General features: G+C 66.7%; 105 protein-coding genes and 2 pseudogenes (1 of these 107 cut by a window edge). 49 read left to right on the forward strand and 58 right to left on the reverse strand.

Features of this window, described 5'->3' with window-relative positions; all coding sequences use genetic code 11:
- The first annotated feature begins 344 nt into the window (after positions 1-344).
- Entirely contained in the window at positions 345-989 is a 645-nt protein-coding gene (locus QQ25_RS23450; RefSeq protein WP_039323644.1) for a DUF4126 domain-containing protein, read from the forward strand.
- A gap of 18 nt (positions 990-1,007) precedes the next feature.
- Here QQ25_RS23450 and glgC read toward each other — a convergent pair whose 3' ends face one another.
- Positions 1,008-2,222 (reverse strand): glucose-1-phosphate adenylyltransferase, encoded by a 1,215-nt coding sequence (glgC, locus tag QQ25_RS23455; RefSeq protein WP_039323646.1) that lies wholly within the window; start codon positions 2,220-2,222, stop codon positions 1,008-1,010.
- A 101-nt stretch (positions 2,223-2,323) separates the two neighbouring features.
- Between glgC and glgA the strand changes: the two genes are divergently transcribed.
- A complete protein-coding gene (gene glgA / locus QQ25_RS23460; protein ID WP_039323648.1) occupies positions 2,324-3,499 on the forward strand; it encodes a glycogen synthase in 1,176 nt (391 codons plus the stop codon).
- 21 nt (positions 3,500-3,520) lie between these two features.
- On the opposite strand, the gene QQ25_RS30255 is transcribed toward glgA, so the two are convergent.
- From QQ25_RS30255 to QQ25_RS23490, 7 genes are all read right to left on the reverse strand, one after another.
- Positions 3,521-3,688: a DUF3117 domain-containing protein gene (locus QQ25_RS30255; protein WP_003885506.1), complete on the reverse strand. Its 168-nt coding sequence runs from the start codon at positions 3,686-3,688 to the stop codon at positions 3,521-3,523.
- A 163-nt stretch (positions 3,689-3,851) separates the two neighbouring features.
- Positions 3,852-4,448, reverse strand: coding sequence for a DNA-3-methyladenine glycosylase I (locus QQ25_RS23465; RefSeq protein WP_052236012.1), 597 nt, complete (start codon positions 4,446-4,448; stop codon positions 3,852-3,854).
- Positions 4,445-4,822: a DivIVA domain-containing protein gene (locus QQ25_RS23470; RefSeq protein WP_039323650.1), complete on the reverse strand. Its 378-nt coding sequence runs from the start codon at positions 4,820-4,822 to the stop codon at positions 4,445-4,447. The genes QQ25_RS23465 and QQ25_RS23470 overlap by 4 nt, the downstream gene beginning before the upstream one ends.
- 124 nt (positions 4,823-4,946) lie before the next feature.
- On the reverse strand, positions 4,947-5,858 hold the full coding sequence (locus tag QQ25_RS23475) for a glucosyl-3-phosphoglycerate synthase (protein WP_198530866.1): 912 nt from the start codon (positions 5,856-5,858) through the stop codon (positions 4,947-4,949).
- Between the two features lie 70 nt (positions 5,859-5,928).
- Positions 5,929-6,753, reverse strand: coding sequence for a dihydropteroate synthase (gene folP / locus QQ25_RS23480; RefSeq protein ID WP_052236054.1), 825 nt, complete (start codon positions 6,751-6,753; stop codon positions 5,929-5,931).
- A gap of 161 nt (positions 6,754-6,914) precedes the next feature.
- A complete protein-coding gene (gene fadD6, locus QQ25_RS23485; protein ID WP_039381368.1) occupies positions 6,915-8,693 on the reverse strand; it encodes a long-chain-acyl-CoA synthetase FadD6 in 1,779 nt (592 codons plus the stop codon).
- Positions 8,694-8,785: 92 nt separating this feature from the next.
- The gene (locus tag QQ25_RS23490; RefSeq protein ID WP_039324451.1) at positions 8,786-9,346 is read right to left on the reverse strand and encodes a cytokinin riboside 5'-monophosphate phosphoribohydrolase; all 561 of its coding nucleotides are present in this window, start codon (positions 9,344-9,346) and stop codon (positions 8,786-8,788) included.
- Positions 9,347-9,449: 103 nt separating this feature from the next.
- Between QQ25_RS23490 and QQ25_RS23495 the strand changes: the two genes are divergently transcribed.
- Genes QQ25_RS23495 through QQ25_RS23510 form a run of 4 tightly spaced genes read left to right on the forward strand, consistent with a single transcriptional unit; the run spans position 9,450 to position 13,514 of the window.
- Complete coding sequence (locus tag QQ25_RS23495) at positions 9,450-10,151, forward strand: TetR/AcrR family transcriptional regulator (RefSeq protein ID WP_039323657.1); 702 nt, start codon at positions 9,450-9,452, stop codon at positions 10,149-10,151.
- Between the two features lie 34 nt (positions 10,152-10,185).
- Complete coding sequence (locus QQ25_RS23500) at positions 10,186-10,572, forward strand: STAS domain-containing protein (RefSeq protein ID WP_039323660.1); 387 nt, start codon at positions 10,186-10,188, stop codon at positions 10,570-10,572.
- Positions 10,573-10,582: 10 nt separating this feature from the next.
- A complete protein-coding gene (locus QQ25_RS23505; RefSeq protein WP_039323662.1) occupies positions 10,583-12,670 on the forward strand; it encodes an ATP-binding protein in 2,088 nt (695 codons plus the stop codon).
- A 46-nt stretch (positions 12,671-12,716) separates the two neighbouring features.
- Positions 12,717-13,514, forward strand: a complete 798-nt coding sequence (locus QQ25_RS23510; protein ID WP_039381370.1) for a type VII secretion target — start codon at positions 12,717-12,719, stop codon at positions 13,512-13,514.
- Here the strand turns inward: QQ25_RS23510 and QQ25_RS23515 are convergent.
- The 3 genes from QQ25_RS23515 to dapE all read right to left on the reverse strand — a co-directional run bounded on the left by QQ25_RS23515 (position 13,495) and on the right by dapE (position 16,711).
- Entirely contained in the window at positions 13,495-15,117 is a 1,623-nt protein-coding gene (locus QQ25_RS23515) for an ABC-F family ATP-binding cassette domain-containing protein (protein ID WP_039381371.1), read from the reverse strand. The genes QQ25_RS23510 and QQ25_RS23515 overlap by 20 nt on opposite strands.
- A gap of 167 nt (positions 15,118-15,284) precedes the next feature.
- Positions 15,285-15,650: an Hsp15 family ribosome-associated heat shock protein gene (locus tag QQ25_RS23520; RefSeq protein ID WP_039323674.1), complete on the reverse strand. Its 366-nt coding sequence runs from the start codon at positions 15,648-15,650 to the stop codon at positions 15,285-15,287.
- On the reverse strand, positions 15,647-16,711 hold the full coding sequence (dapE, locus tag QQ25_RS23525; RefSeq protein WP_039381372.1) for a succinyl-diaminopimelate desuccinylase: 1,065 nt from the start codon (positions 16,709-16,711) through the stop codon (positions 15,647-15,649). The genes QQ25_RS23520 and dapE overlap by 4 nt, the downstream gene beginning before the upstream one ends.
- Before the next feature lie 34 nt (positions 16,712-16,745).
- Here dapE and dapD point away from each other — a divergent pair, with 34 nt between their 5' ends.
- A complete protein-coding gene (dapD, locus tag QQ25_RS23530; protein ID WP_039381373.1) occupies positions 16,746-17,690 on the forward strand; it encodes a 2,3,4,5-tetrahydropyridine-2,6-dicarboxylate N-succinyltransferase in 945 nt (314 codons plus the stop codon).
- An 85-nt stretch (positions 17,691-17,775) separates the two neighbouring features.
- On the opposite strand, the gene QQ25_RS30260 is transcribed toward dapD, so the two are convergent.
- From QQ25_RS30260 to QQ25_RS23540, 3 genes are all read right to left on the reverse strand, one after another.
- Positions 17,776-18,027 carry a hypothetical protein gene (locus tag QQ25_RS30260; protein ID WP_082017656.1) on the reverse strand — a complete coding sequence of 84 codons (252 nt, stop codon included), beginning with the start codon at positions 18,025-18,027 and terminating at the stop codon, positions 17,776-17,778.
- A gap of 71 nt (positions 18,028-18,098) precedes the next feature.
- Positions 18,099-18,479 (reverse strand): VOC family protein, encoded by a 381-nt coding sequence (locus QQ25_RS23535; protein WP_039323691.1) that lies wholly within the window; start codon positions 18,477-18,479, stop codon positions 18,099-18,101.
- Positions 18,470-19,876 (reverse strand): acyl-CoA synthetase, encoded by a 1,407-nt coding sequence (locus tag QQ25_RS23540; protein ID WP_039323693.1) that lies wholly within the window; start codon positions 19,874-19,876, stop codon positions 18,470-18,472. The genes QQ25_RS23535 and QQ25_RS23540 overlap by 10 nt, the downstream gene beginning before the upstream one ends.
- A 77-nt stretch (positions 19,877-19,953) precedes the next feature.
- Between QQ25_RS23540 and QQ25_RS23545 the strand changes: the two genes are divergently transcribed.
- From QQ25_RS23545 to QQ25_RS23555, 3 genes are read left to right on the forward strand one after another with little or no spacing between them, the layout of a single operon-like run.
- The gene (locus QQ25_RS23545; protein ID WP_039381375.1) at positions 19,954-20,436 is read left to right on the forward strand and encodes a DUF309 domain-containing protein; all 483 of its coding nucleotides are present in this window, start codon (positions 19,954-19,956) and stop codon (positions 20,434-20,436) included.
- A 7-nt stretch (positions 20,437-20,443) separates the two neighbouring features.
- Positions 20,444-20,998: an NUDIX domain-containing protein gene (locus QQ25_RS23550; protein WP_039381377.1), complete on the forward strand. Its 555-nt coding sequence runs from the start codon at positions 20,444-20,446 to the stop codon at positions 20,996-20,998.
- Between the two features lie 34 nt (positions 20,999-21,032).
- Positions 21,033-22,064 (forward strand): isopenicillin N synthase family dioxygenase, encoded by a 1,032-nt coding sequence (locus QQ25_RS23555; protein ID WP_052236013.1) that lies wholly within the window; start codon positions 21,033-21,035, stop codon positions 22,062-22,064.
- A 9-nt stretch (positions 22,065-22,073) separates the two neighbouring features.
- Here QQ25_RS23555 and QQ25_RS23560 read toward each other — a convergent pair whose 3' ends face one another.
- Together QQ25_RS23560 and pruA are read right to left on the reverse strand one after the other, a co-directional pair.
- On the reverse strand, positions 22,074-23,057 hold the full coding sequence (locus tag QQ25_RS23560) for a proline dehydrogenase family protein (protein WP_234711966.1): 984 nt from the start codon (positions 23,055-23,057) through the stop codon (positions 22,074-22,076).
- A 1-nt stretch (position 23,058) separates the two neighbouring features.
- Positions 23,059-24,687, reverse strand: a complete 1,629-nt coding sequence (gene pruA, locus QQ25_RS23565) for an L-glutamate gamma-semialdehyde dehydrogenase (protein WP_039381379.1) — start codon at positions 24,685-24,687, stop codon at positions 23,059-23,061.
- 83 nt (positions 24,688-24,770) lie between these two features.
- Here pruA and QQ25_RS23570 point away from each other — a divergent pair, with 83 nt between their 5' ends.
- From QQ25_RS23570 to QQ25_RS23590, 5 genes are all read left to right on the forward strand, one after another.
- Positions 24,771-26,369, forward strand: coding sequence for a PucR family transcriptional regulator (locus QQ25_RS23570; protein WP_039381381.1), 1,599 nt, complete (start codon positions 24,771-24,773; stop codon positions 26,367-26,369).
- A 91-nt stretch (positions 26,370-26,460) separates the two neighbouring features.
- A complete protein-coding gene (locus QQ25_RS23575) occupies positions 26,461-27,036 on the forward strand; it encodes a DUF6199 family natural product biosynthesis protein (protein ID WP_039381383.1) in 576 nt (191 codons plus the stop codon).
- Between the two features lie 89 nt (positions 27,037-27,125).
- Positions 27,126-28,622, forward strand: a complete 1,497-nt coding sequence (locus tag QQ25_RS23580; protein ID WP_039381385.1) for a carotenoid oxygenase family protein — start codon at positions 27,126-27,128, stop codon at positions 28,620-28,622.
- 9 nt (positions 28,623-28,631) lie between these two features.
- The gene (locus tag QQ25_RS23585) at positions 28,632-29,852 is read left to right on the forward strand and encodes a sensor histidine kinase (protein WP_052236014.1); all 1,221 of its coding nucleotides are present in this window, start codon (positions 28,632-28,634) and stop codon (positions 29,850-29,852) included.
- On the forward strand, positions 29,849-30,466 hold the full coding sequence (locus QQ25_RS23590) for a response regulator (RefSeq protein WP_039323708.1): 618 nt from the start codon (positions 29,849-29,851) through the stop codon (positions 30,464-30,466). Before QQ25_RS23585 ends, QQ25_RS23590 begins: the two co-directional genes overlap by 4 nt.
- 68 nt (positions 30,467-30,534) lie before the next feature.
- On the opposite strand, the gene dapC is transcribed toward QQ25_RS23590, so the two are convergent.
- Positions 30,535-31,635 (reverse strand): succinyldiaminopimelate transaminase, encoded by a 1,101-nt coding sequence (dapC, locus tag QQ25_RS23595; RefSeq protein WP_039381387.1) that lies wholly within the window; start codon positions 31,633-31,635, stop codon positions 30,535-30,537.
- Between the two features lie 29 nt (positions 31,636-31,664).
- Positions 31,665-31,988 carry a ferredoxin gene (gene fdxA / locus QQ25_RS23600; protein WP_039323713.1) on the reverse strand — a complete coding sequence of 108 codons (324 nt, stop codon included), beginning with the start codon at positions 31,986-31,988 and terminating at the stop codon, positions 31,665-31,667.
- Between the two features lie 263 nt (positions 31,989-32,251).
- Between fdxA and QQ25_RS23605 the strand changes: the two genes are divergently transcribed.
- Positions 32,252-34,267, forward strand: coding sequence for an NADPH-dependent 2,4-dienoyl-CoA reductase (locus QQ25_RS23605; protein WP_039381389.1), 2,016 nt, complete (start codon positions 32,252-32,254; stop codon positions 34,265-34,267).
- An 18-nt stretch (positions 34,268-34,285) separates the two neighbouring features.
- Here QQ25_RS23605 and QQ25_RS23610 read toward each other — a convergent pair whose 3' ends face one another.
- Together QQ25_RS23610 and QQ25_RS23615 are read right to left on the reverse strand one after the other, a co-directional pair.
- The gene (locus QQ25_RS23610; protein ID WP_039381391.1) at positions 34,286-34,969 is read right to left on the reverse strand and encodes a GAF and ANTAR domain-containing protein; all 684 of its coding nucleotides are present in this window, start codon (positions 34,967-34,969) and stop codon (positions 34,286-34,288) included.
- Positions 34,970-35,189: 220 nt separating this feature from the next.
- Positions 35,190-35,738, reverse strand: coding sequence for a YceI family protein (locus QQ25_RS23615; protein ID WP_039381393.1), 549 nt, complete (start codon positions 35,736-35,738; stop codon positions 35,190-35,192).
- 175 nt (positions 35,739-35,913) lie between these two features.
- Between QQ25_RS23615 and QQ25_RS23620 the strand changes: the two genes are divergently transcribed.
- Positions 35,914-36,504: an excalibur calcium-binding domain-containing protein gene (locus tag QQ25_RS23620; protein WP_052236015.1), complete on the forward strand. Its 591-nt coding sequence runs from the start codon at positions 35,914-35,916 to the stop codon at positions 36,502-36,504.
- Here QQ25_RS23620 and QQ25_RS23625 read toward each other — a convergent pair.
- Positions 36,501-39,092: a bifunctional FO biosynthesis protein CofGH gene (locus QQ25_RS23625; RefSeq protein ID WP_039381395.1), complete on the reverse strand. Its 2,592-nt coding sequence runs from the start codon at positions 39,090-39,092 to the stop codon at positions 36,501-36,503. The two genes, QQ25_RS23620 and QQ25_RS23625, sit on opposite strands and share 4 nt — an antisense overlap.
- Positions 39,093-39,295: 203 nt before the next feature.
- Here QQ25_RS23625 and QQ25_RS29820 point away from each other — a divergent pair, with 203 nt between their 5' ends.
- Complete coding sequence (locus tag QQ25_RS29820) at positions 39,296-40,780, forward strand: hypothetical protein (protein WP_052236016.1); 1,485 nt, start codon at positions 39,296-39,298, stop codon at positions 40,778-40,780.
- 1 nt (position 40,781) lies between these two features.
- Here QQ25_RS29820 and QQ25_RS23635 read toward each other — a convergent pair whose 3' ends face one another.
- Both QQ25_RS23635 and mshB read right to left on the reverse strand, forming a co-directional pair.
- On the reverse strand, positions 40,782-41,138 hold the full coding sequence (locus tag QQ25_RS23635; RefSeq protein WP_101906492.1) for a hypothetical protein: 357 nt from the start codon (positions 41,136-41,138) through the stop codon (positions 40,782-40,784).
- Between the two features lie 190 nt (positions 41,139-41,328).
- Positions 41,329-42,195 carry an N-acetyl-1-D-myo-inositol-2-amino-2-deoxy-alpha-D-glucopyranoside deacetylase gene (mshB, locus tag QQ25_RS23640; RefSeq protein ID WP_039381397.1) on the reverse strand — a complete coding sequence of 289 codons (867 nt, stop codon included), beginning with the start codon at positions 42,193-42,195 and terminating at the stop codon, positions 41,329-41,331.
- Positions 42,196-42,300: 105 nt separating this feature from the next.
- Here mshB and QQ25_RS23645 point away from each other — a divergent pair.
- Positions 42,301-42,933: pseudogene (locus QQ25_RS23645) on the forward strand (chloride channel protein); the annotation flags it as partial.
- A gap of 42 nt (positions 42,934-42,975) precedes the next feature.
- Here QQ25_RS23645 and tnpB read toward each other — a convergent pair.
- Together tnpB and QQ25_RS23655 are read right to left on the reverse strand one after the other, a co-directional pair.
- On the reverse strand, positions 42,976-44,403 hold the full coding sequence (gene tnpB, locus QQ25_RS23650; protein ID WP_039381399.1) for an IS607 family element RNA-guided endonuclease TnpB: 1,428 nt from the start codon (positions 44,401-44,403) through the stop codon (positions 42,976-42,978).
- Complete coding sequence (locus tag QQ25_RS23655; RefSeq protein WP_039381401.1) at positions 44,403-44,978, reverse strand: IS607 family transposase; 576 nt, start codon at positions 44,976-44,978, stop codon at positions 44,403-44,405. Before QQ25_RS23655 ends, tnpB begins: the two co-directional genes overlap by 1 nt.
- 32 nt (positions 44,979-45,010) lie before the next feature.
- Between QQ25_RS23655 and QQ25_RS23660 the strand changes: the two are divergent.
- The 4 genes and pseudogenes from QQ25_RS23660 to QQ25_RS23675 all read left to right on the forward strand — a co-directional run.
- Positions 45,011-45,641 (forward strand): annotated as a pseudogene (locus QQ25_RS23660) (chloride channel protein); the annotation flags it as partial.
- 519 nt (positions 45,642-46,160) lie between these two features.
- A complete protein-coding gene (locus QQ25_RS23665) occupies positions 46,161-47,474 on the forward strand; it encodes a hypothetical protein (RefSeq protein WP_131546209.1) in 1,314 nt (437 codons plus the stop codon).
- A 176-nt stretch (positions 47,475-47,650) separates the two neighbouring features.
- Complete coding sequence (locus tag QQ25_RS23670) at positions 47,651-49,000, forward strand: hypothetical protein (protein ID WP_039381404.1); 1,350 nt, start codon at positions 47,651-47,653, stop codon at positions 48,998-49,000.
- 568 nt (positions 49,001-49,568) lie between these two features.
- The gene (locus tag QQ25_RS23675) at positions 49,569-50,786 is read left to right on the forward strand and encodes a hypothetical protein (protein WP_039381405.1); all 1,218 of its coding nucleotides are present in this window, start codon (positions 49,569-49,571) and stop codon (positions 50,784-50,786) included.
- 51 nt (positions 50,787-50,837) lie between these two features.
- Here QQ25_RS23675 and QQ25_RS23680 read toward each other — a convergent pair whose 3' ends face one another.
- Positions 50,838-52,715 (reverse strand): ABC transporter family substrate-binding protein, encoded by a 1,878-nt coding sequence (locus QQ25_RS23680; RefSeq protein WP_101906491.1) that lies wholly within the window; start codon positions 52,713-52,715, stop codon positions 50,838-50,840.
- Positions 52,716-53,341: 626 nt separating this feature from the next.
- Here QQ25_RS23680 and QQ25_RS23685 point away from each other — a divergent pair.
- Positions 53,342-54,427 carry a hypothetical protein gene (locus QQ25_RS23685; RefSeq protein WP_131546210.1) on the forward strand — a complete coding sequence of 362 codons (1,086 nt, stop codon included), beginning with the start codon at positions 53,342-53,344 and terminating at the stop codon, positions 54,425-54,427.
- Between the two features lie 145 nt (positions 54,428-54,572).
- Here QQ25_RS23685 and typA read toward each other — a convergent pair whose 3' ends face one another.
- A complete protein-coding gene (gene typA, locus QQ25_RS23690) occupies positions 54,573-56,474 on the reverse strand; it encodes a translational GTPase TypA (protein ID WP_039381717.1) in 1,902 nt (633 codons plus the stop codon).
- A 286-nt stretch (positions 56,475-56,760) separates the two neighbouring features.
- On the opposite strand from typA, the gene QQ25_RS23695 reads away from it, so the two are divergent.
- Entirely contained in the window at positions 56,761-57,027 is a 267-nt protein-coding gene (locus QQ25_RS23695) for a hypothetical protein (RefSeq protein ID WP_039323748.1), read from the forward strand.
- Between the two features lie 13 nt (positions 57,028-57,040).
- On the opposite strand, the gene QQ25_RS23700 is transcribed toward QQ25_RS23695, so the two are convergent.
- The 8 genes from QQ25_RS23700 to QQ25_RS23735 all read right to left on the reverse strand — a co-directional run bounded on the left by QQ25_RS23700 (position 57,041) and on the right by QQ25_RS23735 (position 69,326).
- Positions 57,041-59,797 (reverse strand): PQQ-dependent sugar dehydrogenase, encoded by a 2,757-nt coding sequence (locus QQ25_RS23700; RefSeq protein ID WP_234711967.1) that lies wholly within the window; start codon positions 59,795-59,797, stop codon positions 57,041-57,043.
- A 456-nt stretch (positions 59,798-60,253) separates the two neighbouring features.
- Positions 60,254-60,691: a pyridoxamine 5'-phosphate oxidase family protein gene (locus QQ25_RS23705; RefSeq protein WP_039381410.1), complete on the reverse strand. Its 438-nt coding sequence runs from the start codon at positions 60,689-60,691 to the stop codon at positions 60,254-60,256.
- 58 nt (positions 60,692-60,749) lie between these two features.
- Positions 60,750-61,478: a respiratory nitrate reductase subunit gamma gene (gene narI, locus QQ25_RS23710; protein ID WP_039323752.1), complete on the reverse strand. Its 729-nt coding sequence runs from the start codon at positions 61,476-61,478 to the stop codon at positions 60,750-60,752.
- On the reverse strand, positions 61,478-62,152 hold the full coding sequence (narJ, locus tag QQ25_RS23715; protein WP_052236018.1) for a nitrate reductase molybdenum cofactor assembly chaperone: 675 nt from the start codon (positions 62,150-62,152) through the stop codon (positions 61,478-61,480). The genes narI and narJ overlap by 1 nt, the downstream gene beginning before the upstream one ends.
- A 2-nt stretch (positions 62,153-62,154) precedes the next feature.
- Positions 62,155-63,801: a nitrate reductase subunit beta gene (gene narH / locus QQ25_RS23720; RefSeq protein WP_039381411.1), complete on the reverse strand. Its 1,647-nt coding sequence runs from the start codon at positions 63,799-63,801 to the stop codon at positions 62,155-62,157.
- Positions 63,802-63,832: 31 nt separating this feature from the next.
- Positions 63,833-67,519, reverse strand: coding sequence for a nitrate reductase subunit alpha (locus QQ25_RS23725; RefSeq protein WP_039381413.1), 3,687 nt, complete (start codon positions 67,517-67,519; stop codon positions 63,833-63,835).
- Positions 67,516-68,739, reverse strand: coding sequence for a nitrate/nitrite transporter (locus QQ25_RS23730; protein ID WP_039324474.1), 1,224 nt, complete (start codon positions 68,737-68,739; stop codon positions 67,516-67,518). Before QQ25_RS23730 ends, QQ25_RS23725 begins: the two co-directional genes overlap by 4 nt.
- A gap of 170 nt (positions 68,740-68,909) precedes the next feature.
- Entirely contained in the window at positions 68,910-69,326 is a 417-nt protein-coding gene (locus tag QQ25_RS23735; RefSeq protein ID WP_039381721.1) for a (deoxy)nucleoside triphosphate pyrophosphohydrolase, read from the reverse strand.
- Between the two features lie 27 nt (positions 69,327-69,353).
- Here QQ25_RS23735 and QQ25_RS23740 point away from each other — a divergent pair, with 27 nt between their 5' ends.
- Positions 69,354-69,647, forward strand: a complete 294-nt coding sequence (locus tag QQ25_RS23740; protein ID WP_039323760.1) for a 4a-hydroxytetrahydrobiopterin dehydratase — start codon at positions 69,354-69,356, stop codon at positions 69,645-69,647.
- On the opposite strand, the gene QQ25_RS23745 is transcribed toward QQ25_RS23740, so the two are convergent.
- The gene (locus tag QQ25_RS23745; RefSeq protein ID WP_082017657.1) at positions 69,616-70,884 is read right to left on the reverse strand and encodes a mannosyltransferase; all 1,269 of its coding nucleotides are present in this window, start codon (positions 70,882-70,884) and stop codon (positions 69,616-69,618) included. The two genes, QQ25_RS23740 and QQ25_RS23745, sit on opposite strands and share 32 nt — an antisense overlap.
- A gap of 136 nt (positions 70,885-71,020) precedes the next feature.
- On the opposite strand from QQ25_RS23745, the gene QQ25_RS23750 reads away from it, so the two are divergent.
- Both QQ25_RS23750 and QQ25_RS23755 read left to right on the forward strand, forming a co-directional pair.
- Complete coding sequence (locus tag QQ25_RS23750) at positions 71,021-71,722, forward strand: hypothetical protein (RefSeq protein WP_039323763.1); 702 nt, start codon at positions 71,021-71,023, stop codon at positions 71,720-71,722.
- Positions 71,723-71,763: 41 nt separating this feature from the next.
- Positions 71,764-72,771, forward strand: a complete 1,008-nt coding sequence (locus QQ25_RS23755) for an Rv1157c family protein (RefSeq protein ID WP_039323765.1) — start codon at positions 71,764-71,766, stop codon at positions 72,769-72,771.
- Between the two features lie 92 nt (positions 72,772-72,863).
- Here QQ25_RS23755 and QQ25_RS30265 read toward each other — a convergent pair whose 3' ends face one another.
- Together QQ25_RS30265 and QQ25_RS23760 are read right to left on the reverse strand one after the other, a co-directional pair.
- A complete protein-coding gene (locus QQ25_RS30265; protein ID WP_003882209.1) occupies positions 72,864-73,013 on the reverse strand; it encodes a DUF1059 domain-containing protein in 150 nt (49 codons plus the stop codon).
- Positions 73,014-73,114: 101 nt separating this feature from the next.
- Positions 73,115-73,702 carry an HhH-GPD-type base excision DNA repair protein gene (locus QQ25_RS23760; RefSeq protein ID WP_039323767.1) on the reverse strand — a complete coding sequence of 196 codons (588 nt, stop codon included), beginning with the start codon at positions 73,700-73,702 and terminating at the stop codon, positions 73,115-73,117.
- Between the two features lie 98 nt (positions 73,703-73,800).
- Here QQ25_RS23760 and QQ25_RS23765 point away from each other — a divergent pair, with 98 nt between their 5' ends.
- The 8 genes from QQ25_RS23765 to QQ25_RS23800 all read left to right on the forward strand — a co-directional run bounded on the left by QQ25_RS23765 (position 73,801) and on the right by QQ25_RS23800 (position 81,869).
- A complete protein-coding gene (locus QQ25_RS23765; RefSeq protein WP_101906488.1) occupies positions 73,801-74,097 on the forward strand; it encodes a DUF732 domain-containing protein in 297 nt (98 codons plus the stop codon).
- 49 nt (positions 74,098-74,146) lie between these two features.
- On the forward strand, positions 74,147-75,346 hold the full coding sequence (locus tag QQ25_RS23770) for a sensor histidine kinase (RefSeq protein ID WP_039381415.1): 1,200 nt from the start codon (positions 74,147-74,149) through the stop codon (positions 75,344-75,346).
- Between the two features lie 19 nt (positions 75,347-75,365).
- On the forward strand, positions 75,366-76,160 hold the full coding sequence (locus tag QQ25_RS23775; protein ID WP_039381725.1) for a LytR/AlgR family response regulator transcription factor: 795 nt from the start codon (positions 75,366-75,368) through the stop codon (positions 76,158-76,160).
- Positions 76,153-76,551 (forward strand): hypothetical protein, encoded by a 399-nt coding sequence (locus QQ25_RS23780; protein WP_052236019.1) that lies wholly within the window; start codon positions 76,153-76,155, stop codon positions 76,549-76,551. The genes QQ25_RS23775 and QQ25_RS23780 overlap by 8 nt, the downstream gene beginning before the upstream one ends.
- Positions 76,548-78,278, forward strand: a complete 1,731-nt coding sequence (locus tag QQ25_RS23785) for a sodium/solute symporter (protein ID WP_039323776.1) — start codon at positions 76,548-76,550, stop codon at positions 78,276-78,278. The genes QQ25_RS23780 and QQ25_RS23785 overlap by 4 nt, the downstream gene beginning before the upstream one ends.
- A gap of 145 nt (positions 78,279-78,423) precedes the next feature.
- Complete coding sequence (locus QQ25_RS23790; RefSeq protein ID WP_039323779.1) at positions 78,424-78,768, forward strand: DUF485 domain-containing protein; 345 nt, start codon at positions 78,424-78,426, stop codon at positions 78,766-78,768.
- Positions 78,768-80,399 carry a monocarboxylic acid transporter gene (locus tag QQ25_RS23795; RefSeq protein ID WP_039381417.1) on the forward strand — a complete coding sequence of 544 codons (1,632 nt, stop codon included), beginning with the start codon at positions 78,768-78,770 and terminating at the stop codon, positions 80,397-80,399. The genes QQ25_RS23790 and QQ25_RS23795 overlap by 1 nt, the downstream gene beginning before the upstream one ends.
- 129 nt (positions 80,400-80,528) lie before the next feature.
- Positions 80,529-81,869, forward strand: coding sequence for an acyltransferase family protein (locus QQ25_RS23800; RefSeq protein ID WP_052236020.1), 1,341 nt, complete (start codon positions 80,529-80,531; stop codon positions 81,867-81,869).
- A 32-nt stretch (positions 81,870-81,901) separates the two neighbouring features.
- On the opposite strand, the gene QQ25_RS23805 is transcribed toward QQ25_RS23800, so the two are convergent.
- The 3 genes from QQ25_RS23805 to QQ25_RS23810 form a co-directional block, all read right to left on the reverse strand.
- Positions 81,902-82,837 (reverse strand): type IV toxin-antitoxin system AbiEi family antitoxin domain-containing protein, encoded by a 936-nt coding sequence (locus QQ25_RS23805; RefSeq protein WP_039381420.1) that lies wholly within the window; start codon positions 82,835-82,837, stop codon positions 81,902-81,904.
- Between the two features lie 125 nt (positions 82,838-82,962).
- Complete coding sequence (locus tag QQ25_RS30655) at positions 82,963-83,133, reverse strand: DUF5302 domain-containing protein (protein WP_101906487.1); 171 nt, start codon at positions 83,131-83,133, stop codon at positions 82,963-82,965.
- A gap of 42 nt (positions 83,134-83,175) precedes the next feature.
- On the reverse strand, positions 83,176-83,619 hold the full coding sequence (locus tag QQ25_RS23810) for a PPOX class F420-dependent oxidoreductase (protein WP_039381422.1): 444 nt from the start codon (positions 83,617-83,619) through the stop codon (positions 83,176-83,178).
- A gap of 31 nt (positions 83,620-83,650) precedes the next feature.
- On the opposite strand from QQ25_RS23810, the gene QQ25_RS23815 reads away from it, so the two are divergent.
- The 3 genes from QQ25_RS23815 to QQ25_RS23825 are packed head-to-tail and all read left to right on the forward strand — an operon-like array spanning position 83,651 to position 86,001.
- Complete coding sequence (locus QQ25_RS23815; protein ID WP_039381425.1) at positions 83,651-84,481, forward strand: class I SAM-dependent methyltransferase; 831 nt, start codon at positions 83,651-83,653, stop codon at positions 84,479-84,481.
- Positions 84,482-84,502: 21 nt separating this feature from the next.
- Positions 84,503-85,468 (forward strand): alpha/beta hydrolase family protein, encoded by a 966-nt coding sequence (locus tag QQ25_RS23820; protein ID WP_039381428.1) that lies wholly within the window; start codon positions 84,503-84,505, stop codon positions 85,466-85,468.
- A 17-nt stretch (positions 85,469-85,485) separates the two neighbouring features.
- Complete coding sequence (locus QQ25_RS23825; RefSeq protein ID WP_039381431.1) at positions 85,486-86,001, forward strand: DUF1697 domain-containing protein; 516 nt, start codon at positions 85,486-85,488, stop codon at positions 85,999-86,001.
- A gap of 4 nt (positions 86,002-86,005) precedes the next feature.
- On the opposite strand, the gene otnI is transcribed toward QQ25_RS23825, so the two are convergent.
- Entirely contained in the window at positions 86,006-86,791 is a 786-nt protein-coding gene (gene otnI / locus QQ25_RS23830; protein ID WP_039381433.1) for a 2-oxo-tetronate isomerase, read from the reverse strand.
- Between the two features lie 70 nt (positions 86,792-86,861).
- Between otnI and QQ25_RS23835 the strand changes: the two genes are divergently transcribed.
- Positions 86,862-87,695, forward strand: a complete 834-nt coding sequence (locus QQ25_RS23835) for a class I SAM-dependent methyltransferase (RefSeq protein ID WP_039381435.1) — start codon at positions 86,862-86,864, stop codon at positions 87,693-87,695.
- A 12-nt stretch (positions 87,696-87,707) separates the two neighbouring features.
- Here the strand turns inward: QQ25_RS23835 and QQ25_RS23840 are convergent, their stop codons facing one another.
- Both QQ25_RS23840 and QQ25_RS23845 read right to left on the reverse strand, forming a co-directional pair.
- Positions 87,708-90,863, reverse strand: a complete 3,156-nt coding sequence (locus QQ25_RS23840; RefSeq protein WP_039381729.1) for a bifunctional cytochrome P450/NADPH--P450 reductase — start codon at positions 90,861-90,863, stop codon at positions 87,708-87,710.
- A 47-nt stretch (positions 90,864-90,910) separates the two neighbouring features.
- Positions 90,911-92,407, reverse strand: a complete 1,497-nt coding sequence (locus QQ25_RS23845; protein ID WP_039381438.1) for a flavin-containing monooxygenase — start codon at positions 92,405-92,407, stop codon at positions 90,911-90,913.
- A gap of 102 nt (positions 92,408-92,509) precedes the next feature.
- Between QQ25_RS23845 and QQ25_RS23850 the strand changes: the two genes are divergently transcribed.
- The gene (locus tag QQ25_RS23850; protein ID WP_039381440.1) at positions 92,510-93,739 is read left to right on the forward strand and encodes an Rv1453 family transcriptional regulator; all 1,230 of its coding nucleotides are present in this window, start codon (positions 92,510-92,512) and stop codon (positions 93,737-93,739) included.
- 23 nt (positions 93,740-93,762) lie between these two features.
- Here QQ25_RS23850 and QQ25_RS23855 read toward each other — a convergent pair whose 3' ends face one another.
- Positions 93,763-94,128 carry an Rv1152 family transcriptional regulator gene (locus QQ25_RS23855; RefSeq protein WP_039323816.1) on the reverse strand — a complete coding sequence of 122 codons (366 nt, stop codon included), beginning with the start codon at positions 94,126-94,128 and terminating at the stop codon, positions 93,763-93,765.
- A gap of 36 nt (positions 94,129-94,164) precedes the next feature.
- Here QQ25_RS23855 and QQ25_RS23860 point away from each other — a divergent pair, with 36 nt between their 5' ends.
- On the forward strand, positions 94,165-94,890 hold the full coding sequence (locus QQ25_RS23860; protein WP_039323819.1) for an NAD-dependent deacylase: 726 nt from the start codon (positions 94,165-94,167) through the stop codon (positions 94,888-94,890).
- On the opposite strand, the gene QQ25_RS23865 is transcribed toward QQ25_RS23860, so the two are convergent.
- From QQ25_RS23865 to QQ25_RS23875, 3 genes are read right to left on the reverse strand one after another with little or no spacing between them, the layout of a single operon-like run.
- On the reverse strand, positions 94,877-95,512 hold the full coding sequence (locus QQ25_RS23865; protein WP_039381442.1) for a class I SAM-dependent methyltransferase: 636 nt from the start codon (positions 95,510-95,512) through the stop codon (positions 94,877-94,879). The genes QQ25_RS23860 and QQ25_RS23865 overlap by 14 nt on opposite strands.
- Positions 95,509-96,210, reverse strand: a complete 702-nt coding sequence (locus tag QQ25_RS23870; RefSeq protein WP_039381444.1) for a TetR/AcrR family transcriptional regulator — start codon at positions 96,208-96,210, stop codon at positions 95,509-95,511. Before QQ25_RS23870 ends, QQ25_RS23865 begins: the two co-directional genes overlap by 4 nt.
- 4 nt (positions 96,211-96,214) lie before the next feature.
- Complete coding sequence (locus QQ25_RS23875) at positions 96,215-98,542, reverse strand: MMPL family transporter (protein WP_039381446.1); 2,328 nt, start codon at positions 98,540-98,542, stop codon at positions 96,215-96,217.
- 175 nt (positions 98,543-98,717) lie between these two features.
- On the opposite strand from QQ25_RS23875, the gene QQ25_RS23880 reads away from it, so the two are divergent.
- Complete coding sequence (locus QQ25_RS23880) at positions 98,718-99,254, forward strand: DoxX family protein (protein WP_039381447.1); 537 nt, start codon at positions 98,718-98,720, stop codon at positions 99,252-99,254.
- Between the two features lie 185 nt (positions 99,255-99,439).
- On the forward strand, positions 99,440-99,571 hold the full coding sequence (locus QQ25_RS31545) for a hypothetical protein (RefSeq protein WP_003882239.1): 132 nt from the start codon (positions 99,440-99,442) through the stop codon (positions 99,569-99,571).
- A gap of 81 nt (positions 99,572-99,652) precedes the next feature.
- Here the strand turns inward: QQ25_RS31545 and QQ25_RS23885 are convergent, their stop codons facing one another.
- The 3 genes from QQ25_RS23885 to QQ25_RS23895 all read right to left on the reverse strand — a co-directional run bounded on the left by QQ25_RS23885 (position 99,653) and on the right by QQ25_RS23895 (position 102,658).
- The gene (locus QQ25_RS23885) at positions 99,653-100,666 is read right to left on the reverse strand and encodes an NAD(P)H-dependent flavin oxidoreductase (protein WP_039381449.1); all 1,014 of its coding nucleotides are present in this window, start codon (positions 100,664-100,666) and stop codon (positions 99,653-99,655) included.
- Positions 100,667-100,746: 80 nt separating this feature from the next.
- Positions 100,747-101,502 (reverse strand): 3-hydroxyacyl-CoA dehydrogenase, encoded by a 756-nt coding sequence (locus QQ25_RS23890; protein WP_039323835.1) that lies wholly within the window; start codon positions 101,500-101,502, stop codon positions 100,747-100,749.
- A gap of 64 nt (positions 101,503-101,566) precedes the next feature.
- A complete protein-coding gene (locus tag QQ25_RS23895; protein WP_039381451.1) occupies positions 101,567-102,658 on the reverse strand; it encodes a CaiB/BaiF CoA transferase family protein in 1,092 nt (363 codons plus the stop codon).
- 134 nt (positions 102,659-102,792) lie between these two features.
- Between QQ25_RS23895 and QQ25_RS23900 the strand changes: the two genes are divergently transcribed.
- A complete protein-coding gene (locus QQ25_RS23900) occupies positions 102,793-103,596 on the forward strand; it encodes an enoyl-CoA hydratase (RefSeq protein WP_039323839.1) in 804 nt (267 codons plus the stop codon).
- Between the two features lie 78 nt (positions 103,597-103,674).
- Positions 103,675-104,955 (forward strand): tetracycline efflux MFS transporter Tet(V), encoded by a 1,281-nt coding sequence (tet(V), locus tag QQ25_RS23905; RefSeq protein ID WP_276014531.1) that lies wholly within the window; start codon positions 103,675-103,677, stop codon positions 104,953-104,955.
- Here the strand turns inward: tet(V) and QQ25_RS23910 are convergent.
- The gene (locus QQ25_RS23910) at positions 104,952-105,539 is read right to left on the reverse strand and encodes a TetR/AcrR family transcriptional regulator (RefSeq protein WP_052236021.1); all 588 of its coding nucleotides are present in this window, start codon (positions 105,537-105,539) and stop codon (positions 104,952-104,954) included. The two genes, tet(V) and QQ25_RS23910, sit on opposite strands and share 4 nt — an antisense overlap.
- A 78-nt stretch (positions 105,540-105,617) precedes the next feature.
- Between QQ25_RS23910 and QQ25_RS23915 the strand changes: the two genes are divergently transcribed.
- On the forward strand, positions 105,618-106,655 hold the full coding sequence (locus QQ25_RS23915; RefSeq protein WP_039381454.1) for an aldo/keto reductase: 1,038 nt from the start codon (positions 105,618-105,620) through the stop codon (positions 106,653-106,655).
- Here QQ25_RS23915 and QQ25_RS23920 read toward each other — a convergent pair.
- Positions 106,627-107,148: a gamma carbonic anhydrase family protein gene (locus QQ25_RS23920; protein WP_039324483.1), complete on the reverse strand. Its 522-nt coding sequence runs from the start codon at positions 107,146-107,148 to the stop codon at positions 106,627-106,629. The two genes, QQ25_RS23915 and QQ25_RS23920, sit on opposite strands and share 29 nt — an antisense overlap.
- Before the next feature lie 31 nt (positions 107,149-107,179).
- Positions 107,180-108,136 (reverse strand): GlxA family transcriptional regulator, encoded by a 957-nt coding sequence (locus QQ25_RS23925; RefSeq protein WP_039381455.1) that lies wholly within the window; start codon positions 108,134-108,136, stop codon positions 107,180-107,182.
- A gap of 82 nt (positions 108,137-108,218) precedes the next feature.
- On the opposite strand from QQ25_RS23925, the gene QQ25_RS23930 reads away from it, so the two are divergent.
- Both QQ25_RS23930 and QQ25_RS23935 read left to right on the forward strand, forming a co-directional pair.
- The gene (locus QQ25_RS23930) at positions 108,219-109,523 is read left to right on the forward strand and encodes an MFS transporter (RefSeq protein WP_052236022.1); all 1,305 of its coding nucleotides are present in this window, start codon (positions 108,219-108,221) and stop codon (positions 109,521-109,523) included.
- Between the two features lie 156 nt (positions 109,524-109,679).
- Entirely contained in the window at positions 109,680-110,390 is a 711-nt protein-coding gene (locus QQ25_RS23935) for a fasciclin domain-containing protein (protein WP_039323853.1), read from the forward strand.
- Between the two features lie 82 nt (positions 110,391-110,472).
- Here QQ25_RS23935 and QQ25_RS23940 read toward each other — a convergent pair whose 3' ends face one another.
- The 4 genes from QQ25_RS23940 to QQ25_RS23955 all read right to left on the reverse strand — a co-directional run.
- Positions 110,473-111,615: an acyl-CoA dehydrogenase family protein gene (locus tag QQ25_RS23940; protein WP_039381457.1), complete on the reverse strand. Its 1,143-nt coding sequence runs from the start codon at positions 111,613-111,615 to the stop codon at positions 110,473-110,475.
- 3 nt (positions 111,616-111,618) lie between these two features.
- Positions 111,619-112,419: a crotonase/enoyl-CoA hydratase family protein gene (locus QQ25_RS23945; protein ID WP_039323859.1), complete on the reverse strand. Its 801-nt coding sequence runs from the start codon at positions 112,417-112,419 to the stop codon at positions 111,619-111,621.
- On the reverse strand, positions 112,416-113,576 hold the full coding sequence (locus tag QQ25_RS23950) for a thiolase family protein (RefSeq protein ID WP_039323863.1): 1,161 nt from the start codon (positions 113,574-113,576) through the stop codon (positions 112,416-112,418). The genes QQ25_RS23945 and QQ25_RS23950 overlap by 4 nt, the downstream gene beginning before the upstream one ends.
- 93 nt (positions 113,577-113,669) lie before the next feature.
- A protein-coding gene (locus QQ25_RS23955; RefSeq protein WP_039381459.1) for an acetyl-CoA hydrolase/transferase family protein crosses the window boundary here: on the reverse strand, positions 113,670-114,656 show its 3' portion. Its footprint extends 342 nt past the window's final position; the window shows 987 of its 1,329 coding nt (coding positions 343-1,329); its start codon lies off the right edge, out of view; its stop codon occupies positions 113,670-113,672.

Here is a 114,656-nt window from a genome sequence, read left to right on the forward strand (position 1 = left end):
GATCGCCACCAGCACGTTTCCGAGGACAGAGACGATCACGGGTACGGACGACCACCCGTGCCGATGATCGAGCGCGCTCGCCGCGATCATGACCGCGATCAACAGGAACGCCAAAGTGCTCGCCAACTTCTGCACCGGCCGTGTCTCGGCGGTCAGTCCCGCCTGCATTCGGCGTCGCAGAGCCGCCGGATCGTGGCGGGCGAGGTAGATGCTCGGCAAGGTGGAGACGGTCGCGAACACGGCGATAAACACCCTGCCCCACATCTGGTGATCGCCGAAGACGGCCCACAGCGGATAACGGCGAACTGCCCGGGCCCGGACCGAGTTCGCCGCATACTGCATTGATGGAACTGTTGACCGGCTTTGGCCTGGCCACCGCGGCGGGGCTCAACGCCTACATCCCGTTGCTGGCCCTGGGCATGCTGTCACGCTTCACCCATCTGGTGTCCTTGCCGCCGGGGTGGTCCTGGCTGGAGAACGGCTGGGTGATGGCGATCGTGGCGGTGCTGCTGATCGTCGAGGTCGTCGCCGACAAGATCCCCGCGCTCGACTCCGTGAACGACACCATTCAGACCTTCGTCCGCCCCACCGCGGGCGGCATCGTGTTCGGGTCGGGTACCGCGTCGCAGACCGCCGCCGTCGCCGACCCGGGGGCTTTCGCCCAATCGGGTCAATGGATTCCGGTGGCCATCGGCGCGATCACCGCGCTCGCCGTGTCGTTGACCAAATCGACGGTCAGACCGGCCGCCAACGTCGCCACGGCCGGGGTCGCCGCACCCGTGCTGTCCACCGTCGAGGACGTGACGAGCGTGGGGTTGGTCTTCGCCGCGATCCTGCTGCCCGTCCTGGTGCTCGTGGCGCTGCTCGCCCTGATCTGGGGAGCCTTCCGGTTGTGGCGGTGGCGCAGACGCCGGGGCGAAGCCAAGGTCGGCGTCAACGCGCGCACCAAGGCTTTACCGCGCCGGTCGGCGGTGGACCTGTGGGAGTGAATCAGGGCTGAGGACCTCTCAGATCCACACGCCCTTGCCGACGGCGACCACACCGCCCGCGCTGATGGCGAACCGTTCGCGGTCCTTGTCCAGGTCGACGCCCACCATCTCGCCCGGCCCCACCACGACGTTCTTGTCCAGGATCGCGTGGCGCACCACCGCTCCCCGGCCGATCCTCACCCCCGGCATCAGCACACTGCCCTCCACGATGGCGCCGTCGTCGATCGCCACATTTGAAGACAACACCGAATTGCGAACCGACGCAGCCGAAATGATGCTTCCGGCTCCGACCACCGACTCCTGTGCCGAGCCCCCGTTGACGAACTTGGCCGGCGCCAGGTTCTCCGACTCACCGCGGATCGGCCAGCGTTTGTTGTAGAGGTTGAACACCGGGTGCACCGACACCAGATCCATGTGTGCGTCGTAGAACGCGTCAAGGGTTCCGACATCGCGCCAGTACCCGTGGTCGCGTTCGGTGGCCCCCGGCACCTCGTTGTTGTTGAAGTCGTAGACCGCCGCCATCCCGTCGGACACCAGCCGGGGAATGATGTCGCCGCCCATGTCGTGATCGGAGTGGTCGTCGTCGGCGTCGGCGCGGATCGCGTCGATGAGCACCTTGGTGGTGAAGATGTAGTTGCCCATCGACACGAAGGTCTGTTCGGGGTCGTCGGGAGTACCCGGCGGATCGGCAGGCTTCTCGATGAATTCCCTGATGCGCCCGGAATCGTCGGCGTCGATGCAGCCGAACGCACTCGCCTCCGCGCGGGGCACCCGGATCCCGGCGACGGTCGCCCCGGCGCCACTGTCGATGTGGAACCGCAGCATCTGCTCAGGGTCCATCCGGTACACGTGGTCGGCGCCGAAGATGATGATGTAGTCCGGGTCTTCGTCGTAGATCAGATTGAGCGACTGGTAGATCGCATCCGCCGAGCCGGTGTACCAGCGCGGTCCGAGCCGCTGCTGGGCCGGCACCGGGGTGATGTACTCACCGGCCAGACCCGAGAGCCGCCAGTTCTGGCTGATGTGACGGTCAAGCGAATGCGACTTGTATTGCGTCAGAACGCAGATCCGTAGGTATCGGGCATTCACCAGGTTCGACAACACGAAGTCGATCAGCCGGTAGGCACCGCCGAAGGGAACTGCCGGCTTGGCCCGATCAGCGGTCAACGGATACAGCCGTTTGCCCTCTCCCCCGGCCAGAACGATGCCCAGCACATGTGGCAACTCCCTCATGGGTCCAAACCTATCCGCCAACCAGCAGCGCGGCCAGCCAATGGCAACAAGAGTGTCCGGGCGTGTGGCTGTACCCACCACGACGCACTACCGTCTCGGATATGCGGGTGGCCATGATGACTCGGGAATATCCACCCGAGGTGTACGGCGGTGCCGGTGTGCACGTCACCGAACTCGTCGCGCAGTTGCGGCAGTTGTGCGACGTCGACGTGCATTGCATGGGAGCCCAGCGGGACGGGGCCTTCGTGGCGCAGCCCGATCCAGCGCTGCGCGGCGCCAACGCGGCGCTGTCGACACTGTCCGCGGACCTCAACATGGTCAACGCCGCCAGCACACCGGACCGCCCGGCCACGGTGGTGCACTCACACACCTGGTACGCCGGGATGGCCGGGCATCTGACCGGGCTGCTCTACGGCATCCCTCATGTGCTGACCGCGCATTCGCTGGAGCCTCTACGCCCATGGAAGGCCGAGCAACTGGGCGGGGGCTACCGCGTGTCCTCATGGGTGGAACGCACCGCGATCGAAGCCGCCGACGCGGTGATCGCGGTGAGCTCCGGCATGCGCGACGATGTGCTGCACACCTATCCCGCGCTCGACCCCAGCCGGGTGCACGTGGTGCGCAACGGGATCGACACCGACGTCTGGTACCCGGCGCCACCCGCCGCCCACGACTCGGTTCTGGCCGAACTCGGTGTCGATATGAGCCGCCCGATCGTGGCGTTCGTCGGGCGCATCACCCGCCAGAAGGGGGTGGCTCACCTGGTGGCCGCGGCCCACCGGTTCAGCCCCGAGGTGCAGCTGGTGCTGTGTGCCGGTGCGCCCGACACACCCGAGATCGCGGCGGAGGTATCCTCGGCCGTGGCGGAGCTGGCCCGGGCGCGCACCGGCGTGTTCTGGGTGCGGGAGATGCTGCCGATCAACAAGATCCGCGAAATACTCTCCGCTGCAACAGTTTTCGTTTGCCCGTCGGTTTACGAGCCGTTGGGCATCGTGAACCTCGAAGCGATGGCGTGTTCGACACCGGTGGTCGCCTCCGACGTCGGCGGTATCCCCGAGGTCGTCGCCGACCGGCAGACCGGCCTTCTCGTGCACTACGACGCGACCGACCCGCGCTTCTTCGAGATGCGCCTGGCCGACGCGGTCAACGCATTGGTGGCCGAGCCGGAAACCGCCAGGGAGTACGGCGAGGCCGGACGCCGCCGGTGCATCGCAGAATTCTCCTGGGCCCACATCGCCGAGCAGACCCTGGAGATATACCGCAAGGTGTCCGCCTGAGCGGACACCTTGCGAAGTCGATCAGCTGGTGACGGCCTTGAGTTCGTCGCCCAGCGCAGCGGCCTCGTCGGGAGTCAGTTCGACAACGAGGCGCCCACCGCCTTCCAGCGGTACTCGCATTACGATCCCTCGCCCCTCTTTGGTTGCTTCAAGTGGACCGTCACCAGTCCGGGGCTTCATCGCCGCCATCGAGTGCTCCCTCCAACTTCGCCGACCCGTGTCAGCGGGCCAGGTTGGGGCCGAAGCCGCCCACTCGTTGGCGGCACCCGGCGTTGAACTGCTACTGAACTAGCCCTATTGTTCCTTATCCGCGGCGATGCTTGTGCAAAGACCCTTCGGATACCGACTGATGTCACTTTTGTCCGGTCACCGGAACCCAGCAGGACGCGACGTGATCGTCGACCATCCCGGTGGCCTGCATCAACGCATATGCCGTGGTGGGGCCGACGAATTTGAACCCCCGGCGTTTGAGTTCCTTTGCCATGGCGGTCGATTCCGGGGTCACCGCGGGCACTTGGGCCAGGTCAGCGGGCCGCGGGCGGCCCGGCGGGGCGAACGACCACAGCAGCTCACTCAAATCGACGTCGAGGTCGATGACCGCCCTGGCGTTGGCGATGGTGGCGACGATCTTCGCCCGGTTGCGCACGATCCCGGCGTCGGCCATCAACCGCTCGACGTCGTCGTCGGTGTACTTCGCCACCGTGCCCGCGTCGAATCCGTCGAACGCGGCCCGGAAGTTCTCCCGCTTACGCAGGATGGTCAGCCAGCTCAGTCCGCTCTGGAAGGCCTCCAGGCTGATCCGCTCGAACAGCGCAGCGGAATCACGCAGCGGCCGGCCCCACTCGGTGTCGTGATAGTCGCGGTACAGGGGGTCGCCGGATTGCACGGCCCAGCCGCAGCGGATGCGGCCGTCGGGGGCGCCGACAATCCGGCCAGCGTCGGGGGTCATGGCTCCTCCGAGGTGCGGACCTCGCCCGCCGTGGCCGACACTTCTTCGCCGTCGTCCTCGTCCTCGTCGAAGTCGTCGGGCACGCCGTAGGCGGCGCGCACGGCAGCGAGTTCTCCGCGCACCGCGTCCAGCTCGCGGCCGAGCCGGTCCAGAACCCAGTCCACCTCGCTGGTCTTGTATCCGCGGATGACCTGGGCGAACTTGACGGCATCCACATCCGCCCCGGTGACGCCCGAGGCAGGCAGGACCGTGGCAGTCGTGCCCCGCGGCAAGGGCGGCAGCGTCTCACCCCGGCCAAAGATGACGCTGCCGAGACCGAACAGCACCGTGGCCACCAGAACCAGCACCACCAGGTACAGCAGTATCAGTGTCACGCCCTCGATACTGCCTCACGCATGTGACACCTGGCGCGGGGCACTCACACGCCGAATGTGCACACAGATCGCGTTCGCGGCGATTTTCGCGATCTGAGTGCACCGTCGACGGGCAAGGCTCCGCTCAGCGCGGACGCAGGGTGACCATGGGCGGGCGGTCGGCCAGGGACACCGACGACACCCGCGGGGTGAAGTCGTCGCCGTCGGCGTAGAACTGCGTCAGCCCCACCCCCGAATCGGCGATCCCGCAGCGCGACAGCAGGGTCGCGATGACCTGCCGGCTCATCGAGGCGAGTTCGGTCAGCGGCCGGTTGCGGTGGGCCCGTACCCCGAGGTTCACCTGGGCGATGGCGTCGAGTCCGAGCCGGTCGTAGGTGTCGACCAGCAGGCCGATCTCCACGCCGTAACCGGGCGCGAAGGGTACCGAGGTCAGCAGCTCGCGCGTGCCCGCGTACTCGCCGCCCAGCGGCTGCAGCACACAGTTCAGCTCCGGGCGCAGCGAGGCCAGCAGCGGGCGCGCCACCAGCTCGGTGACCCGGCCACCGCCGTTGGCGTCCTCGCTGCCGCTGACCTTGAGCGGGCGCCGGTAAAACGCCTTGACCAGATGCACGCCATCCGCGGTGAGCAGCGGCCCCAGCAATTTGGGGACGAACATCGGATCGGGGTCGATCAGGTCGGAGTCGATGAAGGCGATGATGTCGCCGGTGGTCGCGGCCAGCGACCGCCACAACACCTCACCCTTGCCCGGCTGCGGCGCGACCTCCGGCAGGGCGACTTCCCGGCTGATCACCCGGGCGCCGGCGGCGACCGCACGGATCTCGGTGTCGTCGGTGGAGCCCGAATCGAGCACGATCAGCTCGTCCACCAACCCGCCGAGCAGCGGGGTGATGGTCTCGACGACGGAAGCGACGGTTTCTTCCTCGTTCAGCGCGGGCAGCACCACCGAGACCGTGCGACCCGCCTTCGCGGCCTCCAGCTCGGCGATGGTCCAGCTCGGCCGGTTCCAGCTGTGGTCGGTCAGCCAGCGGTGGCCCACCACGCCGTCGGTAACACGCAGATCAGGTGCTGTAGTCATGCGCGATCCGCCTTCGGCTCCTCGCTGAAAGTCATGCCAGTCCCCTCACTGTTCGTGCGGGTGCCCGCACTCCCTGGATCGACGCGACCATCTCCAGTACGCGCCGAGTGGGCCCGACTTCGTGTACCCGGAACATGGCCGCTCCATCCGCGGCGGCGAGTGCCGTCGCGGCCAGGGTGCCCTCCAGGCGTTCGGTCAGGTCCACACCGAGAGTCTCCCCGACAAAATCCTTGTTGCTCAGCGCCATCAGGACTGGCCATCCGGTCTTAACAAGATCTTTTACGTGGCGCAACAAACTAAGACCGTGATGAGTGTTTTTACCGAAATCATGGGTTGGGTCGATCAGGATCCGATCACGCGGCACACCCGTTGCTACGGCCCGCTCGGCGGCGGCGGTCACCTCGGCGATCACGTCGTCGACGACGCCGCGTTCGGTGATTCCGTAGTTCACCCGGAACGGCCGAGTGCGTGGCACCGCGCCGCCGGTGTGTGAGCACACCAGCCCAGCGCCGAATTCGGCGGCCACCTCGGGCAGCCCCGGGTCCGCGCCGGCCCAGGTGTCGTTGATCAGATCCGCTCCGGCCGCACACGCCTGCTTGGCCACCGCGGCGCGCCAGGTGTCGACGCTGATCAGCTGATCGGGATAGGTGTTGCGCAGCCATTCGATGAACGGAACGACGCGGGCGATCTCCTCTTCCGAGTCGACCACGCCGCCAGGGCCTGCCTTGACCCCACCCACGTCGATGACGTCGGCACCCTCTTCGATCACCCGCGCCGCGGCGGCTTTGGCCGCATCGTCGGTGAAGGTGGCCCCGCGGTCATAGAACGAGTCCGGCGTCCGGTTGACGATCGCCATGATCAGCGCACGGTCATCCGCGACCGGGCGACCCAGGAAGCGTCCACTGAACGTCGACAACACGCCTCCATAGTGCCTGGTGCGGCATCCGCCCCGGTTTTCCACCTCTGGGTCGCGGCCCGACGGGTTCAGCAGCCCTGAGATAGGAACCGGCAGTCCTGCTACTTGGGCCGTTTCCCGGCCGTCACTTCCTCGGGGTACTCGGGGTAGAACGGCACGTAGCCTTCCTCCCGGCCGGCCAGCACGTACAGCGGATCGTCGATGTCCGATCCATAGCCCTGCTTGCGCAGGTCGACCTTCTGGCTCTTGAAGGTCGAGGTGTGGGCCAGCTCGGTGACGACACGGACGAACAACGGCACGGCGTAGGCCGGCAGGTGATCGTAGAACGCTTCGGCGATCGCCTTTCCGTCGAATTCCTTGCCGTCCTTGAGCTGGATGGCTGCCATGCCGGCGCGGCCACCCGCACCGGGCACCTCGACGCCGAACACCGTGCATTCCTCGATCAGCGGGTTGCCCGCCACGGCGGCCTCCACCTCGGTGGTGGCCACGTTCTCGCCCTTCCACCGGAAGGTGTCGCCGAGGCGGTCGGCGAACGCGGCGTGGCCCAGCCCCTGCGACCGCATCAAGTCGCCGGTGTTGAACCAGACGTCACCTTCCTTGAAGGCGTTGCGCACCAGCTTCTTCTCGCTTGCCGACGGATCGGTGTAGCCGTCGAACGGCTGCAGCGCACTGATCTTCGACAGCATCAGCCCCGGCTCCCCGCGTTTGACCTTGCGCAGCCGGCCGTCGGCGCCGCGGGCCGGTTCGCCGCTCTCGGCGTCGTATTCGACGAAGGCGACCGGGCTCGGGCAGATGCCGGTGGATTTCGAGACGTTGAAAACGTTGACGAAGGCGGTGTTGCCCTCGCTGGCCGCGTAGAACTCGCAGACGCGAGGGATGCCGAACCGCTGGGTGAACTCGTCCCAGATGGCCGGACGCAGTCCGTTGCCGACGATCACGCGGACCTTGTGTGCGCGGTCGGTCGGCTTGGGCGGCTGGTTGAGCAGATAGCCGCAGATCTCGCCGATGTAGACGAACGCGGTCGCGCCGTAGTCGATGACCTCGTCCCAGAATCGGGAGGCCGAGAACGACTTGCCAAGGGCCAGTGCGGCACCCGAGTTCAGTGCCGAACCGACCGAGACCGTCAGGGCGTTGTTGTGATAGAGCGGCAGGCAGCAGTACAGGGTGTCATCGCTGTGCAGTCGCAGCCCCAGACCGCCGAAGCCGGCCAGTGCCCGCAGCCAGCGGTAGTGCGTCATGACGCTGGCCTTGGGCATGCCGGTGGTGCCCGAGGTGAAGATGTAGAAGGCCTTGTCCTTGGCCAGGACGGCCGACGTGCTGGCCGGGTTGGTGGTGGGCGCGGTGGTGGCCAACCGGCGCAGTTCCTCCACGGTGATCAAGCCGTTGGCCTCGGCCCCGCATTCGGTGACGTGCTCGACCAGATCGGCCTCGGCCACCACTGCGGCCGCGTCGAGCAGGCCGAAGCTGTGGGCGAGCACCTTGCCGCGCTGGTGGTAGTTGAGCATGCCTGCGACGGCGCCGCACTTGACGATCGCGAGCATCAGCAGCACCGCGTCGGGCGAGTTGCGCAGCATCACCCCGACCACGTCGCCGTGGCCGACGCCTTTGGCGGCCAGCACCGCGGCGTAGCGATTGACCGTCTCGTTGGCTTCGCGGTAGGTGATGCGCTCATCGGCGAACTTGAGGAACACCCGGTCGGCGTACTGGTCGGCCCGCTCCTGGAACACCTTGCCGATCGACGTCTTGGCCGTCGGCCGGGCCATCATTCCGGTGAGTACACCCCTTGCGATGACCGGCGCATCCATCAGCAGACCGGGTACCTGGCTGGCGAGGTCGAGTAAGCCGACGCTGCTCCTGGTGCCCGATTTCTGGTCGGTCATGCGGTCTCCCCCTGCACGTTGTTATGGGTCTCGAGATGGCTCTCGTGTGGCCAACACCATAACCGCGCTGGTAACCGCCGTTACCGCCGGTTCTAGGTAAGTGGCGCGCACACGTCGAGTGCTGCGGCGACCTCGTCGACGACGATCAACCGGTCCAGCGCCTCGCTGGTCACGTAGCCGGAGTCCACCAGCCCGCGCAGCCAGGTCAATAATCCGTCGTAATGGCCGAACGGGTCTAGCAGCACGACGGGCTTCTCGTGCATCCCCAGATAACCCGCCGTCCACGCCTCGAAGAACTCTTCCAGCGTGCCGATGCCACCGGGCAGCGCGATGAACGCGTCGGAGCGGTCCTCCATCTCCTTCTTGCGTTCCCGCATGGTGTCGGTGACCACGAGTTCTTCGGCGTCGACGTCGGCGAGTTCACGGTGCACGAGTGCCTTGGGGATCACGCCGACCGTGCGGCCGTTGGACGAGCGCGCGGCGCGGGCCACCGCGCCCATGGCCGACACGTTGCCGCCGCCGGAGACCAACGTCCACCCGCGCTTGGCGATCGCCACCCCGACCTCGCTGGCCAATGCCAGCAGCTCGGGATGGGTGGGACCTGAAGCGCAATAGACACACACCGCAAACTCGCGGTCAGTTTCACCGGACACGTACACAACGTAGAGGGTGCTGGTGAACCGCCGATGTCGGGAGGGCGATGGACGAGATGCGGTCGGAGCAGGGAGACTGAGCTGAACGCGGAGGGCGAATCTGGTGAGTGACGACGTCGATCAACCGGCACGGTTGAGCCGCGACTTCATCCTGGACACCGCGATCGAGCTGATCGATCGCGAGGGTCTGACGAAATTGACCATGCGGCGGCTGGGCACGGCCTGCGGTGTCGAGGCGATGGCGCTCTACCGGTATGTACACAGCCGCGGCGATCTGCTGACCGGAGTCGTCAACCACATCGTGGACCGCCTCCACGCCGATCAGCTGGCCGCGCGCCGGCAGGAGGACGGTTGGCAGGACTTCCTGGTTCGGCTCGGTCACGGCGTGCGTCAGATCGCCATCGAACATCCCGAGGTGTTCCCGCTCGTGGCCACGGAGGCGCCTGAAGCCCCCTGGGTACGGCCGCCGTTGCGCAGCATGCGCTGGATGGAGACGTTCCTGGAGACGCTGATCTCGTATGGGTTCAGCGATGAGGCGGCCGTCGCCGCATACCGGGCGTACACCACCTTCCTGGTGGGCCAGTTGTTGCTGGAGGTGTCGGCGCGGGGCGTGGCGCTCAGCCCCGGCGAGGCGGTGCTCGACGACGAGCCGCGCGCCGATACGTCGCTGGCCGATTATCCGAACCTGCGGCGGTTGCAGCCGATGCTTGCCGAGGACCACAGCGTGGACGAGTTCGAAGACGCGTTGGAAGCCTTGCTCGACCGCATCGAAGGCTGGCTCAACTGGCGGTCGCCAACATCATGATCAATTCCTGTTTACAACGTAAACGGACCTCGCTATGCTCGGTTTCACCGTGGAAACGCACCATGATCACCAGCTGCGCTGGACGGCTCGAACCACAACCGAAGCCCTCGTCATCCAGGTCTTCGGTCAGGTAGACGCGCACAACGAATCCGACTGGCAGCACATGCTCCGCGAGTGTGCGGCCACCGCTCCCGAACGCTCGCTGTTCATCGTGGACTGCGCAGAAATGGACTTCATGAGCTGCGGTGCGCTGGTCGCGTCGGCCAAGCAGACCGCGGACAGCCGACAGCTCGGGGTCACGATGCGGCTCGTCATCCGCCAGCCGAGCATCATGCGGATCATCACCAAATGCGGCATGGAGGACTCGGTGTCGGCGTACCCGGACCTCGATTCGGCGTTGGAAGGCCACCGCCCGCCATAGGATTCGGTTGATGGCTGTCGACTGGGTGATCGCACCGTGTGACCGCGTGCTCGACGGCCTCGAGGCCGGCCTGCAGGAACGCCGGGGCGCGGCCCTTCTCGGCCCTGACGGCGTGGGCAAGACGTCCGTGGCCCGCACCGCGGCCGAACATCTCGCAAGGGACTTCCGTCGGGTCGTGTGGATCACCGGCACCGAATCGGCTGCGGCAGTTCCGTTCGCGGCGGTGGCACATCTGATCGACATTCCCGCGGCAGGCAAGACTGCTGATGTACTGCGCGCCGCGCGCGAGGCGCTCGGGTCCGATCTGTTGCTCGTCGTCGACGACGCCCATCTGCTGGACCGGTTGTCGGCGGCCATGGTGTACCAACTCGCGGTGAGTGGCGCGGCCAAACTCATCGTCACCGCATCCGCGGCCGAGGCTCCCGATGACGTCGCGGCGTTGTGGGATGACGGCCTGGTCAATCGTGTCGAAATGTCACCGCCCGGGCATGACGATGCCCGGCTGGCCGATCAGGTGGCCACGTTCCTGGCCGACCTGCCCGACGGCGCGGTCGCCGTACTGCGGCAGTTGGCGGTGCACGACCCGCTGCCGCTGGCCGATCTGATCGCGATGACGAGCACCGGGGCAGTGCAGGAGGCGCAACAGTGCGGCGTGGTACGCGTCGACGAGGCAGTGGCACGGTGCGTGCATCCGCTGTTTCTCAGCACGATGCGGGCCACGCTCGGTGGGCCCGGCCTGCGGCGCCTGCGCAGCAAGCTGGTCGAGCAGCTGTCCGCCGCACCACGTCCCGGCGTGGTGGACCGGCTACGGGTGGCGGTCCTGGCCCTCGACAGCGATGTCGACCTGCCCGCCGACGAGGTCGCCGGCGCCGCCGCCGAGGCGCTCCGATTGGGCGACCTGGAATTGAGTGAGCGTCTCGCGCGGGCCGCGACCGCCGCCGGCCGCGGATCCGATTCGGAATTCAAGGGGCTGCTCACCCTGGCGTATGCGTTGGCCTGGCAGGGCCGAGGCCGTGAGGCCGACGCCGTCCTGGGCCAGATCGACCCGGCCGGCCTGTCCGAGGACCAGCTGATGGCGTGGGCTCTGCCGCAGGCGGCCAATCAGTTCTGGATGCTCTCGGAACCCGAACGCGCCACGGCATTCCTGCGCGCCACCCGCCGCCGGGTGTCGACGCCGGCGGCGCAGAGCACGCTCGACGCACTCGCGGCCACTTTCGCGATGAATGCCGGTACGCCGCAACGAGCTCTGGGCCTGGCTCTGGAGGTGCTGGCCTCCCCTGCCGCGGACGACACCGCGCTCGGCTGGGCCGGGTCGACGGCGGCGCTGAGTTACGCGCGGACCGGCCAGTTCGATCAGGTGGACGCGATGGCGCAGCGCGCACTGGCGGCGGGCCATCCCGGCCTGCTGCGGTTCACCAGCGGATTCGGCCAGACCACGGCGCTGGTGATGACCGGCCGATTGGACCGGGCACAGGAGATGGCCAAGAGCATCTCCGATTTCGCCCAACTGCTGCAGCCCGGGCGCGCCATCGGCGAGGTTCTGATGGCTGACGTATTGCTGGTCCGCGGCGAGCTCGATCAGGCGATTGCCTTGTTGCGCAAGGCAACCACCGCCTTGGCCCCGACCGGGTATTCCTGGGGACCACTGGCCTGGATGTTGTCGGCCCAGGCCCTCGGTCAACGCGGAATGCCGGTCGAGGCCGGAAAAGCACTGTCCCGTGCGGAATCCCGACATGGTCTCAAGTCGATGCTCTTCGCGCCCGAGCTGGCGCTGGCCCGTGCCTGGACGTGCTTCGCCCGCAACGATTCCGTGAGTGCGGTGACCGCCGCCCGGGACGCCGCCAAGACCGCCGAGCGCGGCGGCCAATCCGCGGTGATGCTGCGGGCATTGCACGACGGCGTCCGGCTGGGCGATACCCGCGCCGTCGATGCGCTGGCCAGGGTGAACCTGGATTGCGTGTTCGGGCAGCTGACGCTGGACCACGCGCGCGCGTTGACGGCCGGGGACGGTGCGGCGTTGCGCGACATCTCGACTCGGTATGAGGCTGTCGGAATGTCGGCGGCTGCCCGCGACGCAGCCCGGCAGGCTTCCGCGTAACCGAACGTAGAATGCGCGCTAGACCGCACGATCTCCAGGAGGCTCGATGAACCAGTTCATCGCCGACACCGGCGCGTTGAACGGCTGGCAAGGGATTGTCGACGGGGTCAGCGGAGACGTCAGCAGCTTCAAGGATTCGTTCGCCGGCCCGTCGGACCTGGCTTCCAGCCACGGCGCCATCGGTTTCCCGATGCAGAACGCGTTCGACGGCGCATCGTCGTCCCGGGCCGGCGCACTGGGTGCCACGCAGGTCGCCGCGGGCAGGATGGCCGAACTGCTCGGCCAGGCCTCCCAGGCCTATCAGCACGGCGATGTCGCTGCCGGCGACCGCCTCAGAGCCCAGGCCGACGCGCTCGAGGGCGCGGGTTCACCGGCATCGGCAAGCGGCGGGTCAGATCCGGTGAGTTCGGCGAGTGGGGGCGCGGGCCAGATGGTCGGTCAGTTCAGCCAGCTGGCCGGGCAGATGGCGCAGTCCATCACCCAGCCGCTTCAAGGCCTCACCCAGGCCATGACGCAGGTACCCCAGCAGGTCATGCAGGGTGTACAGGGCATCGTCGAATCCGCCACCCAGGCGGCCGGAGGCGGTGGCGACGCTGCCGCCATGGCGGCAGACGCGAGTGGTGCGGGCGCCGAGAACGCCGTCAAGGCTGCCGACCACCAGGGCCCCGGTGACGGGCCCGGGGACGGCCCGGCGGATCAGCGCGACGACCGACACGACGACCGACACGAGGGCCGGGACGACGAGAAGGACGGCCGCACCTCCGCCGGGGCGGCAGCAGAGGACAGCTACAACGTCGGCATGCTGCCCACGCAGATCCACAACATCAACCCGCGGCGGCAGTAGCGCTCACGTCGCCGTCCTCCAGTCGCAGCCAGCGATCGATGCCGATCGCCTCCAGGAACCGTTGGTCGTGGCTGACCACGACGAAGGCCCCGCGGTAGGCATTCAGCGCCGACTCCAGTTGCCCCACACTGACCAGGTCGAGGTTGTTGGTCGGCTCATCCAGGAGCAGCAGCTGCGGCGCGGGTTCGGCGTAGAGCACGCACGCCAGCGTCGCCCGCAACCGCTCTCCGCCCGACAAGGCCGCCACGGGCAAGTGGATGCGGTCACCACGAAACAGGAACTGCGCCAACAGATGCATGCGCCGGGTGTGTGACAGGCTGGGCGCGGCGGCGGCCAGACTCTCGGCCACCGTGCGGTCCTCGTCCAGCAGGTCCAAGCGTTGCGACAGCGACGCGATACGTCCGTCGACCCGTTGCACGATCCCGGTGTCAGGATGGAGCGTGCCGTCGATGATCCGCAGCAGTGTCGACTTGCCCGCCCCGTTCGGTCCGGTCAGGGCGATCCGCTCCGGACCGCGGATGGAAAGGGCGATCCCGTTGTCGGCGAACAGCTTCCGTCCCCCGCGACTGATCTGCAAGGCTTCCCCGGTGAACACCGTGCGCCCGGCGGGCAGCACGGTGTCGGGCAGATCCAATGCGATCACCTTGTCGTCACGCAACGCTCGTTCGGCTTCGTCGAGCCGGGTCCGCGCGTCATCGACCCGCCGCGCGTGCACGTCGTCGGCCTTGGCCGCCGATTCCTGCGCATCGCGTTTGAGCTTGCCCGCCACGATCTTCGGCAGACCCGCGTCCTTGACATTGCGGGCCGCGTTCGACGAACGGCGGGCGGCCCGCTCTCGTGCCTCCTGCATCTGCCGCTTCTCCCGCTTGAGCTGTTGTTCGGCATTGCGGATATTGCCCTCGGCCACCGCCTGGGCGGCCTCGACGGTTTCCTGGTAGGCGGTGAAATTGCCGCCGTAGAAGACGATTTCGCCTCGGTAGAGTTCGGCGATCTGATCCATCCGGTCCAGCAGCACCCGGTCGTGACTGACCACCAGCAGGCAGCCGGTGTAGCTGTCCAGCGCGTCGTACAGGCGATGCCGAGCCCCGTTGTCCAGATTGTTGGTGGGCTCGTCGAGCAGCAGAACGGCGGGCCGCTTGAGCAGTTGGGCGGCCAACCCGAGGGACACCACTTCCCCGCCGGACAATGTCCCCAGCCGCCGGTCCAGGGCCAGGCCGTCGAGGCCGAGCCGGTCGAGCTGGGCACGGGACCGTTCCTCGATGTCCCAGTCGTCGCCGATGGCGGTGAACACCTCGTCGCGGGCATCACCGTCGGCGAGCGCCGCGAGCGCGTCGAGCACCGGTGCCACACCCAGTACGGCCGCCACGGTGAGATCGGCTGTGAACGGCAGGTTTTGGGGCAGGTAGCCGACAGGTCCGTCGACCGTGACCGAGCCTGCCGACGGCTGGTACTCGCCGGCGATCAGCTTGAGCAGCGTGCTCTTGCCGGCGCCGTTGGGGGCGACCAGGCCCGTGCGGCCGGGGCCGACGGAGAACGACAGGTCCGAGAACAGCTCGACGTCATCGGGCCAGGAGAACGACAAATGGGAACAGACAATAGACATGCTGATACTCCAAAGGTGATGCGGGCACCAGGCACCGCATTGCCAGACAGGAACGATTCGACTCTCGGGATCACCCGGAGATGTCGTCTCCCAGCATGTTTTCGGCCCACCTCGGTTGACAGCAGATGCGTTACCCATAGTACGCACGGATGCAACCGATTTGCGGTTCAGAACGTCCCGCGCAGCCGATCCAGTTGTCGCCGTTCACGTTTGGTGGGCCGGCCGGCGCCGCGATCACGGACCCCGGCCACCGCAACCGTCTCCTTCGGCGGCGGTGGCGGGCTACGGTCGATCAGGCACTCCGACGCGATGGCGGCACCGACCCTCTTGGCGATCGGGCGGATCACCTCCACGATGCGCTCGCGTCCGTCCAGCCGAACTCGGACCTCGTCGCCGGGGCTGACGTGTTGCGCCGGTTTGGCAGGGACGTCGTTGACCCGAACATGGCCACCGCGGCATGCCGCAGCCGCAGCCGAGCGGGTCTTGGTGATGCGCACGGCCCAGATCCAGCTGTCGACGCGGACGCTGCTCATGTCAGATAGCGCCTCAGCATGTCGGTGACGGAGGTGATCTGGGCGATCTCGACGCGCTCGTCGACCTTGTGGGCGAGGTTGGGGTCGCCCGGCCCGTAGTTGACGGCCGGGATTCCGAGCGCGGCGAACCGGGACACGTCCGTCCAGCCGTACTTGGCGCGGACCTGTCCGCCCGCGGCGGCGACCAGGGCGGCCGCGGCCGGTTTGGCCAGGCCCGGCAGGGCACCTGCGGCGGCGTCGGTCAATTCGATGTCGACGTCGAGCCCGTCGAGCACCTCGTGCACGTGCGCGAGCGCCTGTTCGACGCTGCGGTCGGGGGCGAACCTGAAGTTGACGGTCACCGATGCGGCGTCGGGGATGACGTTGCCCGCGATCCCCCCGTCGACACGTACCGCCGACAGCCCTTCCCGATACACGCAGCCATCGATGTCGACATTGCGCGGCTGATACGCGGTGAGCCGGTCGAGCACAGCGCCCAGTTTGTGAATGGCGTTGTCGCCCAGCCAGGACCGCGCCGAGTGCGCCCGGGTGCCGGTGGCGCCGACGACAACGCGGATGGTGCCCTGGCAGCCCGCCTCGATGAAGCCCCCGGAAGGTTCGCCGAGGATCGCGACGTCGGCTTGCAGCCAGTCGGGCAGCTCACGCTCGATGCGGCCCAGCCCGTTGGCACTGGACTCGATCTCCTCGCAGTCGTACATCACCAGGGTGATGTCGTGGCTCGGGTCGGCGATGGTGGCGGCCACGTGCAGGAACACCGCGTCACCGGACTTCATGTCCGAGGTGCCGCAGCCCCACAGCTCGCCGTTGGCGACGTGGCTGGGCAGGTTGTCGGCGGCGGGCACGGTGTCGATGTGTCCGGCCAGCATCACCCGCGAGGCACGACCCAGATGAGTGCGGGCCAGCACTGCGTCGCCGTTGCGGATGACCTCGAAGTGCGGGGCCTGCGCACGCAGAGCGGCTTCGATCTGATCGGCGATGAGCTGTTCGTGGCGTGACTCGCTGGGGATGTCCACCAGGGCAGCGGTCAGCGCGATCGGATCGGCAGTCAGGTCTAGCCCCATAGCCTCCGAGGCTAGTCCAGTAACCTAGGCCAACGTGACTGCAGCATCTGGCGTCGGCCTGGCCACCATCACCGCCGACGGGACCGTCCTGGACACCTGGTTTCCCGCCCCTGAGCTGAGCGCCTCCGGCGAGGCCGGCACGGTGAAGCTGACGGGCGACGACGTGCCCGCCGAGTTCGCGGGCCTGACCGGACCCGATGCCGACCGCGGCGTCGAGGTGGTGGCGGTGCGCACCACGATCGCGTCGATCGCTGACAAGCCCGCCGACACGCATGACGTCTGGCTGCGGCTGCACCTGCTCTCGCACCGGCTGACCAAGCCGCACGAGGCCAACCTCGACGGCATCTTCGGCCTGCTGACCAATGTGGTGTGGACGAACTTCGGACCCTGCGCGGTCGACGGTTTCGAGACGGTGCGCGCGCGGTTGCGGCGGCGCGGCGCGGTGACCGTCTACGGCGTCGACAAGTTCCCGCGGATGGTCGACTACGTGCTGCCGTCCGGCGTGCGCATCGCCGACGCCGACCGGGTCCGCCTGGGCGCGCACCTGGCCTCGGGCACCACCGTCATGCACGAGGGGTTCGTGAACTTCAACGCAGGCACGCTGGGCACCTCGATGGTGGAGGGCCGGATCTCGGCCGGTGTCGTGGTGGACGACGGCTCGGACGTCGGTGGCGGCGCGTCGATCATGGGCACGCTGTCCGGCGGCGGCAAAGAGGTGATCTCGGTCGGCAAGCGCTGTCTGCTGGGCGCCAACGCCGGCCTCGGCATCTCGCTCGGCGACGACTGCGTGATCGAGGCCGGGCTGTATGTCACCGGCGGCACCAAGGTGACCACAGCAGACGGTCAGACCACCAAGGCCGTGGAGCTGTCAGGCGCCAACAACTTGCTGTTCCGCCGCAACTCGCTCTCGGGCGCGGTCGAGGTCGTCAAGCGTGACGGCACCGGCATCACGCTCAACGAGGCGTTGCACGCCAACTAGCTTTTCTGAGCAGCCGAACGTCGGCTTGTGTGTCACAATTCGCGAAAATCTGACGCACAAGCCAACACTCGGCTTTCGGCGCGGCTCAGGTGCAGGGGATGCCGTGCGGGCCGCCGATCCAGTGGCCCGGCGGGGAGTTCCCCGGGCACCACTTCTTGATCTGCCCGGGCGGGACGTTGGGGACCGGGTTCCAATCAACCCAGCCCGGCCCCGGAATCCAAGGAATATTCGGGCCCCAACCGGGGTCCGCCTGCGCCGTCGCCGTACCGAGTCCGAGGGATCCGGCACCCAGCGCACCGGCGATGACTGCTGTTCCTGCGATCTTCTTGATATTCACGTGTGGCCTCCAAGCATCGGCAGGTTGACGTGCACTTTCTGACCCCTATATCGCCCAAGGTACGCCGTTCGTTAACGCGCCTGGCAGGGCCGGGTGTCTCCGGGCTCCTCCGCGGCAAGCACGCAGAACTCGTTGCCCTCCGGGTCGGCCAGCACCACCCAGGTTTCGTCGCCCTGGCCGACGTCGACGTGCCGAGCGCCCAAGCTGATCAGCCGGTCCACCTCGGCCTGCTGATCGTCGGGGGTGAAGTCCGGATGCACCCGATTCTTGACCACTTTGCCCTCGGGCACGGGGGCGAACAACCAGGTGGGGCCGGTGCCGGACGGCGGGGTGAGGATCACGTCGCCGTCGGAGTCGGTGTGTGCCGGCCAGCCGAGCGCTTTCGACCACCATGCCCCCAGAGTCTCGGGATCATGTGCGTCGATGCAGAGCTCGGAGAACCTCAGCCCCATTGCGCCAGTTCCTTTTTCATCACCTTGCCCATGGCGTTGCGGGGCAGGCTGTCCACCAACCGCACTTCCCGAGGCCGTTTGTGCGCTGAGAGTTGTTGGGCGACAAAGTCGATCAGCGCTTCGGGGTCGGTATTGCCGACGACGAAGGCGACGATGCGTTGTCCGAGATCGTCGTCGGGCATCCCCACCACGGCCACCTCGTCGACGCCGTCATGCCCCAGCAGCGCGGCCTCGATCTCTCCCGCACCGATGCGGTATCCGCCGGACTTGATCAGGTCCACCGATTCGCGCCCGACGATGCGGTGCATGCCGTCGGCATCGATGACTGCGACGTCGCCGGTGCGGTACCAGCCGTCGGAATCGAAGGCGTCGGCCGTGGCGTCGGGCCGGTTGAGGTAGCCGCCGAACACCATGGGTCCCTTGATCTGCAGCTGTCCGATGGTTTCTCCATCGTGGGGCACCGGGGCGCCGGCCTCGTCGACCAGCCGGGTCTGCACTCCGGCCAGCGGCAGCCCGACCCAGCCGGGCCTGCGCTCGCCGTCGACGCGGGTGCTCAGCGTGATCAGCGATTCCGTGCTGCCGTAGCGCTCCACCGGGGCGTGCCCGGTCAGCCGCACCAGCTCGTCGAACACCGGCACCGGCAGCGGCGCGCTGCCGGAGACCAGCAGCCGTGCCGTGGACAGCGCCAGTGCCGAGTCGAGATCTTTGACCACCCGCGACCACACCGTCGGCACCCCGAAGTACAGCGTGCCCTGCGCCTGCGCGTACGCGGCCGGCGTCGGTTTCCCGGTGTGTATGAAGCGGTTTCCGATCCGCAGCGAGCCGAGCAGGCCCAGCACCAGTCCGTGCACGTGGAACAACGGCAGCCCGTGCACCAGGGTGTCGGACGCGGTCCACTGCCACGCCTCGGCCAGCGCGTCGATGTCGTCGGCGATGGCCTTTCGGCTGATCGGCACGCCCTTGGGCGCTCCCGTGGTCCCGGAGGTGTACATGATGATCGCGGTCGCATCCGGTCGTGGCTCGGGATAGCGGTGCCAGGACCGGGCGTGCACCCGCACCGGGATGTGCGGCAACCCGTCGGTCTCCTCGGGCAGCTCCCCCAGCCAGGCCTGGGCGCCCGAGTCGGTGAGGATGTGCCGACGCTCCGCCGCTCCGACATCGGCGGGGATCGGGACCACCGGCACACCGGCGATCAGGCATCCGATGATGGCGAGGACCGTCGTCGGGGTCGGCGTCGCCAGCACGGCGACCCGCCGCGCCACCGCCACCCGCTCGGCCACCGAGGTGGCGGCGCCGACGAGATCACTGCGGCTGAGCACCGCACCATCGATGGAGACGGCGTCGGGCAGGTCGGCGCCGGCGGCGACGGCCGCGGGGTTCAGGGAGGCCAGCAACACTCTTGTGAGGCTACCGGCGTGCCGCCTGACGATCCCACGCACTCGACAGGATGCGTCGTTGGCGCGAGGCTGGTGCCATGGGCACAGCTGGGCGCGACCGCGACGACTCCGGGCGGCCGCGCAGCACCCGCCCCCGCGACGCCTTGGGCCGGCCGCTGCCCTACGGCAGCGAGGGCATCGCCCGGATTCCCGATGACCTGGAGCTCCCGCCCCACGAAACTCTGGCCTACGCCCAGGATCTGCTCGATCGGGGACAGGCGTTTCACGCTCACGAGGTTCTCGAAGCGGCGTGGAAGAACGGCCCCGAGCATGAACGTGGGCTGTGGCAGGGTTTGGCACAGTTGGCGGTGGGCATCACGCATGTGCAGCGCGGCAACGGAATCGGCGCTGCTGCGCTGCTGAGGCGCGCGTCGGCGCGGCTTTCGCTCGTCGACCGACCTCCGCCGTACGACGTCGACGTCGCCGCCCTGGTCGCATTCGCCGACTCCCTCGCCGATGAGGTCGAACAGGGCGATGTCGAAGCAGAGCGGCTACACCTCCGCCTGCGCACGGATCGATAGGAGGAGCATGGGCACGATCCGACAGACCGCGACGCGCGAGGTGTACCGGAACAACTGGCTGACGCTGCGCGAGGACGACATCGTGCGGCCCGACGGCAGCACGGGCGTCTACGCCGTGGTGGACAAGCCGACGTATGCCCTGGTGATTCCCTACGATCCCGATCGGGATCGGTTCCACCTCGTCGAACAGTTCCGCTACCCACTGGGAATCCGGCGCTGGGAGTTCCCTCAGGGCACCGCACCCGAACAGCAACACCTGGATCCGACCGCCCTGGCACACCGCGAGCTTCGCGAGGAGACGGGCCTGCGCGCGGAGCGCATGCAACGGCTCGGACAGCTCGACGTCGCTGCCGGGATGAGCAGCCAGCGCGGCTGGGTCTTCGTCGCGACCGGACTCACCGAAGGCGAGCACGAACGCGAGCACGAGGAACAGGACATGCACAGCGCGTGGTTCTCCCGCGCGGAACTGGACGGAATGATCCGCGACGGTGAGATCACCGACGCGCAGAGCCTGGCGGCATTGACGTTGCTGATGTTGCACAGCAGGAGAATTCACCGTTGACATCAACTTAGGTTCAGGTTCTAGCGTCGACCGCGTGAGCCAGCCAGAGGTGATAGTCGACCACGTTGTCCTTCGAGACGGGTTCGTCCCGTTGATCGACATCAGCAGCGCCCGAAACGGAGACAGGCGTCGACGTCAGGCGGTGGCCGACGCCATCGGCCGGTGCTGCGAGAGCAGCGGCTTTCTCCTGCTGGCCGGCCACGGCGTGCCCGGTGCGGTGATCGAGGACGTGAACCGTGCGGTGCGCGAGTTCTTCTCTCTGCCGCAGGCCGCCAAAGAACTGATCGGGGCAAATCCCGCTGATCCACTGGCCCGCGGATTCAGCTGCGCGGGCAAGCTCGCGGCCACCAACGACGGAGCCGATCGGGCGGCCGAGCACGAATCACCTGACCACGTCGAGAAATTCGTCTACATCCCGCTGGGCAACCCGGAGGGCTACGACGGCAACGGGTGGACCGACGAACGCATGTCCGTCGCCGAACGCTGGCCAGAGGTGCCGGGATTCCGCACGGCCTACCAACGCTACTACGACGAGATGGCCGCGCTTGCCGGCGAACTGTCGCGGCTGTTCGCGTTGGCTCTGGGGCTGCGCGAAGACTGGTTCGACACCCTGACCGACCGGCACAACTCCAACCTGATGGCCAACCACTACCCGGCTGACAACCAGCCGGCAGGCCATATCCGGCTCAGCCAACACAGCGACTGGGGTAACCTCACCATCCTCCTGCAGGACGAATCCCAGAGCGGGCTACAGGTTCTCAACGATCGCGGTGAGTGGCTTGATGTGCCGGTGGTTCCGGGCTCGTTCGTCATCAACATCGGCGACCTGCTGGCCCGCTGGACCAACGACCGGTGGGTCAGCACGGTGCACCGCGTGGTGAGCACCGGAGCCCCCACCGCGGAGCGGTTCAGCCTGCCGTTCTTCCACCAGCCCAATTTCGACGCCGTGATCGAGTGCATTCCCACGTGCGCCACAGCGGACAACCCGCCGCGGTATGAGCCGGTGGTGTCGGGCCCGTACTTGCTCGACAAGTTCACGGTCGCCTACGGCCTGAGCCGCCACTGAGGTTGTGGCTCAGTGGCGCTCGGCCAGGGCCCGCAAGAAGAACATCAGGTTGGCCGGACGCTCGGCCAGGCGCCGCACGAAGTAGCCGTACCACTCATTGCCGAATGGAACGTACACCCGCACATGGTTGCCGGCCTCGGCCAGCCTGCGCTGCTCGGCGTCTCGGATGTTGTAGAGCATCTGATACTCGAATCCGTCTACACCGCGGTCGAACTCATCGGCCAGGCCCGGTACCGCGTCAATGATCTCCGGATCGTGTGAGGCCACCATGGGATAGCCCGATCCGGCCATGAGCACGCGCAGGCACCGCAGGTAGGAGTCGGTGACCTGCTCGGCGTCGCGGTAGGCCACCGACGCGGGTTCGTCGTAGGCGCCCTTGCACAGTCTGATCCGGGCGCCCGAGGCGGCGAACTCACGGCAGTCGCCCTCTGTCCGGTGCAGGTAGGCTTGCAGAACCGTTCCCAGCCAGTCGAATTCGGTGCGCAGATCACGCACGATCGCCAGGGTCGAGTCGGTGGTGGTGTGATCCTCGGCATCCACGGTCACCCAGGCCCCCACGTCGCGGGCCTTGGCACAGATGGTGTGGGCGTTCTCGTAGGCGATCTTTTCCCCGTCGCGTGGCAGCGCCTGGCCGAGGGCCGACAGCTTGAGCGACACTTCCAACGGCCGCACCGCGGCGTCGACGTCGTCGCGGCCTGCCAGCCCGTCGAGCAGGGTCAGGTAGGCCTGCACGGTGCGTTCGGCGTCCTCGTTGCTCGTGGTGTCCTCGCCGAGGTAGTCGACGGAGACGAGGCGGCCCGAATCCCTCAGTGCACCAACGGTGTCGAGCGCATCGGGTACCGCCTCCCCCGCGACGAAGCGATCCACCACCTTACGGGTGATCGGCAGGCGCTCAGCCGTGTGACGCAGCCGCGACGAGTGCGACGCGGCCAGGATGGCCGGACGGGCAACCCGCTGGAACATCGACTCGATCGCTCCCCGCGTGCGCATCATCTCAGGCCCCCATGTGCGGGTAGGTGTGATCGGTGGGCGGCACGAACGTCTCCTTGATGGAACGGGCTGAGGTCCACCGCAACAGGTTCAGCGCCGAGCCTGCCTTGTCGTTGGTGCCCGAGGCGCGTGATCCGCCGAACGGCTGCTGGCCGACGACCGCGCCGGTCGGCTTGTCGTTGATGTAGAAGTTGCCTGCCGTATGTCGCAGCCGGTCGGCGGCGGTGAGCACCGCCGCGCGATCGTCGGCGATCACCGCGCCGGTCAAGGCGTACTTCGACCCGGTGTCGACCACGCCGAGGATTCGTTCGTACTCGGCATCCGGGTAGACGTGCACGGCCAGGATCGGACCGAAGTACTCGGTGGAGAACGCCTCGTCGCCGGGATCGTCGGACAGCAGGACCGTCGGCCGAACGAAATACCCTTCACTGTCGTCATATTCGCCGCCCGCGGCGATGGTGACTCCCGCGGCGCCCTTGGCGCGCTCGATCGCCGCGACGTTCTTGGCGAAGGAGCGCTCGTCGATCACCGCGCCTCCGTAGTTGCTCAGGTCGGTGACATCGCCGTATTTGAGGTCCGATGTGGCCGAGAGGAAGTCGTCGCCCATCTTGTTCCACACCGAACGCGGGATGAACGCCCGGGAGGCCGCCGAGCATTTCTGCCCCTGGTAGTCGAAGGCGCCGCGGATCATGGCTGTCCGCAGTACGTCTGGGCGGGCCGAGGCGTGGGCGACGATGAAGTCCTTGCCGCCTGTCTCGCCGACCAGCCGCGGGTAGGTGTGGTAGCGGTCGATATTCGCACCGACCGTGCGCCACAGGTGCTGGAAGGTGGCGGTCGATCCGGTGAAGTGGATGCCGGCCAGACGCGGATGAGCCAGCGCCACATCGGAAACCGCGATCCCGTCACCGGTCACCAGGTTGATCACGCCGGGAGGCAGGCCGGCGGCCTCCAGCAGCTGCATGGTCAGGTACGCGGCGAAGGTCTGGGTGGGTGAGGGTTTCCACACCACGGTGTTGCCCATCAGGGCGGGCGCGGTGGGCAGGTTGCCGGCAATCGCGGTGAAGTTGAACGGGGTGATGGCGTAGACGAAGCCTTCGAGCGGCCGGTGGTCCGTGCGGTTCCACACACCCGGGCTGCTGACGGGCTGTTGGGCCAGGATCTGACGGGCGAATTCGACGTTGAACCGCCAGAAGTCGATCAGCTCGCAGGGCGCGTCGATCTCGGCCTGATAGGCGGTCTTGGACTGGCCGAGCATCGTGGCCGCGGCGATCTTCTCCCGCCACGGGCCGGACAGAAGGTCGGCCGCACGCAGGAACACCGCGGCGCGTTCGTCGAAGGGCATCGCCGCCCAGTCGTGCTTGGCGGCCAATGCGGCGTCGACGGCGGCGGTGGCCTCGGCGTGTTCGGCGTTGGTCAGCGTGCCCAACCGCGCGCTGTGGCGATGGGGCTGCACGACGTCGATGCGTGCGCCGCCGCCCATCGTGTGTTTGCCGCCTATGACATGCGGCAGGTCGATCGGGGCGCCGGCCAGTTCGTCGAGCGCGGTGCTGAGCCGGCCGCGTTCAACCGTCCCGGGTGCGTAATCGTGGACCGGCTCGTTGGCCGGCGAGGGAACGTCGGTGATGGCATCCATGTGTCCAGAATCCCCGACGTGACGCGCGCAACACTTGTCCGTTTGGACAAGCCTGATGCCAGGTATCGGTAGGATCGGACAATATGCGGACGAGGGGCGTCAGCCTGGGCCAGCTGTTGTTGGCGCTGGACGCCACGCTGGTGCAGCTGGTGCGGGCACCGCGTGGCCTCGACCTGCCCGTGGCCTCGGCGGCGCTGATCGATTCCGACGATGTGCGCCTGGGGTTGGCGCCGTCGGCGGGAGCTGCCGATGTGTTCTTTCTGCTCGGGGTCTCGGGGGACGATGCGCTGCGCTGGGTCGAGCAGCAGAGTGCGCGGCGCGCGCCCACCGCGGTCTTCATGAAGGAGCCGTCGGCAGCGTTGGTGAGCCGGGCAGCGGCCGCCGGCACCGCGGTGGTCGCCGTCGATCCGCGGGCTCGCTGGGAGCGGCTCTACCGATTGGTCAACCACGTTTTCGAGCATCACGGCGACGGTGCGCTACACGATTCGGGCACCGATCTGTTCGGCTTGGCCCAATCGGTGGCCGAACGCACCCACGGCATGGTCAGCATCGAGGACGACCAGTCACACGTGCTGGCCTACTCGGCCTCCAGCGACGAAGCCGACGAGTTGCGGCGGTTGTCGATTCTCGGCCGGGCGGGCCCGCCGGAGCACCTGGCCTGGATCGCGCAATGGGGAATCTTCGATGCGCTGCGCTCCCGCCCGGAGGCGGTACGGGTGGCCGAGCGCCCCGAACTCGGATTGCGTCCCCGGTTGGCGATCGGCATCTTCGCACCGGCGGTCGACGAGCGTCGGGCCCCCGCCTTCGTCGGGACCATCTGGGTGCAGCAAGGCAGCCGTCCGTTCGCCGAAGATGCCGAGGAGGTGCTGCGCGGCGCCGCGGTGCTCGCCGGGCGCATCATCGCCCGGCTGGCCGCGACCCCGTCGACGCATGCGGTGCGGGTGCAGGAACTGCTGGGGTTGGGCGAGGCGGACGCTCCCGTCGAGATCGAGCTGATCGCCAGGGAACTGGGGGTGGCCGTCGACGGGCGAGCGGCGGTGATCGGGTTCGACAGCCGCGCCGAAGGCGCGAGAAATGCCGGCGGGCCGCCCGACACCCGGCTGGCCGATGTTCTGGCGTTGAGCGCCAGCGCTTTCCGTCATGACGCACAGATGGCCTCGGTGGGTTCACGGGTCTATGTGCTGTTTCCGAGCACCGGCAAGGCGGTGACTTCGTGGGTGCGGGGCACCGTGGCGGCGCTGCGCGCAGAGTTGGGTCTGCAGTTGCACGCGGTGGTCGCCAGCCCCGTGGCCGGTTTGTCCGGTGCCGCCGACGCCCGGGCCGATGTGGACCGGGTGCTCGACACCGCCGAGCGCCACCCCGGAACGCTGGCCGCGGTCACCTCACTGGCCGAGGCGCGCACTGCAGTCCTGCTCGACGAGATCGTCACCGCCGTCGCGGCCGACGAGCGGCTGATCGACCCACGGGTGCGAACGTTGCGGGCCGACGAACCGGGGCTGGCCGAAACCTTGAGTGTGTATCTGGATTGCTTCGGCGATGTCGCGGCGGCGGCACAACATCTGCACGTGCACCCCAACACCGTTCGCTACCGGATCCGCCGGGTCGAACAGTTGTTGGGGGCGTCGCTCAACGATGCGGATGTGCGCCTCCTGCTCTCGTTGAGCCTGCGCGCCACCGCCTGAGCCGAGGCCCGAAACTGGTGCATTCGGCGGTCCCGTTCGCCCCTGACAATGGCATCGGGAGTGTCACGACGGGTTCGACGAGGGGGTCATCATGCTGGCGCTGGGCATTCTGTGCTTCGTACTTGCCGCCGTGCTGGCGTACTTCGCGTTTCAGCCCAAACTCGCCTTCTACCTCGACGAGGGGTGGAAGTTCCGCGACCGTACCGAGCCGTCGGACACCTACGTCGCGGTCAACGGGGTCGGGCGGATCATCGGCGCGGTCGTGGCCGTGGTCGTGGGCATCGCCTGCATCGGGCAGTACTTCGGCGAGAAGGGCGATGAGCGGGCCGAGCAGGAGCAAACCGACCTGTATGCCGCAGCACAGCAACGATGCGAGACACAGGTCCGTCCGCGGTTCAATCAGACCATCAAGTGGGACAACGGGAAGATCGCCAATCACCAAGAAGTACAGGCACTTGCCGACGAGCTCAAGGTCGAGATCGAGTTCGTCAAGGACGCGGTACGCAGGCTCGGCGACCAGCCCAGCACCCCGACGGAAAACATGTGGGTGCGCGACCGCGCGCTGCCGAAGTACCACAACATGCTGCTCTACTACCACGGCGGCCTGCAGAGCCTGGGGAAATCGCAGCAGCTCACCAAATGTTCCATGGCTCGCCCGCCGGTCTGATCGGCAACGGCGCTGTCCATCGTTCGGTTGACAGACGAATCAGCCGTGAAGTCGTCGCGCGGAAGCGACCGACGGGGCACCGTAGGGGTATGACTACCGAAGCGGTTCAGCAGGAATCCGAGCATCCCTTCCTCAGCGGGAACTTCGCGCCGGTGCACGACGAGGTGACCGTCACCGACCTGACGGTCACCGGAACCATCCCGGACTATCTCGACGGGCGCTATCTGCGCACCGGGCCCAACCCACTGCGAGCTCCCGACCCGCGGCACCACCACTGGTTCCTGGGCGACGGCATGGCGCACGGCATCCGGCTGCGCGACGGCGCGGCCACCTGGTACCGGAATCGCTGGGTCCGGTCGAGCTCGGTGGCGCGCGAGCTCGGCGAGAAATGGGCCGGCGGCGCGCACGCGGGCGGATTCGACTTTCCCGCCAACACCAACATCATCGGCCATGCCGGCAAGACCCTGGTCCTCACCGAGGCGGGTGCGCGGCCGTATGAACTCACCGACCGGCTCGACACCGTTGGCCCGTCCGACTTCTGCGGCACACTGTTCGGTGGGTTTACCGCCCACCCCAAGCACGATCCGAAAACCGGTGAGCTGCACGCTGTCTCATACAACCCGCTGCGCGGCAACCTGGTGAGCTACTCCGTGACCGGCGTGGACGGCAGGGTCCGGCGCACCGTCGACATCGCCCTGCGCGCACAGACGATGATGCATGACTTCACGTTGACCGAGAAGTATGTGGTGCTCTACGACCTTCCGGTGCTGCTCGACCTGGCCGGCATGGTCAAGAGCGCTCCGGCGCGCGCCGCGGCGCGGCTGCTCACCGGCTTCGCCGCCCGCCATGCGGCCCCGGATTTCGTACTCCGCGCAGCGATGCGCGGGTCCGAACGCGCCCCGCTGCCCACGACGGCCATGCCCTACCGTTGGGCGCCCGAGCATGGCGCCCGGATCGGCCTACTGCCACGCGAGGGCGCTGCCGCTGACATCCGGTGGTTCGACATCCCGCCGTGCTACGTGTTCCACGCCCTCAACGGTTACGACCAGACCGGTCCCGACGGCGAGCAGGTGGTGCTCGACGTGGTCCGGCATCCCGCGGTGTTCACCACCGGCGACCGTTTGTTCACCGATTCGATCACGTTGGACCGCTGGACCATTGATCTTCGCACCGGCCGGGTACACGAGCAGCGACTCGACGACTCCACCCAGGAATTCCCGCGCGTGGATGACCGCCTCACCGGACTGCCGCACCGGTACGGCTACACCGTCAGCCTCCCATCGGAACCCGACGCGGCGCCGGCCGCCATCCTGCGCCACGACCTGCGCGACGGCACCACCGAACGGGTCGGCTTCGGACCCGGGCGCGAACCGGGCGAGTTCGTCTTCGTCCCGTCCGGTCCGGACGCCGGCGAGAACGACGGAGTCTTGATGGGTTTCGTCTACGACCGTGCGGAGAACCGCAGCGATCTCGTGATGCTCGACGGGCAGAGCCTGGCACCCGTTGCCACCGTGCATATTCCGGTGCGGGTTCCGCACGGCTTCCACGGCAATTGGGTGGCCGCCGAGGATCCGTCCGCCCGCTAGCATCGGCAGATGACCGAAACCGGTCCCACCTCAAGCTCTGATCCGAGGTCCGCCGTCGGCGAGCCGTCGGACTGGCACTGGATGTGGGAGGCCTACGTCTGCGGCCTGTGTATCGCGGCGATTCTCGCGGTCGTGTTGCTGCGAACCACATTGGGCGGCAACGTTCCGGTGGCCTGCGGCGCGCTCGCCGCGATGGTGCTGATAGTTCTGATGTTCGGGCGCAACGTCATTCACGATGCCGATCCGGTCGCGGGCCCGGTGCGTGCTCGCACGGCGACGTTTGTGGCGGTGATGATCGGCCTGTGGCTCATCGCTGTGTTGGCAGCGGCGCCGGCGGTCGCCGCCATTCCGGCGCTCTACCCGCTCATCTTCGCCACGCTGCCGCTGACGGCGGCATTGACGCTCACCTTCCTGGTCACCCTGGCGCCGCTGGGCCTTGCCATCGCGAGCCACGGGCCGGGGTGGCCGAGCCTGCCCGCGGTCGCTGCGGTGACTCTGGTGGGCGCGGTGGCCGCCCCCGTGATCGGCACGACGATCATGACGACCATGCGCCAGCGGCAGCAGTTGACCGATACGGTCGCCGAGCTCGCGGCCAGCCGCGCGCAGCTGGCCGCGCTGTCGCGCCAGGCCGGCGTGGCCGCGGAGCGGGAGCGGCTGGCCCGCGAGATCCACGACACCCTCGCCCAGGGGTTCACCAGCATCGTGGCGCTGGCCCAGGCCGTGCAGGCCGAGAGCGCGAGCGATCCGAAAGCGGCCGCCCGCCACGTCGAGTTGATTCGCAACACCGCGCGCGACAACTTGGCCGAGGCACGCACCATGGTGACCCGGCTGACGCCGGCGGCATTGGCGGACGGCACCTTGTCCGCCGCGCTGCGCCGCCAGGCCGAGGGCCTCGCCGCGGAGACCGGCATCGCCGTCGACGTACGGATCGACGACGACGTGCCGCAGCTGGGCATGGCCACGGATGTGGTGTTGCTGCGCAGCGCACAGGAGGCGATGGCCAACGTGCGCCGGCATTCCCAGGCCACCGAGCTCCACGTGCGGCTGCAGGCGACCCCCGGCGAAGTACGACTGTCCTTGTCCGACAACGGTATCGGCCTGCAATCCGATCATGCCGACGGGTTCGGCCTACGCGGCATGCGGGCCCGGCTGGACCAGGTCGGTGGCACGTTGACACTGTCCACGCCCGAGGGTGGCGGCGTGCGGGTCGTGGTGGCGGTGCCGGTATGACGACCGTGCTGCTGGTCGACGACCACCCGGTGGTTCGCGAGGGACTGCGCGGCATGATCGAAGCCGAGGACGACCTGACCGTGATCGGTGAGGCCGGTTCCGGTGCGGAGGCGATCGCGCTGGCCCACACGCTGCGCCCCGACGTCATCCTGATGGACCTACGGATGCCCGGGATCGACGGCGTCACCGCGACCGCGCGCATCCTGGCCGACAATCCGTCCACCCACATCGTCGTCGTCACGACCTACGAGAGCGACACCGACATCCTCCGCGCCGTCGAGGCCGGGGCAACGGGCTATCTGCTCAAGGACGCGTCACGCGCCGAGTTGGCCAGCGCCGTACGCGACGCCGCGCGTGGCAAGACCGTGCTCGCACCGGGAGTCGCCGATCGATTGGTGAATGCGGTCCGCTCACCGTCGGTCACGCTGTCAGCACGCGAGGCGCAGGTGCTGGGGCTGGTCGCCACAGGTGCCACCAACGCCGATATCGGCCACGCCCTGCACATCAGCGAGGCCACGGTGAAGACGCATCTGCTGCGCGCGTTTCACAAACTCGGGGTGTCCGACCGCACGGCGGCGGTCACCACAGCGATGTCGCTGGGACTGCTCGGCTGACAGCCGCCGAACCTGAAGTTATGTACGACTTTCCGCCGAAATTACGCACATAAGCTCAGGTTCGAGCCTTACGAAAGCCGCGCGACGGCAGCGGCGATGCGCTCGTCCGTCGCTGTCAGCGCGATCCGCACGTACTGCGCCCCGGCCGGACCGTAGAACTCACCCGGCGCCGCCAGGATCCCACGCTCGGCCAACCACTTGACCGTGTCGCGGCACGGCTCGCCGCGGGTCGCCCACAGGTACAGGCCGGCCTCCGAGTGCTCCACGGTGAAACCGGCTCCCTGCAGTGCAGGCAACAGCACCGCACGACGCTTCGCGTAGCGCTCGCGCTGGACAGCCTCGTGCTCGTCGTCGTCGAGGGCCGCCACCATCGCGGACTGCACCGGTGTCGGCACGATCATCCCGGCATGCTTGCGCACCGCGAGCAGTTCGGCCACCACGGCAGGATCGCCCGCGACGAAACCAGCGCGGTAGCCGGCCAGCGAAGATGTCTTGGACAGCGAGTGCACGGCCAGCAGTCCGGTGTGGTCGCCGTCGGAGACCGATGGGTGCAGCACGCTCAGCGGCTCCGCGTCCCAGCTCAGGCCCAGGTAGCACTCGTCGGAGGCGATCAGCACTCCACGCTCGCGGGCCCATGACACCACCTTGCGCAGATGGTCCACGCCGAGCACCCGACCGGTGGGGTTACTGGGCGAGTTCAGATAGATCAGCGCGGGACGCTGCGGGCCCAGCTGTGTCAGGGAATCGGCGCGTAGCACCTGCGCCCCCGCCAGCAGCGCACCCACCTCATAGGTGGGGTAGGCCAGTTCGGGGACGACGACGGTATCGCCGGGTCCGATCGCCAGCAGGGTCGGCAGCCAGGCGATCAGCTCCTTGGTGCCGATCACGGGCAGCACGGCGTCCGGCGCCAGGCCGGTGATGCCGTAGCGGCGTCGCAGTGCCGATTCGGCGGAGGCACGGAGGGCGGGCGTACCGGCAGTCGTCGGGTATCCGGGAGACGAGCTGGCAGCGGCCAGCGCGTCCCGGATCACCGGCGCGACCGGGTCTACCGGCGTTCCTACCGAAAGATCGACGATTCCGTCGGGGTGCGAGCGAGCCAGAGCCGTGACGTCGGCCAGGGTGTCCCACGGGAACTCTGGCAGTGCCGCCGAACGACGCTGTCGCACCACGTCAGTCTCGAAGCCGGTTTCGACCGTGCTCAGTCCTCAGCCTTGGCCGGCAGGTCCTTGATGGCCTGCGGGTCGTTGTCGGTCTCGCCGACCTTGGAAGCGCCGCCGGGGGAACCCAACTCGGAGAAGAAGTCGGCGTTGGCCTGCGCGTAGCTGCTCCACTGGTCCGGGACGTCATCTTCGTAGTAGATGGCCTCGACCGGGCAGACGGGTTCGCATGCGCCGCAGTCCACACACTCGTCGGGGTGGATGTACAGCATGCGTGCACCCTCGTAGATGCAGTCGACCGGGCACTCCTCGATACATGCCTTGTCTTTGACGTCGACGCAGGGTTCGGCAATGACGTACGTCACTGATGTCTCTCCTGTCCAGTGGGCTGCTGGGCTCGGTGGTCGGGACTCTGATGAGTCGACGTCACAGTATGCGTTGCCCATACTTGGACGCTCGTCTCAGTGTGCCCTAACTTCACGCACCGCCCATTTAAGGGTGGCGCGTGGTAACTGATACTAAACGTCGCAGATACCCCTCGCCTAGTCGCCACGGTCGATTACTTGGACCCCCGACAATGGCAGGCAATTAGTTGCATAGGACCGCCGGTCCCACCTACTCTGCCGACATGGGGCTGGCATATCCGAACCTTTTGTCACCGTTGGACCTCGGGTTCACCACACTGCGCAACCGCGTGGTGATGGGCTCGATGCACACGGGTCTGGAGGATCGCGCCGGCGACACCGCGAAACTGGCCGAGTACTTCGCCGAGCGCGCGCGTGGCGGGGTCGGGCTGATCATCACCGGCGGTTACGCACCGAACAAGACCGGCTGGCTGCTGCCGTTCGCCTCGCAACTGGTGTCCTCGTCGGAAGCGCGGCGCCATCGCCGAATCACCGGCGCGGTGCACGACGCGGACGGCAAGATCCTGCTGCAGATCCTGCATGCCGGACGCTATGCGTATCACCCGCTTTCGGTGAGCGCGTCGGCGATCAAGGCCCCCATCAACCCGTTCCGGCCGCGGGCACTGCGCGATGTCGAGGGCACCATCGACGATTTCGTCCGCTGCGCGCTGCTGGCCCGAGAGGCGGGTTATGACGGTGTCGAGATCATGGGCAGCGAGGGCTATCTGCTCAACCAGTTCCTCGCGCCGCGCACCAACAAGCGCACCGACGCATGGGGCGGTAGCCCGGAGAAGCGTCGCCGCTTCCCGGTCGAGATCGTGCGCCGGACACGCGGGGCCGTCGGCACCGATTTCATCATCTGCTACCGGATGTCGATGGCCGACTATGTCGAAGACGGTCAGAGCTGGGACGAAATCATCGCGCTGGCAACCGAAGTCGAAGCCGCAGGGGCGACGATCATCAACTCGGGATTCGGTTGGCACGAGGCACGGGTGCCCACCATCGTCACCTCGGTGCCCAACAGCGCCTTCGTCGACATCAGCAGTGCGGTGGCCGAACATGTCTCCGTTCCGGTCGTGGCATCCAACCGGATCAACATGCCCCAGACCGCCGAACAGACCCTGGCCGAGACACACGTGCAGCTGATCTCGATGGCCCGGCCCCTCCTCAGCGATCCGGACTGGGTGCTCAAGGCCGCCGAGGAGCGCGCCGACGAGATCAACACGTGCATCGCCTGCAACCAGGCCTGCCTCGACCACGCCTTCGTGCACAAAAAGGTGTCCTGCCTGCTCAACCCGCGCGCCGGCCGGGAGACATCGCTGATCCTCAGCCCGACACGGCACGCCCGGTCGGTGGCGGTCGTCGGCGCGGGGCCGGCCGGGCTGTCCGCCGCGGTCAGCGCCGCGCAGCGCGGTCACCGGGTGACGCTGTTCGAGGCAGGGTCGGCAATCGGCGGCCAATTCGATTTGGCCAGAAGGATTCCCGGCAAGGAAGAGTTCAGCCAGACCATCCGCTATTTCACCACCATGCTGGACAAGCTCAAGGTCGATGTGCGACTGGGCGTCCGGGCCGGAGTCGAGGACCTGACCGGTTTCGACGATGTGGTGCTGGCCAGCGGCGTCACCCCGCGGCTCCCCGCCATTCCGGGGATCGAGCATCCAAAGGTTCTCACCTACGCGCAGGCCATCACCGGAGCACCGGTGGGCAAGTCGGTGGCGGTGATCGGCGCGGGCGGAATCGGTTTCGATGTCAGCGAATTCCTGACGACCGACCTGTCCCCCACCTTGAATCTGAAGGAATGGAAGGCCGAGTGGGGCGCGGCCGATCCCCAGGAGGCACGCGGAGCGCTCACCACGGCGCTGCCCGCACCGGCTGTCCGCGAGGTGTACCTGCTGCAGCGCACCAAGGGCGCGCAGGGCCGCAACCTCGGCAAAACCAGCGGTTGGGTGCACCGTGCGTCACTGAAAGCCAAAGGGGTGCATCAGCTTTCCGGGGTGAACTACGAGCTCATCGACGATGAGGGCCTTCACATCAGCTTCGGTTCCGAGCACCGGGACCGGCGTGTTCTGCCGGTCGACAATGTGGTGATCTGTGCCGGACAGGAATCGGTCCGCGATCTCGAGGAGGCATTGCTCAGCGCCGGAATCGAACCCCACATCATCGGGGGCGCCGCTGTCGCAGCCGAACTCGACGCCAAGCGGGCCATCAAACAGGGCACGGAGCTGGCCGCCAGACTGTGATCCACTGGCCCAGCGGCGCTAACCCCGGGTGTCGATGACCTGCTGGGCGACGTCGACCAGCTTGGTGTTGCTGTCCTGCGACAGCCGCCGCAGCATCTCGAACGCTTGCACGTCGTCGACTTGGTAACGCTCCATGATGATGCCTTTGGCCTGGCCGATGCGGTCCCTGGTGGTCAGCGCCGACGTCAGCTGCTCGGTGTGTCTGCCGGCCAGCAGCGCGGCGGCGGCATGTGCGGCCAGCACCGTCCCAATGGTCTCCGCTTCGCCGTCCCACGCCCCGGGCTGAAACCCGAACAGGTTCAGCGCGCCGGCGGTGCGGTCCGCGGTGTAGAGCTTGAAGGACAACCCACTGAGCACACCGATATCGGCCGCGGCCTTCGAATAGCTCGGCCACCGCGTCTCCTCGCGGAAATCGTCGGTGCGGACCACGGTGTCCGCCAGAGCGGCCTGCATGCACGGGCCTTCCTGGAAGGTCATCTGCAGTTGATCGAGTTCGTGAGGCAGATCGCTGGTGCCCGCGACCGAGTCGAACGTGCCACCCGTACCGATCAGCAGCACCCCGGCGGTATCAGCGCCCGGGATCAGTTCGGTGGCCGCCGCGGTGACTCCACTCAATATCTGATCGACAGTGCGCGGCATGGCGACAGCGCGCGCCAAGTCCGCCATCCGCACGGCCAAATCGTGCCGCGTCAGTTCCACCATGTCGGACGGGGTTCCCGTACTCGGACCGTTACACACATGACGTTTGTCACCGCCGGTGCGGGGCACCCTGTTGCATTAGGTGAGAGCCATGGTCGACCATCGCCCTCACTGAGGTCTCGCCGGTTCAGACATCGAGCCGACGGGACCGCCCTTCTGTGCGGATGTCACCCTGGAGTGGCGCTGGAGGCTGAGCGCCACTCCAGCGTGACAAAGCAGCACGTCAGGCTTGCTTGAGTGCCTCGATCTCGAGGGTGATGGTCACCTTGTCGCCGATGACAGTGCCACCGGTCTCCAGCGGCATGTCGATGTCGATGCCGAAGTCTTTGCGGTTCAACACAACTGAGGCCTCGAACCCGGCGACGGCGCCCTGCCCCATCCCGGGGTTCACGCCGTTGTACTCGAGCTTGAGGGAGACGGGCTTGGTCACGCCCTTGAGTGTGAAGTCCCCGTCGAGGATGTAATCGTCACCATCCGCCCGCACGGCGGTCGAAACGAACGTGGCGGTCGGGTGATTCTCGGCGTCGAAGAAGTCCGCAGAGCGCACGTGCGCGTCACGCTGCTCGTTGCGGGTGTCGATGGAGTTGACGTCGATGGTGGCGCTGACCGACGGCGTGCCGTCCTCACCGACGGTGATGGCGCCGCTGAAGGACTCGAAACTGCCGCGAACCTTGCTGACCATGAGGTGGCGGACCGAAAAGTTGATCGAGGAATGCACGGGGTCGATGGCCCAGGTCCCGGCGGTCAGGTCGGTGGCTACAGCTGCGGTCATGGTGTCTCCTTGGTTCGAGAGCCGGTCGGTCCGGCACCTTCACTGGAGATAACCGGACCGTGGTCCGATTCAATTCCCGATTTTCCGGATTTTTCTGCCGATTTCGGCAGCACAGCGCATCATGCTCTGGTCAGCAATTTGCATCATTGTCAATTTAAAGATCGGACCCACTGGTATGCGCACAGTCATCGCCGCCCTCGCGTGCACCGCAGCAACGACCGGGCTCGTCACGGCGCCGATCGCCGGCGCGTACCCGAGTTGCGCTGCAGCCCGCGCCGCAGGCGCCGCTCCGCTCTACGCGGGCCAACCCGGCTACAGCTCCAAGTTGGACCGTGACGGCGACGGCGTCGCCTGCGAGACCGGCGGTGGAGGTAGCGGGTCAATATCGAGCAGCGGAGGACTGCCCTTGTACGGCAGTCCTCCCGCACCGGTCGCGACGGGACCGGCCACTCAGGCCCCGGCAGCTCCGGCCGTCACGGGTCAGGGCTACACCACGGTCGTCACATGGACGGGTGCGAATTGCATCGACATCACGGCGCCGTCCGGTGCGGCGGGCACCTTGCAGACCGCCTCACACTGCGGCGGCCGGGCCCAGTTGGTCAGCAGTGGCATCGGCGACCAGATGGTCGGTGCCGATCCGGTCATCGGCGACGCCGGCAGCATCTCCTGCGAGATCCTCGACGGCCGGCTGATCGACTCCGGTATCGCCGGCGACGGGCACGACGTGAATTGCCTGACCCGCGCTAGCGCCCTGACAGGGGGCTAAGCAGCCAGGGGCGAGTAATCAGTGCTGCGCTGACGCGCGGGACGGCCGATCCCCTCGGCGATCGCGACGAGCTCGGCCACGGTCTTGGCAGAGCCGTTCTCCGAGCCGGCCATCCGGGAGATGGTCTCCTCCATCAATGTGCCGCCCAGGTCGTTGGCGCCACCGCGCAGCATCACCTGCGTGCGTTCGGTACCGAGCTTGACCCACGACGTCTGAATGTGAGAGATCCTGCCGTGCAACATGATCCGGGCCAACGCGTGCACAGCCCGGTTGTCGCGGTGCGTCGGCCCTGGACGCGCGCCACCGGCCAGATACAGCGGTGAGGACTGGTGCACGAACGGCAGCGGCACGAACTCGGTGAAGCCGCCGGTCCGGTCCTGGATCGAACGCAGCACGTTGAGGTGCCCGACCCAATGTTTCGGCGTGTCGACGTGGCCGTACATCATCGTCGATGACGAGCGCAGCCCCACCTCGTGCGCGGTCGTCACCACGTTGATCCACTCCGAGGTCGGCAACTTGCCCTTGGTCAGGACCCAGCGCACCTCGTCGTCGAGAATCTCGGCAGCCGTGCCCGGGATGGTGTCCAGCCCCGCCTCGCGCAGCGAGGTCAGCCACTCCCGCACCGACAGCCCACTGCGCGTGACGCCGTTGGCGATCTCCATCGGGGAGAACGCGTGCACGTGCATCGACGGCACGCGCGCCTTGACTGCCCGAACCAGATCGGCGTAACCCGTGACAGGAAGTTCCGGGTCGATGCCGCCCTGCATGCAGACCTCGGTGGCACCGGCCACGTGGGCTTCCCAGGCGCGGTCGGCGACCTCGTCGGTGGACAGCGAGTACGCGTCGGCGTCGCCCTTGCGCTGCGCGAACGCACAGAACCGGCAGCCGGTGTAGCAGATGTTGGTGAAGTTGATGTTGCGGTTGACGACGAAGGTGACGTCATCACCGACGACGTCACGGCGCAGCGAATCCGCCAGTGCGGTAACGGCTTCCAGCGCAGGGCCGTCCGCGGTGGCCAAGGCCAGGTACTCGTCGTCGCTGCAGCCGCCGGGATTGCGTTCGGCGGAACGCAGCGCCGCCAGCACATCGGTGTCGATACGTTCGGGAGCCCGTGCGGCGAGCTCGTGCACCTTGGCGCGGATCGACTCCCAGTCACCGAACGCGCTGTCCAGATCGCTGCGGGTCTCGGTGAGCCGGCCCTCGGAGTCGATCGCGGAGTGCAGGTCGATGCGGCCCAGCGATTCCGAAGCCTCGTCCGGCTCCTGCCAGGGCCGCCCGACCGGGTTGACGTCGAGCGCGAATCCGGTGTCGGGATCGGCCAGCGCATCGACGTGACCGCGTACCCGCGGATCGATCCATGCCGCACCCGCTTGTACGTACTGCGGTTGCGCGGTGAGCCGCTGCACCAGGTCGTAACCGGCTTCGGCGGTGACGTCGGCCAGGTCGTCGAGAGCGGGCCACGGCCGTTCCGGGTTGACGTGGTCGGGGGTCAGCGGTGACACGCCGCCCCAGTCGTCGACCCCCGCGCCGATCAGAGCAAGACATTCGTCACGGGAGACCAGGTTCGGCGGAGCCTGGATGCGCATCTTGGGCCCGAGCACCAGACGCGTCACGGCGATGGTCGCGATGAAGTCGTCGATCCCCGCATCCGGAGTCGACGCCATCGCGGTGTGGTCCTTGGCCCGGAAGTTCTGCACGATCACTTCCTGGACGTGACCGAACTCCTTGTGCGACTTGCGGATCGCGTGCATGGTCTCGGCCCGCTCGGTGAGCGTCTCACCGATGCCGACCAGCAGGCCGGTGGTGAACGGGATGGAGAGCCGGCCGGCATCGTCGAGCGTGCGCAACCGTACGACGGGATCTTTGTCGGGGCTGCCGTAATGGGCCTCACCCTTGACCTCGAACAGGCGCCGGGAGGTGGTCTCCAGCATCATGCCCATGGACGGCGCGACGGGCTTGAGGCGCGACAGCTCCGACCAGCTCATCACGCCGGGGTTCAGGTGCGGAAGCAGTCCGGTCTCCTCGAGGACCCGGATGGCCATGGCCCGCACGTAGTCCAAGGTGGAGTCGTAGCCGCGCTCATCGAGCCACTGCCGGGCCTCGTCCCAGCGATCCTCGGGCCGGTCACCGAGGGTGAACAGAGCCTCCTTGCAACCCAGTTCGGCACCCTGACGGGCCACCTCGAGGATCTCGTCGGGCTCCATGTACATGCCCATGCCCTGCGCGCGCAGCTTGCCGGGCACGGTGACGAACGTGCAGTAGTGGCAGGTATCGCGACACAGGTGTGTCACCGGGATGAAGACCTTGCGGGAGTAGCTGACCGGCAGCCGCCCGTTCGCACCGCGCCGACCCGCAGATTCCAGGCCGGCGTCGCGGACCCGGGCAGCGCTGGCACACAGATCGGCCAGATCCTCGCCGCGAGCCGTCATCGCGATGGCAGCCTCGTCGACGTTGAGCGTCACGCCGTCACGGGCCCGGCGCAAGACCCGCCGCAGGGCGCCCGAGGTCGTCGGCGCGCTGGGCATCGAGGATTTCGGTGGGACGGCCGGAATGGGCAGTTCGGCGCCGTGCTGGGGGTTCAGAGCCACTCCCGTGTAACCCCGTCGTTGTGCTCGATCATCCACGCGTCTCACATTCTGAAACCAATGCGCCCGGCATACCGGCCACAGTAGACCTCGCATGTCGGCGCAACACGCGGCCCTTATCGGACACACAACTTAAAGGAGCGACGAACAGGTTCACGACCACGTAAGTTAATCCCGTCGGGAAAGGGGAGACCGGAGGAGTCGTGATGTCTACAAGTGTTCGTTCGTATCTGGTCGCGGGAGCCGCCGCAGCCACCGCCACCGCCATCGCCCTCGCCCCGGTACAGGCAGCCCCCGCCGACATCGCAGTCCCCGCACAACCGACTTCCACCCAGCCGCAACTGACGCAGGCCATGGTCGACCTGCTCGCCGCCGCCAGCCGCATGACGGCCGCGGTGGCGCCGAGGATCGCGAGCCAGACCGGTGACGCACCGGCATCGGGCGTTGCACCCGCGGCGGCGGCGACGGGCGACGTCGGTGTCCAGAATGCGGCGAGCGATTGGCTGGCCAACACCTACAACTTCGTCATGGATTGGGTCGACTGGGCTGTTTATTACGGCATTGACCTGGCCTACTGGGTCGGGCAATGGGTTCCGTTCGTCAGCCCCATCACTACCCAGGTCGACATCTTCTATACGACGCTGATCAGACCGATCGCGAATGCCTTCTTCCTGACCTTCCTCGTTCCAGTGGTCAATAATCCACTGAATCTCGGAGTCTGGGTCAACTCGGGCGCTGAGGCGATCGGGGAATCGATCCAAGCCGCCATCAACTTCGGTGTCGCCGAGTTCAACGAGTTCTTCGGCTGGATCTTCCCGCCTCTGCCGCCACCATTCCCCACCCTGGCCACCACCCAAACCCTGGCCGCCGCAGCACCGGGAGCCGTCTTCCCGAACCTGCGCGACCTGGTCGGCGATGTCGTGCTGCCGCCCGCGGACTTCGTCACCGATGCCGCGGTGAGCACCATCGACGGCGCTGCTGGCCTCGTCAACGGCGCGACCAACTTTGTGGTCGACGGGGCCGAGGACGCGTTCGACGCGCTGAACCTGCACTTCATCAGCAGGCAGATACAAATCAACCAAGACTTGATCAACGCGCTGTCCGCGCAGGGCGTCGGCCTGACCACGGATCTGATCCAGGTTCCGGACCGCTATCTGAACGACGTCCTGAAGGACGGCCAAGGCCTGTTGGAGGCGCTCGGCACCGAGGCTCGCTTTGTCGGCAACAGTTTCGCCGACCACGGCAGCAACGCTGTCAACGCGGTCGGCGACTACGTCAACGATCAGATCAACTACTTCACCCCCGGGCGTGCGGCGGTCACCACCAAGGAGGTGACGGACGTGCCGACGTCGGTGCGCGCGACACTTCAGGCGCCGGTTGATTCGGTGAAGGACGAGGCGCCTGCGCCGACGAGTACGGTCACCAACCGCGTCGCCAAGTCCCCGGCCGTGGCGAACACCAAGACCGACGTTTCGGAACGCGTTCAGGCGCGGGTCAAGGACACGGTCGGTGCGGCGAAGAAAACCGCAGACGAAACCCGCGAGGCGGTCAGGGCCGCCGTCAAGAACGCGACGCCGAAGCCCAAGGTCAAGAAGGAAAAGGCGGTGTCCGCCAAGGACTCTCAGCAGTCCAATTCTCAGCAGTCCAAGGATTCCGACGGCGCGGGCAAGTCGGACAAGGCAAAGACCTGAGTCAGCGGCGGTAACGCCGTCGCAGCATCGCCGCCGGTGGTAACGCACCGGCGGCGATGAATATCAACGAGCCGTAGGCCATCAGTCCGCTACCGGCGAAGATGACGTCTCCGCCAGGTCCGCCGAATGTCATCGCCACGACGGTCGCCAGCCACGTCCACAACGGCAGCGCCGCCATCCGCATGGAATCGGTCCAATGGATGGCCGCCCACACAAGCGCGGTGTTGAGCGCTCCGGCGAACAGCGCGCTCACCGGAAATGGAATCGAGCCGACATACGACGGCAGCAACAATGCGCCTACGACGGCGGAGATGATGCCGTCAACCGCGAGCAGTGCCAGGACGATGCGACCCAGCACGGGGTCCGAGGGCGTGCCCAGATCGGGCCTCAGGTGGGAATGCTGTCGAGCAGACCGACAAGCGAACCCACCACCCACTGGAAGTTGTCCGCACGGTCCTGCCAGTGCTGCAGGTTCGGATCCAGATCGGGGTCCATGAATGTCCCTTCGACGCCTCTGATTAACCGGAGCTTACCGCGTCCGGTTTTGGCTATTGCAGGTTCAGTCCGTGCAGCAGGTCGGTTTCCCATCCACGCTCGTCACGCTGGCCCGCCTGGCCCGAGACGAGGACGTAGTGCTCCTCGCCGATAAGTGGCAGTGCCAGGTTGTTGGACAGCGCGAATGCGCTGCCGTCGGGAGAAACGGTGACCTGGGTGGCGTGCGCGCGCATCGCGGCGATCTTGGCCGGCAGCTGCGGGGTGGCGTCGACGACGGCATCGATCTGGTCGTCGGTGTACCCGAACGGAACATCGCCGACGTCGATGCGGATCCAATCCTCGGGGATGTCCCGCAGGGCTTGGAAGCCGGCCCGCATCGCGGTGCTCGCCATGACCGTCCAATAGAACTTGGGGACGGCCCAAGCGCCGTCGGCCGCGGCCGTGACCGCCGCGGTGGTGACGCGGTGGGCCTGTTTGTGGTCGGGGTGCCCGTAGCCGCCGTCGGGGTCGTAGGTGACGACGACGTGTGGCCGCAGGGTCTCGATGATCTGCACCAGTTCGCCGACGGCCTCGCCGAAATCGGCGTCGATGAAGCGCTGTTGCTTGCGCGCAAGTGAACCCTCCATGCCGGAGTCGCGCCATCGGCCGGGGCCGCCCAGGAACTGTGGTTCGCCGATGCCCAGCGCGCGCAGCGCCTTGGTCAGCTCACTGATCCGGTACCCGCCGAGTTGGTCGGCGTGGTCGACGGCCAGTTGCGCGTAGCGGTCGCCGATGACCTCGCCTTCCTCGCCGAGGGTGCACGTCACCACGTGTACCTCTGCGCCGCGCGCGGCGTAGTGCGCGATGGTGGCACCGGTGGTGAGGGTTTCGTCGTCCGGATGGGCGTGGACAAACAGGAGACGGGGCGCTTCGTTCGGCATCGTGACCGACGATAGCCGCGCACCGTCAGCCGCGCTCGAAGACTCACGTCACCGGCTTTTCTCCACCGCACTGAGGAATCGGCGCGTGCCGCCTAGATTCACGGAGTGACCCGGCGGGAGCTTGAGTTCGGCTGCAGCATCGTCGTTGTCGGTGTGCTGGCGGGCTTGGCGGGGATGGCGACGACGGTTCTGCTGCATTTCGTCGAACACCTCACTTACGCCTATTCGTTCGGCTCGCTGCTCGATGGGGTCAGCGGTAGCAGCCCGGTGCGCCGCGCGGTGGGCCCGATGATCGGCGGGGCACTGGCCGGGTTCGGCTGGTGGATTCTGCGACGACACCATGAGATTCCCGGACTGGCGTCGACCATCGCCAATCATCGCCCCATTCCCCGGGTTTCACTCACGCTCGACGCGGCGCTGCAGGTGCTGGTGGTGGGGTCGGGAGCGTCTTTGGGCCGTGAGGGTGCGCCCCGTCAGATGGCCGCAGTGCTCGGCGACGCGGGCACCTCGCGATGGGCGCTGACTCCCGGCGACCGTCAGATCCTGCTTGCCTGCGCCGCAGGGGCCGGGCTGGCGGCGGTGTACAGCGTTCCGGTCGGCGGCGCCTTGTTCGCGATCCGCATCATGCTGCACACGTGGCATCCACGGGCCGTCGGCGCCGCATTGATCACCTCGGCGCTGGCGGTCGCGGTCGCGGCGCCCGTGACTCATGTTCGGGCTCCGCTCGTATGGCCAGACCGTTGCCTTCTGGTGAGCAAATGTGATTGTGCTCTGTTCCCACTAGGCAGCCTCGCCTTGCGGTGAGGCGCTTCCATTGCTGGATTGAGGTTTCTCAGCCACCAGCGCCGCCGAAGCGGTCGTCTTACGGTCGGCTCCACCACTGTCGAAGCAGGCACTCTGCTCCGCTCGCGCTAGGCGCGCGATGTTGATCGCGGCGTTGAGATCACGATCGATGCTCAGGCCACACTCGTTGTTGTCGCAGACAAAGGTACGTTCTGCCAGGGTCAGTTTGGCTTTCACCGAACCGCAGCCAGAACATGTCTTCGAGCTTGGATACCACCGGTCGGACCTGACGTGCGCTGACCCGTACCAGGTTGTTTTGTAGTCGAGCTGGCGGAAGAACTCACCCAAACCAGCATCTGCAATCGAACGATTCAACCCCCGCTTGCGGGAACCGCCGGCGGCCATCATGTTCTTCACCGCGAGGGTCTCTGTACCGATCACCTCGAAGCGCTGCGCGAGCAGGGTGGTCAGCTTGTGCAGCCGATCGCGACGCAGATTCGCCACCCGCACATGATGTTTCGCGATGGCCTGCTGCGTACGCAACCACCCAGTCGATGGCTGGCGTTGGGTATTGGCCACCGCGTCCCACGGGCCGTGCTGGCGGGCCGCCCTGCGCTGTAGCGCCCGCAGCTTCCGGGAGGCCTGCTTGAACTCTTTCGGGGCGCGGATGCGCATGACCTCTCGGCCGTCCGGGGTGGCCGCGACAACCAGGTCTTTCACACCGACATCGACACCGACTACCGGTAATAGGCGCTTCACGTGGGCGGGCCTGTGCGTTGCGCGTTCGACGACGCAGGTGAAGCTCACCAGCCAGCGCCCGCGTTCGAACCGCACGGTCGCCTTCAACACCCGCGCGGTGCCTTGTTCGAGTCGGCGGGCGAGTTTGCGGGTCGACTCGTGCACCCGCAATGTTCCCAATCGGGGCAGCGTCACGTGGTGGCGATCAGCCTCGATGCGGATCGTGCCGGTGGTGAACGCGAACTTTCTGGTCGAGCGTTTGGACTTGAACGACGGAAACCCCACACGAGGACCTTTACGTTTGCCCTTGCGGGAGTCGTCCCAGTTCTTCAGCGCCACCGACAGGTTCTTGACTGCGTTGGCGTACGCCTCTTTCGAATTCTCACCCCACCACGGCGTCCCGTCATCGCGTACCGCCACACGGTGTTTGCGGTTGTTGAAGTCGTTGCGCAACGACTGAAACGACCACGGCAGTGTCGGGGTGAGATCAGCCTTGGCGATCCCGTACGAGCGCTCGGCCTCGCGTTGGGACAGGTTAGCTTTCACCGCCCGCAGCATCGTGTTATAGGCGAACCTCGCACCGCCGGCGTGCGATTCCAGCACAGCAGCCTGCGTGGGGGTTGGATCCAGGGCGTACTGGTACGCCTGCAACACCCACCCGTCGGCAACCTCGAACTTCTCAGCCATCAGACCGCCTCAGACTGCTTGGCAGCGGTGACCGCCCGCATCGCCCGGTTGCGAGCGCCGCGCCGCCCGTAGAGACGCGCGCACATCGAGGTCAGCACCTCGATCATGTCCCGAACCAGATCGTCTTCGGTCTCCCCCTTGTCGGTCACCACGATGCGGCGGCCCTGCGCCGATAAAGCCGCTTCGAGATGCTCGACTCCGAAACGGGCCAACCGGTCACGGTGCTCCACAATCACCACACTCGCAGACGGGTCGGACAAAACCCGCCGGATCTTCGGCCGTTTCCCGTTCAGCCCGGACCCAACCTCGGTCACCACCTCGCCCACCACATGCCCGTTGGCGGTAGCCCACTGGGTTAGGCGCGCGACCTGCCGGTCCATGTCCGCACGCTGATCATGCGACGACACCCGCGCATAGACCACAACCCGACCGGCAGCCGATGTTTCGGCCACGTCAACCCAGATCGTCCCCGAGTCCAAGCGGCGAGCAGGCACCGGCATCCGGTCCTCCCGGAACCACCGATACGCAGTCTGCGGATGCACACCCTGCGTCCGCGCCCACTCGGCCAACTTCACGCACTCAGTAAAACACACATTCGATCACGTTTACTCACACATCCCCGAACAGTTCACGACCTCAGCCTGTCGTATTTCTGACCGGTTTCGCGCTGGTCCTGGCACCATTGACGCTGGCAGTGGGCATGGCTTTCAAACCGGATCATGACGCTTGCCCGGCCTGCGGCAGCGCTCACGTCGTGGCTGATCATCCCCGGCATAGCCGGGGCGGGCCTGCTCGTGGGCCTCGGTTCGATCTGGTGGCCGGAGCTCCCGGGCAATGGCAAGAGCATCCTCACCGTCAGTCTCGACAGTGGAATGACGCTCGGATCCGCCGCGGTGATCCTGCTCCTCAAGCCCGTGCTCACCGCGATCTTCCTGCGCGCCGGCGCGGTGGGCGGCATGCTCACACCCGCCCTCGCCACCGGCGCCGCACTCGGTTCCCTCATCGCCCTTTCGATCAACACCCTGGACCTTCACCCCGTCAACGTCGCCGCGGTCTCGCTCACATGTGCGGCCGGAGTGCTCGCCGTTACGCAGCGCGCGCCGATCTGGGCCGCGCTGTTCGTGTGGGAGCTCGCGCGGCCGCCGCTGTGGGTACTACTGCCGTTCCTGGCCGCTGCGCTGGCCGCGCACGGGCTGCAATCGGTTGCCGAGCGGCGCAACAACGTAATGGTCGACTAACTAGACCAGGCAAACTCTCGCAACGAGATCCGTAGTTTTTGAAACTGACCGAGCCTGCCACTTAGTTGCCAACGCAAGCACAGCGCGAATACCGAGACCGATGGTCCCATTAGTGTCGTGGACCGCATCCGACACTCATCTGTTTTACAGATCACACTGCGATGTCCACTGTGTGTGCGCTAACTCGCGGGCTCGCATCGCGGCAGCATTACCGCTGGGCAACCAGATTGCACCCACCCTCGCAGACTTCGCTGGCAATCAATTGACGTCTACTGCCATATATTTGCCACAGCAGACCTACCATCTGAGCAGTTATCGCTACGTCCGGTATCGCAAGCCTGGGGCGCGACCACGGGAAATAGGCACTACCAGCAATATCGCAGATACTGTGAGTTCATTTGCGGAGCCCACTGTGGATCTCAGCGAGCTGAAAAATAGTTAAGAAAATTTGCAGACAACCGAACTTACTATGGGGTAACTTCTGCGCCGACCTTAGTTACGCTCCCGTAAGGAGATTCAATGCAACTCGCTGCTCGGTCCTACCTGGCTGCGGGGGTGGCACTTGTAGGTGCCAGCGCCATCGCAGTCAGCCCCATGGCTCCGTCCGTTCCAGAGGTGCATGTACCTGTCGCCCTTACGGCTGCAGTGGACGATCCGCTGACCGTGTTCGCGCCGGTGGTCACCACCACGCAAACGTTGATCAGCAACATCATCGAACGCCAGACCACCAATCCGGCCCCGATCCCGCGCCAACTCCTCGACAACGCGGTCGGCGGCTACCAGGCGTTCATGAGTACGCCGCCGGCTTGGCAGATCGCACAGGTTCTCGCCGGCGGAGTCATCGCGGCCCAGAATTTCGGCCCCAATCTTGCCGCGCTGGGTGAAACCACTTCTGCGGCGGGCACCGCGATCAGTGAAGCTCTCGGTGATTTGGCCGCCGGTCTACCCGCCGGACTGCAGGCCGCGGCTGCAAAGATCGCAGCCGGTGACGCCGGCGGCGCCCTGGACGGCCTGGTGCTGGACGGGATGCAACCCATCATCAATATCTTGATATATGCGGTGTCACCCGAGATCCAGGCCATCGGGCATGTACTCAACATTCCGCAGCCGCTCATCGACGCGACGTCCGAGGCCGCACTCGGAGTTGTCATCGGACTGGCCGCCGCAACTATCGGCGTCGGCGTGGACCTGGACGGACAGCCGCGAGCTGTGCTCAAGCAGGCGATCGTCGGAGCTCAGGATGTGGCGAATGCCGTCGCCACTGGTGATCCGGTCAAGGTGATCAATGCCGTCCAACACGGCATCGCCGACTTCGCCACGAGCGTGGTCTTCCAAACCGATGCGACGATCTCCATGGGCAACTACATCGAGGACTCCTTTGTGAACGCCCTCAAGCAGATCAAGCCCAAGCCGTTCACTCCCCCCGACATCACGATCCCCACCGCCAAGGCCCTGACAGCCCCGGCACCCGTGGCGATCGAGGTGTCGACGCTGCAGGCGGAAAAGCCGGTCTCGGCGCCAGTTACCGACGCGGACAACGCTTCCGATGGTGCGGCCGCACCGACGGCCGACACCTCAGCCGCTGCGGGCGACACCGATGCAACTGCGACCGACATCGACGGCACCACCAAGCCCGCCACCAAGCTCTCGACCAAGGCATCACCGAAGGCCGCCAAGGGACAGTCAAAGGCCGGCTCCGCCAACGCCGTCCGCACCCAGGTCAAGTCGGCTGTCAAGAAGCTGACCGACGGTCTCAAGAAGGACAAGACCGCCAGCCAGAAGGGCACGGACAAGAGCGCCTCGAACGACTCCGCCAAGAGCGGCGACAAGTAACCCGCAGCACCAACGGCGAGCCCCTCCATCAGACCGATGGAGGGGCCTCCCATTCCACCCCAATCGCCCAGCGCGCGGCAGATCGACGCGGCCGGCGGCAGACGGGCGACCCTCGTCGACGCAAACCCCTCAGTTATCCGCAGTTGACCTAGCACCAACGGCCGTAAGGAGATCCAATGCAACTCGCTTCTCAGTCGTACCTGACCGCGGGCGTGGCACTCGTGGGCGCCGGCGCCATCGCGCTCAGCCCACTGGCCCCGCCTGCTCCGGACATTCACGTTCCCGCGATTGACGCCTCGTCCGCGGCGGTGAACCTCACGGCGGCGGCCAATCCCTTGCAGCTGTGGGCCGATGTCATCGGAGGGGCCTTCGAGAACATCGGCGGCATCGGCGAACAGTTGGCAGCGGATCCCGCTCCGATCGTGCGACAGATCATCGCCAACCAGCTGCACAGCGCGAATGTCCTTGGCACAGCGACACAGGGACTCGTCGAGGGCATGTCCGCCGCGCTCGATCCCGAGAACTTCATGAGCTTTCAGGCGGCTGTCAAGAGTGCCATCGATCTGATTGCTGCCGGGGATCTGCAGAACGGATTCGCCGCCCTGGCCACAAGTCCACTCATGCTCGGGCTGCCACTGCTCAGCTTCGTGGGCAACAAGTGGGTGCCCGGTGCCTGGTCCGTGATCGCTCAGCCGTTCAAGAACCTCGCGAACCTGGTAGAGCAGCTGCCCGAAGGCGCACCAGCACTGCTGTTGAACGGAGTCCTGTCACCGCTGACGGCCACCGCCGCCGCCAACGGATACGTGCTCGAGAACCTGGCCGCCGCCGCGACCGCTGGCGACGCGGCCGAATTCGTCACCACGTTGGTGAACTCTCCGGCCACGATCACCGGTGCATTGCTCAACGGATTCGAGATCGACAATGGCGATGGCATGCCGCCGACGTTCATGGCCGGCATTCTGACCGCCGAGCACGGCTTCATCAGTGGCGGAACCATTTCGACGGTGCTGAACACGCTCTCCCAGATCGCCGACTCGCTGGCCACCCCCGGCGTCGACCGTGACAACCCGTTCGGCAGCCTGCCGGCCCTCGCTGCCTCCTCGGAGACGGTGTCGGCGAGTTCGGCACTCGCTCCTGCAGCCAAGACGCTGACGCTCGATGTCGCACCGGCCAAGGCGATCAGCGCGACATCTGCTGCCGCGCAATCTGTTTCGACAGCGGAAGCGCCTACGGTCGCGGAGCCCACCGTGGCGCCCGACACCACACCTGGCACTGGCGCCGACGAGGCTTCGGCTGTCAGCGACGCCGCCACCCCGGCTGTCACCAAGGTCGCGACGAAGGCGTCCCCCAAGGCCGCCAAGGGTCAGGACAGCGCCACCTCCGCCAAGGCCGTTCGGACCCAGGTCAAGTCGGCCGTCAAGAAGCTAACCGACGGCCTGAAGAAGGACAGGACCGGCAGCCAGAAGGGCGCCGAGAAGAAGGCGGAATCAACCAGCGAGTCCGGCGAGGGCGCCGACAGCAAGTAACTCTGCGCATTACCCCGGCAAGCCCCCTCCATCCCCTCGATGGAGGGGGCTTCGCCTTCTGAGGGAGTTCTCAGCTGCTGCTCAGATACCCACCCGGATTGCCGCCGCAATTCGCGCGTTGAGCCAAAATGGCAAAGCTGGACAGTTGATTGCCATTCCTACCGTGCAGCAAACTGGCGATCCGCGCCTCACCTCTGACCGTTCGACTCCGGCGGCTGCATTTCCGACGCTCGGCGCGGGTCGTACCGCACGACATGAGAACCTGCTTGGGCGCTAAATTCTGACTTGGCGAGAAGGGACCGTTTGGCATGGATTTCCCCGCTCGACTGCGGGTACAGCGAACCCCGGTGATTCCGTAGTCTTTTGTTTGCGATCGGCAGCAGTGTTCAATGTCGGATCTTCGTAAAGACGCCCTAACCAGCGGCTCTAACAGCTAGTTTCCCTGGCTTACGATCCGATTAGCCGCGAATCCGGCGTTGAATCCAACTTTTCAAAAACTCAAATTTGTAAAGTTACTCTCAGGTAGCTTCAGCCTCGTCGGGGATCGGATTGATCTGGAGGAGAAGCCATGCACGTCGCAGCCCATCCCTATTTCACCGCTGGTGTCGCCTTCCTCGGAGCGGGCGCCATCGCGATAAGCCCGGTCGCGCCACCGATGCCGGACATCACCGTTCCAGCCGTTTCATCGGCTGCGGTGAATCTGTCGGCAGCAACCGATCCGATCCAGGCATATGTGGATCTGTTCACGAACACCTTCACCAATGTGTCGACCGTGATCGGTGAAGAGTTGGGCGACCCCGCACCCATCCTGCGGCAGATCATTGCCAACCAGATTTCCACTGCCGAGTCGCTGGGCGCCGCCCTCCAGGATTCCGCCGTGTCACTCGGCAACTCACTGGACCCGTCCAATCCCTACAGCATCCCGTCCTTGCTGCAGTTGGCGATCTCCGACCTGCTGAGCGGTGACATCAATGGTGCGGTGGCCAATGCCTGGAGCGCATTCCTCACCCCGGTGGTGGGAGCCGGCCTGCCATTGCTGGAGCCGATCACCGCTGCGATCAGGCAGCCGATACAGAACCTGCTCAATGTCGTGGACACCCAACTCGCGGTGGTGATGCCGCTGCTCGGAACGCTCAATGTCGTTTACCGCACCATCACGGTGGCGGGAAACGTCGGTCAGGAGATCGTTGACTCCGCCACGGCGGGCGATCCGCTCGGCGTCGTCAACGCGATGCTCGGCAGTCCAGCCGTCATCGCGGATGCGTTCCTCAACGGCGACGAGCTCGGCGGCGGCGTCTTCGGCCCCAACCTGGGACTGCTGGGCACGCTGCGGCAGGCCCGCGAGATGATCGCCGCGGCGATCACTCCCCCGGTCACCGAGGAATCACGTGCAGCCACAGACGCGACGCTGACGCCCGCGGCGAAACTCGTGACGCTCGACGTCGCGCCCAAGGCGGCAGCTGCGCCGGCCCCGGCCGTCGCGCCGATTCAGCAGGCACCGGCCGAAACCGCACCTGCTGCAGAGGATTCCGCAGCGGCCGACACCTCAGCCGGTGCGACCACGGTGGTGAAGGACAGCGTCAAGGCAGAACCCGGCAAGACCCTGTCGACCAAGCGGTCCACTTCGGCCAAACAGGTACGTGAAGGACTCAAGGGAACCGTCAAGAACGTCACGGACGGAATCAAGAAGGCCGCCGACGGACTCGGCGGCAAGAGCACCACAGCAGGCAAGCACGCCAAGTCCGGCGCAGACTCGTCATCCTCAGGTTCGAGCAGCGCAGCCTGATACGCACCACTTCAGTGGGCCTCCTCCGACGAGGGGGCCCACTGTCTGTCTTCAGCGGATCTTGGTCCAGCTGCCCGCGTCGCCGACGATGCCGACGGGCACGGCACCGGTGAGGCTGACGCTCTGCACACTCGGTCCGGCCGCGACGATCGTGGTGTCCTGCAGGATCGGAAGCACCGTCGACATGTTCCACAGCCGGGGCTCGACGGCCTGGATCACCTCGGCGATGTTCTGCGAACCATCCAGTGCGCCATCAATTCTCGCTTGAATGCTGTGGTCACAGATCCCGGTGATATTGCTGGGCGCCTGGACCAGAGCACCGGAATCCGGAGCCGGAATCGCCTGGGTGGTGGTCTGAGTAGTCGACGGCGCGGGGGGTGCAGGGCTTGTCGTCGGCTTCGGCGACGGTGAGGGCGCGACGCCGGGAACGGTCGTCGAGACGGCGGTTGCCTCCAATGCGCGGCAGCCGTAGCGCGAGGCCAGGCTGGTCGCCAGGTCTCCCCCGGCCTGATGCCAGCCGACGATGGCGTCGACGCGATTGTTGGTCAACGCGTCTCCGTAGAGCGCGACCGGATCCAGCGCCAGCACGGAAGCGTCGATGCCGACATTGCGCAATTGATCGGCCGCGGTGTTGGCCACGGCGACCGAGGTCGGATCGTTGGACGCCACACCGAGCACCAACGACAACGCGGCGCCGTCCTTGGTGATGCGTTGTCTGCCGTTGTCCGGCGCCGGCGGCGCGCCGGGAGCGGGCGGCGTCTCCACCGGTTCGATCTGATAACCCGACGCGCGCAACAGATCCAGTGCGGCTTCCCGCGACATTGCCGGGGGCGCTGTCGGTACGTAGCCGGGATCGGAAGGAGAGCGCACCTGAGCCTGCGCCAACGTCACGGTGTTGTCATCACCCGCGCCCACCGACGCGAGTAGGTCGACATCGATCAGACCGAGGATCGCCTTGCGCACCTGGGCTTCTGCCAACGTGGGCTGCCCGCCACGCAGCGTCAATTGCATCACGCGCGGAGTGACGATCCTGGCGGTGCGGACATCCGGGATCGCGCTCAGCTGCGCGAAAGTGGCTGCGCCACCGTGCACCTGGGCAACCTGGGTGTCACCGTTGCGGATCGAGTCGGCAAGCGCGGCCGGCGCGCCACCTCGGCGGAACAACACCAGATCGGGCTTGGCGGGCACACTCCAGTACCGGTCGTTGCGAGCCAGAAGGATCTCGTCACGTTGCGGGTCGATGCTTTCCACCCGGAACTGCCCGCCGGTGACCGGCATCGCGCGGGCCAGGCCGGCACTGAAACCACCCGGGATGTCCTTGACGATGTGGGCCGGGAGGATGTCGTTGAACAGCTCCCGCCACGCCGGATAGGGCTGGGAGAAGGTCACCACCGCCTGCTTGCCGCCCTCGACCGATTGCACACCGGTGATCAGGTCATAGCCTGCCGGGTCGACAACGCCTGGCTGGCTGACCATTTGGCGCCACAGGTACCAGTAGTCGTCGGCCGCGATGGGCGCGTTGTCGGTCCACTGGGCTTCGGGCCGGATCTTGTAGGTGACCGTGAACGGATTCTGGTTGGTCACCTCGGCCGATTCGAGCAGGGTCGGATCGAGCTCCCAGTGCGAACCCGTCGGCGACTTCGGGTCGGGCACCGGCCGGAACGAACTCGGCAGCACCATCGAGGCGACCGCCGCGTTCACCGGGGACTGGTCCGACAGCAGGTGCGGGTTGAACCCGGGGCCGATCGAATCGATCGCCACGATGATCTGCGTCGCCTTCATCGGAGGTGGCGGCGTCGTCTCGGTGGTCTCGGTGCTCTGCGGGGCCGGCGGCGGGCTGACCGTACAGGCGCTGAACAGAAGCGCCGGCACCGAAACGAGCGCCCCGATCGTCAAGCGGGCGCGGCTGAGGGGTGTCGGCACGCTAATCAGGGTATCGAGCGCCCCGGGCTGACACCGCCGCGCACCGCCCCTGCGGAGCGAACGGCCCGACAGCTACCGCTCACACGATGTTGGATCTAATCGTCCAAACTGCAAAGACGGCGCGAAATGCCAGCTGCAGCGCCACCATCAGGCAGTAACCCAGCCGGTGCAGAGCAAATCTCAAACAATTGACGCTCGCGCAGTCTTATTTGCATCCATTTCAGGTGATTCTCAGATACCGTCGGGCCGTCGGCCGGAGTGACCGACGTCACATTCGATCCAAGGAGACATCGTTGCTACATGCACTGCGGCCCTACGTCACGGCCGGCATCGCGATCGCAGGGGCCGGTCGGCAAGATCGGTGCAGACGTCAAAAAGGCACTGGCCAAACCTGACAAGCAGGCTTCGAAGGGACCCGACGCAGACGAGGGTCAGGTGACGACGACTGACCCTTGCCAACACCGCAAAGCGATAGGCAATTGCCCCGCCCAAACGGGACGGGGCAATTGTCAGATCGAGCAGATCAATAATTCGAACATCGCAAAGAATCCGAATGTTTTTTTATGGCGTCCCTTGTACTTTCACGCCCGTCAGCCATCCCGGGCGGACGACCGTAACACAAGGAGAACGCAGTGCAACTCGCCCTACGACCATATGCCGCTATCGGCGTAGCGGTGGCCGCGGCCAGCGTCATCGCCGCCACCCCGGCAATCGCTCCCCCAACCCAAATCCAAACTCACGCGGTGCAAATGGCCGCGCTGGATGACCCGATCGAAGTCTTCACTCCGGTGTTCGACCAGGCCAACGCTCTCGTCCAACTCATGATCGCGAACGAGACCGCCACTCCTGCGCCGCTTCTCAACGCGATCATCGTCCGGGCCGGCGCAGACGGAAAAACCCTCGGCGAGATCGGCAACGGCCTGGCCGCGGCAGCGTCATCGGTAGCGACCAATCTGCCGCCAGCCCTTGGGACTGCTTTGGAACGCTACGCGGCCGGCGATCTCGTCGGCGGGTACGACGCCGTCGTACCGGCGTTCATCGGGCCGTTCCTCGGACTCTTCAACCAGGTGGTGAAACTGCAGAACATGCTCACCGCCGACGCCGGAGTCATGCAGGCGCTGGTCCGTCCACTCGTGTATCAGGTGGCCTGGGCCTTCGTGACGACGCCGGCACTATCGTTCGCGAGCTTTGCGCGCACCTCGCTCGGGGCGATCCAGGCTGTCGGGACGGCGATCGCCAGCGGCAACCCCGAGGCCACTGCCAACGCCGTTCAGCACGGCATTGCGGACATCGCCTCGGTAGCGGTAACCACCGCCAAGAGCGTCTACACGTCGATCCAGGCCGCGCGCACTCGACTCGCTGCGCCGTTCACTGCAGGCCTGCCGACGACCACAACGACAACGACGGCCGCTGAAATCACCGCAACGCCGGCGCTGGCCGCCGCGCCTGAAGCCGAGCTGCCTGTCGCCACGACCAAAGTGGCGGCAACGAAAACAGAGGAATCTCCCTCTGCACCAAAGGAAGAGACATCTCCTGTGGCCGTCAGCAAGGCAGCGCCGACTGCCAGGGTCCCGCGCGCCACCGCGCGCACCGCGGTCACCAACAGCGTGCGCGAATCGGCCAAGAACCTCAGCGCCGGAGTCAAGAAAGCCGCCCAGGGCCTGAGCGGTAAGAAGGCCAAGACCGCGACTTCCGATTCAGAGAGCGCCGCAGGGTAACCCGCAAACCCAGTAGGCCTCCTCTATCCGACTGAGAGGGGGCCTACTGCTTTTCAGCTGCACTGAGACTGCGGTGAGGGCGTTGCGCACTCGCACTTTTGCGCCCTCGACGCAGAGTCAGCGTCAGAGTCAGCGGAGAACGAAACTATCCCCGCGCCTTGGCCCGGGCCTTCGCCCGCGCCCGCAGCGATGCCGTGAGCTCCACCTTGCGTACGCGGACGACCTCGGGGGTCACCTCGACGCACTCGTCCTCCGCGCAGAACTCCATGGCCTGCTCGAGACCCAATTCCAAAGGCCGTGCCAGCGTCTCCATGACGTCGGCCGTCGACGACCGCATGTTGGTCAGCTTCTTCTCGCGGGTGACGTTGACGTCGAGATCCTCGGCGCGCGGATTGATGCCCACGACCTGGCCCTCGTAGGTGTCCTCACCCGGCTCGACGAAGAACTGTCCGCGGTCGGCCAGTTGGATCATCGCGAACGGGGTGATCGAGCCGGACCGGTCCGACACCAGCGAACCGGTGTGGCGGGCCCGGATCTCGCCGGCCCACGGTCGGTAACCGTCGAACACGGCGTTGGCGATGCCGGTCCCGCGCGTCAGCGTCAGGAAGTCGGTCCGGAAGCCGATCAGCCCGCGGCTGGGCACGATGAAGTCCATCCGCACCCACCCGGCGGCGTGGTTGGTCATCTCTTCCATACGGCCCTTGCGGGCGGCCATCAGCTGGGTGATGGCGCCGACGAATTCTTCGGGGCAGTCGATGGTCATCGCCTCGAACGGCTCGTGCAACTTGCCGTCGATGTTCCGGGTGACCACCTGCGGCTTGCCGACGGTCAGCTCAAAGCCCTCGCGGCGCATCTGCTCGACCAGCACCGCCAGCGCCAGCTCGCCTCGGCCCTGTACCTCCCAGGCGTCGGGACGACCGATGTCGACGACCTTGATCGACACATTGCCGACCAGCTCCGCATCGAGGCGGTTCTTCACCATCCGAGCGGTGAGCTTGTGGCCGGAGACCTTGCCGGCCAGCGGCGAGGTGTTCGTCCCGACGGTGACCGAGATCGCCGGCTCGTCGACGGTGATGCGGGGCAGCGCGTGGGCGTGATCGGTATCGGCCAGGGTGTCGCCGATCATGATCTCCGGCATGCCCGCGACGGCCACGATGTCGCCGGCGACGGCCTCGCCGGTGGGCGTGCGTTCCACACCCTCGGTGACCAGCAGCTCGGTGATCTTGGCGTTGGTGATGACGGGATGGCCGTCGACCTCCCGCATCCAGGCGACCTGCTGACCCTTGCGGATCCGGCCCTTGTAGATGCGGATCAGCGCGAGACGACCCAGGAAGGCCGAGGCGTCGAGGTTGGTCACGAGCGCCTGCAGCGGAGCGTCCGGATCACCCTGCGGCGGCGGAATGTGCTCGAGCAGCACGTCGAAGAGCGGGTCGAGATTCTCGCCGTCGGGGTTCTCGCCGTTGGCGGGCTGCGTCGTGGACGCGATGCCTGCGCGTCCCGACGCGTACAGCGTGGGCAGGTCCAGCGCCTTCTCAGCGGCGGCCTGGGCCTCGTCGTCCAGATCAGAGGCCACGTCGAGCAGCAGGTCGTGGCTTTCCTCGACCACCTCGGCGATGCGCGCGTCGGGCCGGTCGGTCTTGTTGACCACCAGGAGAACGGGCAGGTGCGCGGCCAGCGCCTTGCGCAACACGAACCGGGTCTGAGGGAGCGGCCCTTCCGAGGCGTCCACCAGCAGAACCACGCCGTCAACCATGGACAGGCCACGCTCGACCTCGCCACCGAAATCGGCGTGACCAGGGGTGTCGATGACGTTGATCACCGTCATGGTGCCGTCCGGGTGGTGCCGGTGCACCGCGGTGTTCTTGGCCAGGATGGTGATGCCCTTTTCTTTCTCAAGGTCACCGGAGTCCATCAGGCGCTCCACCGCGTCGTCGCCGCGGTGCGTCAAGGCACCCGACTGTCGCAGCATCGCGTCGACTAGGGTCGTCTTGCCGTGGTCGACGTGGGCGACGATGGCGACATTGCGAAAGCTCGGGCGTGAATCCACCTCGACATTCTCGCAGGCACGCCGGTCGATCACGAAAACGAGAGAGCCCCGTCACGTTGAAGTCCGCAAAGATCGCCGGCCTGAAGCCCAAGAAAAAGTGCTGTAAGAGCAAGCCCCGCTGCAAACGCTGCCCGCTGGTGCTGCACAAAGTGCGCAAGGCCGAACACAGTGGATTGCGCGGTAAAGAACTGGACAAGGTCTTCAAACGGGCCAGGAAAACCTGACACTTCGCGAGTACCGTTTCAGGTATCCGTCACGTGCGATAGGCGTGCTTGGAGGTGCCAGGATGACGGTTTACGAAGCGCTCACGGTCGCTTTGATCATGGTGCTGGCGGCGGGGACCACGGTGGCGATCTATGTGGGCATGGCCAACTGGATCGGCGCCTGCTACATGGTCCGCTGCAGCGAGTGCCACCACCTCACCTTCGCCTCGGCCAACCAGCCGCAGACGTCCTGCGCGCACTGCCGCCACCCGATGCTGTTGCACCCGCTGTACGCGACGCAGCACCCGGGCCACGCCGTGCGGGTCGTCAACGACCGGTTGCGGTACTGACGCCCGGTCGGGGTCACAGCGCGGACGGAACCTTGGTGACGTTCACGACGTAGGTGGCATTCGTGCCGGGAGTGACGATCGTGTGGGTTTGCTCCCCGCCGTCGGACCAGCTGACGAACACCAACTGCCCGTCGTCGACGGTCTGCGGTGACGAGATTCCGAGGACACGCTCCACACCCACCACGGACGTCTCGGTGTAGGAGCCGGTGTAGGGCTTACCGTCGATCGTGAAGACCGCCTCGGGGTCGCTCGCGGTGAACGTCTGCGTGACGGTGTTGGGATGGACATTGGCCGACGAGGTCGTGGACAGGCCACTGCTGTCGGTGACGGTCAGGCGGAACTCGTACCAGGTGTCCGCGGAGTTGTGCGGGTCGGTGGGAACGGTGATGCTGCCCGTCTTTCCGACGACGTTGCTGGTGACCGGGTGGATGTGGTCGGCGTGGTGGAACACCACGGTCCAGTTGTAGGCGCTGTCAGGGAGCGTCTCGTCCTGATCCAAGGCCGCGCCACTGAACGAAATCGTATCGCCGGCATTGTATTTCGTGTTGTCGAGCGGCGTGCCCTGCGGTGTCGTGATCGTGAGATCGTGCGGCGCCGTACTTCCGACGGTCACCGATTGCGTGGCCTGGCCGGTCTTCTCGCCATCGCTCACGGTCAACGTCACGTTGTACGTGCCGTTGGTGTCGTAGGTCTTGGTCGGGTTGGCCTGCGTCGAGGTCGTGCCGTCGCCGAAATCCCAGTTGTAGGTCAGCGTGGTGTCCGGATCGGGATCGACCGAACCCTCCGATGAGAAGTTCACGACCAGAGGCGAATACCCGTTGGTCGGTGTCGCCGTCACGACAGCCGTGGGCGCCCGGTTGCCGCCCGAAAGCCCGATCATCGACAGCTCGCCGGGGTAGATGTTCAGTTGATAGATGTTGCCGTCCGGCCCTTGGATGAGCCGTACCGGTGTTCCCGCCTGGCCGTCGAAGACCTGCTCGCTGACGTAGCTGTCATAGTCCTCGTCGAGGGTCAGCACCTTGACCCAGCCGAGGGTGTAGTCGGCGATGAAGACCTTGCCCCGGTACTCCTCGGGCAAGGTGTCACCGGTGTACACCAGGACTGAGGTGATCGAGGCGGTTCCGGCCGGGGTGTTGTGGTCGTAGGAGTAGATCGGGTTGACATAGCCGCAGCCGACGCACACGCCTTCCGCGCCGGGCCAACCGTAGTTGGCGCCCTTCGTCACGACATTGAGTTCTTCCCACGCGGTGTCGCCGACATCGGCCACGAGAATCTGGCCGTTGGGGGCGACGTCGAACCGGAACGGGTTGCGAAGCCCGTAGGCCCAGATCTCCTGGCGGGCACCGGGTGTGTCGTAGAAGGGATTGTCCGTCGGGATCGTTCCGTCCGCCTGGATCCGCAGGATCTTGCCATGGATGTTGGTCAGATCCTGCGCGTTGGTGCTGACCGAGTTGTCGCCCTTGGCCCAGTAGATGTAGTCGGGACTGTCGCCGGGGTTGTCCTCGTAGTAGATCTCCCCGCCGTGATGGATCGGGCCGGCCGTCTGATCCGACGCGATCAGCACCTGCTCAGAGTCCAGGATGGTGGCCGAATCACCGGAAAGCGTGAAGCGCGACAGCACATCGACGTCGTCGCCGTTGGTGTAAGACACGTAGACGTAATGGTTTTCGGCGAAGTTCGGATCGACCTCGATGCCGCCGATCCCGCTCTCGAAGTCTGTCTTCGTCGGCAGTTCCACCACCGTGGTCGTCCCCTGGCCCTCCCGGTACAGCTTGATCGCCCCGCCCTTTTCGGCGATCAGGATGCCGCCGTCGTCCGGGTTCTCCGGATCGTCGGGCAGGAACCGGAAATCCACCGGTTCAGTCAGGCCCGAGACGATGACCGTGCGCTCCAGGTCCTCTGGCAGTCCCGGTGTGGGTTCGTCGCAGGACTGGCTCACCTGCTGAAGCGTCAGGGCACCCCAGGCCGTCACGGCCTCGGTGACCTCGGGAATCCGTAGGGCCGAGGCGATCTGATCGGTCTGTCGGCGCACCCAACCGAGCACGGCCCACAACGCCGGCGAATCCGGCGATTCCCCGGGCGCGGGCGCCGCGAGAATCGGAAGGATGTATTGGTTGATCAGGCCACCGATCTGCTGGGCGATGGGAGCCACGGTGCTGAAGACGTCGCAAAAGCAGCCCCACGCCTTCTTGACCGGCTCGGGTGAGTCCGGGCCGGGAAGAGGCAGCGGTGGGATGGTGATCGTGGACCGTTCCGGCGCCGTCTCGAGCGTCGCAACATCGGCGTCCACCGCCCCGAGTGATGCCACCTTGTCGCCGATGTCGGCCCGTATCGAATGAAGCAAGCGGTTGCGCGTCAGCGGTGAATCCGACTGTCCGATGGGCCGATGCGAGGACTCTGTCGGGTCTGTCTCACTGGTGACGGGCTGTTCGAGCGGCGTCGGCTGCTCCGGCACGATCGGTGTCGGCTGCTCCGGCACGACCTCGACCACGTCGTCCGGCGCCGGCTGCTCGGGCACTATCTCGACAACCTCTTCCAGCGCCGGCTGCTCCGGCTCGAGCTCGACGACGTCCGGTGCGTCCTCGACATCGCCGGCAGCCGCCCTGCGTGCCCCGCCTGAACTCCGGACCACCACGCCGCCGTCGAGGACGACCACAGATTCCTTCGACTTCGGCGATTGTGCGGTGCGCCTTTCCTTTACGGCCTGCTCAGGCTTGCCGGTGGAGGCATCAGTGGGCGCCGCCGACGTGGACGGACCCGGATCGGTCACGTCGGGTTGCGTGTTCACTTCCGACGGGCTCGACTGCGTACCGCCGCCTGAGGAGGTCGAACCCGAGTCCGATGACTCAGCAGAGGTGGTCTCGTCGGCGGACGCCACTGGGGGCAACGAGACCATGGCGGCCCCGATCCCAAGTGTGATGGCCAAAGCACCAACACGGACAACATGTTTGAGTGCCGGATGTTTGAGTGCTTGCCCCGCCCACACCCGTTCCACTGACGCCATGGCCCACCCCCGGGACGCACCTCGTGATCGCACCGCCATCGGCGCGTCATCATTATTGCGCTTGCGTCATTTTCGCGCAGTGAAACGTTGCGATCAGGCATCGGTCTTGCCGCCGGTGTCGTCTCGACCAGCCGAATCCGGCATGCCCGGCGAATGATTCCTCGGCCGGCCGCATTGAATTTATCTGGCTCTCAACGCATCACACGTCTGCGACAGCGAGCGCTACCCCTCGTCGCTGCCCGTGTAGTGCGGCATCGCATGGTCCCGGAGCTCACGCCCGGTGACCTTCTCGGCCCGTATCCGCACGAAGTGATCGCGTCGCCCTTCGGCCCACGGCTGTACGAAGGTTCCGGCAACCTCCACCTGCTCGTCCACGTCGATGATCGGCTCGGCATGCCCGACGATTGTCACGCTCCAGCCCGTCCGTAGATCAGGATCGAGCTCATCGGCCTGGAACGCCACCACCTGATGGCCGATGGCGGCGGTCAGCTTGGCCCCGCCGGCCACCCGGATCACCACATCGTCGCGCCACACCCGGAAGTTGACCGGCTGCACAGCGGGCAACGCATCCTCGGTGAACACCAATCGGCCGACACGCACCCGCTCCAACAGATCCAGGCACTGCCTGCGGGTGAGAACGCCGAGCTCTTGTCCCTTCATAGGTCGATCCTCCCCCTTTCTGCGACCCCCGGGCAGGGCCAAAGGTCCCTGATTCGTACTACCAGCCCCGCCGGTGCGGCCGCGATCCAACCAGCTCAGACTTCTCGGCGACATCGCGACTGCGATACACGACGTACGGCCGGAACAGGTAGCCGATCGGGGCACTGAACACATGCACCAGCCGGGTGAACGGCCACAGGCAGAACAACACCAGCGCGATCATCACGTGGATGTGGAAGTACATCGGCGCCTGGACCATCAGATCGCCACGGGGCTGGAAGATCCATATCGAACGGAACCACGGCGACACGGTTTCGCGGTAGTCGTGCTCGGCGCCCTCGGGAGTAGCTCCGATCGCCGTGCAGGCAAAGCCCGCCACCATCGCGGCCACCAACACCACATACATGGTCTTGTCGTTGACCGTGGTGGCCATGAAGACCGGACCCGTGACCCGGCGGCGGTAGATCAGCAGTGCGATACCGACCAGGGCAGCGATGCCGGCGATCCCGCCGAGGATCACCGCCTGCAGGTGGTACACGTGGTCGCTCATCACCAGGTTCATCCACGACTCCGGGATGAACAGGCCGATGACATGTCCGATGAACACCACGAGCATCCCGAAGTGGAACATCGGGCTCGCGATACGCAACAATCGCGACTCGTAGAGCTGCGACGAGCGGGTGGTCCAGCCGAACTTGTCGTAGCGGTATCGCCACCAGGTACCGACGCCCACCATCGCCAGCGTCACGTACGGCACCACATCCCAGAAAATCTCCCAACCCGACATCAGAGCACCTCCTGTACCCGGCGGGGTGGAACGGTCAGCTGAAACGGCTGCAGTCCAACGGATTCAGCGGGTGGACCGGCCATCATCAATCGCGACACAGCGTCCACCGAAGCCAATGGCGGCAGGGTGGCGTTGACCGCTGCGACGGCAGGTGCGTACGGCGACCTCCGCTCGGCCAACGCGCCGGCCACCACACCGATCGGGACCCGGTACTTGTCGAGCAGCCGCCGCCCCGCCACCGGGTCGACTGTCGCGGCGAATTCGAGCACGACCGGAAGGTGATCGGGTGCTTCGCCTTTCGGGATCTCGACACCTGCAGCCCGGTAGGTCTGGGTGAATTCGACCATGTCCGCTCCGCGGTTGCGGGTGTCCCCCGACGTCCAGTAGGTCAGCAGCATGGTGCACCGCTTCTGCAGGTCGAAGGTCTCGACATACTCCTGCTGTAGCTCCATGGCGGGTCGAAGGCTCACCCCGACAACGGTTTCGCCGAGCAGCGCCCTGGGCTCGCCGGTGACGTGGTCCAGCAGACGCGCCGCGGTCTGCAGCCGGTCGGCATGGTGGTCGTCCGGGTAGGCGAGCATCAGCGAAGCGGCCTGCCACACCAGGCGGTGCTGCATCGTTTGGTCGCGGGAGCGACGAATAATGCCGCTGTCGCGGGAACCACGTCTGCGCATGCTCATCGATCCCCCGGGAACATTCCCGACGGCACTCCCCTGCCGTCCCAGTTGAGCAGGTTGACCCGCGATGGACGATCGGCATTGGCTGCCATGCCGCCGCTGGTCTGCCGGTGTTGCAGCGCGTGGAACGTCTCCACCGCCACCGGCACCGGCCCGCCGCTGGCCTCGCCGAACGGACCTGACTCGTACATTCCGGGCCCACCTTCGAAGGACAGCGAGCAACCGGGCTCCTCCGCCCCGGGTATCCCCGCCGAGCTGTAGGCGGTCGGAATGACGTAGCGCTCCTCGTATTTCGCGAGTGCCAACAGCCGGTACATCTCGTAGGTCTGCTCCTCGGTCATGCCGACCGCGGCCGGGATATGCGGCTGCGTCTGCCGGCCCAGGTTGATGTCGCGCATGTAGGACCGCATCGCCGCCAGCCGGCGGAGCACGCCTTCGACGACGGCGGTGTCGCCCGCCGTGAACAAACCGGCGAGGTATTCGATCGGGATACGCAACGCCTCCAGGGCCCCGAACAGATTGCCGACGTCCTCGCCGTCATGCCCGTCGCGGCTGACTGCGTCGACCACCGGCGACAGCGGCGGGATGTACCACACCATCGGCACCGTCCGGAACTCCGGATGCAGCGGCAGCGCAACGCCATAGGTGTGGATGAGCTTGTAGACCGGCGAGCGTTGGGCGGCCTCGATCCATTCGTCGGAGATGCCCTCGGCCCGGGCACCGGCGATCACCTCGGGGTCGGTCGGGTCGAGCAGGATCTGCCGCTGTGCCTCGTAGAGGTCTTTCTCATCCGGAACCGACGCCACCTCGAGCACTCGGTCGACATCGTAGAGCACCAGGCCGAGGTAGCGCAGCCGGCCCACGCAGGTTTCCGAACACACCGTGGGCAGCCCGACCTCGAGGCGCGGATAGCACAGCGTGCACTTCTCGGCCTTGCCGGTCTTGTGGTTGAAATACACCTTCTTGTAAGGGCATCCGGACACACACATGCGCCAGCCACGGCAGCGGTCCTGGTCGACCAGCACGATGCCGTCCTCGGAGCGCTTGTACATCGCCCCGGACGGGCAGGACGCGACACATGACGGGTTCAGGCAGTGCTCACAGATCCGGGGCAGGTAGAACATGAAGGTCTGCTCGAGTTCGAGCTTGATCTTCTCGCTGACCTGCTTGAGGATCGGATCCCCCGGAACGATCTCCGGAGAGCCGGCCAGGTCGTCGTCCCAGTTCGCCGACCATGACACCTTCATCGGCTTGCCTGTGATCAGGCTGCGGGGCGGTGCTGTCGGGAAGTGCTCGCCGAGCGGTGCCGACGTCAGGTTCTCGTAGTCGTAGGTCCACGGCTCGTAGTAGTCGTCGATCGACGGCAGCTTCGGGTTGGCGAAGATCCTGGCCAGCTTGGCCAGCCGGCCGCCGTCGCGCAGCCGCAGCCGGCCGCGGCGGTCCAACTTCCAACCGCCACGCCACTTCTCCTGATCCTCGTAGGTACGTGGATAGCCCTGCCCCGGGCGGGTTTCGACGTTGTTGAACCAGACGTATTCGGTGCCGGCCCGGTTAGTCCACGCCTGTTTGCAGGTGACCGAGCAGGTCTGACACCCGATGCATTTGTCGAGGTTCATCACCATCGCCATCTGGGCCATGACCTTCATTTGGACCTCGCTTCGCAAGCTTCGCGTGGTGTCACTGGTATCGCACCTCCTGCGAGCGGCGGCGAACCACCGTCACTTCGTCACGCTGATTTCCGGTGGGGCCGAGATAGTTCCAGGCAAACGAGTGCTGGGCATATCCACCGGCCAGATGACTGGGCTTGACCAACAGCCGGGTCAGTGAATTGTGGATACCGCCGCGGGTCCCGGTGGTTTCGCTCAGCGGTACGTCGATGGTCCGTTCCTGGGCGTGGTAGACGTACACCACTCCCTCGGGCATGCGGTGGCTGACAACGGCACGGCAGACCAGCACGCCGTTACGGTTCACCGCCTCGATCCAATCGTTGTCCTTCACTTCGATCTTCGCGGCATCCAACGGGCTCATCCACATGGTGGGACCACCGCGTGACAGCGAGAGCATGAACAGGTTGTCCTGATACTCCGAGTGGATCGACCACTTGGAGTGCGGGGTCAGGTATCGCACGGTCAGGCCGATACCGTCACGCCCCAGCTTGGATTCGCCGAACAACCGCGCCATGTCCAGCGGCGGCCGATAGATCGGCAGCTGCTCGCCGAGTTCCTCCAACCAGTCGTGGTCGACGTAGAAGTGCATCCTCCCCGTGAGCGTGTGGAATGGCTTGAGCTCCTCGATGTTCACCGTGAACGGCGCGTAGCGGCGGCCGCCGGTCTCGCTGCCCGACCACTCCGGGCTGGTGATCACCGGGACCGGCCTGGCCTGGGTATCGGCGTAGGTGATCCGGCGCTCCTCGTTGCCGATGGCCAGGTGGATGAGCTTGCGACCGGTCCGCCGTTCGAGTTCTCGGAAGCCTTCCACGGCCAAGCGGCCGTTGGAGGTGCCGGATAGCGCCAGGATCACATCGGCCATCCGCTCGGCCGTGGTGATCGCCGGACGGCCCTGGCCGGCACCGGAATCCATCACCCCGAACTTCGCGGCGAGTTCGGCGACCTCCTGCTCCGGATGCGTGGTGATGCCCTTGGTGGTCAGGCCCAGAGTGTCGACGAGCGGCCCGAGTGCCGACCACTTTTCGGCGATCGCCGCGTAGTCGCGCTCGACCACCGCCAGAGGGCCCATCGTCTTGCCCGGCACCGGTGTCTCGCCGGTGGTCCGCCAATCGTGTTCGGTGCCACCGGGATAGGCCATCGCACCGGGAGTGTCGTGCTGCAGCGTGCCCATCACCACATCGGTGCGGGTGCCCAGGTGCCGAGCGGCCAGCGTGCTGAAGGTCCGGGCGATCGCGCCGAATGCCTCGAAGTCCGAGCGGGTTTCCCAGGGCGGGTCCACGGCCGGACTGAAGGCGTGGATGTACGGGTGCATGTCGGTGCTGGACAGATCGCCCTTCTCGTACCAGGTCGCCGCGGGCAGCACCACATCCGAGAGCAACGTCGTCGAGGTCATCCGGAAGTCGATCGACATCAGCAGATCCAGCTTGCCCTCGGGGATGTTCTCGGTCCACGCCACATCCTTGGGCCGTAATTCCTCCCCGGTGGGTTCGGCCTGCACGTTCGACGTCGTGCCCAGCAGATGGCGCAGGAAGTACTCGTTGCCCTTGCTGGAGGAGCCCAGCAGGTTGGCCCGCCAGACATTGAGCACGCGCGGCCAGTTGACCGGATTGTCCGGATCCGTGACCGCGAGTTTCAGCCCGCCACTTGCCAATTCCTCGGCCACATAGTCTGGCACCTCCCGGCCGGCCGCCTTGGCCTCGTCCACCACGTCGAGACTGGACCGGTCGAACTGCGGGAAGAACGGCGTCCAACCCATCGCCACCGCGGAAGTCATCACATCCATGGTGTGCTTGTCGCGGAAGCGGCCGCGGCCCACCGGACTGGACAGTGCATCGGCGCGGTACCCGTCGTAGCGCCACTGGTCAGTGTGCGCATACCAGTACGACGTGCCTGCCATCTGGCGTGGCGGGCGCGACCAGTCGGTGCCCATCGCCATAGCGGCCCACCCGGTGACGGGACGGCACTTCTCCTGGCCGACGTAGTGCGCCCAGCCGCCGCCGTTGCGGCCCATCGAACCGGTGAGCAGCAGTAGAGCCAGAACGGCGCGGTAGGTAGCGTCGCCGTGGAACCACTGGCAGATGCCGGCGCCCATGATGATCATCGACCGGCCGCCGGATTCCTCTGCATTGCGGGCGAATTCGCGTGCCACCCGGATCGCTTGGGCGGCAGACACGCCGGTGATCTGCTCCTGCCAGGCCGGGGTGTAGGGCCGGGAGGCGTCGTCGTACCCGGTGGGCCAGTCGCCGGGCAGGCCGGGCCGGTGTACCCCGTACTGGGCCAGCATCAGGTCGAAGACCGTGCACACCAGGTGTTCGCCGACGCGTCGCACCGGCACACCACGCTGCAGGGTCGCGCCGCTGCCGTCGACGGTGTCGAAACGCGGCAGCGTGATCTCGGCAGTCTCGAAGGTGTCCCCCAGCACCGTCAGAGCTGGAACCAGGTCCTCCAGGTCGAGATTCCACTTGCCGACACCGTCACTGCCATAACGGAATCCCAATGAGCCCTGCGGAACCGCGACACTGTTGCTGGCACCGTCGAGCAGCACCGGCTTGAACGCCGCATTCTCCTGTTCGGCTACCGGTCCGCCGAGATCGGCGGCGGTGAGATTCTTCGCAGGGACCAGCACTCCGTCGCGCTCTTCGAGCTTGACCAGGAACGGCAGATCGGTGAATCGGCGGACAAAGTCGACGAAGTACGGAATCCGGTTCTGTACAAAGCATTCGTCGAGGATGACATGGCCCATCGCCATCGCCAGCGCGCCGTCGGTGCCTGCCGCGCACGGCATCCACTCGTCGGCGAACTTGGTGTTGTCGGCGTAATCCGGGCTGACCGTCACCACTTTGGTTCCGCGGTAGCGGACCTCGGCCATCCAGTGCGCGTCGGGCGTACGGGTCACCGGGACGTTGGAGCCCCACATCATCAGATACGACGCGTCCCACCAGTCCCCGGACTCCGGCACGTCGGTCTGATCGCCGAACACCTGAGGGGAGGCCACCGGCAGATCGGCATACCAGTCGTAGAACGACGTCATCACCCCGCCGATGAGCTCCACGAACCGCGACCCGGCCGCGAACGACACCATCGACATCGCCGGGATGGGCGAGAATCCGGCCACCCGGTCCGGCCCGTAGGTCTTGATGGTGTGCACGTGTGCGGCGGCGATCATCTCGGTGGCCTCGGTCCAGCTGACCCGGACCAGCCCGCCCTTGCCGCGGGCCTGGTGATACCGCTTGCGGCGCTCGGGGTCACCCTGAATGTCGGCCCAGGCCAGTACCGGATCTTTCAAGCGCGCCTTGGCTTCCCGGTACATCTCGACCAGCACGCCCCGCGCATACGGATACCGCACCCGCGTCGGCGAGTAGGTGTACCAGGAGAATGCGGCGCCGCGCGGGCAGCCGCGCGGCTCGTACTCAGGACGGTCGGCCCCCACCGACGGATAGTCGGTCTCCTGGGTTTCCCAGGTGATGATCCCGTCCTTGACGTAGATCTTCCAGGAGCACGACCCCGTGCAGTTGACGCCGTGGGTCGAACGCACCACCTTGTCGTGACTCCACCGGTCACGGTAGAACACGTCGCCCTGACGGCCGCCTTGCCGTGTGACCGTACGCAGATCACCGGAGAACTCGCCGGCGGTGAAGAACCTGCCACTGCGTTCGAGCAACTCCTCGATCGATCCGCCGATGTGGGGCTTGGTCATTGGCGCGTCTCCTTGGCCCGCTCGGGTTCGTGGGCGTGCAATCGGAGCGCGGTGTAGCCGAACGCCAGCAGCGCGGTCGCGACCAGCAGCACAAGCCCGACCGAATAGTCGTGGTCCACTGCGTCGTACGTCGCACCCATCACCAACGGCGGGAAGTAGCCGCCCAAACCGCCTGCGGCAGCGACGATGCCGGTGACCGAGCCGACCTCCTTGGCCGGTGACCGGCGCGCCACCCAGGCGAACACGCCGCCGGTGCCGATGCCCAGGAAGATCGCCAGACCGATGAAGGTCGCCGCCGACCACACATCGGGCGGCGGTTGGAATATGGCGACGAACGCGAGTACGGCGGTGCCCGCGAAGGACGTGAGCACCACGTATTTGGGCGGGATGCGGTCTGAAAGCGCGCCGCCGATGGGGCGGGCCAGCACCGCGGCCAACGCGAATGCCGCTGTACGACTACCGGCTTGGACGGCGGAGAAGTCGTACACGTTCTTGATGTAGGTGGGCAGGTAGTTGCTGAACGCCACGAATCCACCGAAGGCCACCGCGTACAGGAACGACATCTCCCAAGTGACGGGGAGCTTCAACGCGGACTTGAGCTTGGGCATCACCGGATCGGTATTCGGCTGGAACGCCGGTGAATTACGCATCGCCACAAGACACAACAACGCGGTCAGCGCCAGGGCGACAGCGATGATGAGATGCGTGGGGAACAACCCGAACCAACGGACGAATCTCGGCGTGAAGAACGCCGACAAGGCCGTACCGACCATGCCCATACCGAACACGCCGGTGGCGTAGCCGCGGCGCGAAGCCTCATACCAGTTGTTGGCGAATGGGATTCCGACCGCGAAGATGGTGCCCGCGACGCCCAGGAAGAACCCGCACACCAACAACATCGGGTACGACCTGGCCTCGCCCGCCGCCCCGACGGCCAGCACCGGCACGATCGAGGCCAGCGTCACCGCCAGGAACATCGTGCGACCGCCGTACCTGTCGGTCAGCGCACCGACTGCCACCCGGCCGAGCGAGCCGACCAGGATCGGGGTCGCGACAAGCATCGAAGCCTGCGTGCTGCTCAGCTTCATGTCGCCGGCGTACGTCGTGGACAGCGGGCCGATCATGTTCCAGGCCCAGAAGTTGATGGCCGAGACCCAGGTGGCCAGCACGAGATTCATACTCTGCCCTTGGCCCAGGTACGGCGTACTTGCCGTGGTCACCACAACAGCAAAACATCATGTTCCTGCGGTCGCGTCATTTTCCGGGAAACGTTGCAGGCAGTTTCATGGAAATGTAATTTGCAACATGAGTGTGTCGAAATTAATCCCGTTGTGTCCCAACAATTAACTCGGCACGGCGGCAGTGGGACTCGCACTCCGCGCCGGCCGGGCTAATCCGCAATGGGTGATCTCACGGTCGGCGGACCCAGCGCTTCGGCCAGATCCGTGAGCCAGGCCCGGTCGGCGGGTACCCACGACAACTCGTCGAGTTCGTCGACCGTGACCCACCGCAGTGCCCGGTGATCGTGCGCCTGCGGAGTGCCCGAGATGAGGCTGACCCGATAGGCGCGCAGCGTCATGCCCGCCTTCAGTGCGACATCCGAACCCAGGCGGGCGCCGACGGTCACCTCGATGCCCAGTTCCTCCCGGAGTTCGCGGGCCAGGGCCTCGGCGTCGCTTTCGTCAAGGGCAACCTTGCCGCCAGGCAGTTCCCACAGTCCGGCCAACTCCGGGGGCCGCTGCCGTTGCGCCACCAACAGTCGGGCCTGCGAGAACAGCGCACCGGCCACCACGATCTGCTGATCCATCGCGCCTGACGGTATACCGTCGGGCATATGGCCGTGTTATCGAACGATCAGGTCGACGCCGCACTGCCCGATCTGCCGGGCTGGGAACGCGCGGCGGGCGCCCTGCGCAGATCCACCAAATTCCCGACATTCCTCGACGGCATCGACGCGGTACGCCGCGTGGCCGAGTTCGCCGAGGAGAAAGACCATCATCCTGATATTGACATTCGATGGCGCACAGTCACTTTCGCACTGGTGACGCATTCTGCCGGCGGCATCACCGAGAAGGACATCCAGATGGCGACGGAGATCAACCGGATTCTGTCCGACCAGCCGAGTTAGTCGCGATCCAGGCCAGCGTCGCCAGCGTGGCGGCGATGTAGATCATCCCGGCCCAGGCCAGATACCACGGCCGGCCGATCACCCAGATCGTCGGTTGGGCGAAGCTGAGCAGCCACGGCACCCCGACCAGGGTCAGCGCCAGCCAACCCCACCCCAGGATCCGTGCCCCCACCCGCTCGGCCAATGGCCCGTGCAGCAACCAGATCATCAGCGGGATCAGCCAGACCCAGTGGTGCGTCCACGAAATCGGTGAAAGCAGCAACCCGAACAGGCTCACGATCACGATGCCGCCGAGCCGGTCGGCACTGCCGCCGACCGCCCGCCACGCCAGTACGGCAAGGACCGCGGTGACGGCGATGCCGAGCAGTACGGCCGGGCCGTATCCGGCGTCGTGGCCGAGGATGCGCGAGATCCCGCCGCGCCACGACTGGTTGAACGACGTCCCGATCGGCCCGATCCGACTGGCGTCGCCCAGCAGCTCGGTGAAGTACCGGCGCGCCTCATCCCCCACCACCCACACCGAAACCGCGACCGTCCCGAAGAACACCACCGCCGAGAACACCGCGGTGGCCCATCGGCGCGCGCCGACGAAGTACAGCCCCGACACCGCGGGCGTCAGCTTCACCCCCGCGGCCAGGCCCACCAGCAAGCCCGACAGCCACCAACGATTGCTGTAGACGGCGTACAGCACCGCGAGCACGAGGACGACATTGACCTGTCCATAGTCGAATGTGCTGCGCAGCGGTTCGGTCCAGATACCGACGGCGGTCCACAGCATCGCGACACGCCGGGGCGCCGACCCGCCGAGCAACAGCTGACTGATCCGCACCACGCCGTACAGGGCGGCGATGATGCCGAGCTGCCAACAGAACGCGACCAGGCCGAAGGGCAGCAGGTGCAACGGATAGAACACCACCGCGGCGAACGGCGGATACGTGAAAGGCAGTGGGAAATCGGGCGTCTGGTCCGCGTAGACGTAGTCATAGAGCGCGCCCGCGTGGCCGTCGAGCGTGGCGGCGCCACCGACATAGACATGTAGATCGACGAAGTTGGCGCCGTTGGGGACGAGGTACGTCCAGGCCAGGCGCGCCACAACGCTGAGGACCAGCAACACGGGCGCCAGGCGGTAGAGCCGCGCGGTTGCTGAGATCTGGGTGGCCGGTTCGGTGTTAACGGACACGACTTTAGCGACCCGTCTTCGGCCACCTTGTGCCTGCCGTTTTTCATGCCGGCGCATCACGCCCAAGGCACTGCTCGGTAACGAATCCGGCCGATGCAGTAACGGTTGAATAACCGCCACACGTGTCCCTTGAGTAACACCAGTAACTCCGTAGTTTCGCCTTCAGACGTGCAAGCAACCGATTGGGAGAACCATGATCTTCACCTGGAAAGCACTTTCCACCAGCATGATCGCGGCCGCCGGCGCAGTCCCGGTCGCGTTGGCCCTCAGTGCCACAGCGAATGCCGAGCCGGTGCCTCCGGCCCCGGCCATCCCCGGCGCGCCGAACCTGCCGATCGTCAACCAGCTCGCGGGTGTGCCCGCCGCCGCGCCGCAACTGCTGCAGGGCGTGAGCTCCGCGTTGACCGGCACGCCCGCCGCCGCACCGGCACCTGCCCCGGGCGCCACCGCATCGGTGACGCTGCCGCAGGTGCCCTCGGCCGTCACACCGGCAGCCGCCAATGCCCCCCTGGGATCGCTGGTGCCGGGGTTGCCCGCCGCCCCGGCTGCCGCGCCTGCCGCAACCGCCGCACCGGCCGCCACGGCTCCGGCGACCGGACCCGCATCGCTGATCCCCTCCGCCGAGGTGAAGATCCCGCAGGTGCCCGGCATGCCGATTCCGCTGCCCCAGTCGGTGAATATCCCCGGTGACCTGGCTTCGCTGGCTCCGGTCGGCTCGCCGCTGGCCAGCCTGGCTCCGGCCGCGGCCCAGACGGCGCTGCCCGCCGCTGCCGCCGCAGCACCGGCCGCCGCCGCGGCTCCGGCAGTGGCAGCTCCCGCTGCCGCCGCCGCTCCCGGAATCTCCAACCCGGGTGTCGCAGCACTGGCACCGCTGCTGACCGCCGGCCTGCCCTGATCCACGAACTGGTCTGACCGCCCGAAACGATTGGGAAAGCCATGTCACCGCGCAAGTCACCGAGAATGTTGTTCGCCGGCGCCATCGCAGTCGGTACGTCGGCCGCGTTGCTGTTCGGCACCGGAGTAGCCGGCGCCGACCCGGCGCCGGCACCGTTGCCGATCGACAACGTGCAGGCACCCGGTCTGCCGGCGATGGAGGGCCTGAGCCCGATCATCCAGCAGGCGGCAGCCGATCCGGGAGGCGCGGTGCAGCTGTTGATGGCGGCCGCGCAGGCCTTCGCTGCCAACAAACAGGAATCGGCTGAATCCCGCAACGTCGCGACGGCGGTCAACCAGTTCGCAGCCCAGCCCGTCGCCGCACCCGAGCACGTTCCTGCTCTGGGTGCCGGCGGCGACGCTCACCTGCCGATGGGTGTCGACCCGGCCCACGCCGCCGGGCCACCGGCCCCCGAGGCGCTGCCCGCTCCGGCCCCTGCCCCGGCACCGGCACCCGCACCCGAGGGCGCACCCGCGCCCGCGCCCGAAGCAGTGCCGGCGGCGGCCACGATCCCGGCCCCGGCGCCTGCTCCTGAGGCGGCACCCGCTCCTGCCCCTGAGGCGGCACCGGCAGGCGCGCCGGCTCCAGGCTTCGGACCCAACACGCCGACGAAGCAGGACTTCATGTACCCGTCGATCAGCAACGGGTGCCTCAAAGACGGCGGAAACGTTCTGGCGACGGCGATCTCAGTGGCCGGACCCGCGACGATCCCGCTGCCCGGCCCGAAGGCAGGCCAGACCGCTTACGTGTTCACCGCGATCGGTACGCCGGGCCCGGCCGCCGAGCAGAAGCTTCCGCTCAACGCCACGTGGGTCAACCTGACGACCGGCAAGTCCGGAAGCGTGACGCTCCAGCCGCGCCCGGACCTCAACCCCGAGGGCCCGACCACGCTGACCGCGATCGCCGACACCGGATCGGGCAGCATCATGACGACGATCTTCGGACAGGTCACGACGACCGAGATGCAGTGCCAGTTCATGCCCACCATCGGATCCACGGTGGTGCCCTGACCACACCGTATGAATGGGGAAACGAAATTCCCGGTCGCTGGCCTCATGGCTTGCGACCGGGAATTTTGTTGGGGGCTGTTGAAGTCTGGGCCTCAGTAGGCCATGAAGAGAATCATCTCCCGGTCGTATTCGCGACCGGGGTGCTGCTGGGCCAAATGTGCCTGGGCCTTTTCGACCAGGTCGTCCTCGTCAGTCCCGCTGATCGCTTCTCCGCACGGGCAGTTCAGATGTGTCTTCGCCATATCTTCACTTTCGCATAGGTCCGCGAAGTTATCCGCCGAGTGTGCGCACAGATCGCGATACCAGGCCCAAACGCGATCTCACCGCACGCTCGACGGCGCGCTCAAGCCTTGGCGGCCTTGGCTTCTTTGGCGGCCGCCTTCTGGGCTTTCTTGTACGTGCGCACCTTCTGCAACGAGCCGGGATCAACCACATCGGCCACCGACATATACGAGCCGGCCTTGCCGTAATCCCCCGCGGCCTCCCGCCAGCCCTTCGGCGTCACGCCGTACTGCTTGCCCAACAGCGCCAAGAAGATCCGGGCTTTCTGATCACCGAACCCCGGCAGCCGCTTGAGCCTGCGCAGCACCTCGGCACCGTCGGGATCGCCGCCGGTCCACAACGCCGTCACGTCACCGTCGTATTCGTCGACGATCGCCCGCGCCAGTTCCTGCACCCGTTTGCCCATCGAGCCCGGAAACCGGTGAATGGCAGGGGTTTGCGACACCAACTCGATGAACTCGTCCGGGTTGTAGTCGGCGATCTTGTGCGCGTCGACATCACCGAGGCGGTCGGCGATCTTCTTCGGCCCGGCGAACGCCGTCTCCATCGGGATCTGCTGGTCCAACAACATCCCGACCAAAAGCGCGAACGGGTTGGCCTCCAGCAGGGCGTCGGCCTCCGGATCTTGTACCAGCTGCAGTTTTCCCACGTCGCCAGTCTAGAACCAGTCCCGTTTTTGACGTTTGTGTCGGTGGAGTGTGCGAATGTGTACGCGATAACCCGGTGATGTGCGCATAGGAGTTGGACATGAGACGTGTGATTGCGCCTCTTTTCGCGGCGGTGGTTACCGCTCTTGCGTTGGCCGCCACGGCCAACGCCATCCCAGACCAGGGCACGCCGGAATTCGACAACTACATGCAAGGCCTCGACCGCAACGGATTCCACCTGAATCCCGACACCGCATGGCGCGTCGCCCACCAGGCTTGCCAGGGCGGCATCCCGGGATACATCGGTTTGGAACTGGCTGCCCAAGGCGTGATCGGCCCCGGATCCCAGGATCGGGTGTACGAGGTGGCCAGAAAGTACGCCTGCCCCGTTCAATAGGTGAGCTAGCTGCGGTTTCGTCGCACAGCAATCTAAGGTTGGCCGCACGATGTCCGGCGAGGTTGCAGTTGCGCTGGCCCTGGCGCTGATTCTGGCGGCGGTCGCCGCCGTCGTCGTGGTGCGCACCCGAAAAGTGGTCGCGACCCCTACCGAACGTGCCGTGCACGCCGCGCTGCACACCGCGGCTCAGGCGGCCCGCGCACTGCGCCAGGGTCTGGACACCGAATCCGCCCAAACCGCTGCGCCCTACCTGCGTGAGTTGACCGGCACCGCGGGGCTGGCCCTGTTCGACGACGACGCGGCACTGCTGGCGCGTGACCACGACGACGACGCGATCTGGCAGTCAGACACCGACGAGGTCTGCGCCGACACCGCGCGGGAGTCGATCACCGCCGGGCGCCGGGTGCTTCGCACGGCACGCTCGACGGCGATCGTGGCCCAGCCGCTGCTGACCGAGGGCGGTGAGGTGCTCGGCGCCCTGGTCGTGCTGGCACCGGCCAGTCCCGGCCCGGGCATGCTCGGAGCGGTCGGCGAGGTGGCGCGCTATGCGGCCAGCCAGATCGAGCTGGCCGAACTCGACGCGTCGCGTGCCCGACTGGACCGGGCCGAGGTACTGGCGCTGCGTGCCCAGATCAGTCCGCACTTCATCTACAACGCGCTCAACACGATTGCCTCCTTCGTCCGCACCGATCCCGACCGGGCGCGTGAACTGATCATCGAATTCGCCGACTTCACCCGATATTCCTTCCGGGCGGCCGGGCAGTACACCACGCTGGCCGAGGAACTGCGCAACATCGATCGCTACCTCACGCTGGAGCGGGCGCGGTTCGGCACCAATCTGAAGGTGCGCCTGCAGGTGGCCCCGGAGGTGCTCAATGTCGTGGTGCCGTTTCTCGCACTGCAACCATTGGTGGAGAACGCCGTGCGGCACGGGCTGGCCGGCAACGGCGGCGGGTCGGTGGAGATCGTCGCGCGCGACGCCGGCACCGAATGCGTGATCACCGTCGAGGACGACGGCACAGGTATGGATCCGGACACGCTGCGCGCCGGGCCCGGCGACGCGTTGGCCGACCCCGCCGGCGAATCCGCCCACGTCGGCCTGACCAATGTGGACCATCGACTGCGGGCGGCGTTCGGCAACGATTACGGTCTTGTGGTCGAGACAGCGGTCGGTGCGGGCACGAAAGTGGTGATGCGCGTGCCGAAGTTCCGTTCAGGGGTCCGAGCCGGTGGAGGTGCGTTCGCATGAGCAAGCTTGCGAGCGAACCGTGACCGCCAACCTGACCGTGCTCGCCGTCGACGACGAGGCACCCGCGCTCGACGAGCTGGCCTACCTGCTGGGGCGCCACCCCGACATCGGCCAGGTGTACACCGCGTCCGACGCCACCTCGGCGCTGCGCGAGCTCAACCAGCACACCATCGACGCGGTGTTCCTCGACATCAACATGCCCGGTCTGTCGGGTATCGAATTGGCCGGTGTGCTGGCCAATTACGCGAACCGGCCCGCCGTGGTGTTCGTGACCGCCCACGAGGACAAGGCGGTGGCCGCCTTCGACGTCGGCGCCGTCGACTATCTGCTCAAGCCGATCCGGCAGAACCGCCTCGATGAGGCCGTGCGCCGCGTCGCCTCCGCTGCGGGCAGAGCCGGTGAGTCGCCCGGTCCGGCCACCGCCGAGGATCAGGACTGGAATGTGGTGCCCGCCGAACTGGGTGGCATCACGCACCTGGTGCCCCGCGACAGTATCGGCTGGGTCGAGGCCGAAGGGGATTACGCCAGGCTGCATTCGGCGACGGGTGCGCATCTGGTGCGAATCCCGTTGAGTACCTTGGAAAGCCGATGGCGTGATCATGGTTTTCAGCGCATCCACCGGTCCTATCTGGTGTCGCTGCGGCAGGTGACCGGCCTGCGCACATCCGACGGCGCGGTGCTGGTCCGGCTGCGGGCCAACGGGACCTCGCCGGCGGTGGAGCTGCCGGTGAGCCGACGTCAGGCGCGTGAACTGCGGGACCGGTTGGTCCGCGACCCGATGCGCTCACTCAAACCCGCGGACAGCGATGAGTGAGCGACCCGCAGCCGGTTCTGGCGGGCGGCCCGCTCCGCAACGGCAGCGCGTCGTGCTCGCCCACCGACGGGGCACCCGCATGGTGCGCACCCGTGTCGAGGTCCAGGAGCAGACGCAGGTGGGCGACGCGCTCGTCCGCGGACTGGTGCGGACTCAGCTCGGCCTCGCGCTGCGGCTGGCCGCGGTCGTGGTGACGATCGTGGTGGCACTCGTGCTGCTCGATGCCGCCGTGCCGGATCTGGCCGCGCTCACCGTGTTCGGGGTCCGGCTCAACTGGCTGATCCTGGCCGGGCTGATCTACCCGCTCTTGTACGGCGTAGGCCGGCTCTATGTGCGGCTGGCCGAACAGGGCGAACGGGATTTCGTCCGCGTCGTCGACAGCGAACCATGACCGGGGCACCGTTGACCGCCGCCGCGCTCCTGGCCGCCGTGGTGGCCACCATCGCGATCGGGGCGTACGGAGTCCGGTTGTCGCGCACCACCTCCGATTTTCTGGTGGCCTCCCGCAGCGTGGGCCCACAATGGAACGCCGCCGCGATCTCCGGCGAATACCTCTCCGCTGCTTCGTTTCTCGGGGTGGCCGGGCTGATCGCGAAGTACGGGGCCGACGCACTGTGGTACCCGGTCGGTTTCACCGCCGGCTACCTGGGCGTCTTGTTGTTCGTGGCGGCTCCCCTGCGCCGCTCCGGTGCCTACACCGTTCCCGACTTCGCCGAGTTCCGTCTCGGCTCGGTGCGGCTGCGCAAGGTGGCCATGCTCGTCGTCGTGGTGATCTGCCTGTTCTACCTGGCCCCGCAGTACCAGGGGGCCGGACTGGCCCTGAAAACGCTTCTGGGCGTTCCGGTCTGGGTCGGCCCGCTGCTGGTCGCCGCGATCGTCATCACCAATGTGGTGGCCGGTGGCATGCGATCGATCACCTTCGTGCAGGCCTTCCAATACTGGCTCAAGCTCACCGCCGTCGCCGTCCCGGCGCTGGCGCTGCTCGGGTTGTTCGTCAGCGACCGTGGCGAATTGGGCGGCCCACTGCCACCGACCGTGCAGCAGCAGACCACCGTGCAGGTCGAAACAGAAGTGGTGGTCCAGGTCATCGAACCGGCCGGCATCACCGTGACCGGCGATCTGGACGGACGCCACGTGCAGTCCGCCAGGATCAGCTCGCCGGGGCAGCACACCCTCGGCGCGGGCACCACGCTGACGCTGGCGGCAGGCGCGGCGACACCGGTGGTGGCCGGCACCCCGGGCACCGGCAGTGAGTGGATCGCCTCGGGCGGCGGCCTGGGCGGCGGGCATCCGCGGTATCAGGTGTTGTCCATCATCGTCGCGACGTTCCTGGGCACCATGGGCCTGCCGCATGTGCTGGTCCGCTTCTACACCAACCCCGACGGCAGGGCCGCGCGCCGAACCGCGCTCGCGGTGGTGGCGCTCCTGTCGGTGTTCTACCTGTTCCCGGTTCTGCTCGGCGTGTTCTCCCGGTTGTACGTCCCGCAGCTGTTGATAACCGGAACAGCCGACGCCGCAGTTCTTTTGGCGCCCGGGGCGGCTGTCGGCGGAATCGGCGGCCAGTTGCTGGCCGCGCTGGTGGCCGCGGGTGCCATAGCGGCGTTCCTGGCCACCTCCTCGGGCCTGCTGATCAGCGTCGCCGGCGCACTTGCCACCGACGTGCTGCGTGGCCGGGTGCGCGACTTCCGGATCGCCGCGGTGATCGGCGGGTTGATCCCGATCCCGTTGTCGCTCATGGTCTCCGGCCTGGAGCTGTCACGCAGCGTCGGCTTGGCGTTCGCCGTCGCGGCGTCGACGCTGTGTCCGCTGCTGGTACTCGGGATCTGGTGGCGCCGCCTGACCGTTGTGGGTGCGGCCTGCGGGCTCGTGGTGGGCGGCTGCCTCTGCGCCGGTGCGGTGCTCGTGGCGATCAGCGGCGGGGTGGACGACGACGTCCTCGGAGGCTGGCCGGCGGTGATGATCGGCTATCCGGCCGCGGTCAGTGTGCCCATCGCTTTCCTCACCATGATCGTGGTCAGTCTGTTCACCCGACCCACCCCCGGCGTCGCGCAGATCTTCGCGCGCATGCACGTCCCCGAGCGCCTCGGCCTGGGTGTCGAACGAGTGCCCGCAGGCTGACCCACCTGCCGCTCAGCCTTCTCTACCGACCGCTCAGCGCAGCGATGGCCGAGTTCGGCGTATCGACTGCGATACCGCTCCTGTGTGACCCACCTCTCAATTAGGTTCAGGCGATCCGCTCATAGCCAACTGTCAGGAGCCCTCGGTGCCCGAAATCGACTTTCCCGAGAGGGTTGCCCCCACCGGGGAGCAGTTCCTCGCGACGCAGGCAAGTCCAGAATTCCAGGAATTGCGTACCAGGTTGCGCCGCTTCGTCTTTCCGATGACGGCGTTCTTCCTGGTCTGGTACGGCCTCTATGTCGCGCTCGGCGCGTTCGCCCACGACTTCATGGCCATCCGGGTGTTCGGCAACGTCAATGTCGGTCTGCTGATCGGGCTGGGCCAGTTCCTGACCACGTTCGTGATCACCGGCCTGTACGTGCGCTTCGCCAACAAGGAACTCGACCCGCGGGCCACCGCCATCCGCGAAGAGCTGGAGGGCGAAGTCTGATGACCGTCACGACACTCGCCGCCGAAACCGTCGGCAATCCCGTCGCCAACATCGGCATCTTCAGCCTGTTCGTCGTCGTCACGATGATCGTGGTGATCAAGGCCAGCAAGCGCAACGCCACCGCCGACGAATTCTTCACCGGTGGCCGCGGCTTCTCGGGCCCGCAGAACGGCATCGCGATCGCCGGCGACTACCTGTCCGCGGCCAGCTTCCTCGGCATCGCCGGGGCCATCGCCGTCTACGGCTACGACGGCTTCCTGTACTCCATCGGCTTCCTGGTGGCCTGGCTGGTGGCGCTGCTGCTGGTGGCCGAATTGCTGCGCAACACCGGCAAATTCACGATGGCCGACGTCCTGAGCTTCCGACTCAAGCAACGGCCGGTCCGGCTGGCCGCGGCCATCTCGACGCTGACGGTATCGCTGTTCTACCTGCTGGCTCAGATGGCCGGGGCCGGCGGCCTGGTCGCCCTGCTGCTCGACGTCAACAGCCGGGTCGGCCAATCGATCGTGATCGCCGTCGTCGGCATCCTGATGATCGTCTACGTCCTGGTCGGCGGCATGAAGGGCACCACCTGGGTGCAGATCATCAAAGCCGTCCTGCTGATCGCCGGCGCCGCCCTGATGACCGTGATGGTGCTGAGCAAGTTCGGGCTGAACTTCTCGGAGATTCTCGGCTCGGCGCAGTCGGCCATCTCCGAGGCCACCACCAAGGGCGTGTCGAGCCGCGACGTCCTGGCACCGGGTGCGCAGTACGGCGGATCACTCACCTCGCAGATCAACTTCATCTCGCTGGCGCTGGCGCTGGTGCTCGGCACCGCGGGCCTGCCGCACGTGCTGATGCGCTTCTACACCGTACCCACCGCGAAAGAGGCTCGGCGGTCGGTGGTTTGGGCGATCGCGCTGATCGGCGCCTTCTACCTGTTCACCTTGGTGCTCGGTTACGGCGCGGCCGCACTGGTCGGCCCCGACCGGATCCTGGGAGCGGCCGGCGGCGTGAACTCCGCGGCCCCGCTGCTGGCGTTCGAGCTCGGCGGGGTGATCCTGCTCGGAGTCATCTCCGCGGTGGCATTCGCGACGATCCTGGCGGTAGTAGCCGGCCTGACCATCACCGCGTCGGCGTCCTTCGCCCACGACGTCTACGCGTCAGTGCTCAAGTCGCACAAGGTCACCGAGGCGGAGCAGGTGAAGGTCTCCCGGATCACCGCCGTCGTGCTGGGGGTGTTCGCGATCGGGCTGGGCATCCTGGCCAACGGCCAGAACGTGGCATTCCTGGTCGCCCTGGCGTTCGCTGTGGCCGCCGCGGCCAACCTGCCGACGATCCTGTACTCGCTGTACTGGAAGCGGTTCAACACCCGCGGCGCGTTGTGGAGCATGTACGGCGGCCTGATCTCGACCATCGTGCTGATCGTGTTCTCCCCCGCGGTGTCGGGCAGCGCGACCGCAATGATCCCGGGCGCGGACTTCGCCTGGTTCCCATTGGCCAACCCGGGCATCGTGTCCATCCCGCTGGCGTTCGCGCTCGGCATCATCGGCACGCTCACCTCGCCCGACACCGGGGACGCTGAGCTCAACGCCGAGATGGAAGTGCGGTCGCTGACGGGGGTGGGCGCCGAGAAGGCGGTCAGCCACTAGCTTCCCCTTCGCCGAAACGGCATTCCGGCAGAGAACCTGCGAGTAGCAGCCTGCTGGAATGCCGTTTCGGCGGAAGTTGAGTGCTTCTACCTAGGGATTACGCGGCCGCGGGGCCTTAGCGTTTCTGCCATGACCCTTGCTGCTGACCCAGCTGCCGAGAAAGCCCCTGCGAAGGGCCTGTTCCCGTCCCCTGCCGAGGTCGAGGCCCAGACCCCTGCCGACCGGGACCGGGCCATCGACGTCATCCGCATCGTCTCGCTGGTCGGTGTGGTGTTCGGCCACACCGTCATGGCCACCAGCACCATCCGCGACGACGTGTTCATCTGGAGCAACCTGCTCACGGCGTCCACTGTCTTCCAGGCGCTCACCTGGGTGTTCCAGATCATGCCGTTGTTCTTCTTCGCCGGGGTGGCCGCGTCGGTGCAGTCCTGGCAACCGGGTGCTTCCTGGGGCGGCTGGCTGCTCAAGCGCTGCACGCGGCTGTACCGCCCGGTGTTCTACTACCTGGCCTTCTGGACCGTGGCGCTTGTGATGTTGCGGTTCGTGCTGCCGGTCCATGTGTATGAACCGATCGCCGGGATCTCCATCCAGCTGCTGTGGTTCCTCGGCGCGTATGTCCTCGTGTTGGCGGCGGTGCCGCTGCTGGCTCGCATCACCACGACCGCACAAATGGCCGGCGCGATCGTCGGCACCTACGCCGTCATCGCCGTCGTCGACATCGTCCGCATCAATGTCGACGGCTACGCCGCGCTCGGCTATCTCAACACCGTGGTGTGGTTGATTCCCGGTGTGTTCGGCGTGGCCTACCGCCGCCGGCTGCTCTCGAGCGCCGCCGCCCTCAAGGTCGGCGTCGGGATGCTCCTCGTCAACCTGGGACTGCTGTACTTCGGCCCGTATGAGCTGAGCCTGGTCGGCATCGAGACCCAGCACCTGAAGAACATGACTCCGCCGTCGCTGCTCCTCGCCGGGCACGCAATCATGATGTGCGCGTTCGCGATTGCCGCCGCCCCGGCCATCAACCGGTGGGCACGGAGGCCGCGGGTGTGGTGGCTGACCGCGATCGGTAACTCCGGCGCGATGACGCTGTACCTGTGGCACATGCCGCTGCTGCTCGGCCTGCATCTGGTGTTCGATTATCTCGGTCTGGACCGCTATGACCCGTCCGCGCCCGGCTTCCTGGCGCTGTCGGTGCTGCAACTGGCGTTGATGGCCGGCCTGGTCGCGATCGCGTTCATCGCGCTGCGGCCCTTGGAGAACAACCCGCTGCCGCTGTGGGACGGCGGCACGGCCGGCACCGGGATGCATAGCACTGCCGTGGGTTTATTGCTCTGTGTGGCCGGTGCGGCCACGCTGACCTCGGTGGCCTGGGGTCTGAAGGATCAGGGTGTGTACTGCGTGGCTGTCATGCTCGCGGCGCTCGTCGCAGCCCGCGCGCTGGCGTCTACGCGGCGGATCACTGCTCAATACTGACTGCGATCCGCCGCGCTGATGACGGTGCATGCCTATGCAGCCCGGTCGAGCCGAGTGAACTCGCACCCCGGCCCGCACGGGTGGCCGGATACGGCGATCCCGTGCCGCTGCAGCACCAGCGCGATCTTGGCTGCGGTCTGGCACGGCCGGTCGAAGACTTGCCCGTAGGAGAGTCTGACGGTTGACCGGCCGTCGACGGCGGCGTCGAGATCCCGCTCGAAGTCCGCATCCCGCCCCGTTGCCGAATCGTGAAACACCCGCCCGTCGAGTTCGACGACAAGCCGCTCGCCGTATTCGGCGTCGCGATAGCAGACACCGACAGATGACGCCGATCGTTTCTGTCGGATGGCGCGGGGTAGACCGTGCGGCCGCTCGACGCGAACGAGATAGCCATGCTCAAGGACCGAGCAGGTGCCGTCGGCGATATCGACCAATACCGCGCGTAACCACCGTCGACGGCGAACCCGCCCACGATCGTCAAGGGTGTGCAGGAGCCGTCGCGCGGTGGTGCGTCGCGATTGGCAGGCGTTGGCCAGGACCGCGATGGCATCGAGTTCGGACTTGGCCTGGCAAGCGACGTCGAGCGCGGCTTCCTCGTAACGCATCCGTGGTGGGCTGACGTTCCACAGCACGCGTTCGTCAAGATGCGCGACCCGGTGAATGCGGACTCCAGCCGGCTCAGCCAACATCGACCGTTGTCGCGCGACGGCGACATGGATGGGCAACGTGTCAGGTTTGAGGGCCGATTCAAAGCACAGCGCCGCCGGAGCCGCGTAAAGCACTGCCGCCCAGGCACGTTGCGACCAGGTCAGCGGTCCGGTGTGGTCGACATACACCCCCGCGTGGACCCGCGCCCACTCGTTGCGTCTCAGCAACCGCCGAATCTCATGCTCAGCCAGACCAGCGGCCAACGCCTGCCCGCGCGAGATGACCCCGTCCTGCTGCCCAAGCACATCGTCGACGTCCATCGAGTCGATACTCGTTGATCGGCGCGGCAGCGACCAGACGCATTTCGGGGAGCTGTGGATAACCGTCAACGCGGCGAATTACTGCTCGATACTGACTGCTATTCGCCGCCTTGATGGATCGCGGGCTAGCCGCTCTTGCGCCGGAACTCGCGCCGGTTCTCCACCGGCCCGTGCGCCCGCGGCTGCTTACGGCCGCCGTCCGCGTGCGATGCGCCTCCGGCCGACTGCGCCTTCTTGCGTTCCAGCGCCTCCCGGAATTTGCGCTTGTTGTCGTCTTCGGGAGTCTCGTCAGCCATATGCCGCAGCGTAGCCTGCCGATGACACCGCCGTCATGCTCTTTACCGCAGGCCCGGCGGCATGCCGTACACATGCGTGATCGGCAGCGTCAGCAGCACACGGCGGTCGTCGACCATGGCACGCCGATAGTCATCCCAATCCGGATGTTCACCGGCGATGTTGCGGTACAACGCAATAAGCCCTTCGACCGTGTCGTCGTCAGGAGCTGAGGCGGGCGGGGTGAGGATCGCGTCACCCTCGGCAACGGCATACGACCAGCCGTCGTCGGAGCTGACATGGATGGACGCCCGCGGATCCCGCCGCAGATTGCGGGTCTTGGCCCGCGGTTCGGTGATGGACACCTGGATCTGCACCGCACGCGGATCGAAGTGATAGGACACATTGGACAGCTGCGGACGACCGTCCTGTTTGATGGTCGCGAGAACTCCCAGCGAGTTGCCGCCGATCAAGGCCAAAAGCTTGTCGTCGAAAACCTGGCGTCCCATGTGACGAGCGTACGTCTTTACCATCGGTTCGATGAGTGTGATTGACGGCAACACCCTCGCCGGCGTCTCGGAGACCTCCCTGTGGACCCTGAGCAACCGTGGCAAGGAGGCCAGGCGTTCCGACGGCGTGATCCGTGACCCGTGGGCGGTGGCGCTACTCGACGCGATCGACTTCGACTACGGCAAGTTCGGCGGGCCCATGCAAGCCCATGCCCTACGGGCCCGCGCGTTCGACGTCGAGACCCGCGACTACCTCTCGACCCATCCGAAGGCCGCTGTGGTGGCACTCGCCGAGGGACTGCAGACCAGTTTCTGGCGGCTCGATCAGGCCGGGGTGGCCGGTGAATTGACCTGGTATTCCGTCGATCTACCGCCGGTGATGGCGATCCGTGATCGCCTGCTGCCCCATGATGACCGCATCGTGGCACTGGCGCAGTCGGCGCTCGACCGCAGCTGGATGGACCGCGTCGACGCGGCAGACGGCGTGTTCATCACGGCCGAGGGCTTGCTGATGTACCTCGAACCCGACGACGTGCGCAGCCTGATCGCGGACTGCGCGGCCCGCTTCCCCGGCGGGCGGATGGTGTTCGACTCGATTCCGCCGTGGGTCAGCCGACGCACCATGAAGGGCTGGCACCTGTCCAACCGCTACATCGCGCCACCCATGCCGTTCGCCCTGACCGCTGACGAGGGCCTGGCCATGGCGGGTACGGGACCGGGCGCGATCGCCGGGGTGCGGTCGGCTCGCGACGTGGCGATGCCACCGGGACGTGGTCTGTTCAAGCTGGCGGCCCAGCCATGGCCGGACCGGATCGACCTGATCCACCGCAACCGCCCGTCCATCACGGTGCTGGACTTCTGACCGGCCGGATTCTGTAACGACATGCCACTGCTCGACCGCCGCCTGACGACGGTTCTCGTCACGCTGCTGATCGCCGGGGTGACTTCCTCATGCGCGGCGGGGACACCCACGGAACGGCGGACCGCTCAGATCGAGGTGGTGCCCGAGGTACTCAGCGAGCCCAAGATCAGCGTCACCCGCTTCCACTACCTGCCTCAGCTTCCCAAGGACCGGTACCCCGACCAGAACTGGGCCGATCTGTATCTGCCTGCCGGTACTCACGCGTTCAATTCGGTCCCGCTCGTCGTCCTCATCCACGGCGGCGGCTGGAAGAGCACGATGGGCGCCGGCGTGTTCGACGGCCTGGCCCGGGAGCTGACCAGCCGCGGCATGGCCGTCTACAACATCGAGTACCGCCGAGTCGGATCGGGCGGCGGGTGGCCGACCACTTTCGCCGATGTGGCCCGCGCCATGGACTACGTCGCCGAGATGAACCTGCAGTACCCGCAGCTGGCCATCGACGATGCGCTTGTGGTCGGCCACAGTGCGGGAGCCCAGTTGGCGGTGTGGGCCAGCACCCGCCACGACCTGCACGGTGACGAAGTCGGATCGCGGCCGCTGTTCCGGCCGACGAGGGTCATCTCGCTGGCCGGACCGCTGGACATGGTCTACGCCGCCAACCACGGCGACAAGCACATCGTCGCCGTGCTCGGCGGCAGCCCCGCAGAGGTGCCGCAGCGCTATACCTCGGTGGACCCGATCCAGAACCTCGACCCGAGGGTGCCGGTGATCGCGGTCCACGGAACACTCGATACCGTTGTGGCCCCGGCCAATTCGCAGCGCTATGCCGCTGCCTTGAAGAAGCGTGGCGGCCGGGCCGCCGTCGAGCTGCTGCCCGGCGAGAACCACACGTCGATCGTGTCGACCCGCTCCCCCGGGTTCCGGCGGGTGTTGCGCCTCATCACCGCCACCTCCGACGCCGAATTGGACCAATTGCCGGTGAAGTGACTGGTTAGGCTGAGGCCGTGACTCGCTACATCGCGTTCCTGCGCGGCGTCAACGTCGGAGGCGTCAACCTCAAGATGGCCGAGGTGGTCAAGGCCATGGAAGCGGCCGGGTTCACCGAGGTTCGAACCGTGCTGGCGAGCGGAAATGTCTTGCTGGACAGCGCTTCCACTGCCGCGAAGGTCCGCACCACGGCCGAGCGCGCCCTGCGGGACGCCTTCGGCTACGAGGCCTGGGCGCTGGTGTATGACCTGGCCACGCTGCAGAAGATCTCGGAGAAATACCCGTTCGAACGTGAAGTCCCCGATCACCACTCGTACGTCACGTTTGTCAGCGACGCCGAGATACTCGATGAGCTGGCGGGCCTGCCCCCGGGCCACGGCGAGAAGGTGCAGCGCGGTGACGGGGTGCTCTATTGGCAGGTACCGCGCGCCACCACGCTGGACAGCACGATCGGCAAGACCATGGGCAAGAAGCGCTACAAGTCATCGACGACGACGCGAAACCTGCGCACGCTGGACAAGGTGTTGCGCTGAGTCGTCACAAGCGTGCCCTTCGCAGCCATCCCAATCCCGCACTGGTGCCCGCGGCTGGGCGGTACTCACAGCCCACCCAGCCCTCGAAGCCCGTTTCGTCGATGACGGCCAGCAAGTGGTCGATGGCCAGCTCACCGCTGTCGGGCTCGTGCCGATCGGGAACGCCGGCGATCTGCAGGTGACCGACCCGGCCGGTCGGAATGTCCGATCTGAGCCGGACCGTTACGTCACCCTCGGTGATCTGGCAGTGATAGAGGTCCAGCTGCACCTTGAGATTCGGCGCCCCGACCTCGTCCACGATCCGGTGTGCCTCGTCTTGCAGGCTCAGCAGGTAGCCGGGCATGTCCCGCTGGTTGATGGGTTCGATCATCACATCGACGCCCCGGCTCTCGGCCTGCTCGGCAGCCCACCTGAGGTTGTCCCGGTACAGCGTCAGGCGGTCTTCGCGGCGCGCACCGGCCGGGACGACACCGGCCATCACGTGCACCCGTGGGCACCCGAGGGCGTCGGCATAGTCGAGTGCGCGCCGGAACCCGTCCCGGAACTCGGCCTCACGCCCGGGAAGCGAGGCGGTGCCGCGCTCCCCGGCTTCGAAATCTCCCGGTGGCGCGTTGAACAGCACCTGCCGCAGTCCGTTGGCATCGAGCAGGCCGCGCAACGGCCGGGCCCGGTGGTCATACGGGAAGAGGTACTCCACCGCCGTGAACCCGTCGGCCGCGGCGGCGGCGAACCGGTCAGGGAACGCGTGCTCGACGTACATCATCGAGAGGTTGGCCGCGAAGCGGGGCACGGCAGACTCCTTACACCTGAGCTGATCAGCGATTGACGCCATCTTTGCCGAACGCAGGTACATTCGCGCCATGACGGGTAGCTCAGAGAAGGTGAGCGGCAGCGTCCTCACCGGTGTTTCGGAGACCGCACTGATGACGCTTCAGGTGCGCGCACATGAAGCTCGACGCCCGGACGGCCTGATCGATGATCCGATGGCGGTGCAACTGGTCGACTCGATCGATTTCGACTTCGCCAAGTTCGGCTACACCCGCCGTCAGGACATGGCTTTGCGAGCGCTGCTGTTCGACCGGATGACCGGCAACTATCTGCGCGCCCATCCGAGGGCCACGGTGGTGGCGCTCGCGGAGGGATTGCAGACCAGCTTCTACCGGCTCGACGCTGCCGGGCTGGGGCATCAGTTCCGCTGGTTGTCAGTCGATCTGGAGCCGATGATCGAGCTCCGCAACAAGCTGCTGCCGAAGCCGGACCGCGTCGCCCAGTGCCCCCAGTCGGCACTCGACCTCAGCTGGATGGACCATGTCGACGCAGGCGACGGTGTGTTCATCACCGCCGAGGGCCTGCTGATGTACCTGCAGCCCGAGGAGGCCATGGAGCTGATTCGCGCCTGCGCGCGACGCTTCGGAGGTGGGCAGATGATGTTCGACCTGCCGCCGGCGTTCTTCGCCTTCCTCACTCGCAGGGGGATGCCCACCTCAAGGCGCTACCGGGTGCCGCCGATGCCGTTCAGCCTGACGCCCGCGCAACTGGCCGACCTGGTCAACACCGTTCCCGGAGTGCGGACCGTGCGCGACCTGCCGATGCCGCCCGGACGCGGCAAGATCTTCAACGCTCTGCTGCAGACGCAGCACCTGCCGATGTTCGATCCCGTGCGCCCGCTGGTGGGCCTGCTGGAGTTCGGGTAGAACGCCGGACACCTACTGTGCCCACACGTCCTCGACATAGCGATCGGAACTCACCAGATCCGTAAGCCAGTCCGTGGCGGCGTCTTCGTCTGCGCCGGTATAACGGCGGTAGATATCCCGGAAGGCACCGCGCACCGCGGGAGCCATCCGGGCTCCGTCGCCGCACACGTACACGTGCGTGTCCATGCCCGGGTCGCCCAGCATCGCCCAGACCTCGTCGGCATCGGCGGCGATCCGGTCCTGCACATACCGGATCTCGTCTTCGGGCCGCCGCGAGAAAGCCGGGCGCATCCGTACCACGCCCGCGCGTTCGGCCGCCTCGAATTCGTCGCGGAACAGGTAGTCGACATCCGGATGACGCACCCCGAAGAAACACAAGGCCGACGCGAAAGGCTCGTCCGCGTTCTGCGCCGCCAGCCGGTCCCCGATGAACCCCCGGAACGGGGCGACCCCGGTCCCGGCACCGACCAGGATGACGTTCTTCGCCGGCTCAGCGCCGGCACGGAACGCCCGGCGCGCGGTATCGACGCGCATCCGAATCCGTTGTCCCGGCACCGCATCGGCGAGATAGCTCGATGACACCCCACGGAAGACGCCATATCCCGAACGTGCTGGCCCCTCGAGCACGCTGACCACCAGTTCGGCCTCACGCGGGACCTGGCGTACCGAGGAGGCGATGGAGTAATGCCGGGGCGCCATCGGCTCGAACAGCTCCAGCAGTTCGGCCCGCGACAGTTCGGTGGCAGGGAACTCGACCAGGCATTCGGTGACACTGAGCGCACGGACTTCGGGGTGTTCGGCGAGTTCGGTCAGTGCCGCCCGCTCAGGAGGACATGGGTTGGCCGCCGCCAGCCGCAACAGCTGACTTCGACTGGCGGGCTTACGGAGTTCGATGAAATGGGTGAGCAGTTCACGGACGCTGACTTCACGGTCGATCGCGATGGCCCGGCGCGTGCTGCGCCGCGGGTTGACCGAGATCCGGCGGTCGAGCCGCAGCTCCAGTAACTCGGCGACCTCGTCCACGACCTCGGGACTGTTGTCGGGCAGGACCGTGAGGTGATCGCCGGTCTGGTATCCGAGGTCGTCGGGAAGCGCAATCCGGATCAGCCGCTTGGCATTTCCCATGTCACGGTCGTCGACCAACGCCACATTGTCGAGCACGGTTGCCGGCCGCACCTCGAAACGCGTATCGATCGCCGACGTCACGGGCCCGTCGATGGCCCGCAGTTCATACAACAGTTCGCCGCCGGTGGTATCGGCGGGCACCTGAGCACCGTCCGCGGGGGCGAGGGCGTCCCACAGGGCTGCGGAGAAGTCTTCCACGGTCCCCGCGAAGTCTCCCGACGTGTCGGCCTCTCCACGCGGAATCACCGGTGGGCCAACCAGTTCCAAGAGACGCTGATCAATGCGTTTCGGGATGGTCTGGTAGGTCTCGGCCCAGTTTCGATCGCCGACACCGAGTATCGCGTACGGGATGGCCGGTTGCGCTTGGGTCGCCGGATCGTCCAGCCACTCGACGAAACGCCGCGCATCGTCGGTGGGTTGCCCGTTGTACGACGCGGCGATCACCACCAGGGCCCCCTCGGTGGGCAGTGCCCCCGCTGCCGTGTCAAGAGCGGCCACGGCGGTCTGATAACCCAGGTCGGTGGCCTCGTCGGCCAGCTGCTGTGCCAACGCCCGGCAATTGCCCAGGTTCGAGCCGTGCAGCACAGTCACTTTCGAACCTGGCGCGGCCACTGCGCGCGGCCTCGGCGCAGACGACTCCGGAGTGGGGACTGCGTCGTGCCGGCGTTCCTGCGGTGTCCGCCGCACCAGTTGCAGGTGGAATCCGACCGGCTTGCGCAGGAGATCGCTGTGAGTGCGCAACTGATAGTGCTCGACATCCAGGAAGCGATACCGGTGCACCAGGGTGGCCAGCGCCATGGTCGCCTCGTGCAATGCGAACTGACGGCCGATACAGGACCGGGCGCCGGTGCCGAACGGTTTGAACAAGTTGACCGGACGCCCGGCGGCCCGCTCGGCGCCGAACCGGTTCGGGTCGAACAACTCGACGTTGTCACCCCACTCGGGCTGCCGGTGCAGCCCAGAGGTCGACACTGTCACGACCTCACCCTTGCGCACCGGATACCGGCCGCCGATGATGGTGTCCGCCAACGCCATCCGGTCGAATTCCCGGACCGGTGGGGACAGCCTCAACGTCTCGTCGACGATCTGCCGGATGTAGGTCAGCTTGCCGATCGCGTCGAACGCGGGCACATGATCGTCGTCCGTCCCGAACAGGCGATCCACCTCAAAGCAGGCCCGGTGCAACACCGCGGGGTCCTTGACGATGCTGTACAACGCGGTCGGCATCAGAGTCGAGGTGGTGTCCTGCCCGGCAATGAGGAAGGTCAGGATCTGGTTGCGGACGCTGTCGTGATCAAGGCGCGGGGCGCCGTTGGCGCCCGGTTCGAGCATCAGGGCGAGCAGATCGTCCAACTCGGCGTCACCCGCGCGGTGGCCGGCGATCAAGTCATCGATGAAGGCGAACAGGTTGTCACGCTCGGCGGCGAAGACCGCGCGGTCGCCGCCACCGGGGGCCAGGATCTGATCGAGCGCCGCTGCGAAGCTGGCCGGGATGTCGGCCAGCCCGTCGTGGTGATACGAGTCGAACCGCGCCCCGAATCCGGCCAGGCCCACGGTGTCCATGGCCAGCTTCGCGAGATCCCCCGCGACATCAACCAACCGCGGCCCGAACGCTCCGGCGGTTTCGTCCCACGACGCGATCAACTGGCGGTTGATGTCGAGCATGGCCGGGTGGTAACTGCGCAACCCACTGAAGCTGAATCCGGGCATCAGGACGTCATGGGCCTGCTGCCAACCATCCTCGCCGGGATATGACGTGAACAGCCCGTTGCCGACCAACGTCCGGAAGCGGTCCAACCGGACCGTGATTCCCTTGCTGAAACGTGTCTCGTCGCACAGTTCGTCGACGAGCGACAGCGAGCACGCGTAGAGCCGTCGGCTGCCGGTGAAGTCGGCGTAGAACAGGGGCCCGTACTGTTCGGCGATCACGTCGGCCGGCAGCGCGTAGGGCCGGCCGGGAACAGGCCCGCGCGGCAGTTCCGCGCCGACGGCCGAGGGGACGTCGGCGATGTCCGGTGGTAGCGCCGGTGAGAACGTCTCCATGGCCGCGAGCTTAGCCACGCACCATGAGCTGCCCCTGGGAATCAGCCTCAGAGAACGAGCTGAGGCGTCCGGTCGGCCTCGTCGACCGGGCGACGGGGCCCGAACCTCAGGCTCGGATCGACCACGGGACCGTGGCGCAACGTCTGCGCGTCGAGCGTGTAGTTCATCGTCATCTGCCATGGTCCGTCGACGCCCTGGCGGGGAATCTCGTCGATCGAACGCTGCACGTATCCCGCGGCGAAGTCGAGCAGCGGCCGGGTCTGGCCACCGGTGAACTCGGGGCGCACGGTGTCAAATCCGTTGTCGTCCATGTGCTTCAGCAACCGGCAGAAATGCTCGCAGAGCAGTCCGATCTTGAGCGTCCATGACGAGTTGGTGTAGCCGAAGGCGAAGGCGAAGTTGGGCACACCCGAGAGCATGATGCCCTTGTACGCTACGGTCTCGGCGAGGTCCACCGGCCGGCCGTCGATCGACAGCGTCATCCCGCCGAACAACTGGATGTTCAATCCCGTTGCGGTGACGATGATGTCGGCGTCCAACTCACGGCCGGACTCCAGCAGGATGCCGTTCTCGGTGAACGTCGCGATGCGGTCGGTGACCACCGACGCACCGCCCTCGCCGAGCGCGGTGAACAGGTCACCGTCCGGCACCGCACACAGCCGCTGATCCCACGGGTTGTAGTTGGGGCTGAAGTGCTCGTCCACCGGATAGCCGTCCGGCAGCTTGGCGGCGTTGATCCACCGGATCACCGCCCGGGCGGCCTTCGGGTACTTCTGGCACAACGTGTAGACCGCCCGCTGCTTGAGAATGTTCTTGCGCCGGGTCAGCGCGTAACCACGCTCATCGCCGAGCAGTCGCTTGGCGGTGTTGGCAAAGGCGTCCTTGGCCGGCACGGGCATCACATAGGTCGGTGAGCGCTGCAGCATGGTGACGTGGGCTGCCGTGCCCGCCATCGCGGGCACGAGGGTGACCGCGGTGGCACCGCTGCCGATCACGACGACCTTCTTGCCGGCGTAATCGAGATCCTCGGGCCAGTGTTGGGGGTGCACGATGCGTCCGGCGAACCGGTCGGCACCGTCGAACTGCGGGGTGTAGCCCTGGTCGTAGCGGTAGTACCCGCCACCGCAGAACAGCCAGCTCGCCGAGATCTGGATGAGTTCACCGGTGTCCGCGCGCTCGACGTCCACGGTCCAGGAGGCCCGAGCCGAGTCCCAGTCCGCGCTCAGCACCTTGTGGTGGAACCGGATGTGGCGGTCGATTCCGTTCTCCGAAATCGTCTCGCGCAGGTAGGCGAGGATCTTGTCCGCAGAGGCGATGGCGTGTTCGTCGCGCCACGGCTTGAACTCGTAGCCGAAGGTATGCAGGTCGGAGTCCGACCGAATTCCCGGGTAGCGGAACAGGTCCCAGGTGCCACCGGTGGCGCCGCGGGCTTCCAGGATCGCGTAGGTGCGCCCCGGATGTTCGCGCTGGAGGTAGTAGGCAGCACCGATGCCGGAGATGCCGGCGCCGATGATGAGTACGTCGACGTGTTCGGTCTGGGTCATGCCTCCAATAGTCGCGGCAGGCGACCGTCACCCCCAAGGTCGGAAGTGCCAAACATTCCCCATTCAGTGGTGCACTTTGCACCACCGCTCTACGCTGGGGCGATGGTGTGGCAGCCACCGTCACAACGGGTACAGGACCTGATCAGGCAATGCGCGCAGATCGTGCTCAACCCCCGCCCGGACTGGCTCGACGAATTCGACTCCGCCGTCCTGGCCGCCAGTCCGACCATCGCGTCCGACCCCGAGCTCGCGGCGGCGGTGGTTCGAAGCAACCACGCCAACCTGTTCTTCTGGGGCACGGCGAATGTGCGCGATCCGGGCGCCCCGGTGCCACCGAACACCGGTCCGGAGCCGCTGAGCATCGCACGCGAACTCGTGCGCCGCGGTGTCACCCAGTTTCCCCTCGACGCCTACCGGGTCGGCGAGGGCGTGGCGTGGCGTCGCCTCATGGAGATCGCCTTCGAGCTCACCTCCGACCCTGCCGAGCTGCACGAGATGCTCGACGTGTGCTCGCAGTCCATCAGTGCGTTCGTCGACGCCACGCTGGCCGGGATCGCCGCCCAGATCGACCTGGAACGGGACGACCTGACCCGCGGCACCCACGCCGAGCGGCGCGAGACCGTCGCGCTCCTGCTCGAGGGAGCCCCGATTCCCAGGCAGCGGGCCGAGGCGCGGCTGGGCCATGCGCTGACCGGCACCCACACCGCGGCGGTCATCTGGAGCGAGGACCCCGACACTGATCTGTCCGGACTGGATCGGGTCGCCGAGGCATTCGGCCAAACGTGCGGTGACCCGCGGCCGTTGAGCGTGCTGGCCAGCAGTGCGACCAGATGGGTGTGGGCAGCCGGCGCCCCCGACATCGAGGAGGGTTCCGCGGCCCTGACCCGCGCCACCGCGTCGGCACGTGGCGTCCGGATCGCGCTCGGACCGGCCGCCGATGGCCTGGATGGCTTCCGGCGCAGCCATTTCGACGCGATCACCACCCAGCAGATGATGGCCCGGCTGCACTCCACGCAACCGATCGCATGGTTCGGCGACGTCGAGCTGGTCGCACTGATCACCGCCGAACCTGATCGCGCGGCCGAGTTCGTCACCCACAACCTCGGCGCGTTCGAGACCGGCGATCCCGAATTACAGGAAACGGTGCGGGTATTCGTCAACGAGCAGTGCAACGCCTCGCGCGCGGCGGCGCAGCTGTATCTGCACCGCAACACGTTGCTGCGCCGGCTGGCCCGCGCCGACGAACTGCTGCCCCGCCCGCTCGCCGAAAACAGCGTCGCGGTTGCCGTCGCTCTGGATGTGCTGCGCTGGCGCGGTAATCGGACCGGCTGAATCCGGCGAACCGGATCAGCCGATCAGTCGAAAGCCGTGTCCAGATAGCGCATGGCGTCGGTCTTGCCGATCCCCAGTGCACGGGCCGCCTCGGCGAACGAATGCGCGGCCGCGGCCATCGCGGCGTCGGCCGGATCAGCCCGTGCGACGAATGTCCCGTACCGGCCCCGGGTCTCCAGGACCCCTGCCGACTCCAACTCCCGATAAGCCCTGGCCACGGTATTCACCGCGAGCCCGACCTTGCCAGCCAGTTCGCGCACGGTCGGCAGCCGGGTGCCCGGCATCAGCCGCCCCTGCCGTATTCCATCGATGATCTGGATCCTCAGTTGATCGAACAACGGCTTGTCCGCGCTCGAGTCAACCAACACCCAATCCCCCAACTCACCCACACGCCCAGTATCACCCAAACCGACTACGTTGGTGATGTGCAAGTGACTGTCCTCAGCGGTGCCGGAATCTCGGCCGAAAGCGGTGTACCAACGTTCCGCGACGTCGAGACGGGACTGTGGGCACAGGTGGACCCCTATGAAATTTCCAGCGTCGAAGGCTGGCAGCGGCACCCCGAGAAGGTCTGGGCCTGGTACCTGTGGCGCCACTACATGATGGCCCACGTGCAACCCAACGACGGACATCGGGCTGTCGCGGCCTGGCAGGATTTCGCCGACGTACACGTCATCACTCAGAACGTCGACAACCTTCACGAGCGCGCCGGCAGCACCAACGTCTACCACCTGCACGGCAACTTGTTCGAGTTCCGTTGCGATGCCTGTGGTTCGAAGTTCGAAGGCGTCCTTCCGGCGATGCCCGAGCCGGTGGAGACCATCGAACCCCCGGTGTGCCCGTGCGGCGGCCTGATCCGGCCGAGTGTCGTGTGGTTCGGCGAACCGCTGCCCGACGACGCCTGGCAACCGTCGGTGCAGGCGGTGAGCAACGCCGATGTGGTGATCGTGGTGGGCACCAGTTCCGTGGTGTATCCCGCGGCAGGTCTGGCCGAAGCCGCCGTCGCCGCGGGCACCGTGGTGGTCGAGGTGAATCCGGAGCGCACCCCGCTGTCCGACAGCGCGACCATCTCACTGCGCGAGACCGCAGCCGGCTCCCTGCCGAATCTGCTGCAGCGGTTGCCTACGCTGCTGGGCTCTAAGCAGGTTTGACGGCGCGGCCGATGGCGAACTCCGTCACCGGCAGCGGCACCCAGGCCGGCATCGCCAATTCGCGGTGAGCCACGGCAACCTGGAATCCGCTGCCCGCGATGGTCTGCTCGGTGTGCCGATGGGTGTGGCAGTTGCCGAACAACCGCGGCCACACCGTGGCATCGGCGACGCGCTGCATGCCGGCCCGCCAGCCGCTGCCCGCGACGTGCTCCAGATAACGTAGCTCTCCGCCCGGCCGGACCAACGAGAACAGCTGGGACAGAACGGTGTCCGGCTGATCGATGGAGCACAGCACCAGCGAGCAGACCACCGCGTCGAATGGTTCGGCGCTGCTGAACTTCTCGGCGGTGTCACTGGTCACCGTCACCGGCACCGGGGCCGTGACCGCCGCGCTGCGGGCCACCTCGGCCAGGTGTCGTTCGGGTTCGATGGCGACCACCTCGGTCACCGTCGACGGATAGAAGGCGAAGTTCGTCCCGGTGCCGGCACCGATCTCGAGAACCCGGCCGGTGAGCCCGGCGAGGTTCTCGGCGCGCAGCCGCCGTAGCGCCTTCGGCTCCGAGTTCGACAACGTCTTCCACACCCTGGCGAAAAACGGATTGTCGACGATCCTGTCAGTCACGGTTCTCCTCCATCGGCGTATTCACTGGCAAATCCCTTCAACCTGGCGACGGTCTCGGACGGCTCGAGATCGGTCCCGATGATCCCCGAGACGATCTGGCCGGTACAGACCGCGCGCAGCACGCGGTCGGTGAACTGCTCGACATCTCCCCACGGCAGATACGGTTTGGAGATCAGGATGGCTGCCACCCCGTGCGCCGCGGTCCAGAGTTCCAGCGCCAACATGGTCGCGTCGCCGGACGGGTACACACCCTCGGCGATCAGCGCCGCCATGGCAGCGCGCATGTGCTGGAACGCCGAGCTGTTGAGTGTGGTGTCGACATCGCTTCCGGGCCTGCCCTCACCCATCGTCGCGAGCCGGTACAACTCGGGCGTGCGCCGGGCGAAGTTCACGTACGCGTGGCCCTGAGCGCGCAGCACCTCGATGGTCGAGGCGTGACCTGTCGCGGCCCGCTGCATCTCCTCGTCGAGCTTCTCGAAGTACCGGGAGCACACCGCATCCAGCAGCGCGTCCTTGTCGGTGAAGTGCAGGTAGATCGACGGTGGCGTGACCCCGACCCGTTGGGCCACCGACCGGATCGACACGGCCTTGGCGTGACCGGTTTCCAACAGCAATTCGGTTGTGGCATCCAGGATCTGATCACGCAGCAGCTCACCGGAACCACGCGGTGCACGGCGGCGTCTACCGGGTTGGATCATGGCGCTAGCCGGTGTCCGTCATACCCGCGCGGGCCCGTTCGCGCCGGCCATCGTCCGGCGGAACGTCGCCGCGCCCATCCGTGTCGAGCTCGGCGGGACCCGATTCGCTGAACCCGATTCGCCTGTGCAGGCGGGCCAACGGCGCGGGCGCCCACCAGTTCCACTGCCCCATCAGGTGCATGAAGGCCGGCACCAACAACATTCGCACCAACGTGGCGTCGACAAGCACCGCGATGGTCAGCCCGAGGCCGAACATCCGCATGAACGCCACTTGCGCCGCGATCAGCGCCGCGAACGAGATCGACATCAGTAGCGCCGCGGCCGTGATCACGCGGCCGGTGCGGGCCAGGCCGAGCGCCACACTCTCGTCGTTGCGAGTCCGCGGGGACGGCTCCGTGCCGTCGGGCCGCGCCTGCCCGGAAGCCAGCCAGTACTCGCGGATGCGCGACACCAGGAACACCTCGTAGTCCATGGACAGCCCGAATGCGATGCAGAACAACAACACCGGCAGGTTGGCCACCAATGTGCCCGTCGATGTCGTCCCGAGCGCACCCAGGTGGCCGTCCTGGAAGATCCACACCAACGCACCGAACGCCGCCGAGAGCGACAAGACGTTGAGCACCAACGCCTTCAGCGGTAGCAGGACGCTGCCGGTGAGCAGGAACAACAGGATGAAGGTGATGGCCGCGATGATGCCGAGCACCATCGGCAAGCGCGAGGTGATCGCCTGCGAGCTGTCCCGGTTGACCTGCGCGATACCGGTGAACTGGACGTCGGCCGGCGCGGGCACCGCGTGCAGGGCGTCCAGCTGGGCTTCTGAGGCGTCGCTGAACAGCGGCATGCTGCTACCGACCGTCAGATATGCACTGCCGTCGGCCATTCCGGTTCCCGAGGTCGGCGGGCCGACGCGGCGACCGTCGACGAAGGTGCCGCCGGGAGCGGACACCGAGGCGCCATCGGCGGCCCGCGACAATTCGCCTGCGTAGCGGTCGATCTCGGCGGGCGGCAGCCCCCTCACGTCGGGAAGTACCACGGTGACGGCGGTCGAGGAGTCGACGGCGAAATCGTTGCGCAACTCGTCGCCGACCTGACGTGCCGATGCCGACGACGGCAGGACGCGGTCATCGGGGAAGCCCCATTTGATGCCGAGGAAAGGTGCCCCCAGCATCAGCAGCAGCGCGATGACCGCCAGCCCGACCGGAACCGATCGACGCATGACCCGCTTGGTCATCCGGTACCAGAAGCTCGCTTCGACGGGTTCGGCCACGGGTTCGGGCCGCCCGAGGATCCGCCGGATGAACCGGCGCACGTCGTAGGCGTCCAGCCGATCACCCAGCAGCACGATCGCGGCCGGGGCGACCACGATGGCCGCGAACGCCGCCAGCCCCACGACCGCGATGCCCGCGTAGGCGAAGGACTTGAGGAAGTACATCGGGAACAGGACCATCGCGACCATCGACAGCGCCACCGTCAACGCCGAGAACAGCACCGTGCGTCCGGCCGTGACCATGGTGCGCACCAACGCGCGGTCGGGATCGACACCGTCGGCAAGTTCGTCGCGGTAACGGCTGACGATCAACAGGGTGTAGTCGATGGCCAGTGCGAGGCCCATGGCGACCGTGAGGTTGAGCGCGAAGATCGAGACGTCGGTGACCATCGTGAACCCGCGCAGCACGGCCAACGAACCGAGGATCGCGAAGCCGCCGACGGCGAGCGGCAATGCGGCTGCCAGGAGTCCGCCGAACACCCACACCAGCACGAGGAAGCTCAGCGGAATCGCGATGGACTCCATCATCAGCAGGTCTTTTTCGCTCTGGCCGTTGATCTGGACGTAGATCATCGCCTCTCCGCCGCCCCGAACGGTCACGCCGTCACGGTCGTGCACCAGTTGGTCGGTGAGTTCTTTGGCGTGTTTCTGCGCGCCGCTCTCGCCTCCGGTGATTCCGGCCAGGATGAGTCCGGTCTTGCCGTCCTTGCTGATCAGCGTGGCGGCCGCGGGTGCGGGCACGGTCCAGGTCGAGCTCACCTCGGTCACATACGGCGACGCCTTGAGCTGCGCGGCGATGCCGGTGCCCACGGACCTGGCCGCAGGACTGTCGGCGCCGGCAGCGCTGGTCACGCTGATCACCAGTTGCATGTCACCGCGGGCGAACTTGTCCGAGAGCAACCGGGTGGCCTGCGCCGATTCCGACGTCGGATCCTGAAACCCACCTGCCGACAGGCTCTTGGCCACCGGAATGCCGAAGATGCCCGCGGCCACCATGACCAGGGCGGCCACCGCGAGGACGCGTCGCGGTGCGGCGATGGCCAGATGGGCGATTCGATGCAGCACGCTGCGTCCTTCCCGACAAAGACCGACGAATACGGTCGAATACCGCCGTTAAGTTAACAACGGTAAGTTTCCGGCGTCAACCTGCGGCTCGCTCTACATACGGGCACCGGCACCGAACGGTTCATCGAACGCCACGTGGCGATGAATTCGGGCGCTTCCACGCGTCTAATAGGGCATGACCAACACCATCGACGTCGCACCCCGCACCACCGGCATGACCGATACCGGGTTGCTCATCCTGCGCATCGCAATCGGCGCAGCGATGCTGCAAGCCGGTCTGATCAAGGCTTTCGACTTCGGCACCTCCGTGGAATTCATGGAATCCAGCGGTTGGCGGCTTCCCGCGTTCGGGGCGTTCATGGTCACCGCGGCCGAAACCCTCGGCGGCATCGGCCTGCTGTTCGGCGTTCTCACACCGCTAGCCGCGTGTGCGGTGATCGGCGCGATGGTGGACGCCTGGGCCGTGAACGTATCCGCCGATGCATTCTGGTCACAGCCGTTCAACGTGCCGTTCCTGGCGGCATTCGCCGCTGCGGCGCTCCTGTTCACGGGGGCCGGCGCCATCTCGGTCGACGAGCGCGTGTTCGGCCGCTCCCGCGTATCGGCCAGGGCCGCGGTGGGCCTGCTGATGATCGGCGTCGCCGCAGCCGTGGTGACCTGGATCGCCCTGAACGGCACCAACCCGATTCACTTCACAAGCCCGCAAGGCTGAACCGCGCCCACTTCTATACCTGGGCTGCAACCGGCGTCGTCAAGCGACCCCGCGATAGAAATCGGCGACCGCGGACCCCAGGACGCTCTAGCTACTCGCCGGAAACCTACCCAGAAGTAGGATTGCCACCATTTTCCGAACCGTGACTCAAAGATTCCTTAATGGTGACCCATACGCTCAGTGTCATGTGGATCGACGACACCAGTGCCGATGTCATCAAGGTTGACTTCGAGGCTCTCTACCATGGCGATGTCCTGGTCGAGGGGGAAACCTCCGAGCAGTTTGACGACTTCCAAGAACTGCCAACCGCGGTATGAGAAAACGCGCGCCTCGCGGCGCGCGTTTCCCGTACTGACCTCGCAGTAACTTTGCCCCGACCGGGGCCCGCAGTCCTCGCTTCAGGCGAGGACTGTTTCTTTCTCCGACTCGGCCTCATCCGCGCCGATCATGTTCAGCAGGCGCCCGCTGATCAGCAGCTCGGCCTCCGACACCATCCGCGAAACGAGTTCGCCGCAGGTCGGAATGTCATTGATCAGGCCCATCGACGTCCCGACCGACCAGATACCCGCGTCAAGGTCGCCGACCTCATAAACCTTCACGCCGCGCTTGCCGGCCACCAGGTCCTTGACGTCCTCGAACTGGCCGCCGTCCTTGAGGATCTGCACCACCTCGCGTGAGACCGCGTTGCTCGCCACGCGGGCCGTGTTGCCCAGGCTGCGGAAGATCAGCTCGGTGTCGAGTTCGGTACCCGCCACGATCGCTTCCTTGACCTTCTGATGGATCGCCGATTCCGCGGTGCACATGAACCGCGAGCCCATGTTGATGCCGTCGGCACCAAGGGCCAGGGCGGCCACCAGACCACGCGCATCGGCGAAACCACCCGAGGCGATCATCGGGATCTCGATCTTGGCCGCTGCCGCCGGGATCAGGACCAGGCCCGGGATGTCGTCCTCCCCCGGATGTCCGGCGCACTCGAACCCGTCGATGCTGATGCCGTCCACACCCAAGCTCTGCGCCTTGACCGCGTGCCGCACCGAGGTGCACTTGTGCAGCACCTTGATGCCGTTGTCGTGGAACATCGGCAGGTGCGGCGCCGGGTTGGAGCCCGCGGTCTCGACGATCTTGATGCCCGCGTCGACGATCACCTGGCGGTACTCGTCATATGGCGGCGGGTTGATCGTCGGCAGGATCGTCAGGTTCACCCCGAACGGCTTGTCGGTGAGATCCCGGGTCTTGGCGATCTCATTCGCCAGATCCGCCGGAGTCGGTTGCGTCAGCGCGGTGAGGAAACCCAGCGCACCGGCATTCGCCACAGCCGCAACGAGTTCGGCGCGGCCGACCCACTGCATGCCACCCTGCACGATGGGATGTTCGATTCCGAACGTCTCGGTGAACTTCGTCTTCAAAGCCATATGTTCGCCTTCCTAGTTAGCTGAGCTGTCGGCTCTTCGCGCAAGCGCTCATCTGTTGACTCGGCTCTTCACGCAAGCGCTCATCGCGGAGCCATGCGGATCGCGCCGTCGAGGCGGATCACCTCGCCGTTGAGCATCGGGTTCTCGATGATGTGCACGGCCAGCGCGCCGTACTCGTCGGGATCGCCCAGCCGGGCCGGGTGCGGCACCTGCTGCCCCAGCGACTTCTGCGCCTCCTCGGGCAGGGAGCCCAGCAGCGGCGTCTTGAACAGCCCCGGCGCGATGGTGCACACCCGGATCAGCTCACGCGAGAGGTCGCGCGCGATCGGCAGGGTCATGCCGACCACACCGCCCTTGGACGCCGAGTACGCGGCCTGGCCGATCTGCCCGTCGAACGCCGCCACCGAGGCGGTGTTGATGATGACGCCACGCTCTTCGTTCTTCAGGGGCTCGGTCTTGGCGATGCGCTCGGCGCTCAGCCGGATCACGTTGAACGTGCCGATCAGGTTGACCTCGACCACCTTGCGGAAGCCGTCGAGCGGGAACGCACCATTCTTGCTCAGGGTCTTGATCGCGTTGCCGATGCCGGCGCAGTTGACGTTGATACGCACCGGGCCAAGCGATTCCGCGACGTCGAGCGCTTCGGTCACGCCGGCTTCGTCGGTGACATCGGTGGCGACGAACTTGGCCCGATCGCCGAGTTCGGCCACCACCTCCTCACCCTTGAGGTCGATCACCACGACCTGAGCGCCCGCGTCCAGCAGCCGCTTGGTGGTGGCCAGGCCCAAGCCTGAAGCGCCGCCGGTGACGACGGCTACCGCGTCTTTGATCTCCACTTACCGCATTCCTTTCCGGCCGGCGTAGCGCCGGCCCCTTTGGTCGAACCAAACAGGGGTTGAACTAAACCCAGTCGCGCAGAACCGATTCGGTGTCGGCCCCGCGCTCCCGCGGTGGTGTGGGCACTGCGGGGGTGCTGCGGGAGAACCGGGGCGCGGGCATCGGCTGGAGATTGCCCTCGTCGTCGAAGAACGTGTCGCGCTCGGCGATGTGCGGTTCGGTGAGCACCTCGGCGAAGGACAACACCGGCGTCGCGCAGGCATCCGTACCGGCGAACACCTTGGCCCAGTGATCGCGGTCGTGCGCGGCGAACGCCTCGGTGAATGCCTCACGCAGCTCGGGCCAGCGGGCCATGTCGTTCTGGGCCGGCAGGTCAGCGCCCTCCAGGCCCAGGCCCTTGAGCAGCGCGGCGTAGAACTGCGGCTCGATCGCGCCGATCGCCATGTACTTACCGTCGGCGGTCTCGTAGGTGTCGTAGTAGGGCGCACCGGTGTCGAGCATGTTGGTGCCGCGCTCGTCGGACCACAGGCCGTTGGCGCGGAAACCCCACATCATCTGCATCAGCACGGAGGAGCCGTCGACCATGGCCGCGTCGATCACCTGCCCCTTGCCGGAGGTCTGGCGCTCGAACAGGGCAGAGAGGATGCCCACGAGCAGGAACATCGAGCCGCCACCGAAGTCACCGGCCAGGTTCAGCGGCGGCACTGGCCGCTCGCCCTTGCGGCCGACCGCGTGCAGCAGACCGTTGAGGGAGATGTAGTTGATGTCGTGGCCGGCCTGCAGGGCGCGCGGACCGTCCTGTCCCCATCCCGTCATCCGGGCGTAGATCAGACGCTCGTTGACCTTGGCGCAATCCTCGGGACCCAACCCCAGGCGTTCGGTGACGCCGGGCCGGTAGCCCTCGATCAGCACGTCGGCCTTCGAGATGAGTGTCAGCACCAACTCGCGACCCTCGTCGCTCTTGAGGTCTGCCGCCACCGAGCGGCGGTTGCGAAGCATCGAATCCCGATCACCGGCGGGCACTCCCCCGCTGCGACCCGGCCGCTCGATGCGCACGACGTCGGCACCGAGATCGCCGAGAATCATCGCCGCGTGCGGGCCCGGGCCGATGCCGGCCAACTCCACAACGCGCAAACCTTGCAGTGGTCCTGCCATGCTCTTCCGCCCTTCGCGTGTTAGGCCTTGGTTGACCGGTGACATAGCTTACTTGTATAACCTTCTCGACCGGTATGGCCATAGCCGGCCCCGCCCGGACCGGGCCATCGGCCCCTCAGACTTAAGGTGCATAGATGACCGTGACCCGCGAGTACCCCGACGTGAAAGACGTATCCGTATCCCTCGAGGACGGTGTGCTGTCGGTGACGCTGAACCGGCCCGACAGCCTCAACTCCCTGACCCAGGACATGCTCGTGGCGATCGCCGATGCCATGGATCTGGCCGGCACCGACGCGGAGGTGCGCGTGGTTCGCCTGGGGGGCGCCGGTCGCGGATTCAGCTCCGGCGCGGGCATCAGCGAGGAAGACCAGAACGCCAAGAGCCACGACGCCGAAGGCGTACTCGACGCCGCCAACCGTGCCGTCGCATCCATCGTGGCGCTGCCCAAGCCGGTCGTGGCCGTGGTGCAGGGACCCGCCGCCGGCGTCGGGGTGTCACTGGCCCTGGCGTGCGACGTCGTGCTCGCCTCGGAGTCGGCCTTCTTCCTCTTGGCGTTCACCAAGATCGGGTTGATGCCCGACGGCGGGGCATCGGCCCTCGTCGCCGCGAACATCGGCCGGATCCGGGCCATGCGCCTGGCACTGCTGGCCGACCGGCTCACCGCCACCGACGCCTACGACTGGGGTCTGATCAGCGCCGTGTACTCGGCCGATGAATTCGACGCCGCGGTGGACAAGGTGATCGCCAAGTTGCGGTCGGGACCCGCGGTGGCACTGCGCGAGACCAAGCAGGCCGTCAACGCGGCCACCCTCACCGAGCTCGAAGGCGCTTTCGCCCGCGAACGCAAGGGCCAGCTGCAACTGCTGGTGTCCGACGATTTCCGCGAGGGCACCAAGGCCTTCCAGCAGAACCGGCGCCCGGAGTTCACCCAGCAGTAGGCACCCAACGGGGCTCTCGCGCCCGGAAAATCGTTGGACTCAACCCACTCCGGGTGGGCACCATCGAATGTTGTGAGCATGCAGCACGACATCCAGACGCCGGTTGGTCGGCCCGGCGGATGGCGTGTGCTCGCGCCCTTCCGCATCCGCGAATACCGGCTGCTGATCGCCGCCGTCACGTTGTCCATCTTCGCCGAGGGCATGTGGTCGGTGGTGATGGCGTTGCAGGTCATCGCGATCGACAACGACCCGGCCTCCCTGTCGCTGGTCGCCACCTGCCTCGGCGTCGGCCTGGTGGCGTTCGTTCTCGTCGGCGGCATCGCCGCCGACCGGATCAACCAGCGCACGATCATCATCGCGGTGGAGACGGTCAATCTGGTGGCGGTGTCGACCGTCGCGGGGCTGGGCCTGCTCGACTTGCTCAAGATCTGGCATCTGGCCGTCGCGGCAGGCATTCTCGGCATCGCCGCCGCGTTCTTCTTCCCGGCCTACAGCGCAATCCTGCCGCGCATCCTGCCGCCCGAACAACTGTTGGCGGCCAACGGCGTCGAGGGCGTGGTGCGTCCGGTCTTCCAGCGTTCCGTCGGGCCCGCGGTGGCGGGCATGGTGATCGCCGCGACCTTCCCTTCACTGGGTGCGGTGGTAGTGGCGGTGTTGTTCGGCCTCGGTTTGGCCCTGCTGGTCGCGACCCGACCGACGATGGATTCGGTTGAAGCACAAGAGGACAGCGAACGGCCACACGTATTGCGGTATCTGCGTGAAGGTTTCGCGTTCATGGTCCGCACCCCGTGGCTGCTGTGGACGCTGTTGTTCGCCAGCATGTTCGTGCTCGTCGTCCTCGGACCGATCGAGGTCCTGCTGCCGTTCATCGCCCAGGACCGGTTCGCCGACGGCGCCCGAGCCTACGGATTCATCCTGGCGTTCTTCGGATTCGGCAGCGCCCTGGGGGCGTTGACCGTGTCCTCACGCCGGATGCCACGGCGCTACCTGACCACGATGATGGTGATGTGGGGTCTGGGCTCGGTGCCGCTGGTGATCGTCGGCGTCACATCGTCGTTCCCGTTGATGGCCGCGGCCACGTTCTGCGTCGGCGTCACCGACGGAGCGGGGATGGTGATCTGGGGAACGCTGCTGCAGCGCCGGGTGCCGACGGAGATGTTGGGCCGGGTCTCGAGCCTGGACTTCTTCGTGTCGCTGGCGTTCATGCCGCTGTCGTTCGCGATCGTCGGCCCGCTGTCGAAGGTGGTTTCGATGGAGTCCATCTTCCTCGTGTCCGGGCTACTGCCTGCCGTGTTGGCCGCGGTGGCCGTAGCGGCGGCCCGGATGCCCCGCGACGAGCTGGCGCACCCGCTGCGCTAGGCGAACACCCCGGCGACAACGGCCGCGATCGCGGCGTCGACCGCACGATGCGAGTCGGTGACCGTGAGAGTCCTTGTACTGGTGAGGAATTGGTAGTAGAGCGGGGCGGAGACCTGCCGGATGACCGCAGCGGCGTCGGTTCCGGCCGGCGCTTCGCCCCGCTGCACCGCGTCGGTCACGCACCCGGCCCACTCCGCGATGCGCCGGTCGTAGAACAGCTGCAGCGCGGCTGCGGTGTCTCGATCGCACGTCGCCGCGGCGATCGCGGCCTTGAACAGCCTGCCTTGACGGGCATCGTTCAGGGTGCGACGGACCAGCTTGGCGTTGGCCCGGAGATCGCCGCGCAGTGATCCGGTGTCGGCCCGCGGCGTCGATTGTTCGGCCATGTCGGCCAAGAGGTCGGCCACCAACGCCGGCACCGAGCCCCACCGTCGGTACACCGTCGACTTGCCGACGCCCGCCCGCTCGGCCACGGCCGTCAGTTCCAGACCGGCCAACCCGGCCTCGATCAGTAGATCGGCCGTCGCGCGCAACACCGCTTCGCGCACTGCCGCCGTGCGCCCGCCCGGCCGTTCGGCTGCCATGCGACTCATCTTAATAGGAATATTATCCCGTTAGTGCCGCGTTCCTTATCAGGAAGACAATCCCGTTAAGGAGTGGAAATGGAATATCGCAGGGTGGGCGACTCTGACCTCATGGTCTCTGAGCTGAGCTTCGGCGCAGCGACTTTCGGTGGATCAGGAGAGTTCTTCGGCGCCTGGGGTGACACCGGCGTCAACCAGGCGCGGGCGATGGTCGATCTGGCCATCGAGGCCGGCATCAATCTGTTCGACACTGCCGACGTGTACTCCGACGGGGCCTCCGAGGAGGTGCTCGGCGCAGCTCTGCGCGGACGCCGCGACAGCGTACTGATCTCCACGAAGGCCGCGCTGCCGACCGCTCCCGGCGATTGGGGAACGTCACGGGCACGGCTGTTGCGGGCCGTCGACTCCGCATTGACACGTCTGCAAACCGACCGGATCGACCTGTTCCAGCTGCATGCCTACGACGCGTTCACACCGATCGAGGAGGTACTGGAATCCCTCGACACACTCGTCGAGCAAGGCAAGGTGCGCTACACCGGCGTGTCCAACTTTTCCGGCTGGCAACTGATGAAGTCACTCAGCCTCGCCGAAAAGCACGATCGCCCAAGGTATATCGCACACCAGGTGTACTACTCACTGATCGGACGCGATTACGAATGGGAGCTCATGCCGTTGGCGACCGCCGAGGGTGTCGGCGCGCTGGTGTGGAGCCCTTTGGGCTGGGGCCGGCTCACCGGGAAGGTGCGCCGCGGCCGGCCGCTGCCCGAGCGCAGCCGACTGCACGCCACCGCGGACGCGGGCCCGCCGGTCGATGACGACCTTCTCTACGGTGTCGTCGATGCACTGGATGCGATCGCCGAGGAAACCGGCAGAACCGTGCCTCAGGTCGCACTCAACTGGCTGCTGCGCAGGCCCACGGTCTCATCGGTCATCATCGGGGCCCGGGACGAGCGGCAGTTGCGGGACAACCTCGGTGCGGTCGGGTGGGCACTGGATGCCGACCAGATCGCGCGACTGGATGCCGCGAGCACCCGCGAGGCGCCGTATCCCTACTTCCCGTACTTCCGTCAAGACGGGTTCGCGCGGCTCAATCCGCCTCTCGGTGCAACCCGGTGAGATGCGTGTAAGCCGCCGCGTTGAGCTGGTTGTGGCCGACCTCGTCATCACTGAGTTCCCGGCGCACCTTGGCGGGCACACCGGCCACCAGCGAGCGCGGCGGCACCACCATGCCCTGGGGCACCACAGCACCGGCGGCGACCAGTGACCCGGCACCGATCACCGCACCGTTGAGCACCACCGCGCCCATCCCGACCAGGCTGTCCTGCTCGACGGTGCAGCCGTGCAGCACCACGTTGTGGCCCACCGTCACCCCGGTGGCGATCCGGCACGGGAAACCCGGGTCGACGTGGACGGTCACGCCATCCTGGATGTTGCTGCCCTCGCCGACCTCGATCGGCTCGACCTCGGCGCGCAACGTGGCGCCGTACCAGACGCTGGCACCGGCGGCCAGCGAAACCTGGCCGATCACACTGGCATTGGGGGCAACCCAGGCATCCGGGTCGATCTGCGGGGTATGACCGGCGACGGACACGATCAGCGGCTCTGGCATGCCGGTCATGGTAGACAGCCGACCGGCCCGCTCACGCGCCCTGGTAGACCTTGCGGTAGCTCGACGGCGACATCCCGACCCCGCGCCGCAGATGGTGACGCAGGTTGCCCGCGGTGCCCAGACCCGAACGTCTGGCCACCTCGTCGACCGACAGATCCCCCGATTCGAGCAGTTCGCGGGCCAGGTCGAGCCTGCGGCTGCGGATCCAGGCGCCCGGGGCCTGTCCGGTCTCCTCACGGAAGCGACGGTTGAACGTGCGGGCGCTCGTGTGGGCATGGGCGGCCAGTCGCGTCACCGTGAGTTCCTCGTCGAGGTGCTGCAGCGCCCAATCGCGAGTCGCCGCCGTCGACGCGTGATCGGTGACGGTGAACCCGTGGTCGATGAACTGAGCCTGTCCGCCCTCCCGCCACGGTGGCACCACGCAATAGCGGGCCACCGCGTTCGCCACCTGGGCACCATGGTCGGAGCGAATGATGTGCAGGCACAAGTCGATTCCGGCAGCCAGACCAGCCGAGGTCAGGACGTCCCCGTCGTCGACGAAGAGGACGTCCTCGTCAAGGCGGACGCCGGGGTGCAACCGCCGCATGTCCGCGGCGAACCGCCAATGGGTGGTGGCCGGCCGTCCGTCCAGCAGGCCCGCGGCGGCCAGCACGAACGCTCCGGTGCAGATCGACACCAGCCGGGTGCCGCGGCGGATCCGCGACAGGGCCTCGGTCACGTCAGCGCCCAGCACCCCCTCGGCCCGTGCCGGCGCGTACCTGGTGCCCGGGATCACCACGGTGTCGGCCGATTCCAACGCCTCGGCTCCGGCCGCGGGCACCATCGCGAACCCGGTCGTCGACGGCACCGGATCGGTGGTGAGCCCGCATGTCACGACGTCGTAGAGCGGATTGCCCGCGCCGTCGGTGGCGGTGGAGAACAGCAGCGGCGCGATGGTGGCGTCGAAGCCGACCACCGGGGCCAGCATCAGGACGGCGACGCGGTGCACGACGCCAGTGTGGCACGTTTTTGACGATTGCTGTCGTTTATGCCACTGGCACCGCACAGCCCTCCTCGGCGAAGGTGATCGGGTGACACTCGCCACCAACCCGAACCCGACGCGCTTCGGCATCCACTGGGCCTGGGTGGTCGCCGCGGTGAGCTTCGTGGCGATCCTCGGCGCGGCCGGGTTCCGGTCCATTCCGGGCGTGATGATGAATCCGCTGCACCATGAGTTCGGCTGGACGCACGGCACGGTCGGGCTGGCCATGTCGGTCAACATGATGTTGTACGGGCTCACCGCCCCGTTTGCCGCCGCACTCATGGACCGCTTCGGGGTCCGGCCGGTGCTGACCGTGTCGCTGCTGCTGATCGCCACCGGGTCGGCCGGCAGCATCGCGATGACGGCCAGCTGGCAGTTGGTGCTGCTGTGGGGCGTGCTGGTCGGCATCGGCACCGGGTCGATCTCGATGGGATTCGTGGCGATCATCGCCACCCGCTGGTTCGAACAGCGCCGCGGACTCGTCACCGGTGTGCTCACCGCTGCCAGCGCCACCGGTCAACTGCTGTTCCTGCCGGTCGTCGCGGCCGTCACCACGGCACACGGCTGGCGCTGGGCCGCCTTGATCGTCGCGGCCGCCTCGCTGGCAGTCGTCCCGCTCGTCGCGCTGTTCATGCGCAACCGGCCCGCCGACCTGGGTCTGGCACCGTACGGGGCGACCGAACTCGCCCCGCCCGCCCCGGCTCCGGCGGGCGGCTTCAAGACCGCCTTCGACGGCCTGCGCCTCGGCGCACGGACCCGCGTGTTCTGGCTGCTGGCCGGAAGCTTCGCGATCTGCGGGATGACCACCAACGGGCTGATCGGCACGCACTTCATCCCGGCCGCCAACGACCACGGCATGCCCACGACGGTCGCCGCGGGCCTGCTGGCCACCATCGGCATTCTCGACGTCGCGGGCACGGTGTTCTCCGGCTGGCTCACCGACCGCGTGGACCCCCGGCTGCTGCTGCTCGTCTACTACGCGGGCCGCGGCCTGTCCCTGCTGCTGTTGCCGTCACTGCTGTCCCCGCACGCCGAACCGAGCACCTGGGTATTCGTCATCTTCTATGGCCTGGACTGGGTGGCCACCGTGCCGCCGACGATCGTGCTGTGCCGCGACTACTTCGGGGACCGTTCGCCGGTGGTGTTCGGCTGGGTGTTCGCCTCCCACCAGGTCGGCGCGGCCATCGCGGCCGCGGGCGCAGGATGGCTGCGGGATCTGAACGGCAACTACGACCTGGCTTTCCGGCTCGCGGCCGGGCTGTGTTTCGTCGCCGCGGCACTTTGTCTCAGTATCCGAAAAGCGCAGGTCACCGCGGTCGAGGTGGTCAGCGTCGACAGGTCGACTTTGCCGTAACGACGACGTAGCGCTTACGATCCGATGCGGCGCCGCGGGGAACGCTGAGTCGGTGGTGCTCGCGGTCGCTCTCCATAGTCGCGCGGAAGATTCGCGTAACGCGTCACCGGCAGCCGACGAATAAAGGCTAGGCATGAGCGGGAGGAAAACCCACCAATGAAGACTCGCACCAAGACACTGGGCGTTGCAGCGGCCGTCGCCGCCATGACGGCGTCGCTGCCGTTGGCGGTCACCGCCTACGCCGATCCGGCGCCGACGACGACCACCGCCCCGGTCGTGGAGATCCCCGACCCGCAGGGCTCGGGCTGCGACAACTTCAAGAAGGCCATGCCGGAGTGGAAGAGCCTCGCGGATCTGCCCGCGGGCAAGGTTCTGGCCAGCATCCCGGACATCAGCACCTTCAACGCCGCGCTGTCCGGCGGCATGAACCCGGCCGTCAACATCGTGCCGGTGCTCGACAACGGGCCGTACGTGATCTTCGCGCCGACCAATGACGCGTTCGCCGCCATGGAGCCCGGCAAGCTCGACGCCCTCAAGGCCGATCCGGCCGCGCTCACCAGCCTGGACTACTACCACGCGTTCCTCGGCCTGCTCGGCCCCGATGACGTCAAGGGGCAGCGGCCCACCCAGCAGGGCGCCGAGGTCAAGGTGACCGGCAAGGGCGGCGACATCAAGGTCAACGACACCGCCAAGCTGGTCTGCGGTCCCATCCAGGCGCAGAACGCCCGGATCTACATGATCGACACCGTGCTCGATCCCAACAGCCCGCCGGAGGCCCTGGTGCCGACGATCAGCGGCACCAGCACCACGAAGGCAGCGGAGACGACCACCCCGGCCACCCCCGCCGCCGACGCACCGATCGGCTGATCTTTCCCAGCGCGACTCAGCGCGAGAAACGTAAAACTGCCCCTTTCATGTGAAAGGGGCAGTTTTGCGTCTGCTCGGCGAACTAGACGCCCAGCTCGCGGCCGATGATCTCCTTCATGATCTCGGTGGTGCCACCGAAGATCGTCTGAATACGTCCGTCCACGTAGGCGCGGGCGACCCGGTACTCCATCATGTAGCCGTAGCCGCCGTGCAGCTGCACGCAGTTGTCGACGACCTTCTTGGCGACCTCGGTCGCCCACCACTTGGCCTTGGCGGCTTCGACCGCCGTCAGCTCGCCGTCGACCACGCCCTGCAGACAGCGGTCGATGTAGGTCTCGGTGACCTCCAGCTCGGTCTCCATCTCGGCGAGCAGGAACCGGTTGTGTTGGAAGCTGCCGATGGGCTGGCCGAATGCCTTGCGGTCCTTGGCATATTGCAGCGTCTCCTGGAAGACCGCCCGCGCACCGTAGATCGCCGAGATGGCGATCGAGAGCCGCTCCGAGGGCAGGTTGGTCATCAGGTGGTAGAAACCGCGACCCTCCTTGCCGAGCAGGTTGGCATTCGGCACCCGCACGTTCTCGAAGTTCAGCTCCGAGGTGTCCTGGCTGTGCAGGCCCATCTTGTCGAGCTTGCGGCCGCGGGTGAAGCCTTCCATCCCGCGCTCCACCACGAACAGTGAGAAGCCCTTGTGCCCGGCCTCCGGATCGGTACGCGCCACCACGACACACAGGTCGCAGTTGATGCCTGAGGAGATGAAGGTCTTGGCGCCGTTGATGATCCAGTCGTCACCGTCACGCACCGCCGAGGTGCGGATGCCGGCCAGGTCACTGCCCGCGCCCGGTTCGGTCATCGCGACCGCGATGATCGTCTCGCCGCTGGCGATGCCGGGCAGCCAGCGCTTCTTCTGCTCGTCGTTGGTGAGGTCCTTGAAGTACGGACCGACGACATCGTTGTGCAGGCTCAGCGCCGGGCCGTGCACGCCGGCCTTGGCGATCTCCTCGTCGATGATGGCGTTGAACCGGAAATCGTCGGAACCGCCGCCGCCGAACTCCTCGGGCATGTTGAACCCGATGACGCCGTACTTGCCGGCCGCCGTGTACGCCGACCGGTCGACGATGCGCTCGGTCTCCCACTTCTCGGAGTTGGGCACGAGCTCACGCTCGATGTACTCCTTGACCGTCTCGCGGAACGCCTCGTGTTCGGCGGTATAGATGTGTCGCTTCATGGCTTACTTTGCCTTCCAAACAGGTTCGCGCTTCTGGGCGAAGGCCAGCGGCCCTTCCTTGGCGTCCTCGGTTTGCAGCAGCGTGCTGAACTCACGGTTGGTGCGCTTCCAGCCGTCCTTGTCGCCGGTGATGACGCCCTCGTCGGCGCCGTACGCGACCCGCTTGCTCGCCTGCACGGCCAGCGGAGCGTTGCCCGTGATCCGTTCGGCCAATTTGAGTGCGGCGTCGACGACGGTGCCATCCGGCACCACCTGGTTGATCAGGCCCCAGCGCAGCGCGTCGGCCGATGACATCGGCTCACCGGTGAACAGCAGCTCGTTGGCCACCTTGCGGGGCAGCTGCTCGGCGATGCGGAACACGCCACCGGCACCGGCGATCAGGCCCCGCTTCACCTCGGGCAGACCGAATTTGGCGTTCTCCTCGGCGACGATCAGATCGCTGGCCAGGGCCAGTTCCGTGCCGCCACCGAGAGCGGTGCCGTTGACCGCGGCGATGGTCGGCTTGTCGATGAAATGGCTGACGTAGCCGGCGAATCCGTATTCCGGATGTTCGGGGTGGAAGAGATTCTCGCCCCGCGAGATCGCCTTGAGGTCGGCGCCGGCGCAGAACGACTTGTCCCCCGATCCGGTGAGCACGACGACACGGATCTCGGGATCGTTCTGGGCCTGCTCCAACGCGTCGCCGACGGCGATGCTGACCGAGGCGTTGATCGCGTTGCGCGCCTCGGGCCGGTTGATCGTGATGAGCAGTACGTTGCCGCGCTTCTCTACGAGCGCGCCGGGCTGGTTGTCGGTGTCGGTCACAGGAGCTCCAGGATGGTCGCGTTGGCCTGGCCGCCACCCTCGCACATGGTCTGCAGGCCGTACTGAATGTTGTTGTCCCGCATGTGGTACAGCAGGGTGGTCAGAATACGGGCACCGGAGCCGCCGAGCGGGTGGCCCAGGGCGATCGCGCCGCCGTTGGGGTTGAGCCTGCTCTCGTCGGCGCCGATGTCCTTGAGCCAGGCCATCGGAACCGGGGCGAACGCCTCGTTGACCTCGAATACGCCGATCTGATCGACACTCAGGCCGGACTTGGCCAGCGCCTTCTGGGTGGCCGGGATCGGCGCGGTCAGCATGATGACCGGATCGGCGCCGGCGAGCACCGCGGTGTGCACCTTGGCAAGTGGCTTGAGCCCCAGGTCTTTTGCCTTCTCGGCCGACATCACGAGCAGCGCGGCCGATCCGTCGGAGATCTGGCTGGAGTTACCGGCGTGGATCACACCGTCCTCCTTGAAGGCCGGCTTGATGGCTGCCATGGACTCGACCGTGCCGCCGCGACGGATGCCACCGTCCTCAAGCACTGTGCTCTTGTTGCCGTCCGCGTCCGTCACGTTGATGCCCACGATCTGATCCTTGAACGCACCGGCATCCTGTGCGGCAGCAGCTTTTTCGTGCGAACGCAGGGAGAACTCGTCGAGCGCCGTGCGCGAAAGGCCCCACTGCTCGGCGATCATCTCGGCGCCGACACCCTGGTTGGGCGTCTTGTGGTCGTAGCGCTCGCGGAACGCCTCCGGGTAGGGATGTCCGCCGCTGGCCAGCGAGGATCCCATCGGGGTGCGTGACATCGACTCGACACCACCGGCCACGACGACGTCGTAGTGGCCGGCGATGACGCCTGCGACGGCGAAGTGCAGGGACTGCTGGCTGGATCCGCACTGGCGGTCGACGGTGACACCGGGGACCGTCTCGGGCCAGCCCGCGGTCAGCAGGGCGGTGCGGGCGATGTCGAGCGCCTGCTCGCCGGCCTGCATGACACAGCCCCAGATGACGTCGTCGACCAGGGCGGGATCGATCCCGGCGCGCTGCACCAGACCGTTGAGGACCTGGGCCGACAGCTCAGACGGATGCACACCGGAGAGGGCGCCGTTGCGCTTGCCGACAGGTGAGCGGACAGCCTCGACGATGACGGCTTCAGCCATGACTTCTCCTTTGAAGGGTGGGGGCGCCCCCCGTTGTAACCAATTGGGGCACTCGAGGTGAAAATAGACCAGAAGGTTTACTAGGTCAACCTACTAGTTGGTAGGGGACTCCGACGTGCGCGGAACGCCTGACCCGGCACGTCCGGCCGCCGCCAGCAGTTCGTCCCGGAAGTCAGGATGCGCGATGGCGGCCAGCGCCTGTCCCCGCTCCGATACCGAGAGGCCTTCCAGCTCGGCGGCGCCATACTCGGTGACGATCACGTCGACGTGATGGCGAGGCGTGGTGATGACCGCTCCGGGAGCGAAGCACGGCACGATCCGCGACCGCAGGACGCCGTTGTCATCGAACGTCGAGGGTAGGCAGATCAGTGAACGGTCCGACAATTCGAGCCCGGCGCCCGCCACGAAGTCCTCGGCGCCGCCGATACCGCTGAACTGGTCGCCGTCGATCGTGTCCGCCACCACCTGGCCGTAGATGTCGACCGCGAGCGCACCGTTGATCGACACCATGTCGCGGTTGGCACCGATCACCTCGGGCGCGTTGACGATCTCCACCGGCAGGAATGCAACGGACTCATTACCGTCCAGCCACGCGTAGAGCTCCGCGGAACCGAAGGCGAACGTCGTCACGCTCACCCCGTCGTATTGCCCTTTCGCGGCGTTGGTGACCTTGCCGGCGCGGTGCAGTTGCATACAGCCATCGGTGAACATTTCGCTGTGCAGTCCGTAGTCACCGCCCTCGCCCTCGGCCAGCAAGCCGGCGATCTGGCTGGGAATCGAGCCGATCCCCGTCTGCAGGGTGGCCCCGGAGCGGATGTAACCGACGGCGTGCCGTGCGATCGCCCGGTCGGCGTCGGACGGCGCCGGACCGGGTAGCGCGAGGGGCGCATCCGTCGAGCGCACCATGATGTCGATCTCGTCGACGTGGATCGCGTGACGGTGTCCGCCGAATCCGAAGGTTCGCGGAAAGCTGTCGGAGACCTCGACGACCAGCAATCGTTGTGGGTCGGCCCCCGCACGGCGCAACTCGTCGACCGTGCCACCCGCGTGCAGGGACAACGAGCACCATCCGTCGGTGTC

It is taken from the genome of Mycolicibacterium setense, from assembly GCF_000805385.1.
Taxonomy (GTDB): Bacteria; Actinomycetota; Actinomycetes; order Mycobacteriales; family Mycobacteriaceae; genus Mycobacterium; species Mycobacterium setense.

Excerpts from the sequence above, each read along its gene's own strand:
- QQ25_RS23725 (WP_039381413.1), bottom strand. The coding sequence starts at position 67,519 with ATGACCAAGCCCCACATCGGCGGATCGATCGAGGAGTTGCTCGAACGC.
- QQ25_RS23570 (WP_039381381.1), top strand. The coding sequence starts at position 24,771 with ATGCGGACGAGGGGCGTCAGCCTGGGCCAGCTGTTGTTGGCGCTGGAC.
- tnpB (WP_039381399.1), bottom strand. The coding sequence starts at position 44,403 with ATGGCTGAGAAGTTCGAGGTTGCCGACGGGTGGGTGTTGCAGGCGTAC.
- QQ25_RS23770 (WP_039381415.1), top strand. The coding sequence starts at position 74,147 with ATGTCCGGCGAGGTTGCAGTTGCGCTGGCCCTGGCGCTGATTCTGGCG.
- QQ25_RS23520 (WP_039323674.1), bottom strand. The coding sequence starts at position 15,650 with ATGAGCAGCGTCCGCGTCGACAGCTGGATCTGGGCCGTGCGCATCACC.
- QQ25_RS23500 (WP_039323660.1), top strand. The coding sequence starts at position 10,186 with ATGCTCGGTTTCACCGTGGAAACGCACCATGATCACCAGCTGCGCTGG.
- QQ25_RS23755 (WP_039323765.1), top strand. The coding sequence starts at position 71,764 with ATGTCACCGCGCAAGTCACCGAGAATGTTGTTCGCCGGCGCCATCGCA.
- QQ25_RS23870 (WP_039381444.1), bottom strand. The coding sequence starts at position 96,210 with ATGATCCAACCCGGTAGACGCCGCCGTGCACCGCGTGGTTCCGGTGAG.
- QQ25_RS23750 (WP_039323763.1), top strand. The coding sequence starts at position 71,021 with ATGATCTTCACCTGGAAAGCACTTTCCACCAGCATGATCGCGGCCGCC.
- QQ25_RS23545 (WP_039381375.1), top strand. The coding sequence starts at position 19,954 with ATGGGCACAGCTGGGCGCGACCGCGACGACTCCGGGCGGCCGCGCAGC.
- narJ (WP_052236018.1), bottom strand. The coding sequence starts at position 62,152 with ATGCGCAGACGTGGTTCCCGCGACAGCGGCATTATTCGTCGCTCCCGC.
- QQ25_RS23800 (WP_052236020.1), top strand. The coding sequence starts at position 80,529 with ATGACCCTTGCTGCTGACCCAGCTGCCGAGAAAGCCCCTGCGAAGGGC.
- QQ25_RS23505 (WP_039323662.1), top strand. The coding sequence starts at position 10,583 with ATGGCTGTCGACTGGGTGATCGCACCGTGTGACCGCGTGCTCGACGGC.
- QQ25_RS23675 (WP_039381405.1), top strand. The coding sequence starts at position 49,569 with ATGCACGTCGCAGCCCATCCCTATTTCACCGCTGGTGTCGCCTTCCTC.
- QQ25_RS23795 (WP_039381417.1), top strand. The coding sequence starts at position 78,768 with ATGACCGTCACGACACTCGCCGCCGAAACCGTCGGCAATCCCGTCGCC.
- QQ25_RS23850 (WP_039381440.1), top strand. The coding sequence starts at position 92,510 with ATGGTGTGGCAGCCACCGTCACAACGGGTACAGGACCTGATCAGGCAA.
- fadD6 (WP_039381368.1), bottom strand. The coding sequence starts at position 8,693 with ATGACCGACCAGAAATCGGGCACCAGGAGCAGCGTCGGCTTACTCGAC.
- QQ25_RS23450 (WP_039323644.1), top strand. The coding sequence starts at position 345 with ATGGAACTGTTGACCGGCTTTGGCCTGGCCACCGCGGCGGGGCTCAAC.
- QQ25_RS23895 (WP_039381451.1), bottom strand. The coding sequence starts at position 102,658 with ATGGCAGGACCACTGCAAGGTTTGCGCGTTGTGGAGTTGGCCGGCATC.
- QQ25_RS23740 (WP_039323760.1), top strand. The coding sequence starts at position 69,354 with ATGGCCGTGTTATCGAACGATCAGGTCGACGCCGCACTGCCCGATCTG.
- folP (WP_052236054.1), bottom strand. The coding sequence starts at position 6,753 with ATGGCGATCGTCAACCGGACGCCGGACTCGTTCTATGACCGCGGGGCC.
- QQ25_RS23535 (WP_039323691.1), bottom strand. The coding sequence starts at position 18,479 with ATGGGGCTGAGGTTCTCCGAGCTCTGCATCGACGCACATGATCCCGAG.
- QQ25_RS23515 (WP_039381371.1), bottom strand. The coding sequence starts at position 15,117 with ATGTCTATTGTCTGTTCCCATTTGTCGTTCTCCTGGCCCGATGACGTC.
- QQ25_RS23805 (WP_039381420.1), bottom strand. The coding sequence starts at position 82,837 with ATGGACGTCGACGATGTGCTTGGGCAGCAGGACGGGGTCATCTCGCGC.
- QQ25_RS23615 (WP_039381393.1), bottom strand. The coding sequence starts at position 35,738 with ATGACCGCAGCTGTAGCCACCGACCTGACCGCCGGGACCTGGGCCATC.
- pruA (WP_039381379.1), bottom strand. The coding sequence starts at position 24,687 with ATGGATGCCATCACCGACGTTCCCTCGCCGGCCAACGAGCCGGTCCAC.
- narH (WP_039381411.1), bottom strand. The coding sequence starts at position 63,801 with ATGAAGGTCATGGCCCAGATGGCGATGGTGATGAACCTCGACAAATGC.
- QQ25_RS23900 (WP_039323839.1), top strand. The coding sequence starts at position 102,793 with ATGACCGTGACCCGCGAGTACCCCGACGTGAAAGACGTATCCGTATCC.
- QQ25_RS23745 (WP_082017657.1), bottom strand. The coding sequence starts at position 70,884 with ATGCGCCGGCATGAAAAACGGCAGGCACAAGGTGGCCGAAGACGGGTC.
- QQ25_RS23820 (WP_039381428.1), top strand. The coding sequence starts at position 84,503 with ATGCCACTGCTCGACCGCCGCCTGACGACGGTTCTCGTCACGCTGCTG.
- QQ25_RS23910 (WP_052236021.1), bottom strand. The coding sequence starts at position 105,539 with ATGGCAGCCGAACGGCCGGGCGGGCGCACGGCGGCAGTGCGCGAAGCG.
- QQ25_RS23950 (WP_039323863.1), bottom strand. The coding sequence starts at position 113,576 with ATGGCTGAAGCCGTCATCGTCGAGGCTGTCCGCTCACCTGTCGGCAAG.
- QQ25_RS30255 (WP_003885506.1), bottom strand. The coding sequence starts at position 3,688 with ATGGCGGCGATGAAGCCCCGGACTGGTGACGGTCCACTTGAAGCAACC.
- QQ25_RS23915 (WP_039381454.1), top strand. The coding sequence starts at position 105,618 with ATGGAATATCGCAGGGTGGGCGACTCTGACCTCATGGTCTCTGAGCTG.
- QQ25_RS23510 (WP_039381370.1), top strand. The coding sequence starts at position 12,717 with ATGAACCAGTTCATCGCCGACACCGGCGCGTTGAACGGCTGGCAAGGG.
- QQ25_RS23590 (WP_039323708.1), top strand. The coding sequence starts at position 29,849 with ATGACGACCGTGCTGCTGGTCGACGACCACCCGGTGGTTCGCGAGGGA.
- QQ25_RS23605 (WP_039381389.1), top strand. The coding sequence starts at position 32,252 with ATGGGGCTGGCATATCCGAACCTTTTGTCACCGTTGGACCTCGGGTTC.
- QQ25_RS23580 (WP_039381385.1), top strand. The coding sequence starts at position 27,126 with ATGACTACCGAAGCGGTTCAGCAGGAATCCGAGCATCCCTTCCTCAGC.
- QQ25_RS30655 (WP_101906487.1), bottom strand. The coding sequence starts at position 83,133 with ATGGCTGACGAGACTCCCGAAGACGACAACAAGCGCAAATTCCGGGAG.
- QQ25_RS23920 (WP_039324483.1), bottom strand. The coding sequence starts at position 107,148 with ATGCCAGAGCCGCTGATCGTGTCCGTCGCCGGTCATACCCCGCAGATC.
- QQ25_RS23465 (WP_052236012.1), bottom strand. The coding sequence starts at position 4,448 with ATGACCCCCGACGCTGGCCGGATTGTCGGCGCCCCCGACGGCCGCATC.
- QQ25_RS23815 (WP_039381425.1), top strand. The coding sequence starts at position 83,651 with ATGAGTGTGATTGACGGCAACACCCTCGCCGGCGTCTCGGAGACCTCC.
- QQ25_RS23880 (WP_039381447.1), top strand. The coding sequence starts at position 98,718 with ATGACCAACACCATCGACGTCGCACCCCGCACCACCGGCATGACCGAT.
- QQ25_RS23550 (WP_039381377.1), top strand. The coding sequence starts at position 20,444 with ATGGGCACGATCCGACAGACCGCGACGCGCGAGGTGTACCGGAACAAC.
- QQ25_RS23665 (WP_131546209.1), top strand. The coding sequence starts at position 46,161 with ATGCAACTCGCTGCTCGGTCCTACCTGGCTGCGGGGGTGGCACTTGTA.
- QQ25_RS31545 (WP_003882239.1), top strand. The coding sequence starts at position 99,440 with ATGTGGATCGACGACACCAGTGCCGATGTCATCAAGGTTGACTTCGAG.
- glgA (WP_039323648.1), top strand. The coding sequence starts at position 2,324 with ATGCGGGTGGCCATGATGACTCGGGAATATCCACCCGAGGTGTACGGC.
- QQ25_RS23765 (WP_101906488.1), top strand. The coding sequence starts at position 73,801 with ATGAGACGTGTGATTGCGCCTCTTTTCGCGGCGGTGGTTACCGCTCTT.
- QQ25_RS23610 (WP_039381391.1), bottom strand. The coding sequence starts at position 34,969 with ATGGTGGAACTGACGCGGCACGATTTGGCCGTGCGGATGGCGGACTTG.
- dapE (WP_039381372.1), bottom strand. The coding sequence starts at position 16,711 with ATGGGGCTAGACCTGACTGCCGATCCGATCGCGCTGACCGCTGCCCTG.
- QQ25_RS23560 (WP_234711966.1), bottom strand. The coding sequence starts at position 23,057 with ATGATGCGCACGCGGGGAGCGATCGAGTCGATGTTCCAGCGGGTTGCC.
- QQ25_RS23695 (WP_039323748.1), top strand. The coding sequence starts at position 56,761 with ATGACGGTTTACGAAGCGCTCACGGTCGCTTTGATCATGGTGCTGGCG.
- QQ25_RS23780 (WP_052236019.1), top strand. The coding sequence starts at position 76,153 with ATGAGTGAGCGACCCGCAGCCGGTTCTGGCGGGCGGCCCGCTCCGCAA.
- QQ25_RS23835 (WP_039381435.1), top strand. The coding sequence starts at position 86,862 with ATGACGGGTAGCTCAGAGAAGGTGAGCGGCAGCGTCCTCACCGGTGTT.
- QQ25_RS23620 (WP_052236015.1), top strand. The coding sequence starts at position 35,914 with ATGCGCACAGTCATCGCCGCCCTCGCGTGCACCGCAGCAACGACCGGG.
- QQ25_RS23840 (WP_039381729.1), bottom strand. The coding sequence starts at position 90,863 with ATGGAGACGTTCTCACCGGCGCTACCACCGGACATCGCCGACGTCCCC.
- QQ25_RS23670 (WP_039381404.1), top strand. The coding sequence starts at position 47,651 with ATGCAACTCGCTTCTCAGTCGTACCTGACCGCGGGCGTGGCACTCGTG.
- QQ25_RS23885 (WP_039381449.1), bottom strand. The coding sequence starts at position 100,666 with ATGGCTTTGAAGACGAAGTTCACCGAGACGTTCGGAATCGAACATCCC.
- QQ25_RS23940 (WP_039381457.1), bottom strand. The coding sequence starts at position 111,615 with ATGAAGCGACACATCTATACCGCCGAACACGAGGCGTTCCGCGAGACG.
- QQ25_RS23785 (WP_039323776.1), top strand. The coding sequence starts at position 76,548 with ATGACCGGGGCACCGTTGACCGCCGCCGCGCTCCTGGCCGCCGTGGTG.
- QQ25_RS23705 (WP_039381410.1), bottom strand. The coding sequence starts at position 60,691 with ATGAAGGGACAAGAGCTCGGCGTTCTCACCCGCAGGCAGTGCCTGGAT.
- QQ25_RS23585 (WP_052236014.1), top strand. The coding sequence starts at position 28,632 with ATGACCGAAACCGGTCCCACCTCAAGCTCTGATCCGAGGTCCGCCGTC.
- narI (WP_039323752.1), bottom strand. The coding sequence starts at position 61,478 with ATGTCGGGTTGGGAGATTTTCTGGGATGTGGTGCCGTACGTGACGCTG.
- QQ25_RS23935 (WP_039323853.1), top strand. The coding sequence starts at position 109,680 with ATGAAGACTCGCACCAAGACACTGGGCGTTGCAGCGGCCGTCGCCGCC.
- QQ25_RS29820 (WP_052236016.1), top strand. The coding sequence starts at position 39,296 with ATGTCTACAAGTGTTCGTTCGTATCTGGTCGCGGGAGCCGCCGCAGCC.
- QQ25_RS23810 (WP_039381422.1), bottom strand. The coding sequence starts at position 83,619 with ATGGGACGCCAGGTTTTCGACGACAAGCTTTTGGCCTTGATCGGCGGC.
- QQ25_RS30265 (WP_003882209.1), bottom strand. The coding sequence starts at position 73,013 with ATGGCGAAGACACATCTGAACTGCCCGTGCGGAGAAGCGATCAGCGGG.
- QQ25_RS23735 (WP_039381721.1), bottom strand. The coding sequence starts at position 69,326 with ATGGATCAGCAGATCGTGGTGGCCGGTGCGCTGTTCTCGCAGGCCCGA.
- mshB (WP_039381397.1), bottom strand. The coding sequence starts at position 42,195 with ATGCCGAACGAAGCGCCCCGTCTCCTGTTTGTCCACGCCCATCCGGAC.
- QQ25_RS23575 (WP_039381383.1), top strand. The coding sequence starts at position 26,461 with ATGCTGGCGCTGGGCATTCTGTGCTTCGTACTTGCCGCCGTGCTGGCG.
- glgC (WP_039323646.1), bottom strand. The coding sequence starts at position 2,222 with ATGAGGGAGTTGCCACATGTGCTGGGCATCGTTCTGGCCGGGGGAGAG.
- QQ25_RS23845 (WP_039381438.1), bottom strand. The coding sequence starts at position 92,407 with ATGACCCAGACCGAACACGTCGACGTACTCATCATCGGCGCCGGCATC.